The 114,550-nt window shown below is 63.7% G+C and carries 104 protein-coding genes, 1 tRNA gene and 2 pseudogenes (2 of these 107 running past the window's edge); 61 read left to right on the top strand and 46 right to left on the bottom strand.

Annotation, left to right across the window (positions count from 1 at the left end):
* On the bottom strand, window positions 1–527 hold the 5' portion of the coding sequence (locus P9255_RS22025; protein ID WP_309763221.1) for a response regulator. Its footprint begins 136 nt before the window's first position; the window shows 527 of its 663 coding nt (coding positions 1–527); it begins with the start codon at window positions 525–527; its stop codon lies off the left edge, out of view.
* 202 nt (window positions 528–729) lie between these two features.
* On the opposite strand from P9255_RS22025, the gene dacB reads away from it, so the two are divergent.
* The 6 genes from dacB to P9255_RS21995 all read left to right on the top strand — a co-directional run bounded on the left by dacB (window position 730) and on the right by P9255_RS21995 (window position 7,202).
* Window positions 730–2,343: a D-alanyl-D-alanine carboxypeptidase/D-alanyl-D-alanine-endopeptidase gene (dacB, locus tag P9255_RS22020; RefSeq protein ID WP_309763222.1), complete on the top strand. Its 1,614-nt coding sequence runs from the start codon at window positions 730–732 to the stop codon at window positions 2,341–2,343.
* Window positions 2,344–2,619: 276 nt separating this feature from the next.
* Entirely contained in the window at window positions 2,620–3,726 is a 1,107-nt protein-coding gene (locus tag P9255_RS22015) for an SGNH/GDSL hydrolase family protein (protein ID WP_309790435.1), read from the top strand.
* A 24-nt stretch (window positions 3,727–3,750) separates the two neighbouring features.
* Window positions 3,751–4,113, top strand: a complete 363-nt coding sequence (locus P9255_RS22010) for a DUF4123 domain-containing protein (RefSeq protein WP_309763224.1) — start codon at window positions 3,751–3,753, stop codon at window positions 4,111–4,113.
* A gap of 692 nt (window positions 4,114–4,805) precedes the next feature.
* The gene (locus P9255_RS22005; RefSeq protein ID WP_309763225.1) at window positions 4,806–5,465 is read left to right on the top strand and encodes a PAAR domain-containing protein; all 660 of its coding nucleotides are present in this window, start codon (window positions 4,806–4,808) and stop codon (window positions 5,463–5,465) included.
* A 655-nt stretch (window positions 5,466–6,120) separates the two neighbouring features.
* Entirely contained in the window at window positions 6,121–6,852 is a 732-nt protein-coding gene (locus P9255_RS22000; protein WP_309763226.1) for a hypothetical protein, read from the top strand.
* On the top strand, window positions 6,837–7,202 hold the full coding sequence (locus P9255_RS21995; RefSeq protein ID WP_309763227.1) for a hypothetical protein: 366 nt from the start codon (window positions 6,837–6,839) through the stop codon (window positions 7,200–7,202). Before P9255_RS22000 ends, P9255_RS21995 begins: the two co-directional genes overlap by 16 nt.
* Window positions 7,203–7,944: 742 nt before the next feature.
* Here P9255_RS21995 and P9255_RS21990 read toward each other — a convergent pair.
* The 9 genes from P9255_RS21990 to P9255_RS21950 form a co-directional block, all read right to left on the bottom strand.
* A complete protein-coding gene (locus tag P9255_RS21990; RefSeq protein ID WP_309763228.1) occupies window positions 7,945–8,988 on the bottom strand; it encodes an L-threonylcarbamoyladenylate synthase in 1,044 nt (347 codons plus the stop codon).
* An 18-nt stretch (window positions 8,989–9,006) separates the two neighbouring features.
* Window positions 9,007–10,203: a 5-(carboxyamino)imidazole ribonucleotide synthase gene (locus tag P9255_RS21985; protein ID WP_309790434.1), complete on the bottom strand. Its 1,197-nt coding sequence runs from the start codon at window positions 10,201–10,203 to the stop codon at window positions 9,007–9,009.
* A 15-nt stretch (window positions 10,204–10,218) separates the two neighbouring features.
* Entirely contained in the window at window positions 10,219–10,740 is a 522-nt protein-coding gene (gene purE / locus P9255_RS21980; protein ID WP_309763230.1) for a 5-(carboxyamino)imidazole ribonucleotide mutase, read from the bottom strand.
* Window positions 10,741–10,777: 37 nt separating this feature from the next.
* Entirely contained in the window at window positions 10,778–11,668 is an 891-nt protein-coding gene (locus P9255_RS21975; protein ID WP_309763231.1) for a phosphoribosylaminoimidazolesuccinocarboxamide synthase, read from the bottom strand.
* 134 nt (window positions 11,669–11,802) lie between these two features.
* Complete coding sequence (fba, locus tag P9255_RS21970) at window positions 11,803–12,867, bottom strand: class II fructose-bisphosphate aldolase (RefSeq protein WP_309763232.1); 1,065 nt, start codon at window positions 12,865–12,867, stop codon at window positions 11,803–11,805.
* Window positions 12,868–13,039: 172 nt separating this feature from the next.
* Window positions 13,040–14,476: a pyruvate kinase gene (pyk, locus tag P9255_RS21965; protein WP_309765340.1), complete on the bottom strand. Its 1,437-nt coding sequence runs from the start codon at window positions 14,474–14,476 to the stop codon at window positions 13,040–13,042.
* 421 nt (window positions 14,477–14,897) lie between these two features.
* Complete coding sequence (locus tag P9255_RS21960) at window positions 14,898–16,094, bottom strand: phosphoglycerate kinase (RefSeq protein WP_309763233.1); 1,197 nt, start codon at window positions 16,092–16,094, stop codon at window positions 14,898–14,900.
* Window positions 16,095–16,502: 408 nt separating this feature from the next.
* A complete protein-coding gene (locus tag P9255_RS21955) occupies window positions 16,503–16,826 on the bottom strand; it encodes an AzlD domain-containing protein (RefSeq protein WP_309763234.1) in 324 nt (107 codons plus the stop codon).
* Window positions 16,823–17,611, bottom strand: coding sequence for an AzlC family ABC transporter permease (locus tag P9255_RS21950; protein ID WP_309765341.1), 789 nt, complete (start codon window positions 17,609–17,611; stop codon window positions 16,823–16,825). The genes P9255_RS21955 and P9255_RS21950 overlap by 4 nt, the downstream gene beginning before the upstream one ends.
* Window positions 17,612–17,993: 382 nt before the next feature.
* Here P9255_RS21950 and P9255_RS21945 point away from each other — a divergent pair, with 382 nt between their 5' ends.
* The 6 genes from P9255_RS21945 (at window position 17,994) to P9255_RS21920 (ending at window position 22,685) form a co-directional block, all read left to right on the top strand.
* Complete coding sequence (locus P9255_RS21945; protein ID WP_309790433.1) at window positions 17,994–18,914, top strand: branched-chain amino acid transaminase; 921 nt, start codon at window positions 17,994–17,996, stop codon at window positions 18,912–18,914.
* A gap of 76 nt (window positions 18,915–18,990) precedes the next feature.
* On the top strand, window positions 18,991–19,185 hold the full coding sequence (locus P9255_RS21940) for a zinc-finger domain-containing protein (RefSeq protein ID WP_309763236.1): 195 nt from the start codon (window positions 18,991–18,993) through the stop codon (window positions 19,183–19,185).
* 190 nt (window positions 19,186–19,375) lie between these two features.
* Entirely contained in the window at window positions 19,376–20,449 is a 1,074-nt protein-coding gene (gene waaF / locus P9255_RS21935; protein WP_309790432.1) for a lipopolysaccharide heptosyltransferase II, read from the top strand.
* 106 nt (window positions 20,450–20,555) lie between these two features.
* Window positions 20,556–20,999: a nuclear transport factor 2 family protein gene (locus tag P9255_RS21930; RefSeq protein WP_309790431.1), complete on the top strand. Its 444-nt coding sequence runs from the start codon at window positions 20,556–20,558 to the stop codon at window positions 20,997–20,999.
* A 39-nt stretch (window positions 21,000–21,038) separates the two neighbouring features.
* Window positions 21,039–22,100, top strand: coding sequence for a hydrolase (locus P9255_RS21925; RefSeq protein WP_309790430.1), 1,062 nt, complete (start codon window positions 21,039–21,041; stop codon window positions 22,098–22,100).
* 3 nt (window positions 22,101–22,103) lie between these two features.
* Window positions 22,104–22,685 carry a DUF2946 family protein gene (locus P9255_RS21920; protein WP_309763240.1) on the top strand — a complete coding sequence of 194 codons (582 nt, stop codon included), beginning with the start codon at window positions 22,104–22,106 and terminating at the stop codon, window positions 22,683–22,685.
* Window positions 22,686–22,689: 4 nt separating this feature from the next.
* On the opposite strand, the gene P9255_RS21915 is transcribed toward P9255_RS21920, so the two are convergent.
* Window positions 22,690–24,777 (bottom strand): M48 family metalloprotease, encoded by a 2,088-nt coding sequence (locus P9255_RS21915; RefSeq protein WP_309763241.1) that lies wholly within the window; start codon window positions 24,775–24,777, stop codon window positions 22,690–22,692.
* Between the two features lie 124 nt (window positions 24,778–24,901).
* Here P9255_RS21915 and moaC point away from each other — a divergent pair, with 124 nt between their 5' ends.
* Window positions 24,902–25,381 (top strand): cyclic pyranopterin monophosphate synthase MoaC, encoded by a 480-nt coding sequence (moaC, locus tag P9255_RS21910; RefSeq protein WP_309763242.1) that lies wholly within the window; start codon window positions 24,902–24,904, stop codon window positions 25,379–25,381.
* 6 nt (window positions 25,382–25,387) lie between these two features.
* Here the strand turns inward: moaC and P9255_RS21905 are convergent, their stop codons facing one another.
* The 8 genes from P9255_RS21905 to recA form a co-directional block, all read right to left on the bottom strand.
* The gene (locus P9255_RS21905; protein WP_309763243.1) at window positions 25,388–27,211 is read right to left on the bottom strand and encodes a Wzy polymerase domain-containing protein; all 1,824 of its coding nucleotides are present in this window, start codon (window positions 27,209–27,211) and stop codon (window positions 25,388–25,390) included.
* Between the two features lie 169 nt (window positions 27,212–27,380).
* The gene (locus P9255_RS21900) at window positions 27,381–27,974 is read right to left on the bottom strand and encodes a pilin (RefSeq protein WP_309763244.1); all 594 of its coding nucleotides are present in this window, start codon (window positions 27,972–27,974) and stop codon (window positions 27,381–27,383) included.
* Window positions 27,975–28,085: 111 nt separating this feature from the next.
* A complete protein-coding gene (locus P9255_RS21895; protein WP_309763245.1) occupies window positions 28,086–28,802 on the bottom strand; it encodes a TerC family protein in 717 nt (238 codons plus the stop codon).
* 124 nt (window positions 28,803–28,926) lie between these two features.
* Entirely contained in the window at window positions 28,927–29,808 is an 882-nt protein-coding gene (gene sucD, locus P9255_RS21890) for a succinate--CoA ligase subunit alpha (protein WP_309763246.1), read from the bottom strand.
* A gap of 97 nt (window positions 29,809–29,905) precedes the next feature.
* Complete coding sequence (gene sucC, locus P9255_RS21885) at window positions 29,906–31,087, bottom strand: ADP-forming succinate--CoA ligase subunit beta (protein ID WP_309765342.1); 1,182 nt, start codon at window positions 31,085–31,087, stop codon at window positions 29,906–29,908.
* 101 nt (window positions 31,088–31,188) lie between these two features.
* The gene (locus tag P9255_RS21880) at window positions 31,189–31,818 is read right to left on the bottom strand and encodes a DUF2889 domain-containing protein (protein ID WP_309765343.1); all 630 of its coding nucleotides are present in this window, start codon (window positions 31,816–31,818) and stop codon (window positions 31,189–31,191) included.
* A gap of 120 nt (window positions 31,819–31,938) precedes the next feature.
* Window positions 31,939–32,430, bottom strand: coding sequence for a recombination regulator RecX (gene recX / locus P9255_RS27335; protein ID WP_404980386.1), 492 nt, complete (start codon window positions 32,428–32,430; stop codon window positions 31,939–31,941).
* Window positions 32,431–33,216: 786 nt separating this feature from the next.
* The gene (gene recA, locus P9255_RS21870; RefSeq protein ID WP_309763247.1) at window positions 33,217–34,287 is read right to left on the bottom strand and encodes a recombinase RecA; all 1,071 of its coding nucleotides are present in this window, start codon (window positions 34,285–34,287) and stop codon (window positions 33,217–33,219) included.
* A 275-nt stretch (window positions 34,288–34,562) separates the two neighbouring features.
* Between recA and P9255_RS21865 the strand changes: the two genes are divergently transcribed.
* The 6 genes and pseudogenes from P9255_RS21865 to P9255_RS21845 all read left to right on the top strand — a co-directional run bounded on the left by P9255_RS21865 (window position 34,563) and on the right by P9255_RS21845 (window position 40,465).
* Complete coding sequence (locus tag P9255_RS21865; RefSeq protein ID WP_309763248.1) at window positions 34,563–35,288, top strand: response regulator transcription factor; 726 nt, start codon at window positions 34,563–34,565, stop codon at window positions 35,286–35,288.
* Window positions 35,289–35,295: 7 nt separating this feature from the next.
* Complete coding sequence (locus tag P9255_RS21860; protein ID WP_309763249.1) at window positions 35,296–36,891, top strand: sensor histidine kinase N-terminal domain-containing protein; 1,596 nt, start codon at window positions 35,296–35,298, stop codon at window positions 36,889–36,891.
* Window positions 36,892–37,120: 229 nt separating this feature from the next.
* Complete coding sequence (locus tag P9255_RS21855) at window positions 37,121–38,779, top strand: MFS transporter (RefSeq protein ID WP_309763250.1); 1,659 nt, start codon at window positions 37,121–37,123, stop codon at window positions 38,777–38,779.
* A 94-nt stretch (window positions 38,780–38,873) separates the two neighbouring features.
* Window positions 38,874–38,950, top strand: a tRNA-Met gene (locus P9255_RS21850).
* 93 nt (window positions 38,951–39,043) lie between these two features.
* Window positions 39,044–39,226, top strand: a pseudogene (locus P9255_RS27330) (DUF6538 domain-containing protein); the annotation flags it as partial.
* Window positions 39,227–39,241: 15 nt separating this feature from the next.
* The gene (locus P9255_RS21845) at window positions 39,242–40,465 is read left to right on the top strand and encodes a hypothetical protein (RefSeq protein ID WP_309763251.1); all 1,224 of its coding nucleotides are present in this window, start codon (window positions 39,242–39,244) and stop codon (window positions 40,463–40,465) included.
* Between the two features lie 16 nt (window positions 40,466–40,481).
* On the opposite strand, the gene P9255_RS21840 is transcribed toward P9255_RS21845, so the two are convergent.
* Both P9255_RS21840 and P9255_RS21835 read right to left on the bottom strand, forming a co-directional pair.
* Window positions 40,482–41,417, bottom strand: a complete 936-nt coding sequence (locus P9255_RS21840) for an HNH endonuclease signature motif containing protein (RefSeq protein WP_309763252.1) — start codon at window positions 41,415–41,417, stop codon at window positions 40,482–40,484.
* A 330-nt stretch (window positions 41,418–41,747) separates the two neighbouring features.
* On the bottom strand, window positions 41,748–42,425 hold the full coding sequence (locus P9255_RS21835) for a recombinase family protein (RefSeq protein ID WP_309763253.1): 678 nt from the start codon (window positions 42,423–42,425) through the stop codon (window positions 41,748–41,750).
* 152 nt (window positions 42,426–42,577) lie between these two features.
* Between P9255_RS21835 and P9255_RS21830 the strand changes: the two genes are divergently transcribed.
* Genes P9255_RS21830 through P9255_RS21820 form a run of 3 tightly spaced genes read left to right on the top strand, consistent with a single transcriptional unit; the run spans window position 42,578 to window position 44,354 of the window.
* Window positions 42,578–43,057 carry a hypothetical protein gene (locus P9255_RS21830; RefSeq protein ID WP_309763254.1) on the top strand — a complete coding sequence of 160 codons (480 nt, stop codon included), beginning with the start codon at window positions 42,578–42,580 and terminating at the stop codon, window positions 43,055–43,057.
* Entirely contained in the window at window positions 43,054–43,449 is a 396-nt protein-coding gene (locus P9255_RS21825) for a hypothetical protein (protein WP_309763255.1), read from the top strand. Before P9255_RS21830 ends, P9255_RS21825 begins: the two co-directional genes overlap by 4 nt.
* 32 nt (window positions 43,450–43,481) lie before the next feature.
* Window positions 43,482–44,354, top strand: a complete 873-nt coding sequence (locus P9255_RS21820; RefSeq protein WP_309763256.1) for a hypothetical protein — start codon at window positions 43,482–43,484, stop codon at window positions 44,352–44,354.
* 417 nt (window positions 44,355–44,771) lie between these two features.
* On the opposite strand, the gene P9255_RS21815 is transcribed toward P9255_RS21820, so the two are convergent.
* From P9255_RS21815 to P9255_RS21790, 6 genes are all read right to left on the bottom strand, one after another.
* Window positions 44,772–45,560: a hypothetical protein gene (locus P9255_RS21815; RefSeq protein ID WP_309790429.1), complete on the bottom strand. Its 789-nt coding sequence runs from the start codon at window positions 45,558–45,560 to the stop codon at window positions 44,772–44,774.
* A 71-nt stretch (window positions 45,561–45,631) separates the two neighbouring features.
* Window positions 45,632–46,315 (bottom strand): SIR2 family protein, encoded by a 684-nt coding sequence (locus P9255_RS21810; RefSeq protein WP_309790428.1) that lies wholly within the window; start codon window positions 46,313–46,315, stop codon window positions 45,632–45,634.
* A 714-nt stretch (window positions 46,316–47,029) separates the two neighbouring features.
* Window positions 47,030–47,413, bottom strand: coding sequence for a hypothetical protein (locus P9255_RS21805; protein WP_309763258.1), 384 nt, complete (start codon window positions 47,411–47,413; stop codon window positions 47,030–47,032).
* 45 nt (window positions 47,414–47,458) lie between these two features.
* The gene (gene bamE / locus P9255_RS21800) at window positions 47,459–48,019 is read right to left on the bottom strand and encodes an outer membrane protein assembly factor BamE (protein ID WP_309763259.1); all 561 of its coding nucleotides are present in this window, start codon (window positions 48,017–48,019) and stop codon (window positions 47,459–47,461) included.
* Between the two features lie 19 nt (window positions 48,020–48,038).
* Window positions 48,039–48,914 carry a peptidoglycan DD-metalloendopeptidase family protein gene (locus P9255_RS21795; RefSeq protein ID WP_309763260.1) on the bottom strand — a complete coding sequence of 292 codons (876 nt, stop codon included), beginning with the start codon at window positions 48,912–48,914 and terminating at the stop codon, window positions 48,039–48,041.
* A 71-nt stretch (window positions 48,915–48,985) separates the two neighbouring features.
* On the bottom strand, window positions 48,986–49,162 hold the full coding sequence (locus tag P9255_RS21790; protein WP_309763261.1) for a hypothetical protein: 177 nt from the start codon (window positions 49,160–49,162) through the stop codon (window positions 48,986–48,988).
* A 323-nt stretch (window positions 49,163–49,485) separates the two neighbouring features.
* On the opposite strand from P9255_RS21790, the gene P9255_RS21785 reads away from it, so the two are divergent.
* Window positions 49,486–49,746 carry a GlsB/YeaQ/YmgE family stress response membrane protein gene (locus P9255_RS21785; protein WP_404980385.1) on the top strand — a complete coding sequence of 87 codons (261 nt, stop codon included), beginning with the start codon at window positions 49,486–49,488 and terminating at the stop codon, window positions 49,744–49,746.
* Between the two features lie 62 nt (window positions 49,747–49,808).
* On the opposite strand, the gene P9255_RS21780 is transcribed toward P9255_RS21785, so the two are convergent.
* Window positions 49,809–50,468, bottom strand: a complete 660-nt coding sequence (locus P9255_RS21780) for a VTT domain-containing protein (protein WP_309763262.1) — start codon at window positions 50,466–50,468, stop codon at window positions 49,809–49,811.
* A gap of 188 nt (window positions 50,469–50,656) precedes the next feature.
* Here P9255_RS21780 and mutL point away from each other — a divergent pair, with 188 nt between their 5' ends.
* The 4 genes from mutL (at window position 50,657) to P9255_RS21760 (ending at window position 54,237) form a co-directional block, all read left to right on the top strand.
* Window positions 50,657–52,600, top strand: coding sequence for a DNA mismatch repair endonuclease MutL (gene mutL / locus P9255_RS21775; protein WP_309790427.1), 1,944 nt, complete (start codon window positions 50,657–50,659; stop codon window positions 52,598–52,600).
* Window positions 52,597–53,544: a tRNA (adenosine(37)-N6)-dimethylallyltransferase MiaA gene (gene miaA, locus P9255_RS21770; protein ID WP_309763264.1), complete on the top strand. Its 948-nt coding sequence runs from the start codon at window positions 52,597–52,599 to the stop codon at window positions 53,542–53,544. Before mutL ends, miaA begins: the two co-directional genes overlap by 4 nt.
* A 37-nt stretch (window positions 53,545–53,581) precedes the next feature.
* The gene (locus P9255_RS21765) at window positions 53,582–53,836 is read left to right on the top strand and encodes a nucleotidyltransferase domain-containing protein (RefSeq protein WP_309790426.1); all 255 of its coding nucleotides are present in this window, start codon (window positions 53,582–53,584) and stop codon (window positions 53,834–53,836) included.
* A 107-nt stretch (window positions 53,837–53,943) separates the two neighbouring features.
* A complete protein-coding gene (locus tag P9255_RS21760; RefSeq protein ID WP_309763266.1) occupies window positions 53,944–54,237 on the top strand; it encodes a HepT-like ribonuclease domain-containing protein in 294 nt (97 codons plus the stop codon).
* A gap of 70 nt (window positions 54,238–54,307) precedes the next feature.
* On the opposite strand, the gene purM is transcribed toward P9255_RS21760, so the two are convergent.
* Window positions 54,308–55,375 carry a phosphoribosylformylglycinamidine cyclo-ligase gene (purM, locus tag P9255_RS21755; protein WP_309790425.1) on the bottom strand — a complete coding sequence of 356 codons (1,068 nt, stop codon included), beginning with the start codon at window positions 55,373–55,375 and terminating at the stop codon, window positions 54,308–54,310.
* Window positions 55,376–55,409: 34 nt separating this feature from the next.
* Window positions 55,410–55,607 carry a hypothetical protein gene (locus P9255_RS21750; protein WP_309763268.1) on the bottom strand — a complete coding sequence of 66 codons (198 nt, stop codon included), beginning with the start codon at window positions 55,605–55,607 and terminating at the stop codon, window positions 55,410–55,412.
* 9 nt (window positions 55,608–55,616) lie between these two features.
* Here P9255_RS21750 and hda point away from each other — a divergent pair, with 9 nt between their 5' ends.
* From hda to P9255_RS21715, 7 genes are all read left to right on the top strand, one after another.
* The gene (gene hda / locus P9255_RS21745) at window positions 55,617–56,405 is read left to right on the top strand and encodes a DnaA regulatory inactivator Hda (protein ID WP_309790424.1); all 789 of its coding nucleotides are present in this window, start codon (window positions 55,617–55,619) and stop codon (window positions 56,403–56,405) included.
* A gap of 11 nt (window positions 56,406–56,416) precedes the next feature.
* Window positions 56,417–57,103, top strand: coding sequence for an HAD family hydrolase (locus P9255_RS21740; RefSeq protein WP_309763270.1), 687 nt, complete (start codon window positions 56,417–56,419; stop codon window positions 57,101–57,103).
* The gene (pcnB, locus tag P9255_RS21735; RefSeq protein WP_309790423.1) at window positions 57,096–58,685 is read left to right on the top strand and encodes a polynucleotide adenylyltransferase PcnB; all 1,590 of its coding nucleotides are present in this window, start codon (window positions 57,096–57,098) and stop codon (window positions 58,683–58,685) included. Before P9255_RS21740 ends, pcnB begins: the two co-directional genes overlap by 8 nt.
* Window positions 58,686–58,784: 99 nt before the next feature.
* Window positions 58,785–59,321, top strand: a complete 537-nt coding sequence (folK, locus tag P9255_RS21730; protein WP_309763272.1) for a 2-amino-4-hydroxy-6-hydroxymethyldihydropteridine diphosphokinase — start codon at window positions 58,785–58,787, stop codon at window positions 59,319–59,321.
* Window positions 59,318–59,998 (top strand): deoxynucleoside kinase, encoded by a 681-nt coding sequence (locus P9255_RS21725; protein ID WP_309763273.1) that lies wholly within the window; start codon window positions 59,318–59,320, stop codon window positions 59,996–59,998. Before folK ends, P9255_RS21725 begins: the two co-directional genes overlap by 4 nt.
* A gap of 41 nt (window positions 59,999–60,039) precedes the next feature.
* Window positions 60,040–60,855, top strand: a complete 816-nt coding sequence (gene panB / locus P9255_RS21720; protein WP_309763274.1) for a 3-methyl-2-oxobutanoate hydroxymethyltransferase — start codon at window positions 60,040–60,042, stop codon at window positions 60,853–60,855.
* Between the two features lie 112 nt (window positions 60,856–60,967).
* Window positions 60,968–61,267: a hypothetical protein gene (locus P9255_RS21715; RefSeq protein WP_309763275.1), complete on the top strand. Its 300-nt coding sequence runs from the start codon at window positions 60,968–60,970 to the stop codon at window positions 61,265–61,267.
* A 140-nt stretch (window positions 61,268–61,407) separates the two neighbouring features.
* On the opposite strand, the gene P9255_RS21710 is transcribed toward P9255_RS21715, so the two are convergent.
* Window positions 61,408–62,334, bottom strand: coding sequence for a CopD family protein (locus P9255_RS21710; RefSeq protein ID WP_309763276.1), 927 nt, complete (start codon window positions 62,332–62,334; stop codon window positions 61,408–61,410).
* A 447-nt stretch (window positions 62,335–62,781) separates the two neighbouring features.
* Here P9255_RS21710 and P9255_RS21705 point away from each other — a divergent pair, with 447 nt between their 5' ends.
* The 4 genes from P9255_RS21705 (at window position 62,782) to P9255_RS21690 (ending at window position 67,299) form a co-directional block, all read left to right on the top strand.
* Window positions 62,782–63,525, top strand: a complete 744-nt coding sequence (locus tag P9255_RS21705; protein WP_309765346.1) for a c-type cytochrome — start codon at window positions 62,782–62,784, stop codon at window positions 63,523–63,525.
* 21 nt (window positions 63,526–63,546) lie between these two features.
* A complete protein-coding gene (locus P9255_RS21700) occupies window positions 63,547–64,845 on the top strand; it encodes a cytochrome c (RefSeq protein ID WP_309763277.1) in 1,299 nt (432 codons plus the stop codon).
* 82 nt (window positions 64,846–64,927) lie between these two features.
* A complete protein-coding gene (locus tag P9255_RS21695; protein ID WP_309763278.1) occupies window positions 64,928–65,548 on the top strand; it encodes a hemolysin III family protein in 621 nt (206 codons plus the stop codon).
* Between the two features lie 212 nt (window positions 65,549–65,760).
* Window positions 65,761–67,299, top strand: coding sequence for a DEAD/DEAH box helicase (locus P9255_RS21690; RefSeq protein ID WP_309763279.1), 1,539 nt, complete (start codon window positions 65,761–65,763; stop codon window positions 67,297–67,299).
* Between the two features lie 50 nt (window positions 67,300–67,349).
* Here P9255_RS21690 and P9255_RS21685 read toward each other — a convergent pair whose 3' ends face one another.
* The 4 genes from P9255_RS21685 to P9255_RS21670 form a co-directional block, all read right to left on the bottom strand.
* Entirely contained in the window at window positions 67,350–67,862 is a 513-nt protein-coding gene (locus tag P9255_RS21685; RefSeq protein ID WP_309763280.1) for a hypothetical protein, read from the bottom strand.
* Between the two features lie 9 nt (window positions 67,863–67,871).
* Window positions 67,872–68,696 (bottom strand): ferritin-like domain-containing protein, encoded by an 825-nt coding sequence (locus P9255_RS21680; RefSeq protein WP_309763281.1) that lies wholly within the window; start codon window positions 68,694–68,696, stop codon window positions 67,872–67,874.
* A 359-nt stretch (window positions 68,697–69,055) separates the two neighbouring features.
* Window positions 69,056–70,390 carry an MFS transporter gene (locus P9255_RS21675; protein WP_309763282.1) on the bottom strand — a complete coding sequence of 445 codons (1,335 nt, stop codon included), beginning with the start codon at window positions 70,388–70,390 and terminating at the stop codon, window positions 69,056–69,058.
* 128 nt (window positions 70,391–70,518) lie between these two features.
* The gene (locus P9255_RS21670) at window positions 70,519–72,156 is read right to left on the bottom strand and encodes a gamma-glutamyltransferase family protein (RefSeq protein ID WP_309763283.1); all 1,638 of its coding nucleotides are present in this window, start codon (window positions 72,154–72,156) and stop codon (window positions 70,519–70,521) included.
* A gap of 436 nt (window positions 72,157–72,592) precedes the next feature.
* Between P9255_RS21670 and P9255_RS21665 the strand changes: the two genes are divergently transcribed.
* Window positions 72,593–72,790 carry a hypothetical protein gene (locus P9255_RS21665; RefSeq protein ID WP_040053236.1) on the top strand — a complete coding sequence of 66 codons (198 nt, stop codon included), beginning with the start codon at window positions 72,593–72,595 and terminating at the stop codon, window positions 72,788–72,790.
* 41 nt (window positions 72,791–72,831) lie between these two features.
* Here P9255_RS21665 and P9255_RS21660 read toward each other — a convergent pair whose 3' ends face one another.
* Window positions 72,832–73,221 (bottom strand): hypothetical protein, encoded by a 390-nt coding sequence (locus P9255_RS21660; RefSeq protein ID WP_309763284.1) that lies wholly within the window; start codon window positions 73,219–73,221, stop codon window positions 72,832–72,834.
* A 225-nt stretch (window positions 73,222–73,446) separates the two neighbouring features.
* Between P9255_RS21660 and glpK the strand changes: the two genes are divergently transcribed.
* The 15 genes and pseudogenes from glpK to gloA all read left to right on the top strand — a co-directional run bounded on the left by glpK (window position 73,447) and on the right by gloA (window position 90,099).
* Entirely contained in the window at window positions 73,447–74,943 is a 1,497-nt protein-coding gene (gene glpK, locus P9255_RS21655) for a glycerol kinase GlpK (protein ID WP_309790422.1), read from the top strand.
* Window positions 74,944–75,112: 169 nt separating this feature from the next.
* Window positions 75,113–76,489 (top strand): tRNA (N6-isopentenyl adenosine(37)-C2)-methylthiotransferase MiaB, encoded by a 1,377-nt coding sequence (miaB, locus tag P9255_RS21650; RefSeq protein ID WP_309763286.1) that lies wholly within the window; start codon window positions 75,113–75,115, stop codon window positions 76,487–76,489.
* Between the two features lie 33 nt (window positions 76,490–76,522).
* Window positions 76,523–77,642, top strand: a pseudogene (locus P9255_RS21645) (PhoH family protein).
* Window positions 77,639–78,103 (top strand): rRNA maturation RNase YbeY, encoded by a 465-nt coding sequence (ybeY, locus tag P9255_RS21640; protein ID WP_309763288.1) that lies wholly within the window; start codon window positions 77,639–77,641, stop codon window positions 78,101–78,103. The pseudogene P9255_RS21645 and the gene ybeY overlap by 4 nt, the downstream one beginning before the upstream one ends.
* A gap of 30 nt (window positions 78,104–78,133) precedes the next feature.
* Entirely contained in the window at window positions 78,134–78,829 is a 696-nt protein-coding gene (locus P9255_RS21635) for a gamma-glutamylcyclotransferase (RefSeq protein WP_309763289.1), read from the top strand.
* A 178-nt stretch (window positions 78,830–79,007) separates the two neighbouring features.
* Window positions 79,008–79,910 (top strand): transporter associated domain-containing protein, encoded by a 903-nt coding sequence (locus tag P9255_RS21630; RefSeq protein ID WP_309790421.1) that lies wholly within the window; start codon window positions 79,008–79,010, stop codon window positions 79,908–79,910.
* Window positions 79,911–79,987: 77 nt separating this feature from the next.
* Window positions 79,988–81,661, top strand: coding sequence for an apolipoprotein N-acyltransferase (gene lnt, locus P9255_RS21625; protein ID WP_309763291.1), 1,674 nt, complete (start codon window positions 79,988–79,990; stop codon window positions 81,659–81,661).
* A gap of 273 nt (window positions 81,662–81,934) precedes the next feature.
* On the top strand, window positions 81,935–82,597 hold the full coding sequence (locus P9255_RS21620; RefSeq protein ID WP_309790420.1) for a hypothetical protein: 663 nt from the start codon (window positions 81,935–81,937) through the stop codon (window positions 82,595–82,597).
* Between the two features lie 562 nt (window positions 82,598–83,159).
* Window positions 83,160–83,930, top strand: coding sequence for a CPBP family intramembrane glutamic endopeptidase (locus tag P9255_RS21615; RefSeq protein WP_309763294.1), 771 nt, complete (start codon window positions 83,160–83,162; stop codon window positions 83,928–83,930).
* A gap of 173 nt (window positions 83,931–84,103) precedes the next feature.
* Window positions 84,104–85,123 carry a glycine--tRNA ligase subunit alpha gene (gene glyQ / locus P9255_RS21610; protein WP_309763295.1) on the top strand — a complete coding sequence of 340 codons (1,020 nt, stop codon included), beginning with the start codon at window positions 84,104–84,106 and terminating at the stop codon, window positions 85,121–85,123.
* Between the two features lie 17 nt (window positions 85,124–85,140).
* Entirely contained in the window at window positions 85,141–87,240 is a 2,100-nt protein-coding gene (gene glyS, locus P9255_RS21605; RefSeq protein ID WP_309763296.1) for a glycine--tRNA ligase subunit beta, read from the top strand.
* Window positions 87,241–87,243: 3 nt separating this feature from the next.
* Window positions 87,244–87,795 carry a D-glycero-beta-D-manno-heptose 1,7-bisphosphate 7-phosphatase gene (gene gmhB / locus P9255_RS21600; RefSeq protein WP_035961503.1) on the top strand — a complete coding sequence of 184 codons (552 nt, stop codon included), beginning with the start codon at window positions 87,244–87,246 and terminating at the stop codon, window positions 87,793–87,795.
* Window positions 87,796–87,827: 32 nt separating this feature from the next.
* On the top strand, window positions 87,828–88,601 hold the full coding sequence (locus P9255_RS21595; protein ID WP_309763297.1) for a lysophospholipid acyltransferase family protein: 774 nt from the start codon (window positions 87,828–87,830) through the stop codon (window positions 88,599–88,601).
* Window positions 88,602–88,694: 93 nt separating this feature from the next.
* A complete protein-coding gene (locus tag P9255_RS21590) occupies window positions 88,695–89,591 on the top strand; it encodes a SprT family zinc-dependent metalloprotease (RefSeq protein WP_309790419.1) in 897 nt (298 codons plus the stop codon).
* A gap of 121 nt (window positions 89,592–89,712) precedes the next feature.
* Window positions 89,713–90,099, top strand: a complete 387-nt coding sequence (gloA, locus tag P9255_RS21585; RefSeq protein ID WP_309763299.1) for a lactoylglutathione lyase — start codon at window positions 89,713–89,715, stop codon at window positions 90,097–90,099.
* An 82-nt stretch (window positions 90,100–90,181) separates the two neighbouring features.
* Here gloA and P9255_RS21580 read toward each other — a convergent pair whose 3' ends face one another.
* The gene (locus P9255_RS21580) at window positions 90,182–90,907 is read right to left on the bottom strand and encodes a FadR/GntR family transcriptional regulator (RefSeq protein ID WP_309763300.1); all 726 of its coding nucleotides are present in this window, start codon (window positions 90,905–90,907) and stop codon (window positions 90,182–90,184) included.
* A 104-nt stretch (window positions 90,908–91,011) separates the two neighbouring features.
* On the opposite strand from P9255_RS21580, the gene dgoD reads away from it, so the two are divergent.
* Window positions 91,012–92,160 (top strand): galactonate dehydratase, encoded by a 1,149-nt coding sequence (dgoD, locus tag P9255_RS21575; protein ID WP_309763301.1) that lies wholly within the window; start codon window positions 91,012–91,014, stop codon window positions 92,158–92,160.
* Between the two features lie 9 nt (window positions 92,161–92,169).
* Here the strand turns inward: dgoD and pabB are convergent, their stop codons facing one another.
* From pabB to grpE, 5 genes are all read right to left on the bottom strand, one after another.
* Window positions 92,170–93,966, bottom strand: coding sequence for an aminodeoxychorismate synthase component I (gene pabB / locus P9255_RS21570; protein WP_309763302.1), 1,797 nt, complete (start codon window positions 93,964–93,966; stop codon window positions 92,170–92,172).
* 38 nt (window positions 93,967–94,004) lie between these two features.
* A complete protein-coding gene (gene dnaJ / locus P9255_RS21565) occupies window positions 94,005–95,141 on the bottom strand; it encodes a molecular chaperone DnaJ (protein ID WP_309763303.1) in 1,137 nt (378 codons plus the stop codon).
* Between the two features lie 246 nt (window positions 95,142–95,387).
* Window positions 95,388–97,352, bottom strand: coding sequence for a molecular chaperone DnaK (gene dnaK / locus P9255_RS21560; RefSeq protein WP_309763304.1), 1,965 nt, complete (start codon window positions 97,350–97,352; stop codon window positions 95,388–95,390).
* Between the two features lie 175 nt (window positions 97,353–97,527).
* The gene (locus P9255_RS21555; protein WP_309763305.1) at window positions 97,528–97,923 is read right to left on the bottom strand and encodes a thioredoxin family protein; all 396 of its coding nucleotides are present in this window, start codon (window positions 97,921–97,923) and stop codon (window positions 97,528–97,530) included.
* Between the two features lie 24 nt (window positions 97,924–97,947).
* Window positions 97,948–98,550, bottom strand: coding sequence for a nucleotide exchange factor GrpE (gene grpE, locus P9255_RS21550; protein WP_309763306.1), 603 nt, complete (start codon window positions 98,548–98,550; stop codon window positions 97,948–97,950).
* Between the two features lie 352 nt (window positions 98,551–98,902).
* Between grpE and P9255_RS21545 the strand changes: the two genes are divergently transcribed.
* On the top strand, window positions 98,903–99,064 hold the full coding sequence (locus P9255_RS21545) for a hypothetical protein (protein ID WP_309763307.1): 162 nt from the start codon (window positions 98,903–98,905) through the stop codon (window positions 99,062–99,064).
* Here the strand turns inward: P9255_RS21545 and P9255_RS21540 are convergent.
* The 3 genes from P9255_RS21540 to hrcA all read right to left on the bottom strand — a co-directional run bounded on the left by P9255_RS21540 (window position 99,036) and on the right by hrcA (window position 101,682).
* A complete protein-coding gene (locus P9255_RS21540; protein WP_309763308.1) occupies window positions 99,036–99,443 on the bottom strand; it encodes an RNA-binding S4 domain-containing protein in 408 nt (135 codons plus the stop codon). The genes P9255_RS21545 and P9255_RS21540 overlap by 29 nt on opposite strands.
* A gap of 25 nt (window positions 99,444–99,468) precedes the next feature.
* A complete protein-coding gene (gene hemH, locus P9255_RS21535) occupies window positions 99,469–100,536 on the bottom strand; it encodes a ferrochelatase (RefSeq protein WP_309763309.1) in 1,068 nt (355 codons plus the stop codon).
* Between the two features lie 129 nt (window positions 100,537–100,665).
* A complete protein-coding gene (gene hrcA / locus P9255_RS21530) occupies window positions 100,666–101,682 on the bottom strand; it encodes a heat-inducible transcriptional repressor HrcA (RefSeq protein WP_309763310.1) in 1,017 nt (338 codons plus the stop codon).
* A 199-nt stretch (window positions 101,683–101,881) separates the two neighbouring features.
* Here hrcA and P9255_RS21525 point away from each other — a divergent pair, with 199 nt between their 5' ends.
* Together P9255_RS21525 and recN are read left to right on the top strand one after the other, a co-directional pair.
* Entirely contained in the window at window positions 101,882–102,775 is an 894-nt protein-coding gene (locus P9255_RS21525; protein ID WP_309790418.1) for an NAD kinase, read from the top strand.
* Between the two features lie 34 nt (window positions 102,776–102,809).
* Window positions 102,810–104,462 (top strand): DNA repair protein RecN, encoded by a 1,653-nt coding sequence (gene recN, locus P9255_RS21520; RefSeq protein WP_309763312.1) that lies wholly within the window; start codon window positions 102,810–102,812, stop codon window positions 104,460–104,462.
* A 446-nt stretch (window positions 104,463–104,908) separates the two neighbouring features.
* Here recN and glnE read toward each other — a convergent pair whose 3' ends face one another.
* Window positions 104,909–107,701: a bifunctional [glutamate--ammonia ligase]-adenylyl-L-tyrosine phosphorylase/[glutamate--ammonia-ligase] adenylyltransferase gene (gene glnE / locus P9255_RS21515; protein ID WP_309790417.1), complete on the bottom strand. Its 2,793-nt coding sequence runs from the start codon at window positions 107,699–107,701 to the stop codon at window positions 104,909–104,911.
* Window positions 107,702–107,927: 226 nt separating this feature from the next.
* Here glnE and P9255_RS21510 point away from each other — a divergent pair, with 226 nt between their 5' ends.
* The 3 genes from P9255_RS21510 to tldD all read left to right on the top strand — a co-directional run.
* Window positions 107,928–112,196 carry an AsmA-like C-terminal region-containing protein gene (locus tag P9255_RS21510; RefSeq protein WP_309790415.1) on the top strand — a complete coding sequence of 1,423 codons (4,269 nt, stop codon included), beginning with the start codon at window positions 107,928–107,930 and terminating at the stop codon, window positions 112,194–112,196.
* Window positions 112,197–112,256: 60 nt separating this feature from the next.
* Window positions 112,257–113,090 (top strand): carbon-nitrogen hydrolase family protein, encoded by an 834-nt coding sequence (locus tag P9255_RS21505; protein ID WP_309763315.1) that lies wholly within the window; start codon window positions 112,257–112,259, stop codon window positions 113,088–113,090.
* 171 nt (window positions 113,091–113,261) lie between these two features.
* Window positions 113,262–114,550, top strand: partial view of a metalloprotease TldD gene (tldD, locus tag P9255_RS21500; RefSeq protein WP_309763316.1) — the 5' portion only. Its footprint extends 178 nt past the window's final position; the window shows 1,289 of its 1,467 coding nt (coding positions 1–1,289); the start codon lies at window positions 113,262–113,264; the stop codon falls past the right edge of the window.

Here is a 114,550-nt window from a genome sequence, read left to right as displayed (position 1 = left end):
TCTTCGAGCTGACTCTTCGATAACACCGCGCCGGGCCGCGCCATCAGCGCTTCGAGCAACGCGAACTCACGCGCCGACAACGCGACCGGCGCGCCCGCGAGCGTCACCTGATGCCCGACCGGATCGAGCGTCAGGGTGCCGTGCCGCACGAGCGATTCGCCGCGTCCCGCGTGACGGCGGATCAGCGCGCGCATGCGGGCGCCGAGTTCGTCGAGATCGAAAGGCTTGACCAGATAATCGTCGGCGCCGGCGTCGAGGCCTTTCACGCGATCCGCGATCGCATCGCGCGCGGTGACGATCAGCACCGGCAGCGGATTCGCCCGGGCGCGCAGCGTCTTCAGCACGTCGAGGCCGTCGCGCTTCGGCAGGCCGAGATCGAGCAGCATCAGGTCGTAGGCTTCGCCGGCGACGGCCGTGAGCGCCGCCTCGCCGTCCTGCACCCAATCGACCGCGAAGCCGTCCGCGCGCAGTGCCTTGCGCACGCCCTCGGCGATCATCCGGTCATCTTCGACTAGCAGGATACGCATGTCATCGTCTTCGGTTGGGGATGCGGTGATTTTATCCGCGCGGCCGCACGGCAGGCTTAAGCGTGACTTAACCGCCGTCCTGCGCGCCGGCACGTCCGTACGAATTCCGCAAGCCGGCTTGTCTACAATAGCCGCTTCGCCCGGGCCGGCCTTCGACTCTGGCGCCGCCGCCCCGACTTTCCTTCAAGAACGCAAGCCCCGTATGCTGTTTTTTTCTCCGATTCCCGGTTCCGTTTCCGCGCGTCTGTCAACGTTCGCACTCGCCACGGCGCTCGCCTGCGCCGCGCTCTCCCATTCACCCGATGCAGCGGCGCGCGGCGGCACGAAGTCGGAATCGCAGAAGCATGCGCCGGAGCGCGCGGCGATCGGCGGCGCGAAGGCGAAGAGCGTGAAGAAAGCCGCACGAGCCGAGAAGGCCGCGCGCGTCGCGGCGCCGGCCGGGCCGCTGCCCGCATCGGTGATGGGCGCACTTGCCCGGGCGCACGTGCCGCTCTCGTCGATGAGCGTGGTCGTGCAGCGCATCGGCGCGGCGACGCCGCTCGTCGCGATCAACGCGGACCGGCCGATGCTCCCCGCATCGACGATGAAACTCGTCACGACGTACTCGGCGCTGTCGATGCTCGGTCCGGACTATCGCTGGAAGACGACTGCCTACGCGGACGGCGACGTCGATGCGCAAGGCATCCTCCACGGCAATCTGTACATTCAGGGCACCGGCGACCCGAAGCTCGTGCCGGAAGAACTGATCGACCTCGTCGGCCAGATCCGCCAGAGCGGCATTGCCGGCATCGACGGCGCGCTCGTGCTCGACAAGCGCTATTTCGACGCCTCCACGCGCGATCTCCCCGCCTTCGACAACGACGACGCCGCGCCCTACAACGTCGGCCCCGATCCGCTGCTTTATGCGTTCAAGTCGCTTTCGTTCACGCTGACGCCGAATCCGGACGGGCAAGTCTCCATCGACGTCCTGCCGCAACTCGCGCAACTGCAGATCGACAACGAACTGCGCGTCACGCGTGGCGCATGCGCGGGCACGCTGCCGGCGGCATCGCCGAGCGTGGCCCAGACGCAGGGCGGCTTCGTGCAGGCATCGTTCATCGGCGACTATCCGCTGCGCTGCGGATCGCGCACGATCAACGTCGCCGCGCTCGATCATTCGACGTTCTTCGCGGGCGGCTTCCTCGCGTTGTGGAAGCAGGCGGGCGGCACGTTCCAGGGCGCGACGCGCGAGGGCCCGACGCCTTCGAACGCGCGGCTCGTCGGCACGCATCGCAGTCCGGTGCTGTCGGACATCGTTCGCGACATCAACAAGTACAGCAACAACGTGATGGCGCGCAACCTGTTCCTGACCGTCGGCGCGGCGCAAGGCAAGCCGCCCGCCACGACGGCGAAATCGGCGCAGGCCATCCAGACGTTCCTGCGCCGCAGCGCCCTGCCGATGAACGGCCTTTCGCTCGACAACGGCTCGGGACTATCGCGCGACGAAACCATCGCGGCCTCCTCGCTCGCGGATCTCTTGCTGGCGGCGAACGCGAGTCCCGTCGCGCAAGTGTTCGTCGAATCGTTGCCGATCGCGGGCGTCGACGGGACGATGCGCAACCGGCTCTCGAACGCGGGCGCGGGCGGCAACGCGCACATCAAGACCGGCACCTTGCGCGACGTGCGCGCGATTGCGGGCTATGTTGGCGCGGCGGACGGGCAGAGCTATGTGGTCGTGAGTTTCATCAACGATCCGCGCGCGGAAGCGGCCCGCGCCGCCCACGACGCGCTGCTCGAATGGGTCTACGAAGGCCCGGGCAAGGCGGCGGGCGAGTAAGGCCTGCGATGAGCATCGGCGCGGGTGAATCGGCTATCGAGTGAAACCCGCGTCGTCGGTTTGTTTGCGGCCGGCGACCGAAGGATTGTTCTACAAAGTCACGCGCGATGAGGCGCGCGCGGCGTGTACGCTTGAAGGCGCGGCGGGGCGAGAAGAACCGAACGAAAGGCATCGCTCGACATGCGCCCTGCTTGCGGCACAATCGATGCAGCAGCACGAGCGGCGCATGCAAGCGCCGCGAGACAAGTACAAAACCGAAGAACGGAGACGAGGTCCATGAAGAAGCATCGCTCGACGCGCGCCGCCCTGGCGCGTTACGCCCGCACCGCCATCGCGGGCGCGGCATTCGCCCTGCTCGCCGCATGCGGCGGCGGTTCAGACGACAACAATTCGACGCCCGCCGGCGGGATCAAGCTGCAGGTCGTATCGTTCGGCGACAGCCTGTCCGATGCCGGCACGTACGCGCCGGTCGCGGCGGCCAACTTTGGCGGCGGACGCTTCACGACGAACCCTGGCCAGGTGTGGGTGCAGGACGTCGCGCAGTATTACGGCGACACGCTGACCCCGGCGATGACCGGCGGCTTCGGCACGCCGCCCACTGCACAGGCCGGCTTCGGGTACGCACAGGGCGGCTCGCGCGTGTCGAATCCGATCGGCATCGGCCACCGCGGCACGGACCCGGCAAATTACGCGGGCGCGCTGACGGTGCCGGTCTCGACCCAGGTGACGAACTATCTGAGCTCGCATGGCAGCTTCAACGCGGGGCAGCTGGTGATCGTCAATGGCGGCGCGAACGACATCCTGTATAACCTGACGGCCGTGCAGGCGGGCCAGATGACGCCGGCGCAGGCGACGGCGGCGATCGGGCAGGCGGCGATCGATCTGGCGGGCATCGTCGGCAAGATCGTGCAAAGCGGCGCGACGCATGTGCTGGTGTCGAACGTGCCGGATATCGGCACGACGCCACAGGGCATGATGAGCACGCCGACGACGCGGGCGCTGCTGTCTCAGGCATCGCTCGGCTTCAATCAGGCGCTCGCGGCCGCGCTGACGCAGACGGGGCTGATGTCGAAGGTGATTTTCCTGGATATCGTCGGGCCGCTTGCGAATATCACGGCGAATTACCAGCAGTATGGTTTCGCGGTGTCGAATACAGGCACGGGCTGCAATCTGCAGGCGATGGCCGCAGCCGCGAAGGCATACGGCGAGCCGAATCCGAGCGATTTTGCGACGTCGCTGTTCTGCTCGCCGCAGACGCGCACGACGGCGGACGCGGACCAGACGTATATGTACGCGGATACGGTCCATCCGACGACGCATCTGCATGCGCTTTATGCGCAGACGGCGGAGCAGAAGATTGCTGCGGCGGGGTTGGGGAAGTAGGGGTTCTTGCGGGTCGATGATGTGATGAAAGCCGCTCGAGTGAAACGTCGAGCGGCTTTTTTTTGGCTTTCGCGATGCCTTGGGTTTGTGAGAGACCGGCTGCAAGGAATCCATCAGTTCAACGGCACGAGCCAGAGCCGCAGGGTCTATTTCCGCGCACGCGGAGGGACCCTTGAAGCGTCGCGTCCATCCGTGGTCTGGCTCTTCTGCACGGATCACGCGCCAACGCTGGCGGCAAAGCTCCGCGAACGCTTGAACGCCGTGCAGCCGGACGGCCAGGAGGTGCTATTGCGCTATTGGGACCCGCGCGTACTGCATGAGCTGGCTACGTCGCTCAGGAAGACGGCACGCGCCGATTTCTTCGGCGCGGCGCTCAAATGGCTTTAGCTGTTCGACGGCGAACGTTTTTATATCAAGTCGAATGGATAAGTTCGAGTCCACATCTGACCTAGAGAACCCATTGCGTTCTGCCCGAGCCGAGGCGGAACGGCTAGGCTTTTACCGAGGAAAAGCACCTCGTCGCCTTCCTTTTTATGGAGAGTGTGGAACCGGGTTTTTATAAGAGACCCGTTATCGCGGAGCAATTGCGAGAACCGGGGTTGTCGCCGCAGAAGCGCATTGAGGTGGATGACCAAAGCGCCCGAACCGCCATATCGCGGTCGCAATGGCTTTCTTCGGCGTCGATCCAAAAGTGAGTAACCCCCAATCAACATAACATGTATAAGTTTTCTGAAGATGAGTGGAAGGCGCTGGTACGTCTGACGATCGGAATTTCGTTCTGACGGTGAAGCAGGATATCGTTGATTATTCCCGAACCTTGCGGACGACTCAACTTTACTGGACCGGCTCAATGCCGCATTTGATCGAACGATGGAACTCGGCTTCGAGGACGATAAGAAGAACGTAGAATTTCTGTGGACGGAAGCCAACTACCCGAGCTTCTAAGACGAGTCTCCGGTCAAGCTGTGGCTGACGAAGCCGGGGAAGCCGGAGCTTTACAATAATTCACCTCCAATCTCTCGAGTTCCGCCGTTGCATCGGTTAGCTTCCTATCTCTCTAACACCACACGAGCGACACGATGAATGAGAGGGTCAACTTGTATGCGACCGCTGGATCAAGAACAGAACGTGGTGGCGTCGTAAGTAAGGCAACGGGCAGTGTCACAATTGATGAACATTGCCTGGCATTGGTGGGCGATGTCGTCACCTACCCTGACGGCAGCGAAGCAGTAATCACCGATGGCGCTGGCTTCCGGTTGACGAACGGAGTCGTGCCGTATGCCTTGGAGGGAAGCGGACTCAGTAACGGGGATCGCGTTGTCGAACCCTTACAGCGTAAGTTCGGCGTCGCCGTCACTGAACGGACGCAAATCGAAGGTCTTTTCGACCCCGCCTACGTCGTTCCACCGCCCGCCCCTTCCTACCGCTTGGCAGTAGCGAAGTCGACTACTGCGCGCGGTGGTGTACTTCGCAGAACATCCGGTTGGTGGGAAGTTGATACTTTGGGGCGGGCTGCCGCTGTCGGGGATGCCGTCTCATATGCTGATGGGAGTATCGCGACCATCATAAGCGGCTTGCACGTGACGAACGGTATAGGTGTTTCCGCTTCCCTTGCTTTCGTGGGAAGTCGCTTGAACAACGGCGACGTTATCTCGGACAGTCCAGAGAGGCGCGGCCTGGCAAGCGCTGCGGTGTCCAGCGTCGTAGTGGAAGATTGCGAAGGGAGCGTGACATGCTAAGGCGTCCTTTTCTCGGCAAAGGTGATCGCGGCGGTAGCGCGACAATTATCGAAGGACTTGACTCGGTAACATGTTCGAATCCGCCGCCACTGGTTCACATCGCCACGCTCGGTATGAAAACCTATTGCACTGCCTGCAAAAGCGAGGGGGTTATTGCGCCAAGTGGTCCACGTCACCCGGGAACGGGACCGAATGGCGAAGGATGGGCGCTCAGCGGCGACATCAACCTATGCGGTTGTAGTCCCGCACCAGTGTTTCGCGCCGAGCGAAACATGGCCCAGATTTTCACGGGATATGAAGCAGGCCGGCACGAGGGACATGGCGTAAGTAGCGCTGTCGTTCCCGACTCTGGTAACCATTGGATTTTGTTCTCGTTGCGTGAATCCGGAAGCGTTGGGGGGTTGCGGTGTGTGGCCTATTTCGCTGACGGTTCTAAGCAGCGTGGAACCTTCAGCATTAACAACACAGTTCGCTTCGAAAGGAATGAGAACGGAAGCAACTGTTCGCATATCGAGTTCCACTTCACAGAAAACGCAAATTCGTTGGATTCGGTTACGGAACTGCTGCTTACATCCATCACGGGGTAATGATGTCCGAAGTTCAAGCTAGTCCGTCCATCTTTCATGAAGGGCCGTTCGAAACGAAACAAGAGCACGTGCTAACGAGCGACCTCTTCGGAGACGCACGCGACGCTCTAGAGGCAACGATGCTTAAATTTTCGGCGGACGCAATCAGTGATGAGAGGGTCCGTGCTCGATATGCCGAAGGGATCAGGCGTGTGAGCCAGCTTGTTCAGTCCGAGGTCGACTCAGGAAAGATGACTGCTTACGAGGGCGCTGTATATTGCAATCAGCTCCGAAACCAAATTCTTGTAGAGACTCGGAAGGTTACGTCCTCGTGGAACAGAGCACGTGCCGAGAAGAAAAAACCTTTCGGACCGACCATAGAGGAGTCGGTCAACAAGTATTCAAATCGACTATACGGAAAGCCGTTTTCTGCTCTAACTAGCGCGGAGAAAGAAGCAGCTTCATACGCAGTAATTGCTTCCGCAGGAAGGAACGATACGTCGGTGACTGCTGGCACCACGATCATGAGGGATACCGCCAAAGGTACGATCCTTTTGACAGCCGGGCTTGCCGCTTACGCAATTCTTAGAGCGGACGATAAGGTGACAGAAGTAGCGCGGCAAGGAACAGTCATCGGGGGTGGGGTACTGGGCGGCTATGTAACCGGCATGTCAACTGCCGCTCTGTGCGGCACGGGCGCTCCTCTATGCGCTCTCGCAATTGCGATCCTTGGAACGATCAGCGGATCGGTAGTGACTGAATACGCGTTTGACCAGTACGAGATAGCGGTTAAGGAGCTTCAGAAATGGGGAATTCAATAAGCGAAATCGATCGAAAATTTATCCGGTCGTCTTTGGCCGACACATTTGCAGGCATCGACTTGTCGACAGAGGCCATCTCGGTGCTTCGGAAATACCCGATTCGCGAGATTCGGCAGATATTTTTTCGCGAGGTAGCTGTAGCCTTCGCCTTCAACCTTACGATCACGACGCCAGAGCTAGGTGGCTTCGACCCGCGCTTTGTCGAGGACGAGTTGCGGCGACTTCAGGACGAAAGAGCTACATCTGGTTTAGCGAAGCTGAAGTTCGAGCTGGCCGCTTTCGCCTCTCGCATCTCTTCATATGGTTTATGGCGACAGATTGAAGAGTGTTTGAGTAGCTCAACAAGGTAACGACTATGTTCAGTCGGATTGGCATGCACCCCCCATTTGAGGCAACCCGTCGCGATCAAATCTCACTAAACAACGGTGAAAAAGCCCCCTCACGAGGCGGGGCAAATGGGCGACGCAGATTCCCGGTTCAGCGCAGTAGGGCTACACCGGCTGGGCAGTTTGAAAGGAATGTCAGCACAACTGAATACGTTAAGTCTGATTCAACAAGTTAATTTCCTGCATTAGTGCAAGACCGATTCCATCGTATCCAGAGGGTCAGCGAAGGGTGCGGCCAGCTTTCGAAGTCGCTTATCGATGACGAAGGTATCGATGATGATCTCGACAACGGCCTGTCGATCGTGCGCGATGGAGTGAACTTTGGCGGGATCTCCGCGCATGCGGAGGAACCGCGACCTCGCCCAGGCCATCGAGCGCGGGGTCGGGTCTATCTCCGCCCACGCGGAGGAACCCCACGCGCCGGCATAGACGAAGGCGCGCAGCGAGGTCTATCCTCGCCCACGCGGAGGAACCCGCCGCAACGTATCGCACGAAAGCCTGCAGCTGGGTCTATCTCCGCCCACGCGGAGTAACCTGAAGGGGCGGCAGGCGCGCGATTTCCGCGTAAGGTCTATCTCCGCCCACGCGGAGTAACCCGGGTGTCGTCGTCTTTTGCGCGCTGAATATTGGGTCTATCTCCGCCCACGCAAAGGAACCTCTAGCCGCTAACCCACTGTCCCACAACGAGAATCCCAAAAACCCATCATCAACCGCCAGCCGAATCCTCCCCCTCAAACGCCGCCGCCGCCCTCCCCAACCGGTCATTCACCGCGATCCACTCGATCGACTCCGGCAGCTTCTCCACGAAGATGCGCTCGACATCCGCCCGATCCAGCGCCCGCAGCAGTCCATACAACGCACGGGCATAGCTCTGCGGATCTTCCGGCGCGGCGATGAAATGCACATGCGGCGCGCGCGCCCACGCACCCGCGCTCGATGCCCGCGCGACCAGCGCGATCTTCCGCCCATCCGCCGATTCGAACCCCCCCAGCATCGGCTCGATCGCGGCAAACGGCAGCAAGGCCAGCGGCGTCCGCGGCGCGTAATGCGCCTTCAGCGTGCCCGATGCACGCGGGGCCGTCGCATCGCTGCCATCGGGCAGACGCGGCGCTTCGCCGATCACATCGGCGATCGCCTGCGGACTCACGTGCCCTGGCCGCAGCAACGCCGGGAAGCCACGCGACAAATCCAGAATCGTCGATTCGATACCCACGTCCGCCGCGCCGCCGTCGAGTACGTGCACCGCGCCGCCGAACTCGTCGCGGACATGCTGCGCAGTCGTCGGACTGACATGCCCGAACCGGTTCGCCGATGGCCCCGCGACACCGCCCTGCCTGCCCGAACCATGCCGCCGCGCGTGAAACGCCGACAGCAGGCTCTGCGCAACCGGATGCGAAGGACAGCGGATGCCGACCGAATCCTGCCCGCCGCTCACCGCCGCCGGAATATGCGATGCGCGCTTCAGAATGAGCGTCAGCGGCCCCGGCCAGAACGCATCGATGAGCTTCTGCGCATCGGCGGGCAGCTCGCGCACCCAGTAACCCGGATCGGCCTCCGGCGCGAGATGCACGATCACCGGATGATTCGCCGGCCGCCCCTTCGCCGCATAAATTCGCGCGATGGCCTCGGGATTCTCTGCATCGCCGCCGAGACCATAGACCGTCTCGGTCGGGAACGCGACGAGTTCGCCCGCATCGAGCAGGGCCGCGGCCTCGCCGATCTGCGCGGCGCTCGGATAAATGATGGTCATTGCTTGCTGCTACAGAACTCAGTCCAGCGGAATATGCAGCATCCGCGCACAGTCGCGCGCCGCCGTGCGGGCTTCTTCCAGCGTCGCCGCCGTGAAATTGATGTGCCCCATCTTGCGGCCCGGACGCGCTTCCTCCTTGCCGTACAGATGCAGCCGCGCCGCCGGCATCGCCGCGACATCGATCCACGCAGGCGCGCGCGCCTTGTCCTTCTGCTCGCCGTCGAACCAGATATCGCCGAGCAGATTCAGCATTGCAGCCGGCGAATGCTGGCGCGTGTCGCCGAGCGGCATGCCGGTCATCGTGCGGACTTGCTGCTCGAACTGGCTGGTGGCGCAGGCATCGACCGTATAGTGGCCGGAATTGTGCGGACGCGGCGCCATTTCATTGGCGATCAGCGAGCCATCCTCCAGCACGAAGAATTCGACGCACAGCACGCCCACATAGCCGAGCTTCGCCGCAATGGTCAGCGCCGCGTCCTGCGCCTGCGCGACGAGCGCAGCCGACGCATCCGGCGCAGGTACGACCGTCTTGGCGAGAATGCCGTTGACGTGGGTGTTCTGCGCGAGCGGGAACACGGCCGACTTGCCGTCGCCGCCACGCGCGATCAGCACCGACACTTCGTACTTCAGCGGCATGCGCTTCTCCAGCACGCACGGCACGCCTGACAGCGACGCATACGCGGTGCGCACTTCCTGCACGTTGCGCACGCTGACCTGGCCCTTGCCGTCGTACCCCAGCCGCGCGGTCTTGAGGATGCCCGGCAGCACGGCGGCGATGTCGTCGTCGGCGAGGGCGTCGAGCGCCTCCGACGATTCGATCACCACATGCGGCGCGACGGGCACGCCCGCCTGCGCGATGAAGCGCTTCTCCGCGACGCGGTCCTGCGCAATCGCCACGCAGCTCGCCGCCGGACTGACGAACGTGCAGCTCGCGAGCATGTCGAGACTCGCCGCCGGCACGTTCTCGAATTCCGTCAACACCGCCGCGCACAGGCGGCCGAGTTCGGTCAGCGCGGTCGTGTCGTCGTAGGCGGCGCGGATATGGCGATCCGCGACGGCGCCCGCCGGGCTCGTCTCGTCGGGATCGAGCACGGCGACGCGATAGCCCATCGATTGCGCCGCGAAGCAGAACATGCGGCCGAGCTGGCCGCCGCCGACCATGCCGAGCCACGCGCCCGGCAGAATCGGGGAGATTGGGGAAGATTGTGGATTCATCGTAGGGCTAAAAGCTCAGAGCGGCGGCAGCGCCATGTCCCGCGCCGCCTGGTTCTGCTTCACGCGAAAAGCGGCGAGCGCTTCGGCATAACGGGCGTCGGTGACGCTCAGAATCGACACCGCGAACAGCGCCGCGTTCGCCGCGCCCGCCTCGCCGATCGCGAACGTGGCGACAGGCACGCCCTTGGGCATCTGCACGATCGAATGCAGCGAATCGACGCCCTTCAGATACTTGCTCGCCACCGGCACGCCGAGCACCGGCACCGTCGTCTTCGCAGCCAGCATGCCCGGCAGATGCGCCGCGCCGCCCGCACCCGCGATGATCGCCCGCACGCCGCGCTCACGGGCGCGCTCGGCGTAGTCGAACATCTCGTCCGGCATGCGGTGCGCGGACACGACCTTCGCCTCGTACGGCACGCCGAACTCCTGCAGGATCGCGACCGCGTTCTTCATCACGTCCCAGTCGGAACTGGAACCCATCAGCACGCCGACGAGCGGCGCGTCGTGCGCGTGCGCTCCGGTCTGTACTTCACTCATATCGCTACGTTCCTTAGGCGTTTGAGGGAATGCACGCTTACGCGAGCGTCTGCCCCGTCAGGCGTTGCAGCGCTTCCTGATACTTCTCCGATGTCTTCGCGATCACGTCGTCGGGCAGCTTCGGCGCGGGCGGTTCCTTCTTCCACGGCTGGGTTTCGAGCCAGTCGCGCACGAACTGCTTGTCGAAGGACGGCGGATTGGTGCCGACCCGATAGCCATCGGCGGGCCAGAAGCGCGACGAATCCGCGGTCAGCACTTCGTCCATCAGATACAGCTCGCCCTTGTTGTCGAGACCGAACTCGAACTTCGTATCCGCGATGATGATGCCGCGCGTCGCCGCATATTCGGCCGCTTCCTTGTACAACTGGATGGAAATGCGCTTGATCGTCGCCGACAGCTCCGTGCCGATGCGGCGCTCCATGTCATCGTAGGTGATGTTTTCGTCGTGATGGCCCATTTCGGCCTTCGCCGCCGGCGTGAAAATCGGCTCGGGCAGCTTTTCGGCGTTCTGCAGGCCCGGCGGCAGCTCGACGCCGCACACCGCGCCCGTCGCCTGATAGTCCTTCCAGCCGCTGCCCGCAAGATAACCGCGCACGACGGCTTCGACGAGAATCGGTTCGAGGCGCTTCACCACGACCGCGCGGCCCTCGACCTGCTCGACTTCGTCGGGCGTGACGACGCTCGCGGGATCGATGCCCGTGTTGTGATTCGGCACGATGTGACCGAGTTTCTCGAACCAGAAATCGGCCATCTGGTTCAGCACGCGGCCCTTGTTCGGGATCGGCTCGCCCATGACGACATCGAAGGCGGAAAGGCGGTCGGTCGTCACGATGAGGAGCTTGTCCTGACCGACGGCGTAGTTGTCGCGGACCTTGCCACGGCCGAGCAGCGGCAGCGATTTGATCGTGGATTCGTAGAGCGTGGACATCGTCATGTACCGAAGAGGTGCCAAAAATTGAATCGCCGCTTCTCGCATGAAGCGGCGAAAGGGGAAATGCGAACGGGTCCCGTCGCCGGAACCCGTTGATTTTACTTTACAAAGCAGCCGGACTCAGAAGCGTCTCATTTGACGATCTGCGCAAGCTCGCCGGACTTGTACTTCTCGGCGATCTTGTCGAGCGGAATCGGCTTGATCTTGCCGGCCTGACCTTCGCAGCCGAACTGCATGTACCGCTGGCGGCAGATTTCCTTCGCGGCCTCGCGCGCGGGCTTCAGATAGTCGCGCGGATCGAACTTCGACGGATTCTCGAAGAGATAGCGGCGGATCGCACCGGTGATCGCGAGGCGCAGGTCGGTATCGATATTGACCTTGCGCACGCCGTGCTTGATGCCTTCCTGAATCTCCTCGACCGGCACGCCGTACGTTTCCTTCATGTCGCCGCCGAATTCCCGGATCTCGGCGAGCAGTTCCTGCGGCACCGACGACGAACCGTGCATCACGAGGTGCGTATTCGGAATGCGCTGATGAATTTCCTTGATGCGATCGATCGCGAGGATATCGCCCGTGGGCTTTTTCGAGAACTTGTACGCACCGTGCGACGTGCCGATGGCGATCGCGAGGGCATCGCATTGCGTGAGCTTCACGAAGTCGGCGGCCTGCTCGACGTCCGTCAGCAACTGCTCGCGCGTCATCGTGCCTTCGGCGCCGTGGCCGTCTTCCTTGTCGCCCTTCATGGTTTCGAGCGAGCCGAGCACGCCCAGTTCGGCTTCCACCGTCACGCCGATGGAGTGCGAGAATTCGACGACCTTGCGCGAGACATCGACGTTGTAATCGTAAGACGCGACGGTCTTGCCGTCGGCTTCGAGCGAGCCGTCCATCATCACGCTCGTGAAGCCCGAGCGGATCGCGGCCATGCACACGGCGGGCGACTGACCGTGATCCTGATGCATCACGACCGGAATATGCGGATACGACTCGACGGCCGCTTCAATCAGATGCCGCAGAAACGCTTCCCCTGCGTACTTACGGGCGCCAGCCGACGCCTGCATGATCACCGGCGCGTTGACCTCGTTCGCGGCCGCCATGATCGCCTGCACCTGCTCCAGATTGTTCACGTTGAATGCCGGGAGGCCGTAGCCGTGTTCGGCCGCGTGATCCAGCAATTGACGCATTGATACGAGAGGCATTGTGGAACTCCATGATGTGAAACGAAATCCTGGCGCGCACGCTTTCTGCTCTTGCTCCCTTCGGCAGTTTTCGGCCTATGTCTGGCAGACGATGCGTCGTCTTGCGCGCTCTGCAGTACGGTGAAACCGCGCGGCGCTCGGCCGCGCGTCCTGCTGCAATTGCTCGGGCCGCTCAGAAATGGTCGCCGACGCGCACGATCTTCAGCGTGTTCGTGCCGCCCGCCTGCCCCATCGGTTCGCCGACGGTGAGCACGACCATGTCGCCGCGCGCCGCATAGCCCTTCGACACGACCACTTCCAGCGCCTGATTGAGCGCGGTGTCGCGGTCCATGTTGGTGTCGAGATGCAGCGGCGTGACGTTCCGGTACAGCGACATCGTGCGCTCGCTGCCCACGCGCGGCGTCAGCGCGAAGATCGGCACGTGCGACCAGTGGCGCGACATCCACAGCGCGGTCGATCCGGATTCGGTCAGCGCCACGACGGCCTTCGCGCCGAGGTGATACGCCGTGAACAGCGCGCCCATCGCGATGGACTGATCGATGCGCGTGAACGTGCGGTCGAGGAAATCGCGGTCCAGCTGCGACTCTTCGGACTTCTCCGCTTCGACGCACACGGCCGCCATCGTCTCGATGGTCGTGACCGGATACTTGCCCGCGGCCGTTTCGGCGGAGAGCATCACGGCGTCGGTGCCGTCGAGCACGGCGTTCGCCACGTCCGATACTTCCGCGCGCGTCGGCACCGGCGCGTGGATCATCGATTCCATCATTTGCGTGGCGGTGATCACGAGCTTGTTCGACTCGCGCGCCATGCGGATCATGCGCTTTTGCAGCGCCGGCACCGCCGCGTTGCCGACTTCCACCGCGAGATCGCCGCGCGCGACCATGATGCCGTCGGACGCGTCGAGAATGCCCTGCAGCGCCGGAATGGCTTCCGCGCGCTCGATCTTGGCGATCATCTTCGGCTTGATGCCGTAAGGCGCGCCCGCGATGTTCGCGAGTTGCCGCGCCATCTCCATGTCGGTCGCGTTCTTCGGGAAGGACACCGCGACGAAATCCGCGCCGAGCGACATCGCCGTCTTGATGTCCTCCATGTCCTTCTCGGTCAGCGCGGGCGCGGTCAGCCCGCCGCCCTGCCGGTTGATGCCCTTGTTGTTCGACAGTTCGCCGCCGACCTTCACCGTCGTGTGAACCTCTTCGCCGATCACGCGCGTCACGTCGAGCACGATGAGGCCGTCGTTGAGCAGCAATGTGTCGCCCGCGCGCAGGTCGCGTGGCAGGTCCTTGTAGTCGAGACCGACGCGCTCGTTGTTGCCCAGCTCGCAATTCGCATCGAGGACGAACGAGTTGCCCGCGACGAGCATCGTCTTGTTGTTCTCGAACTTGCCGACGCGAATCTTCGGGCCTTGCAGGTCCGCCATGATCGCGACCTCGCGGCCCACCTGACGCGCCGCCTCTCGCACCCATTCGGCGCGCTGGCGATGATCGTCGGCGGTGCCGTGCGAGAAGTTGAAGCGAACGACGTCGAGCCCCGCCTGCATCATCTGAAGCAGGATGTCGGGATTGCTCGATGCCGGACCGATGGTGGCAACGATCTTTGTAGCGCGATGCATGTCTTTCCTCGTCTCTTTAGGGAGGCCCGTGTTTGAGCTGCGAGCACGTTGCGCTAACGGCGACGTGTTGCTCACCGGTTGCGCGCGCGCGCCGGTTCGTGCCGGCGTCGCTTTATCGATGTCTTTTTCGGCCTGCGCGGCCACGCCGCCGATGATGACCACAGGCGGCGCCGGCAGTGCGGCTTCGCTTTCGGTCTGGTCCTGACTTTGGTTCGAGTCGCGGCCCGGGCTTTCGCCGGAAAGCGGCTCGTCCGGCCGAGCCGCCTCCGCGATGACCTGCGCCGCTTCGGCAGCGGCGTCGAGCTCATCGCCCGATGCGCCGCCCACGATCACGTCTCTGACTTCATCTGCTTGCGCGCCGCCGGCTGCTTGCGCGCCCTGCTTGCCTGCTTTCGCCGGATCGTTTCGGGCGGCCAACGCCTCACGCCCCGGCTCGGGACTGAAGCACTTCCACCGCGGGCAGCGTCTTGCCTTCGAGGAATTCGAGGAACGCGCCGCCGCCGGTCGAGATGTAGCTGACCTTGTCGTGAATGTCGTATTTCGCGATCGCCGCGAGCGTGTCGCCGCCGCCCGCGATCGAGAACGCCGACGAATTCGCGATCGCCTGAGCGAGCGTCTTCGTGCCGTTGCCGAACTGGTCGAACTCAAAGACGCCTACGGGTCCGTTCCATACGATGGTGCCGGCCGTGGCCAGTTGCGCGGCGAGCGCGTTGGCGGTGTCCGGGCCGATGTCGAGAATCATGTCGTCGTCGGCGATATCGGCGACGGGCTTCGTCTCCGCCTTCGCGGTCGCGGCGAATTCCTTCGCGGTCACGACATCGCTCGGAATCGGCACGGAAGCGCCGCGCGTGCGCGCCTGATCGATGATTTCCTTCGCCTCGCCGACGAGATCCGCTTCCGCCAGCGACTTGCCGATCTTCAGACCCGACGCGAGCATGAACGTATTGGCGATCCCGCCGCCGACGATCAACTGGTCCACCTTCTCCGCCAGCGACTTGAGGATGGTCAGCTTGGTCGACACCTTCGATCCGGCGACGATTGCCACGAGCGGGCGCTTCGGATTGCCGAGCGCCTTGCCGAGCGCATCCAGTTCGGCGGCGAGCAGCGGCCCCGCGCACGCGACGCCCGCGTACTTCGCGATGCCGTGCGTGGTCGCTTCGGCGCGATGCGCGGTGCCGAACGCGTCGTTCACATAGATGTCGCAGAGCTTCGCGAGCTTTTGCGCGAGGCCGTCGTCGTTCTTCTTCTCGCCTTTGTTGCAGCGGCAGTTTTCGAGCAGCACGACATTGCCCGGCTGGACGTCAACGCCATCGACCCAATCAGCGACGAGCGGAACATCCCGGCCGAGCAGTTCGGACAGACGCTTCGCGACCGGCGCGAGCGAATCTTCCGGCTTGAACTGGCCTTCGGTCGGGCGGCCCAGGTGAGAGGTGACCATCACGGCGGCGCCCGCTTCGAGCGCGGCCTTGATGGCCGGGACGGAGGCGCGCACGCGCGTGTCTTCGGTGATGTTGCCGGCGTCGTCCTGCGGCACGTTGAGGTCCGCGCGGATGAACACACGCTTGCCAGAGACTTTGCCTTCGGCGATCAGATCGGTGAAACGCAGTACTTTCGTCATGGGAGTCAACGTTAGTCAGAAAAGCGGTTCGGGCGAAGAAGCGGCGCCATGCGGCTGCTTCGAGGATGTTCGGCGGGAGGCTGGGAAGTCGAGCCCCGCGCGTGGATCAATCCGGGGGCGAAGGCCGCGCAAGTGAGACGAGCGCGCGGCTGAAGTGCGGGGGGAAGAAGTTGGAGGCCGGGTGGCTTCGCGTTGCGCGACGTCTGCACGGACGCACGGCTGCGGCGATCCTGCCGGAGGCGGCGAGTTGCACAACCGTTGCGCGGTGACTGCCGGACTCACTTTCGACCTCGCTCTGCGACAGGAAAGACCGTCATTTTAACTGAATGCCCCGTCTGCTCTAGCGTGCAATGCTTGATGATGCGTATTTGGGGCATCCGTCGCGGCCTGGAGGCAGGCATAGGCGGCTTACGCGACGAGCCTCAGCAGCGTGAAGGCGGCCATGCCGACGGCGATCGTGCCCATCATGCCGCGCCGCCACAAGTAATACGCGAGCGCGGCGAGCGCGGCCCACATCGCGTGATTCGACAGCGCGACGGACAGGCCGGCAGGCGTTTCGAGCACGTCCGGCACGACGACCGCCGCGAGCGCCGCCGCCGGCGCATAGCGCAGCACCCGCTGAACGCGCGGCGGCAGCACGGTGCGTTCGCCGCCGATCAGAAAGAACGCGCGCGTCACGGCGGTGACGAGACCCATGCCGAGGATCGCGAGCCAGGTTTGGAGCGGCGTCATCGCGCGGGCCTCATGGTGTCGGAATCGTCGTCGGGGGCGGGCGGCGCTTCGGCGTCGGACGCTGGCAAGGCCGCCGCCTGCGACCGGTCCGCGATGACATCGGCAAGCGTGCCAGCCAGGAGCGCGGCGAGCACTGCGAGCGGCAGGCTCAGGCGAAACGGCAGATCGAACGCAAGCAGCGCGACGACACTCGCGACGGCCACGGCGGCGAGCGTCGAGCGCGTCGCGATGGCCGAGACGATCAGCGGAATCAGCGCGAGCGTGCCCGCCAGTTCCAGGCCCCAGTTCGCCGGGATCAGGCTCGCGAGCAGGATGCCCGCCACCGACGAAACCTGCCACCAGAACCAGCAGACCAGCGCGAGTCCCCAGAAAAATGCTTCCTTGCCGTCCCGGTCGGCCGGCGCGAAGTTCCGCTTCGCAAACATCAGATAGATGATGTCGCCGTTGAAGTAGCCGATCAGCACGCGGCGCCACATCGGCAGATGGGAGAAATGCGGCGCAAGTCCAGCGCTGAAGATCACGAAGCGCAGATTCACCATCGCGGCCGTCAGCAGCACGGTCCAGAGCGGCAGCTTCGCGGCGAAGAGCGGCAGCGCCGCGAGCTGCGACGATCCTGCATAGACCGCGAACGACATGCCGAGCGCCTGCGCAAGCGTGAGCGCCGACTTGCTCATCGCGACGCCGGTGACGAGACCCCACGAGAACGTCGCGAGAATGGCGGGAGAGAAGGTGCAGACACCTTCGAGGAATGCGCGGCGATTCGTGTCGGACAGCCGGTCGAGCATGGACGGATGCGAGGCCAATTTATTGCGATGCCGATGCGCGCTGATGCAGTGCGGGAAGCCGCCCGATGCGGCTGCAGCAAGAAGCACGCGGAAAACGTAAAGCTGGATGAAGCGACCCACCGCCCGTCCCAATGAACCGCGCGACGATTCGCCGGAAGAAGCGAAAAGATCGAAGCCGCCATTCACGTTCGCGGTGAAAGGCAAAGTATAGCGGCGCGAAAGGCGCTTTTAGCTCGGTCCAATTGTCAAAAGACGCTAAAATGGCGGTCTTTCACCGCCTTTGCGCCGTGCTTGGCGTTGCATGCGCCTGCGGATAAAGCGGCAGGTAATCGGCGGACACGGTTTCATCGAAATCACTGAACGAGACAGCTAGGAGAAGCGTATGTCAATGGCCGACCGCGACGGCAAGATCTGGATGGATGGCAAGCTGATCGACTGGCGAGACGCCAACATCCACGTTCTGACCCACACGCTGCACTACGGCATGGGCGTGTTCGAAGGCGTGCGCGCATACAAGACCGCCAGTGGCACGGCCATCTTCCGCCTGAAGGAGCACACCAAGCGTCTGCTCAATTCGGCGAAGATCTTCCAGATGGACGTCCCGTTCGATCACGCCACGCTCGAAGCCGCGCAACTCGAAGTCGTGCGCGAGAACAAGCTGGAGTCGTGTTACATCCGCCCGATCATCTGGGTCGGCTCCGAGAAGCTGGGCGTATCCGCGAAGGGCAACACCATCCATGTGGCGATCGCCGCGTGGCCGTGGGGCGCGTACCTCGGCGAAGACGGCCTGGCCAAGGGCATCCGCGTGAAGACGTCCTCGTTCACGCGCCATCACGTGAACGTGTCGATGGTCCGCGCGAAGGCGTCGGGCTGGTACGTGAACTCCATTCTCGCCAATCAGGAAGCCGTGACCGACGGCTACGACGAAGCGCTGCTGCTCGACGTCAACGGCTACGTGTCCGAAGGCTCCGGTGAGAACTTCTTCCTCGTGAACAACGGCAAGCTATACACGCCGGACCTGTCGTCGTGCCTCGACGGCATCACGCGCGACACGGTCCTCACGCTGGCGCGCGACTTCGGCATCCCGGTGATCGAGAAACGCATCACGCGCGACGAGGTCTATACCTGCGACGAAGCCTTCTTCACCGGCACCGCCGCCGAAGTCACACCGATCCGCGAGCTCGACAACCGCACCATCGGCTCGGGCAAGCGCGGTCCCATCACGGAGAAGCTGCAAAGCGCGTTCTTCGACGTGGTCGGCGGCAAGAACGAGCAGTACGCGAGCTGGCTCGCAAAAGTCTGATGCAGCGGCGGGCCCGCGCGGCCCGCTTGCCGAGAAGCAACGAACGACATTGAGAAACGAGTCGATGAGGAGTGCAATGAGCGACCTGAAGGAAATGCCGCTGGTGGAATTGTCGGCGAAGGACATCCCCGCGTTCTGTCCGAATCCGAAGATGCAACGCTGGAGCACGCATCCGCGCGTGTTCCTGGACGTGTCCCACGGCGAGGCGCGCTGCCCGTATTGCGGCACGCGCTACAAGCTGAAGGACGGCGAAGTCCTCAAGGGCCATTGACCGGTCGCTGATTCGCGCCGTCCGATGCGCGCGTGTCCGCCTGGCCGGCACGCGCGCGTTCGCGTTTGCGTTCACCTTTGTCTTCGCGTTCGGCCGCTTGATACCGGCCACCCCACATACCAACAAGACTGATGCGTCCCGCCGCACGACGGCGCAGAGGCGCGAATATTTTGAGATCGGATAACGAAAGATGCGCCGTGCGCTGGTTATAGCACCGAACTGGATCGGTGACGCATTGATGGCGCAGCCGCTCTTTACGCTTTTGAGGAAGCTGCATCCGCGTATCGCGATCGATGCCGTCGCGCCCTCGTGGGTCGCGCCCGTGCTCGAGCGCATGCCGGAAATCAACGATGTGTACGCCACCGACCTCGCCCACGGCAAGCTGCAGTTGCTGCGCCGATGGCAGCTCGCGAGCGATTTGCGCGACGTCGGCTACGACGCTGCCTACGTCCTGCCGAATTCGATGAAATCCGCGCTGCTGCCGTGGATGGCGGGCATTCGGCTGCGCATCGGCTACAAGGGCGAGAGCCGCTATGGACTCTTGAACGTCCGCCACGCGAATCCGCCGAAGACCGATCGTCCGCCGATGACCGCGCACTACGCCGCGCTCGCCTACGCGCCGGGCGCGAAGCTGCCGTTCGTCAACAAGTTCGCGCAGGCCCGCGACGCGCAGGCGAGCGACGCGCAGCTACTGCCCGTGCCGCGCCTCGAAGCAGACCCGAACGAAGCCGTGCGCGTCTCGGCGCGCTTCAATCTCGACACCCGCGCGCCGCTCGTCGTGTTCTGTCCCGGCGCCGAATATGGTCCTGCAAAGCGCTGGCCGCCGGAACATTTCGCGTCGCTGGCGCAGTTCGTCGCGCAGTCGTTTCCGTACGCGCGCATCGTCGCATTGGGATCGAACAAGGACTCGGTGGTCGCGCAGGCCATCGCGGAGCGCGCGCAGAACGTGCGCAATCTGTGCGGGCAGACATCGCTCGGGGAAGCATGTGCACTGATCGCGCGAGCGAGCGCGGTCGTGACCAACGACTCGGGGCTGATGCACGTCGCGGCGGCGCTGAAGCGTCCGCTGGTCGCGGTTTACGGCTCGACCGATCCGCGCCATACGCCGCCCTTGTCCGACCTCGCAAAGGTACAATGGCTTCATCTTAGTTGCAGTCCGTGCTTTGCCCGCGAGTGTCCGCTCGGCCATCTGAACTGCCTTCGCGAACTGTCCGCGGAGCAGGTCTTCGCCGATTTGCGCGGCATGCTGCTCGCGCATCGCTAACGCGCCGCGCCCGGCGCTTCACATTGCATCGCCGCGTTGCAGGCACGGACACGCGAATGTCTCCGAGCGGAGGCATGCCTTGAACCACGATAGAGACCCACGCGCCATGCCACGTTTCGCCCGCCTGTTCGAAGCCGCCGCCGACACGCTCAACGCCTACTATCAGGCCGTCGCGGACAACAGCATCGATGCCGTGATGTCGCTCTGGATCGACGAGGAATTCGCCACGTGCATCTGCGCGGACGGCACGCATCTGCACGGTCTCGAAAGCATCCGCGCGGGCCTCGGCAAGCAGCTCGAAGCGCAACCCGTCACCATCGAGCCGCTGGATATCCGCGTGTACGACAGTCTCGGCACCGTCGTGTATGCCATTGCGGAAGCGCATCAGCCGGCGGGCACGGCCGCGCCGCAGATGATCTTCACGACCTACGTGATGGTCCACGAGCGCGGCGAATGGCGCATCGCGCACATCCATGCGAGCGAAATGCCGATGGAAACGGCCGGCCAGTTCGCGGCGAAGCTGCGCCACGGCCAAGGGCCGCTGCACTGAAACACGAAGTATCGAAGCAGGCGTTTGCGGGAGAAGACCATGAAGCGCGATCCGTTGTTGCAACACGATTCGTCGTTCGTGGATCGTGCGCCTTCCGTGACGGCGAAGGTCGTCGATCCCATCGAGGCACTGCTGTACAGCGCGCCGCGCTGGCTGCCGACGGCTCATGCGCAGACCATCGTTCCGGCGCTCTTCGGCCGCAAGCCCTCGGTCGGCTATCGGCGCGAACGATGGGACACGCCCGACGGCGACTTCATCGATCTCGACTGGCTCGCGCACGAATCGGGCGACGTTGCGGACACCGCCCCGCTCTTCGTGCTTTTCCACGGCCTCGAAGGCAGTTCCGATTCCCACTACGCCCGCTCGATGATGGCCGCCGCTAAAGCGCGAGGCTGGCATGGCGTCGTGCCTCACTTTCGCAGTTGCAGCGGGCCGCTCAATTTGCTGCCGCGCTTCTATCATCTCGCGGACAGCGCCGAAGTCGACTGGATACTGCGCCGGTTGCGCGAGCGGCACGCGGGGTCGATCGTCGCGGCGGGCGTCTCGCTCGGCGGCAATGTCCTCCTGCGCTGGCTATGCGAGCGCGGCACGGATGCATCGGTCATCAGCGCCGCCGCCGCGATCTCCGCGCCGCTCGATGTTCACGCCGGCGGCCACGCGATCTCGCAAGGCTTCGGCATGGTGTACACGCGCAGCTTCCTGAAATCGCTGAAGAAGAAGGCGCTCGCGAAACTCGCGCAACATCCCGGCCTCTACGATCGCCACGCCGTGCTCGCCGCCCGCACGCTCTACGAGTTCGATAACGTCGTGACCGCGCCGCTGCACGGCTTTCGCGATACCAACCACTACTGGTCGAGTGCGACGACGCGCGCGCATCTGAAGCACATCGAAGTGCCGGCGCTCGTGCTGAATGCGCGCAACGATCCGTTCCTGCCCGAGTGGGCGCTGCCGTCGCAGGCGGAAGTCCCGGCATGCGTGACGCTCGATCAGCCGAACCACGGCGGGCACGTCGGCTTCATGACGGGACCGTTTCCGGGACGCATCGACTGGCTCTCTCAGCGCGTGTTCGGGTATCTCGAGCACTTCCTTCCTCGCGGATGAATCATGGATGAAATCGTCAAGCAGGCGCTCGCGAAATGGCCCAACGTTCCGCATTGCACGGGCTGGCTCATGCTCGACAGGCGCGGCCAGTGGCGCATGCGCGACGAGGCGGCGCAGGCCGCTGGCGCGCTCGGCGACGTGATCCGGCACGAGGCGCTGATCGGCTTCATCAATCGCAATTACGAGCGCGACGACGCCGGCCAGTGGTTCTTTCAGAACGGGCCGCAGCGCGTGTATGTGGAGCTGGCTTACACGCCGTGGATCGCCCGGCTTGGGCTTGCGGATGACGCCCTGTGCATGACCGATCACACCGGCGCGCCGTTCAGACCGGCGCACGCATGGCTCGACGACGAAGGCGGCGTGCTCTTTTCAGACGATGCATCGCCGGCCCGCATCGCCGCGCTGCACGATCACGATCTCGACCTGTTCGCGAGCCACGCATCCGTCGATGAGTCCGCGCACGGCGGCGTCTTCCATTGGCGCGATGATGTCGACTTGTCCTTGCAGCGCATCGCGCGCGCGGACCTCGAGAAGCGCTTCGGCTTTGTCGCGAGCCCGGCCGCGCACGCGGCGTCGGAACGCTGAAGCGTCAGCTCTTCTGATCCTGATCGCGCTCTTCCTTGTAGCGCGTCTCGAAGTCGCGCAGACGCGCGGCGATTGTGGACAAATCGTAGAAGCTCGCGCTTTTCACGTCGCGCGCTTCCTTCAACTGGCGGATCGCGGAAGGCCACGCGCCGTCGAGCGCGAACTTCTCGGCCATCGCTTCGTGCTGGCGCAACGGATCGTTGAGGCCCGCGCTCGCCTGCGCGAGATACAGCCACCAGTCGGCGCGTGCGGGCTCGGCGCGCGTCTGTCGGCGGGCAAGCGTCTGCGCATCCGCATAGCGATGCGCGCCGATCAGCGACTGCAGGTGAATATCGATGGCCGCGTGGGAGTCGGGCCAGCGCGCTTGCGCGATATCCGCGAGGCGGATGGCGTCTCCGAAGCGGCCCGCGCGGCGTGCGATATCCGCCGCGAGCACGTCGAGACTCGGGGTGCTGCGGGCGGGTTGCGGCGATGCCTGTGCGGTGACGCGGACGGGCGGGAGCGTCGTGTTGCTGGTCGGCGATGACGGCGTATCGGCTGCGGTTGCGTTGAGCGCGCCGAAGGCACTGCTGCTGAAAAGCGTATTTGGCGATGCCGCAGGCCGCGACGATTCTGCCCGCGATGCGACCTCACCGTGGAGCGAGCGGCCGGCGTTGTCGGTGTCCGTCGAACTCGTGGTCCGCTGCGCGCGAGCCTGAACGACACTCGCGCCGCCTGTACCCGGGCTACTCGTCGCTTGCCCGGCGGATGCCGCTCGCGCGCCAGCGATGCTCGAAGTCTGCAACGTTGCGTCGCCCGAGCCGTTCGCGACCGGCTGCGCGTGCTGCGGATTGCGCCGGTCGCGGCCGGCCTCCACTACGACCGCCGCCTCGCTTGCCTGCTCGCCTTCGAACAGCCGCCGCGCTTTCGCGAGCGCGTCGTTCGCGGCGTCGTAATCGCTCGTCAGCGCGCGCGCGAGCGCAATGCCGTACCAGTTGGCGGCGGGATTGACGGCTGTCTGGTCGTCGATTTCGGTCTTCAGGCGACTCGCCACTTCCCGATAATCGCTTGCGTAGCTGACCTGCAGCACGCGGGCGCGGGCGCGCACGAACGCATATTCCGCCGACTGCCGCGGCTGCCGATACGGCACGCGGCGCGCGCGATCTTCCATGTCGGCGATGCGCTCGATGGTCAGCGGATGCGTTCGCGCGTAGGCCGGCACGCCGTTATCGGCCATCGACGCGCGGTCGAGCCGCCCGAAGAACGCTGTCATCGCGTAGGGATCGTAGCCGGCTGCCGCGAGCATCTGGAAACCGACGCGATCCGCCTCGTGCTCGGCGGCGCGCGAAAAGCGCAATTGATTGTCGACGGCGAATGCCTGCCCGCCCATCGCGATGCCCATGCCGAGATCGCCGCTGCGCGTCATCACTCCGGCCAGCAGGCCGGCGAGCATTGCGGCAAGTGCCGCATAGCTGCTCTTCTCCTGCGTCCCGAGCATGCGCGCGATGTGGCGCTGGAGCACGTGCCCCATCTCATGCCCGACGACCGACGCCAGTTCGGATTCCGTCTGCGTCGCCGAAAGCAGGCCCGTATTTACGCCGATGAAACCGCCTGGCATCGAGAACGCGTTGATCTGCGGATCGCGGACGGCGAACAGTTCGAAGTCCGGCCGATAGCCGCCGAGATATTGCGTGGCCGCGGCGGTGGACAGCCTGGACGCGATGGAATCGAGGTAATCGCGCATCAGCCAGTCGTCGAGGTAGTCCGGATCGGTGCGGACTTCGCGCATCATCCGCTCGCCGACACGGCGCTCGGCTTGCGGTGAGAGGGTGCCGCCCGAGCCGTCGCCGAGGTCCGGAAGCTGCACGGACGAAAGCGGCGCGCGAAGCGTGGCCATCGCGCCGGGCCGGTTGGCGAAGCGGCTTTCCGCGCCGCCGTAGACGCCGAAGACGCCGTCGGCGACCTGTCCTGTGTTGGCTGCGGCATCTTCTCGCGGCTGCCCGGCGTTCGCGCTGACGGCCGACGACGCCCCCTGCGCGAACGCGACGGGCGGCACGGCCTGACTCAGGCACAACGCTAGGATGAGCGCGCGGCTCGGACGATTCGGATGCATGACCGGCTGAAGGACGGGAACACGCTTATCGTATCAAGTGTGCCGTGACCGGCGAGCCGCCGATTGCGGCGAAAACGGGCCGGATCACGCTGGTATGATAGGCGCCCGCTCAAAGGAGGACGCGATGTCCGGACTCACACATTTCGATGCCGCCGGCGAGGCGCACATGGTCGATGTCGGCGACAAGCGCGAGACGCGGCGCATTGCGGTGGCGCGCGGCTCGATCGCGATGCTCGACGGCACGCTCGCGCTGATCCGCGAAGGCCGCGCGAAGAAAGGCGACGTGCTCGGCGTGGCGCGCATCGCGGCGATACAGGGTGCGAAGCGCACCGCCGATCTGATTCCGCTGTGTCATCCGCTCGCGCTCACGCGCGTCGCGGTCGATTTTTCGATCGATGAGAGCTTGCCGGGCGTTCATTGCGAAGTGCGGGTGGAGACCGTCGGACGCACGGGCGTGGAGATGGAAGCGCTCACCGCCGTGCAAGTCGGGCTGCTGACGATCTACGACATGTGCAAGGCGGTGGATCGCGGGATGACCATCACCAACGTGAAGGTCATGGAGAAGCATGGGGGGAAGTCGGGGGATTGGGTGGCGGAGGGTTAGCCCGCGTTATTCCTCCCCCTCATCCTCTTCCTCCTGAACCCCACCCGCCGGCTCACCATACAACTTCACCAGTTCCGCCTTGAACGAAGCCAGCGGCGCGCCGATCTCATCAATCGAGCGATACACCGCCTCCAGTTGCGTCGGCCAGTCCTTGAGCTGCGTCGCGAAGATCTTGAGGCGCGCCATCGTATCGAGCGCCTCTTTATGCTGCCCGGCCAGCGCCTGCAGCACCGCATAGCGCCGCAGCACCGTCTCGCCCGGCAAAAGCGCGATGGCCTGCCGATGCGCCGCCAGCTTCGCGTCGATGTTCTGCGCGTTCATCGGCAGCAGCGTCGCCGCGCCGTATTCGCCCCACGCGCCGAACAGGAACGACGGATCCGCGCGATACTGCTCCGCAGGCCGCGTGCCGTAATAGAGCACCTCGGCGCGGTGATAGTCCAGCATCGTCGGAACCAGCGCAATGAGGCCGCCCCCGACCAGCGTCACATACACGCCGTACGACAGCGGGCGCGCGACGAGCCGCAAGGGCCGCGTTTCCAGCAGGCCGATGACGAGCATCGCCGGCATCAGAAAGAACATGTACTGCTGCGGATACTCGACGAGCGCGTGCATCAACAGCACGCCCAGCAGCGAAAGACCGAAAATCCGCGCCGGCGTGTGCGGCGCACGGAGCACGCGAATCAGCCACAGGACGATGCCGGCGACCAGCACGCCCACGCCCAGCAGCCCCGTTTTCGCGAGCAAATCGATGAAAATGTCGTGCGCGTTGTTTGCAATCTCGACGCCGCCGAGATCACGCACCATGTCGAACTGATAGCGCGGAAATTCGCCCCAGCCGACGCCGAGCAGCGGATGCGTCTTGAACATCGTCCAGCCGTACTTCCACAGCGCGAGGCGCGGCGCAATCTGGTTCGCGTCCTGCATGCGTTCCGCCGCCGATTGCGCCAGATCGAGCTGGAATCGCACGTTGGCCCAGCGCACGCCTGCATTCACCGCGAGGAACAGCACGCCGAGCGCGATCGGAATGATCCATGCCCGCAGGTCGCGTCGATTGCGGCGCGCCGGGGCATCGAGATCGTCGGCTGCGGCCGCGCGGCCCTGCGCGAACGCCATCCACAATCCCGCGACGACGATCACCGCCGTTTGCAGCCAGGGCCCGCGCGACACCGTCAGCGCCAGCCCGAACGAAAACACCGCCGACACCGCGAGCCACACCGCGACCGGCATCCTTCGCGTCTGCACGAAGTACAGCGCGCCGGCCAGCGCGAACGCGATCACCGTCGCGAGGTGATTCGCCTGCGCCATGTTGCCGAACATGCGCCGCTCGGTCATGACGTTGTACGCAACGACCAGAGGCGCGAACTTCACCTCGGCATGGAACATCTGCACGGTCTGACAGAAGACCGCGAATAGCCCGCCGACGATCAGCGCCGCCGCGCCGACGCGCAACGCCCGCTCCGACAATCCCGCCCGCGCCAGTCCGAAGCCCGTATGCACCGCGACGAACGACGCCAGCAGATACGCGCCGCCAAGCCAGTTCATCGACGGCTGCGCGACGGGCAGCAACACCGTCTGCCCGACCAGCACGAGACCGAACAGCAGCGGCATCAGCGCGACGACCGGCGACGCGAACGGCACGCGCGGCTCCGACACGGCCACGAGCACCGCGACCGTCGCGCCCAGCGCAAGATAAAGGGCGAGCGCGCTGTACTCGGCGTAGAAGGTCGGGATCGGATACGTATGGCTGACGACGCCGAACGGAAACGTCAGCGCGGCACAAAGAACGGCGAAAGAAAGGTAGCGCGCGTACGAGGTGATTTGCGAAGGCATGAGGGGCTGGGAACGTCGGGAACCGGCGCACTATACAAAACTTTGCCGCCCCTGTGCGCCGCGCGCCTGGAAATGCCACGAAATCACCCGCTTTCGCACGAAGTCGCTGCCCGGCGCGGCGGCGCAGTATCGCGTGCCGCCGCGCGTTCCGTCCGGCTCGCTCGAAGCGTCAAGCGCGGCACTCGGGCGGCGCGAGCTTGCCCTGCAGCGTCGGCGCGTCAACAGGCGACGGCCCCGCGCCCGGCGCCGGCAGCGACGACGCCGCCTTGCCGCCCGCGAAACACTCCCACGTGATCGTGCCCGCCTGCACCGTGCCTCGCGCGAGTGCGACGCGCGCCGTCGGTGTCTCGGCGTTATCGGGCGCCGACGGCACGAGCACCAGCGTGTTGGACCCCGCCGGCGCGACGCGCGTCGTATAGGCGATGGTGATCTGCCCCGTGTTGCTGTCGACGTGAATCGACTCCACGTTGCGCGTCGCGGGCGGCGATGCATGGCCGCTCGCGAGATCCGCGCCGCTCGCCGCGTTCTCCGCCACCGCGAGACGCGCCGATGCGGCGAGCGACATGCCCTCGCCCACGCGGCTGCGCGCCAGATAGTCCTGATACGCGGGGATCGCGTAAGCCGCGACGACGCCAACGATCGCCAGCACTATCATCAACTCGATCAGCGTGAAACCGTGCGCCGACGATGTCGCCCGCCTGAGCCACTCACCCCATCCGCGCCGCTCGCGCGGGCTTTCCACGTTCAAAGCCATGCTCGTCATTGCTGCTCCCAAAAAGACAGAAAGCGCCGGCTGCGTGTGCAAGCCGGACGCTTTCATCCTATTGAGGCAGTGGGGATGGCGACAGTCGGCCATTCGGCCAACGTTGGGCGCTCAGGTATCGGCAGCGACCCCTTTGCCCTGCGCCAGCGTCCGGCGCTTCATCAGCCAGCCCGCCGCGATGACGATGAACGCGCCGCCGAGCCGCGCCGCATAGCCGGCCGCATCCGTGTTCAATGCGGGCCAGCGGTCGATGAACGGATCGTCGATGATCAGCCCGCCCGCGATCCACCCGAGCAGCCCCGCGCCCAGCAACACGACGACCGGGAAGCGGTCCAGCAGCTTGAGCACCAGCGTGCTGCCCCACACGATGAGCGGAATGCTCACCACGAGCCCAAAGATCACGAGCGTCAGCCGATGTTGCGGATCGGCGGCCTCGGCAGCGCCGGCAATCGCGATCACGTTGTCGAGGCTCATCACGGCATCCGCGACGATGATCGTCTTCACCGCCGCCCAGAGCTTGTCGGATGAGCTGATGCGATGATCGTCGTGGCCCGGCTGCATCAGCTTGATGCCGATCCACAGCAACAGCAGTCCACCGACGAACTTGAGAAACGGCACGTCGAGCAGAATCACCGCGAATGCAATCAACGCGACGCGCAAAAGAATTGCGCCGAGCGTGCCGAGCACGATGCCCCGCTTGCGCTGGGTGACGGGCAGGTCGCGGCACGCGAGCGCAATGACAACGGCGTTATCGCCACCGAGAAGAATATCGATGACGATGATCTGAACGACAGCGCCCCAATGGAGCGTGGAAAAGAATTCGAGCATGGCAGGGGAAAACCGTGACCGAAATAAAAAAGCGGGGAAGCCGACGCTCCCCCGCTTTTACTCCGGCTATGACGAAAGGATTCAGTAAGAGTACCAAACCCTGACGGCTTTTGCCGACGTTCCCTTAGATCACCGACTTCAGCAGACGACCCATCTCCGACGGGTTCTTCGTGACCTTGATGCCGCACGCGTCCATGATTTCGAGCTTGGCGTCCGCCGTGTCCGCACCGCCCGAGATCAGCGCGCCTGCATGGCCCATGCGCTTGCCCGGGGGCGCCGTCACGCCCGCGATGAAGCCGACGACCGGCTTCTTCATGTTGTCCTTGATCCAGTGCGCGGCGTTGGCTTCGTCCGGACCGCCGATCTCACCGATCATGATGACGGCGTCCGTTTCGGGATCGTCGTTGAACATCTTCATCACGTCGATGTGCTTCAGGCCGTTGATCGGATCGCCGCCGATACCCACCGCCGACGACTGGCCGAGGCCCAGCGCCGTCAGTTGGCCGACCGCTTCATACGTGAGCGTGCCCGAACGCGACACGACGCCAATGCGGCCCTTCTTGTGGATGTGACCCGGCATGATGCCGATCTTCAGCTCGTCCGGCGTGATCGTGCCGGGGCAGTTCGGTCCGAGCAGCAGCGTCTTGCGGTTCTCGCGGCGCATGCGGTCCTTGATTTCGAGCATGTCGCGGACCGGAATGCCTTCCGTGATGCAGATGGCGAGATCGAGATCGGCTTCGACCGCTTCCCAGATCGCCGCTGCAGCGCCCGCGGGCGGCACGTAGATCACGGAAACCGTTGCGCCGGTTTCGGCCTTCGCTTCCTTGACGGATGCGTAGATGGGGATGCCTTCGAAGTCTTCGCCGGCGCGCTTCGGGTTCACGCCCGCGACGAACGCTTCGCGGCCGTTCGCGTATTCGCGGCAAGCGCGCGTGTGGAACTGGCCGGTCTTGCCGGTGATGCCCTGCGTGATGACCTTCGTGTCTTTGTTGATCAGAATCGACATGTAGTGACCTCTGTTCGTTTGGCGTCGCTCAGGCTCGCGCCCCGCGCCGCCATTCGTATCTGGTGGAACGCTCTCTTAGGCAGGCACGCGGATGCGCTTACTTGCCTTCGGCTGCAGCGACGACCTTCTGCGCAGCTTCTTCCATGCTGTCGGCCGAGATGATCGGCAGACCCGAGTCCGCCAGCATCTTCTTGCCGAGGTCTTCGTTCGTGCCCTTCATGCGCACGACGAGCGGCACCTTCAGGTCCACCGCCTTCGACGCCGCGATCACGCCTTCCGCGATCACATCGCAACGCATGATGCCGCCGAAGATATTGACGAGAATCGCCTTCAGGTTCGGGTTCTTCAGCATCAGCTTGAAGGCTTCCGTGACCTTCTCCGTCGTCGCACCGCCGCCGACGTCCAGGAAGTTCGCCGGCTCGCCGCCGAAGAGCTTGATGGTGTCCATCGTCGCCATCGCGAGGCCTGCGCCGTTCACGAGACAGCCGATATTGCCGTCGAGCGAGATGTACGCGAGGTCGAACTTCGATGCTTCGACTTCAGCCGGGTCTTCTTCGTCCAGATCGCGATAAGCGACGATTTCCGGATGACGGAACAGCGCGTTCGAATCGAAGTTGAACTTGGCGTCGAGCGCGATGACCTTGCCGTCGCCCGTCACGATCAGCGGGTTGATTTCCGCGAGCGATGCGTCGGTTTCGAAGAACGCCTTGTAGAGACCCTGCAGGATCGCGCGCGCTTGCGGGATCGATGCGTCGGGAATGCCGATCTTGCGTGCGAGGTCATCGGCGTCTGCATCCTGCAGGCCCGTCGACGGCTCGACGGCGAACTTGTGCAGCAGTTCCGGCGTCTTTTCCGCGACTTCTTCAATGTCCATGCCGCCTTCGCTCGACGCCATCACGACGATCTTCTGCGAAACGCGATCCAGCACGAGGCCGACGTACAGTTCCTTCTTGATGTCCGCGCCTTCTTCGATCAGCAGGCGGTTCACCTTCTGGCCTTCGGGGCCGGTCTGGTGCGTGACGAGCTGCATGCCGAGGATCTGGTTCGCGTACTCGCGGACCTGCTCGATCGACTTCGCGACCTTCACGCCGCCGCCCTTACCACGGCCGCCGGCATGGATCTGCGCCTTGACGACCCAGACCGGGCCGCCCAGCTCTTCCGCGGCCTTGACCGCATCGTCCACCGAGAACACGGGTGTGCCGCGCGGGACCGCGACGCCGAACTTCCGCAGGATTTCCTTACCCTGGTACTCGTGAATCTTCATGCGTGATTCCTTCAGTCTGAGAGTTGGAGTGAACTTCGATTTCGAATTGCCTGAATCGCAATTGCTTGGCTTTCTTGTTTGATTACCGGCCGCTCTACTTGGGGATGACGAGCGCGCTACGTCTTCGGATTTTCCTGTTCCGCGACGGTTGTCTTGTCGCGGCGCGACGGCTCGTAGCCGAACCACTGCGGATAGTATTCGCGCACGGCCGCGCCGTCGAAGCGCAGCGCGTGGCAGCCGCCGAGTTCGAACGGCGGCCGATCGGGAAGCGCGCCGGCGGCACCTTCCGGGGCCAAGGGGTCGGACATGTCGTCGGACCAGACATCGCCGAAGAACGCCTGCATGGCCGCGGTCGGCAAGACGGCGCACAACTCGGTGAGATGCGTGCAGCCGGCCGCGCCGCGCAAGCGGGCGCGGACGTCGCGACGGAAGTTGCGCAGCAGATTGAGCCCGATGAGCGAGCGATAGGCAGAATTGGATTCGGCACAGAGAAGGGCATACGGCGCCCAGTCGGACGACGCTTCGGCGTCGACGATAGTGAGCTTGCGGTCGATGGTGATGCGCAGCCAGAGTTCATGGATCGGCAGGCCTTTCGGCCGGACGCCCGCCGCGAGCAGAAAGTCGCGGGGCTTCTCATCGGTTAGGCAGGCTTCGATATCCCAGAGGCCGTCTTCCCGCTCGAACGCTTCCAGCCGAATCGCGCGACGATGGCGCAACTGTCGGGAAACGGGCGGAGAAAGAGGCATGGGGCAGAAGCCGGAACGGGAAAACCGTTGAATTTTAGCATAGCGAGTATTTCCGTCCGTGGATGGACTGACGAATCGCTGCGGGCCGTTTTGCGGCCTTCCGCGCACGCCGTCGCCCTGTCAGTCGTCGATGAATTCGTCGGCACAGTCTTCGTCGCCGCCTTTCAGGATTTTGCCGATGGTGCTGCCCGAAAAGCCGCGCGCCGCGAGAAACCGCGCCTGCTTCGCACGCTCGGCGGGCGTTTCCGGCAAGCCGCCGTACTTCTTCTCCCACACGGCCTGAGCGCGCGCGGTTTCGGTCAGCGCGAGCTTTCCCGCTGTTTCGCCGATGAGCGCATCCCCGACCGCATGCCGCTTCAGTTCATTGAGAATGCGGCTGCCGCCCATGCGCGCCGCCCGCCGATGCACCACGCTTTCGACGAAGCGCTCGTTGGAGAGCCAGCCGTCGCGTTCGAGGCTGTCGAGCAGCGTTTCGAGCGAATCGGCTTCTTCGACATACGGCTGCAGCTTGCGCGATAGTTCCGCGCGGCTGTACTCGCGACGCGAGAGGTAGCCCAGCGCGCGGCCTTTCAGGGAGCGCTGAGGCTGTCGCGGATTGTTCGCTGCAGGCACTTTGCGCTGGCGTTCGCTCGACCGGCTGTAGACGGTGTCGGCCTGCAGCTCCGGTACGCATTGTTCGAAAGCCTCAGCATCTTCAAACGCGCCGTCGCTCGCGGAGCGCGGCTGTTGCCGTGGATTGCGAGCGCCGCTCCGCCTGGTTCGACGGCGCATTGGACGGTCGGCTTCGGGCGCGCTCGACGGCGCGCATTGCTCGAACGGCTCCAAGGGGTCGGCGTCTTCGAAGGGGTCGTCGAAGTGAGCGGTGCTTACGGTTGCCGGCTGTATGGGGGGCGCTGCGCTGACTGCCTGTGCAGTGGCTTGTTGCAACAGCAAGCGGGCTTGCTCGAGCCGCGCCGCACGATCGAGCTGGAGGGACGGTGCCGCAGCGCATTCTTCTTGATCGCCGGACGCCGATGGCGCGTTCAGCCCGCGACGGTCGTCACGCTCAGTCACGCCAGCGCGTGAAACCGCCACGCCCTTGTCCGCCGCTTCAAAAACGCGACGCGCCGGCGTGAATGACTTCGCGCCGGCGCGTGCTTTCCTGCCTGAGGCGAAACCGCCGCCTCTCGACGATGCACCCCGCTCGCTGCTTCGTTCATAGCGATCGGCGGCATCGGCGCTGTCCTCCGGCTGATCGACACCGGGCGCGGCGTAAGGAGAGCGACCGCTCTTCAGATCACCGCTCGCTTCATCGTTCTCGCGAGAGCGATTCGAACGTCCCGCGCGACTCCGCCCGGCTTCAGCGTTGTCCGCCTTCGATCCGAACCGGCGCTTGAGCATCGGCGGCAGGTCGGACGATTATTCGTCGTCCGACACGGGTGCGCCCGTGGCGACGGCATCAGCCAACGCAGCCACGCCGAGCGATTCGCGGATCCTGTTTTCGATCTCGCGCGCAATGTCAGGATTCTCGCGCAGGAATTCGCGCGCATTGTCCTTGCCCTGACCGATGCGATCGCCCTTGTAGCTGTACCAGGCGCCCGCCTTGTCGACCAGCTTGGCCTGCACGCCCAAGTCGATGATTTCACCCTGACGCGAAATGCCTTCGCCGTACAAGATGTCGAAGATGGCTTCGCGGAACGGCGGCGACACCTTGTTCTTTACGACCTTTACGCGCGTTTCATTACCGATGACTTCGTCGTTCTTCTTGATGGAACCGATGCGGCGAATATCCAGGCGCACCGAGGAATAGAACTTCAGCGCGTTACCGCCCGTGGTCGTTTCGGGGTTGCCGAACATCACGCCGATCTTCATGCGGATCTGGTTGATGAAGATCACGAGGCAGTTCGTGCGCTTGATGGTGCCGGTGAGCTTGCGCAACGCCTGCGACATCAGACGCGCTTGCAGGCCGGGCAGCGAGTCGCCCATTTCGCCTTCGATTTCCGCCTTCGGCACGAGCGCCGCGACCGAGTCGATGACGATCATGTCGATGGAGCCCGAGCGCACGAGCGCATCCGCGATTTCCAGCGCCTGCTCGCCCGTGTCCGGCTGCGAAATCAGCAGTTCCGGAATGTTCACGCCGAGCTTTTGAGCGTATTGCACGTCGAGCGCGTGTTCGGCGTCGATGAACGCAGCCGTGCCGCCGATCTTCTGCATCTCGGCGATCACCTGCAGCGTGAGCGTGGTCTTGCCCGACGATTCCGGACCGTAGATTTCCACGACGCGGCCGCGCGGCAAGCCGCCGACGCCGAGCGCGATGTCAAGTCCGAGCGAGCCTGTGGAGACCACCTGAATGTCTTCGACCGCCTCACCTGCGCCGAGCCGCATGATCGACCCTTTGCCGAATTGCTTTTCGATCTGCGACAGCGCGGCGGCCAGCGCCTTGCTCTTTTCCGCAGTCATTCCAGCCGGGCCTTTCTTGCTTTCTTCCATGAATCGTCCTTTGCTATGATGAACGGCGTCTGAGACGCGTGCGCGCAGGCTTGTAGCCGGCTTTGTAGCGGTAGCACCGGCACTTCGCCCCGCTTTTGCACTAACGCAGACACTGTATAAAAAAACAGTAGTTTTTGCAAGCCCGATCGTTGCGGCGTGGTGTTTTTCCACATCGAGCGAACCGTGCAAAAACCGCATGACACCCTGGAGACCGCCGCGCCGGGCGAAATGCGGTGCCGGCAATGCGATGCGCCCCGCGCATCAGGCACACGACGATGCGAATCCTCATTGCCGAAGACGACAGCATACTCGCGGACGGCCTCGTCCGATCACTCCGCCAATCGGGATACGCCGTTGACCATGTGAAGCATGGCGTCGAGGCGGATACCGCCCTTTCCCTGCAATCCTTCGACCTGCTCATCCTCGATCTCGGCCTGCCGCTCATGCCCGGCCTCGAAGTGCTGCGTCGCCTGCGCGCGCGCAACTCGCAGATGCCCGTTCTGATCCTGACCGCCGCCGACAGCGTCGACGAGCGCGTGAAAGGTCTCGATCTCGGCGCGGACGACTATATGGCAAAGCCCTTCGCGCTCAACGAACTCGAAGCGCGCGTGCGGGCGTTGACGCGGCGCGGCGCGGGCGGCGGACCGACGGTCGTCAGGCACGGATCGCTGTCGTTCGATCAGGTGGGACGCATCGCGCATATCGCGGATCAGGTCATCGATTTGTCGGCGCGCGAACTCGGCGTGCTCGAAGTGCTGCTGCAGCGGATCGGGCGGCTCGTGTCGAAGGAGCAGCTTGTCAACCATCTTTGCGAGTGGGGCGAAGAAGTCAGCAACAACGCCATCGAGGTCTACGTGCACCGGCTGCGCAAGAAGATCGAGCCGAGCGGCGCGCGGATCATCACGGTGCGCGGCCTCGGGTACACGCTCGAAAAGGCGGCCAGCACGCCGGAAGCCAAGTCGACGGCCGATCCCGCTGCCGCCGGCCAGCACTATAAGTAAGCCGCGCATGGCGTCGCCCGCCTCCACCGAGCGCGCAGCCGAAGCGCCGCGCGAGCCGTCAGCGGCCATCCTGGATGCCGCCGATTCCGACGCCCTGCGCGATGCCCGCTACGCCAATCCGTTCGCCCCGCCCGACGAGCTGGAACCCGGCAGCGAGGCGCACCCGCGCTCGCTTTTTGGCGAGATTCTCGACTGGATGCTCGCGCCGCTGCTGCTGCTCTGGCCGATGAGCATCGCGGTGACGTATCTCGTCGCGAAGTCGATCGCCAACGGTCCGTTCGACCGCGCGCTCGAAGCCGACGCCTACGTGCTCGCCCGCCAGATCCAGCCGGTCAACGGCGTGGCCGAATTGCGGCTGCCGGACGCCACGCGCGATTTCTTGCGCGCCGACAATGTCGACAGCGTGTTCTTCCAGGTGCTCGGGACGCGCGGCGAACTCGTCGGCGGCGACCGCGACATGCCTTTGCCGCACGAGGACGACCGGCCGCAGCCGGGCATCGTCGAGTTTAGGGACGACGTGCTGCGCGGCAACGACATTCGCGTCGCGTACACGACCGTCGATCTGCCCGAACTCGCGTCCGGACGCGATGCCGAAAGCCGCCAGCCCGTGCTCGTGCAGGTCGCCGAGACGCTCGACAAGCGCAGCCAGCTCGCCAACGACATCATCAAGGGCGTGATCCTTCCGCAGTTCGTGATCCTGCCGCTGGCGATCGTGCTGGTGTGGTTCGGTCTGTCGCGCGGGCTCGCGCCGCTGCACGCGCTGCAGTCGAACATGCGCACGCGCCGCCCGGACGATCTCTCGCCGCTCGAAGCGGGCCGCGCGCCGCCGGAAATCGCGCCGCTCGTCGCGTCGTTCAACGATCTGCTTACGCGGCTCGAACAGAACATGGAGTTCCAGAAGCGCTTTATCGCCGATGCCGCGCATCAGATGAAGACGCCGCTCGCCGGGCTGCGCATGCAGGCGGAATTCGCGCTGCGGCAGGACGTATCGACGGAAGTGCAGCGTTCGCTCGAACAGATCGCGACCAGTTCGGAGCACGCGGCGCGGCTCGTCACGCAGTTGCTCGCGCTCGCACGCGCGGAGAATCGCGCGACGGGGCAAATTTTTTCGCGCGTCGAACTGACGGCGCTCGCCCGCGCCGCCGTGCGTGACTGGGTGCAGGCGGCGCTGGCGAAACGCATGGACATCGGGTACGAGGAGCCGCCTTTTCCGGTCGACGTGCAAGGTAACGTCGTGATGCTGCGGGAGATGCTGTCGAACCTCATCGACAACGCGATCCGCTACACGCCGCCGGGCGGGCGCATCACCGTGCGCGTGCGGACCGACGACCACGATCTCGACTTCGTGCATCTCGAAGTGGAAGACACCGGACTCGGCATTCCGCCTGCCGAACGCGAGCGCGTGTTCGAGCGCTTCTATCGCATTCTCGGGCGCGAGGGCGACGGCAGCGGGCTCGGTCTTGCGATCGTCAAGGAGATCGCGGCGATGCACGGCGGCACGCTCGCCATCGAGGATCACGTGTATCAGGAAACGCCGCGACTGGCCGGGACGCTCGTCCGTGTCAGCCTACAGCGGGTTTTTCCTGCCAGGGACAAACCCTGAGCGCAACGGTCGTGCGATTTCCGGTTTCATGCATGAAGCGCTCCGCTTCGCGATAGATCGCGGCCCGATGAGCGCGACTTCGCGCGACTTGACGTTTCCATAGGTATTCTCCATGCCGCACGACGGCGTCAGAACGCCGTAAGTTTTCGTTCCAATAATCTTTGCACCGGCGCTGCCCCGTGGGCTTCGGAAGGGATCGGATACACACGCAAACAACAGGAGACGATTCATGGCTACGATCGAAGGGCGTGTTTCGCACGCACCGATGACGGCGGAGGAGAAGAAAGTCATCTTCGCTTCGTCGCTCGGCACGGTGTTCGAGTGGTACGACTTCTATCTCGCCGGGTCGCTGGCGATCTACATCAGCAAGACGTTCTTCTCGGGCGTCAATCCGACGGCCGGTTTCATCTTCACGTTGCTCGGCTTCGCGGCGGGCTTTGCGGTGCGCCCGTTCGGCGCGATCGTGTTCGGGCGGCTCGGCGACATGGTGGGCCGCAAGTACACGTTCCTCGTGACGATCGTCATCATGGGTCTGTCGACGTTTCTGATCGGCTTCCTGCCCGGTTACGCGACGATAGGCATCGCCGCTCCGGTCATCTTCATCGCAATGCGACTGCTGCAGGGCCTCGCGCTCGGCGGTGAGTACGGCGGCGCGGCCACGTATGTCGCGGAGCATGCGCCGTCGAACAAGCGCGGCGCGTGGACGGCGTGGATTCAGACGACGGCGACGCTCGGCCTCTTCATCTCGCTCGTCGTCATTCTGGCGGTGCGCACGATCACCGGCGAAGAGCAGTTCAGCGCATGGGCGTGGCGCATTCCGTTCCTCGTGTCGATCCTGCTGCTCGCCGTGTCCGTGTGGATTCGCATGAAGCTGCACGAATCGCCGGTCTTCGAGCGCATCAAGGCGGAAGGCAAGACGTCGAAGGCGCCGCTCAAGGAAGCGTTCGGCGAGTGGAAGAACCTGAAGATCGTGCTGCTCGCGCTTTTCGGACTGACGGCGGGTCAGGCGGTCGTGTGGTACACGGGGCAGTTCTATTCGCTGTTCTTCCTCACGCAGACGCTGAAGGTCGACGGCACCAGCGCGAACATCATGGTGGCCGTGGCGCTTCTGATCGGCACGCCGTTCTTCGTGTTCTTCGGGTCGCTGTCGGATCGCATCGGGCGCAAGCCGATCATCATGGCGGGCTGCCTCATCGCCGCGCTGTCCTTCTTCCCGCTCTTCAAGGCGCTCGCCCACTATACGAATCCGACGCTCGAAACCGCGACGCAGAAGTCGCCGATCGTCGTCATCGCGAATCCGGACGAGTGCTCGTTCCAGTTCAATCCGGTAGGCACCTCGAAGTTCACGAGCTCGTGCGATATCGCGAAGGGCGCGCTCTCCAAGGCCGGTCTCAACTACCAGAACGTGGCGGCTCCGGCGGGGACGCTCGCGCAGATCAAGGTTGGCGAGACGGTCGTGAACACCTATGACGGCAAGGCCGCCGACGCCAAGGCGCAAGGCGCTGCGTTCGACAAGACGCTCGCGGGCACCCTGAAGAGCGCGGGCTATCCGGCGAAGGCCGATCCGGCGCTCATCAACTGGCCGATGGCGATTGTCATCCTGACGATCCTCGTGATCTTCGTGACGATGGTCTACGGCCCGATCGCCGCGATGCTGGTGGAAATGTTCCCGGCGCGAATTCGCTACACGTCGATGTCGCTGCCGTATCACATCGGCAATGGCTGGTTCGGCGGCTTCCTGCCGGCCACTGCGTTCGCCATCGTGGCAGCCAGGGGCGATATCTATTCGGGGCTGTGGTATCCGATCGTGATCGCGCTCGCGACCTTCGTGATCGGCATGCTGTTCGTGAAGGACACGCGCAAGTCGAACGTCTATCACGAGGATTGATGCCTGTTGCCGCCCCTTGCGCGTGCGCGTTAAGAAATTACGTGAGAAGGGGTTGACAGACGTTTCGTGCACCACCATAATCTCGTCTTCTTTCGGCGAATTAGCTCAGTCGGTTAGAGCGACGGAATCATAATCCGCAGGTCCGGGGTTCGAGTCCCTGATTCGCCACCAGTTGCACAAAAGCCCTTGATCTAACGGTCAAGGGCTTTTGTTTTGGTGCCTCCCGGAGGCAGGTGCAGCACAAACGTGCAGCACAGGCCCAACATGGCAGCAAACTTTCTGCAAAGATCGCGGCACGATTCCGTGTTCTACTTTCGGCGGCGCGTGCCTGCCGACCTCTTCGGTGTCATCGGCAGGCGACAGATATACAAGTCGCTAGAGACGTGCGTCCGGCGAGAGGCCATAATCCGCGCTCGCGTCCTTGCGACGAAGACCGATCGACTTTTCGCCTCACTTCGCGCCATGCCGAAGACCACTCCCTTCCGCCTTGACTACACCCTCGAACTTCTCTTCGACCAAAGCGGCCTCCCGCAAGCCGTGAGAATAGATGCTGAGCCGGGCGAGCACGAAGCGGCGCAGAGAGCCCTTGAGACCGCTGTGGCGGGCTTGGCGGCGCTGAAGCATCCCACCACCCTCCCCGCTACATCGGCAGCGCCCGCAAGGGCGGCTGTTACCCTGTCTAAGGGTGTCGGGGAATTCATGCGGAGGAAAGATCTCAAGCCGACGACCCTCGCCAGCTACGCAACGAAGCTCGCCTATCTGGTGGAGCAAGCGGGCGGCGAGACTTCACTTCTTGACATTGACCAGTTGCGCTTCGTTAAGCTGGCAGAAGTGATCCTAGATAACGGCGCCTGGTCGGACAAGACCAAAAGCGTCTACATCACGATGATTGGCGGGTTCCTGAACTGGCATCGGCTCCGCAACGGCCTGTCGCTACTTACCGCCGCAACGTTAAAGCCCAAGCGCACTGCCCCATCCGCTCTCGATCGCGACGCTTTCACGCTTGACCAGTTGCGCATGATCTTTCAGCACGCGGCCACTCGCCGCTTGTCGGAACCGCACAAGTATTGGGCAACGGTGGCAACCGCATTTCTGGGTTGCCGAATCGAAGAGCTGGCACAAGTCAACATTGGAACCGACCTCAAGCACGATGTGCAAACCAACGTTTGGTATTTCGATTTCGCCGAAACACCGGACGCTGACGGCGTTCTTCGCAAATCGCTCAAACGCTTGACCAGCTGGCGGCACGCACCAATCCATAGTGCCCTTGTCCGTCATGGCTTCATCGACTACCTAAAGGCACAGCTAGAAGGCAGACAGTTGCGCCCGTTCGAGTCGGCGTGGAAGCCGCATATCGGCAAGCCGGCCGCCAACGGGCAGCCGAATAGCGGCCTGATCAAGTGGAGCCACAAGATAACCAAATGGGGCGGCGACACGCTGGCGGAGCTAGTGGAGGCTGGTTCGCTGCCGGCGGGCACCGCCCTAACCTACTTCCATAGTATGCGTCACACCTTCGCCGATACGCTTGCGGCCGCGAAAGTAACGGAAGAATACAGAGCCGCCATACAGGGCCAGGCGTTCGGCGGCATGAACGCGCAGACCTATGCAAAGCTCCGACAGAACCACAATGCCCTGTCGGAGACCATTGAGACCGCCCTCGGCTGTTATGCTGAGCTGCTGCTTTGACGCGGCCAATCCACAGCTACGAATTTTTGAAGACAGCGCTTCGATGATACTCAAGAAAATGGCATTGCTCGACGTTGAAGGCTCCGACGTTCAACACGTCAGGGATTTTCCATCGCGTTAAAACATTAGGATCGAGCGCGGGGGACACAAGAAGATCGCCAGCGTTGGAGAAAGAAATGAGCCCCTTGTCTAGTAGATGATCGACGTGAGGCGCAAGCAAAAGGCCATTGCAACCATTCAACTTTTCCTCATCGGTGCTGTCCTTCCACGGCTTAATATGACTCGCCCGGAGATGCCGTGGATCTGTAACGCCAGTGACGCGGCACGCCTTTTCGTTTAGCCTAACATTGGCTTTGAAAATACCTTGGCCACGACGGGACTTAACCAACTGCTCCTTTGTTGTAGCGCCGATGTCGGTTCTTCCCTTGATTGCGGCCTCGTGATTTTCTCCGACAGTGTCCGCCTCTTCAACTTCACCTTTCAGTTCTTTTAACGCCGCCCAATATTCGGGCCCAATCAACTCAATCAAAACCCCGGCCATCGACCCAGGGACTTCCGCTAGATAGACTGACTGCAGTCCATCACCAGTTTCCCGCAAAGGCGAATATTTTGAGGGAAGATGTGGAAGAAGCAGAGCAATACTATCTTTCGGGCGGATTTGTGCATGCAGTTCGCGGAACTCGACGGGAACAAGCCAACCTTCGCGTGACCAGGCGGCCCCGGCAGTGCCAAAGTCCGGTTTGGGAGACGATTCGGCCTCGGCAATTGCAATTCCAATGGCCTTGATGCGTGTGTCGCAGAACGAGAAGATCACATCGCCAACTACAATCTCCCGCATATTTTCGTAGAATTGATTCCTGCCGCCATCTGCTCTTTTCTTGGGCGACCAGAGAAATCCGCCTGTTACTTCGGCCTTGTATGTTTGATTTTGGTTTACCCACCAGTAGCGCATTTCTACACCGTCGATTTAATGGGGTTGCAAGTTGACTGCAGTGAGAAAGCGCGCGATGTAGGGCCCGTTAAGTCTGAACACCATGCAGTCATGTTTTTCTTTATCATTTGGTTTAAAATCGGTGTGCGACAAATAATTAAATTTAGTTTGGCGCTATAGATCTCCACAGCCCCGGCGCACATTAGCGTGCGCGAAACATGGTATCCAATTATGCAGACGTGGAACAGGGGGCGACCGGACACCTAGAGATGCTGCTACGCCCGACTCCGGCCTTGCGCGGCGATTGATTTGCACCAAGCAATCTACTGCATGTCGCTTCGTGTGCCTGCATCACCTCGGCGTAGACTCGATACGCGCCAGCACGCGACACAACTGCCCCCGATGCCACACGCCGCCATTTGGCGTCTTGATGCCAAGCGAGTTGAGCTCCGCCACCATATCGCGCTGTGACAGGCTTCGCGCGCGGAAGCCTTCAATCACCCCCGCCAGCTTGTGTGCGAAGGCGTCAGCGGCCTTCTGGCGGTGTGCAATGTTCGGCCTGAGGTTCGCAGGTCCGGCCGCGCCCAATTTCACGCCGCGCGCCTTTGCTGCCGTTAAAGCATCTCGCGTCCGCTTGCTTATCTGATCGCGCTCCCATTCGGCCATGACCGCATGCATCTGAATCATGACCTTGTTAGCTTGCGGCATATCAGCGGCTACGAAGTCGCAGCCGGTCTCCAGCAGGCCAGACACGAAATGCACGTTACGGGCGAGACGGTCGAGCTTCGCAATGATGAGCGTCGCACCGCGACGCTTGCACAGCTCAAGGGCGGCGCGGAGCTGTGGACGCCTTTCGAGCGCATTGGCACCCTTGCCGGTTTCAGTCTCCGTGAACTCGCCGACCAGCTCCCACGCGCCGCCGTTCAGGTAACGCTCGACTGCTTCGCGCTGTGCTTCGAGGCCGAGCCCCGACTGACCTTGACGCGCCGTGCTGACACGGTAGTAAGCAACGAACTGACTCTGCGCCATGATTTTCCTCCGAGTGCCGGCCTCGCGACGAGACGACCGTTTAATGTGAGACCAGTATCCCACTGGATGCCAAGCAAGTCAATGATAAGTCGTAGTTGACTAACCAGTGACTAGTCTGTATCATGGTTCTACTGCCACTCTTGGAAACATTCATGCAGGAAGAACTGTTGAGCACGCAGGCCGCTGCGGAGCTGATTGAAAGCGCCGTTCACGAATCAGGAGGAGCAACCTACTGGTCTCGCGTTCTGACCAACAACCGCCGGGAAGACCGCAACCCACCGCACCGGGTCCCCTTCCAACGACTAGGTGGCGGTGCTTTCTATCGGCCGGAGGACGTAGAAGCATTTATCGAGTTTGAGAGGTCGCGCCGTCTCGGCGTTGTCAAGCTATCTGGGCGGGCAGCGGAGGCAATCCGCGCGTTCGGCATTGGCGAGAAAGGCGGCAGCTCGACCGGTCGCAAGCTCAACGTTTCTGCCGTTACGCTCCAGATAGACGAAGCAACTGGCGCGCACTTCGTGCAGCTCGTCACGAACGACCCGCTTATGGTGTATCGGCTTGAACTTAGTGAAGCCAAGGCGCTGGCGCAGGAACTGGCAGACACAGCCCAAGCAGGCGAGCGAGGCGCACGATGACTACAGTTCACACAATCACTGCAGCGGAAACGGCGCTTACGCTCTATCGCTATCTCGGCACGCTTCGTAACTGGACGAACTTTCTCGGCGACAACATTCGCGGAGAACAATGCGTCGCCGGTTACATGCTGATGCCGTGCGCAGAACGCCATGACGGAAGGTCCTTCCGTCCTATCTACGCAGTCTCGGACGTCAGAGCGTTCATCGAAAATGTGCGAAGGGCGATACCAAGCGCCGGCAAGAAAACCATCAGAACGACGCCTCTTACCATTGACCCCACCAAACATTGGCGCGTCAATAGGTTTGATCGAGACGGCAGTCCAATGGCGAGACTAAGCGCAACAGGGCGTGCCGAGCCATTTTTTTCAATGGCGCGCGTGTCCTCGTTGTGACGAAGTTATCCGATTTTCGGCGCACGGCGTGCGTGGACTGGCTGGATCTCACGCTTACCACGTGCGGCCGGACCCAGTTTCGATATCTACAAGCAGCTCTGATCGCAGCCGGTGCCGATAAGCGATGGTTGGAACCTGTCGACCCAAGCCCCGGCGGAGTGACAAACACCTTCCGAGTGCGCTTCACCGACCGTCTGGCGAACAACTATGCCGCACTGCGGGAGGCGATTGCAGAAGTTTCGCGTGTCTTCCCTCTTGCGAGTGAGCCGAGCATTACCGCAATAGAGGTCGCATGCGACTTCATGCATAAAAGTGAGCTAGCACTGCGTGATTCGGCAACAATCTCCATGACGCATCGCCTCCAGAAAAGCTTGTTTGCAAACGGCACGAAGCCCCGCCAATACGATCCTTTGACCCGCAAGAATCGCTTCATGGATAAGCCCGGTCGCCGCCTCAATCCCAAGCTTAATTTCCGCGTTGGAAACAGGGACGATGATCTGGCATGGCACGTCTACTGGAAAATTACGGATAAAGACCTTCCGGTGCCGTCGTCAGAGCGGCGAGCGCGGGTGGAAGTCACGCTTCAACGAGATGTGCTGAGGTCTGTCGGGCTGGCAATGCTTTCGGACCTCGACGGATACGGATTCGGGAGTCTTGCGCCGTTTTTCCGATTCCGGACGCCCATCGCCCCGGACAAGCAAGCGCGCGGGAACCGCTACAAGCTAAAGGCAATCGAAATGAACAGGCGCTTGAACGACGCCACGCCGGAGCGCGGATTGCACAGCTTCGAGCCCTTAGGGCGGCGCGATAGGTGGCGGAAGCTGCGCAGCGAGAGTAGTCATCTACAAGCCGACGACGAGCTTCAGCGTGCGGTAAAGAACGCGCTACGCCATCTAAAGCTGTAGGTGGCTTGCGCAAAAAAAGGAGCGCAAATCGACCTATTGGCGCGCTTTAAACGCTTGCTGCGCCTGAATCCTGCCCCGATGATCCTAATAACTGTATGTATACGCTTTCCAATAGTCTCTCTACGAGGACGACCTGATGACTCTTAGCGGCGCGAGGGCCGCCCAATGATTGCAAAGACGCTGTCCGAGCTTTAGACACAACGCATGCGTAGATAGACGCATGCGATCCTCGAACATGTGCAACCGATCAGGCGTGCGGCGGGAAAAATCACGATATCTTAGAAAACGCAAGCATGTCGCATGGCGGTCCATTCATCGACTGGCGATCGATTTGGTGGAACCTTATAGATCAGCAGGCGGCTCGCGCTAGCCCGCCCGAAGACGGCAACGCGGCACGTCTTGCCGCGAGCCGATCGACTATCTATATTTGAGGCAATCGAAGACGCAAACGAGCTTGAAGAAATTAGTAACGACGTTCGCTTTCTTACTTGAAGCGAGCGCAAGATTATCAACAAGAAACTTTTGAAGCTGCGTCACCTTCAAAGACTTCTCGGGAAGCAAAGCCGCGTGGTTGACGACTGTCTCCGCGTCATACAGGGCGGCATAAGCCTTGAAATCTTTCGCAAATTCCTTCGTTGCTTCTGCCGTAACCCTCGAAACATTCGTGGGAATAAAATTAACGAGCGATGCCTTAGCAGCGGCAACAACCCTGGAATCAAAGTTCTTTACGTTAAATCCCGGGCTTCCTTGAGCCGTTTTCAAGTATTTGAACACCGGGACATTTTTTGAACGCTTCAGTATTTCTGGTAACGTGTCTCTAAGAATAAGATCCGCCTTATATCCGCCATCATTCAGCAGAACATCTTTTATAAGATCCATACGACTTATGGCTGTGTAACCTTTATCCATTAGGCGCTCTCTTATGCCTACGCCTACCGCAAACTCCAACTTTGTAAAGTCCATCTGGTCGTTGATGTCCTGCACATACAAACGCTCACTCGGCACTGTGGTATGAACGAGCTCAAACACCTGCTGCTTGAGCATTCTTAGTATCCGGGCCGGTATTTTTCGCTCTGTTTTTGTCAGTGCCTCAAGAACACTCGCAAACGAACCAGTGGTGACTTGGTATACCGGCAAGCTTCTGCCGTCGTTACTAAGAATATTGCGCTCAAACCTATCCGTCGCAACGTTGGGGTCCCACTGCACGAAGACTAGCCTATCTGCGAGCTTTGCAACGTTAGCTGGCGATAGGCACGATATTATCGAATGGATGATATCTAAGATATTCTCATCGTAAGAGAGTAGCCGAGGAATACTATCGGATTCTCCACAAAGAAAGTTAGCAGCTTCGACGCTAAATACGGATTCCGACGATGAAATTCGTCATAGTCGGATTTGGTGAGCACGAGGGACGAAGGATCGGTGTGTGAACCGTGAATCTTGTAGATTTCCCCGATCCCCTGGATCTGCGAGAACAGGAGTGCTTCCTGACCTACATATACTGTGTAATCCGGAAACAGATACTCTAGCAGACCATCCCAGTTCGTGGTCACGATTCCATCGACGACGATTTTTCTTAAAAGCTCCAGTTCCCCGACCAGCTGAGGATCATTAGTAATAACCCCCGATTCGCCGATGTGTCTAGCAATCTCGATCTTAAGGGCTGATTCTTTGTTGGTCGCGATCTTCCTGTATTGTTCGCGCGATTCCTTGTATTTTTCGTCTTTCCACCATCTCTCATGCAGCTCTCGCGCCATAGCCGATGCCAATTCCGGAAGGTCTCCGCCCGCCGTCGAATTGAGGAATTCGTAATCGAGTCCGTGCGCTTGGCATTGCGAACGCAAAAGCCCCTCCCAGCCCTCAAGACCAAGGTATCGTCTAGCGACGCCTGATCCGATGAAGATATAAGGTGGCGAAGAGAAAGACTTAAAATGATTTAGAAGGCTCTCCGTTAAATCCATCTAATCCTCATGTTCGTTGTTACCTGCTTTTCTTGACAGTGCGCACCGCTCGTTGCGTGCCGGACGGTCACACACCGGGCCCCCAATGTTACGTCAGATAAAAGCTTGGGCCAATGCGCGACGTTTGCGCAAGATGCCGACGCCCTTAGTCGAGCTATGATTGCGTCATGTCCAACTCAGAGGTGCAGCACATTCGCCACCACGGGCAACTGAAAAACAAGAGAAACCTTTGCGGATCATAGGGTTGCGCTGATTTCTGGTGTCGAGTCAATCGAGTCCCTGATTCGCCACCAGCTTCAAGAAAAAGCCGCTGTTCCCACAAGGACAGCGGCTTTTTTGTCGTCTGCGGCGCGGGCAGCGAACGCGGTGGACGCGCTTCGTCTGGAAGCCCGGAAACGGAACCGGAACCGGAACCGGAACCGGAACCGGAACCGGAAACGGAACCGGACTTCGCCATTCAACGTTCGTCACCGTACATTCATACGAATCCGCCGGGCGGATACTTCATCTGCGCACCGGGGAACAAGCAGCACGCGCGAAACGAGAGACCACAACAGGAAGGGCGGCGCTCGATCGAGCCGTGGGTAAAGGATGGGCGCATTGCAGCGCAGGTCTTTGCCAACGTCCCGACGGGTAGCAGGCGAAACAAGTCATCGCCCCGACAACGAAGCTCAAAGCCGGCCAATGGCCGGCTTTTCTTTTCTCGAGACGCGATCAGCGATAGCGCGCGAACACCGTCCGGGCACACTCGCCGCACCATCGACGCTGCGCCACGTCGGCATGCGCTTCCCAGACGTGGCCGTACGCGCATTGCCAGGTAAGCGGCGTCATTGCGTTCACATAGGGCGACACCAATTTCCCGCCCCGCACGTCGGCCAGCGCGCGCGCCCGGTTCGTTTCGCTCTCCCGCCGATGCCCCGCGCAACTCATGCAGCGAATGTTCTGCGCATGATCCAGCGATTCGTCCCAGCGATGGCCCCGCATGCACTCCCAGCGCGAAGTCGATTCATCGTTCGCTTGCCGCGATGCCGCCTCGCGATACCGCCAGGCCTCGTCGATCAGTGCGAGGTGTCTCTTGCCGTCGTGTTTGTCGCTCATTGCCCTCAACGCCCCAGCGCCTCCACGCATCAAACCTCGCCACGCTCAGTGCCGCCCGCCGCCTTCCGCCTCCGATCGCGACGTCGTCACCACGGTGCCATCCGGCCCGAAGTGCGCATTGAACATTGCATCCCGATTGACGCCGTCTTCCAGCCAATGCCAGCTCCACACGTGCTCCTGCTTCAGCCGGTACGCCGCGACGGTCGTCGGCTTGCCGAGCAGTCTGCGCACTTCGTCTTCGGTCATGCCGGGCCTGATCTTGGCGAAGTTTTCCGCCGTCAGCACCTGCGTCACCGATTCGAACAGCCCGTCCGGGTCGAGATCCACCATGTAGGTGTTCGTTCCCGCCGGGCCACGCGGATACTCGAGGCGCTTCGAGCCATCGGTGAAAGTGCGCTCCTTTTCGGGCTCGCCCATCTGGCTGCGAATCTGAGCCTCGGTCGTGATACCCGGCTTCAGGTCTTTCAGCAACAGCGTGTCGGGCTTCACCGAGTTGAAGAACGAACCGAGTTTGTTCATTGCTTCTCCGCTTTGTTGCTGGTCGCAGCCGGCAAGCAGCGACAACGTACCGAGCGCGACAAGCGCGGCGAACAGGGACTTCTTCATTTGACTTCCTTAATGCAACTCAACCGCCCGCGCCGAGCAGCGGTACCGGATCGACGGCGGCGCCCGCCTTTCTCACTTCGAAATGCAGCACCGGCGACCCGCCCGGCCCCGTGCCCATGTCCGCAATCGTCGCGCCCTGCTTGACGCTGTCGCCCTCACGGACCAGCAGCTTCTCGTTGTACGCGTATGCGGTCAGATAATCATTGCTATGCCGGACGATGATCATGCGCCCATAAGAACGCAAGCCGCTGCCCGCATAGACCACCTTTCCGGGAGCCGCCGCCTTTACCGGCTGACCGACCTTACCGGCGATATCGATACCCTTGCTGCCGTTCGCGCCGAACTTGCGCACGATCTCGCCCTTGGCCGGCCATGCGAACGTACCCTTCGCGGCGGACGCATGCTCCTCGTCGCTTTTCGTTGCCGGCGCTTCCGCCGCCGGCTTCGCCGGTGCCGGAAGAATCGGCGGCAAGTCCTTCCCGCTCGTGGAAGCCGTTGTCGATGTCGACGCCGAAGCGGACGCTGCCGGCGGCGTCACGCGCAAAACCTGCCCGACGTTGACCTGCCTGCTTTCCGGCAGCGAATTCCACGCGGCGAGGTCTGCGGGCTTCTGCTTGAAAATCCGCCCGATGGCATAGAGCGTATCGCCCGGCTTCACGCGATAGAACCCCGGCGCGACGGGCGCCGACGACACCGACGATGCCGCCGCCGGAACGCTGCTCGGCGCGCTCGTGACGACGGGCGGCGCGCCCAGCGTCGTGTTTTCGACGATCGGCGCCGGCGACCTCGGCGTCGTCGTGCATCCTGTCAGGCTTGCCACCGCCGCCATGCCTGCCGCGAGCCCCAGACCCGCTACGACCGCACGATGATGCGGCCCAAAAAGTCCTGTTTGCATCGACACCAACCTTTCCATGCTTTGACCTGATCTCTTGCAAGCGCTTCAATTTTTCCGCGTGCGCCGCCTGGCTAGCACACGGTCAAGCCGATCCCGTACACCGACGTGCCGACGCAACCGACGACGCCGCATCCCGACATCAGCATGCCGAGCGCCAGTGCCGACATCGCCATCAGCGCGACGCGCGGACCGCGCGCCCTCAACCATTCGCGCCCGCGCTCGAACGAACCCCCAGCAGCATAAAACATTACGAACCTGCTTCGCCGAAGTCGGCAAAAACCGAACACTTTAGGGCAAAGCGCGCGCCGTCGTTCGGGATTCTAAATATTTTAACGATTCATTCCGCGATGCGACGCCTGCGACAGTGTGACCTGCACCGCGCTTCCATCCTCCTCGGATAAAAAGCCTCGCGAAAGCCAGGCATAGGCCGATGGGCCAAAGCGCTGCCGCATCGACAATCCTTGACACATTGCGAAACTTTCGCGCTCCACTTTCGGCTAAATTCGCCTCGCTCGGATGCAGGACCTTCCTGCCGTCCTGCAATTTCTCTCATTTTCTGGAGTGTTCGCGCATGGAACTCATGCATCACGGCATTTTGCTTGGCATCGTCATCGGCGGCGTAGCCGGCTGGCTGGCCGGGCTCATCATGAACGGCAGCGGCTTCGGCGTGTTCATGGACATCCTCGTCGGCATCGTCGGCGGTGTAGTCGGCAATTGGCTGTTCACGAAGATCGGCATCTCGCTCGGCGGCGGCCTGCTCGGTTCGCTGCTGACGGCCGTGATCGGCGCGGTCGTGCTGATCTTCGTCAGCCGCCTCTTCAAGCGCGGGTAGTACCGCATCGAAGATCGACGGGCCGGCCGCTCACAGGGTCCGGCCCGTCGCCAGCCGCGCTGTCACACCTTCGAGCGGCGGCGGCTTACTTTCCACAACGCGCCCAGTGCGATCGGCACGATTGCCGCACCGATCCCCACGAGCACGATCACGTTCAGATATTGACGGATGAACGGAATGTTGCCGAAGAAGTAGCCGAGCAACACGAGCAACAGCACCCAGATTGCCGCGCCGAGCACGTTGAAGAGCTGAAAGCGCGTCGCGTTCATCGCCGACGCACCCGCGACGAACGGCGCGAAGGTCCGCACCACCGGCACGAACCGCGCGATCACGATCGTCTTGCCGCCGTGCCTCTCATAGAAGTTATGGGTCTTCTGCAAGGCGGCGCGATCCAGGAAGCGCTCGAGCACCGGGATGTTGGTATCGAACACCTTCGGACCGATGGCCCGCCCGATCCAGTAATTCACCGTATTGCCCGCGATCGCCGCGACGAGCAGCAGCACGATCAGCGCGCCGAGATCCATCTCGTGCGTGGCTGCAAACGCGCCGCCGATGAAAAGCAGCGAGTCGCCCGGCAGAAACGGGAATACCACCAATCCGGTTTCGCAGAAGACGATCAGGAACAACACCGCATAAACCCACGCGCCGTAGACGTTGATGAAGTCGCCGAGCGACTTGTCGATGTGAAGAATGAGTCCCAGGAAATGCAGCAGCGTGTCCAAAAGCGTTCCTCGATGTAATGGGCTCCCGGCAGACGAAGGCGTCTGGCGGCAGCGAGCGAAGGGGTCGCGCCATGATACCGAAGTGACTGGCGGCGTCCGTTAAAAAGCGAGCATCCAGCCGCCAACTCACGGCGCGTCCGGGGGAGCGGCGCGCGCGGACGGCAGGTGCGAATCGTTATAATTCGGCCATGGCCGACTTCAACGAACCCTCCGCCGGCGCTACGGCAGCCGCTTTGACCGTCGATCGCGCGCCCCGTTCGCGCGCCATCGCTCCGCTGCCGGATCAGCTCATCAGCCAGATCGCGGCGGGCGAAGTGGTCGAGCGGCCGGCTTCGGTCGTCAAGGAACTGCTGGAGAATGCGCTCGATGCCGGCGCGCGGACGCTGCGCATCACACTCGACGAAGGCGGCGTGAAGCGCATCGTGATCACCGACGACGGCTGCGGCATCCCCCCGAACGAGCTTCCCCTCGCGTTGATGCGCCATGCGACGAGCAAGATCCGCTCGCTCGCCGATCTCGAAGCCGTCGCCACGCTGGGGTTTCGCGGCGAGGCCATCGCGTCGATCGCGTCGGTGGCGGAACTGTTCATCACGAGCCGCACGGACGCATGCGCGCACGCCACGCGCATCGACGCGCAAACGGGCGCGATTTCTCCCGCCGCGGGCACGGTCGGCACCACGATGGAAGTGCGCGAGCTGTATTTCAGCACGCCCGCGCGCCGCAAGTTTCTGAAGAGCGAGCAGACCGAGCTGGGCCATTGCCTCGAAGTGATTCGCCGCACGGCGCTTGCGCGGCCCGATGTCGCCATTTCGGTGATGCATAACGGCAAGGCGGTGGAGCACTGGAATGCGAGCGATCCGCAAACGCGCGTCGCGAAGATTTTGGGCGAAGTGTTCGAGACGTCGCACCTGCCGCTCGACGAACGCGCCGGTCCGCTCGCCGTCTACGGATGCGCGGGACTTCCGACCGCCAGCCGCGGGCGCGCCGATCAGCAATATTTCTTCGTCAATGGCCGCTTCGTGCGCGACAAGCTGCTCACGCATGCCGTGCGCGCCGCCTATGAAGACGTGCTGCACGGCAACCGCTATCCCGCGTATGTGCTGTTCCTCGATCTGCCGCCGGAGTCGGTGGACGTGAACGTGCATCCGTCGAAGATCGAAGTGCGTTTCCGCGACTCGCGCTCGATTCACCAGTACGTTTTCCACGCCGTGCAGCGGGCGCTGGCGCGTCATGCGGGCGCTTCGCCCGAGACGACGTCCGGCGGACACGAAGCGCAATTGCAGCCGACCGGGCTTGCGTCGTTCAGCGCGCGGCCGGTTTCGTCGGCGAGCGTGCTCCAGCCACAGCCGACGCGGCCGGCAAGCGAGAACGGCACGACCTGGATGCGCCAGTCGCGCATGACGCAGGGCACGCTTCCTGTCGCGCAGCCGCTCGCGCTTTACGATGCGCTGTTCGGGCGCAAAGACCCGAACGCGCCGCCGACGCCTGCGCCCGAAACCTGGGCCAGCGAGGCCGCGCCCGCCTACAGCGCGATGCCGCCGTCGGACGAGCAGCCGCTCGGCTTCGCCATCGGGCAGATTCACGGCATCTATGTGCTCGCGCAGAACGCGCGCGGACTTGTCATCGTCGACATGCACGCGGCGCACGAGCGCATCCTCTACGAACAGTTCAAGCACGCGCTCGCCGATCGGGCAATCGCGGTGCAGCCGCTGCTGATTCCGGTGTCGATGACCGCGGATGCCGTGGAAATCGGCATCGTCGATGAAGAGCGCGAGACGCTCGATGCCCTCGGCTTCGATCTGGCGGTGCTGTCGCCGACATCCATCGCCATTCGCGCGGTGCCCGCGTTGCTGAAGGACGCCGACCTGCCAACGCTTGCCCGCGCGGTGCTTGCCGACTTGCACGCGTTCGGCGGATCGCGCGTGCTGACCGAGCGCCAGCATGAACTGCTCGGCACGCTCGCGTGCCATCACGCGGTGCGGGCGAATCGCCGCCTCACGCTCGACGAGATGAACGCGCTCTTGCGCCAGATGGAGGCTACCGAGCGTGCCGATCAATGCAATCATGGCCGCCCGACCTGGTATCAGCTGACGCTCGCGGACCTCGACCGCCTTTTCATGCGCGGACAATGAACGCCGTATCGATAGCCTGTCTGCTCGGCCCGACGGCGTCCGGGAAAACTGCGGCGGCGCTCGCGTTCGCGGCGTCGTCGGCGCGGCCGGTCGAGATCATCAGTGTCGATTCCGCGCTCGTCTATCGCGAGATGGACATCGGCACGGCCAAGCCCACGGCGGAGGAACGCGCAGCGGCGCCGCATCATCTGATCGACATCATCGATCCGGCCGACGCTTACTCGGCCGCGCAGTTTCGCGCGGATGCGCTGCGGCTCGCGGGGGAGATTGTCGCGCGAGGTCATGTGCCGTTGCTGGTCGGCGGTACGATGCTCTATTACAAGGCGCTCACGCAGGGCCTGAACGATCTTCCCTCCGCCGATGCCGACACCCGCGCCGCCCTCGACGCCGACGCCGCGCGCGAAGGCTGGCCGGCGTTGCATGCGCGGCTGGCCTCGGTGGATCCGCAGACGGCGGCGCGGCTTGCGCCCAACGATTCGCAGCGCATCCAGCGCGCGCTGGAAGTGTTCATGCTGTCGGGCCAGCCGATGTCCGCATTGCTCGCGGCGCCGCGTGTCGCGCAGGAAGACGCGCCGTATCGCTTCGTGCCGATCGCGCTGGAGCCGTCGGACCGGGCGGTGTTGCATGCACGCATTGCCGCGCGGTTCGACGCCATGCTGGCGGGCGGTTTCATCGACGAAGTGAAGCGCCTGCGGGCGCGCGGCGATCTGAATTTATCGATGCCGTCGATGCGCTGTGTCGGGTATCGGCAGGCCTGGGAGTATCTCGACGGCGCCACAGGCTATGACGAGATGCGCGACAAGGGAATCTTTGCGACGCGGCAGTTGTGCAAGCGGCAGTTGACGTGGCTCAGAGGGATGCCGGAGCGCGTTGTCGTGGATTGCTGTGCAGAGGATGCGACCGGGCTTGCTGTCGATGCCCTGCGAAGAATCGTCGGGGCGTAGCGTTCAGCCGCGAGGCGCTATCATCGGCAGACGCCTTATGCCGGAAACGCTCAGGCTCAAACCATCGTCGGCGCTCGAAGCTCACCGTGACGATATTCGCCGGATCGTCGCCGCTCATCATGCAGCCAACGTTCGCGTCTTTGGCTCTGCGCTCAGGGGTGAGGATAGCCAAACGAGCGGCATCGACATTCTCGTCAACGCGCTACCCGGCGCCACGCGCCTCGACCTCGGGGCGATTCAGGTGGAACTCGAGGAACTGCTCGGCGTGCGGGTAGACGTCTTGACGTCTTGACGCCGCAGGATGTGTCGCCGAAGTTCAGGCATGAAGTGCTCGCGGAGGCGCGCGCAGTATGAATGCGCAAACAACGGCAATTGCGTGTGGCAGATTACGTCGATCACATGCTCGACGCGTCGAAAACCGCACGCGGCTATGTGGCTGGAATCGAGAAGACGGCATTCCTCGACGCGAGAATGATGCAGCAAGCGGTCATTCTGGATGTGATCGTCATTGGGGAAGCAGCGGTTCAGATCGAGTATGCGCAGAATAATCCCGCGATTCCGTGGAAAAAGCTGCGCGGCATGCTTAACCGAATGACACACGGCTATTTCGATACGAAACTGCACATCGTGTGGGAAACGGTGCAGACCGCGCGACCCGAACTTGAACGCGTTCTGGCGCGCAACACGCAATAGCAGCGACGACGCGCATAAAAAACCCTCGCACCGAGCGAGGGTTCTCGTGACGACGCAGAGCACCGGCCAATCAGACCACGACCGTCTGCGCCTCCCCAGCGCGACATTCCCGCACGACGCCGATCTTCCACACCTGCTCGCCGGCAGCCGACAACAGCCCGATAGCCGCATCCGCATCGTCGGCGGCAACGATGACCGCCATCCCGATACCGCAGTTGAACACGCGATGCATCTCCGCATCCGCCACGCCGCCGTGCTTCTGCAGCCACGCGAACAGCGGCGGCAGCGGCCACGCCCGATGATCCAGCTCCGCAGTCAACCCTTCACGCAGCACACGCGGAATATTCTCGACAAGCCCGCCGCCCGTGATATGCGCCATGCCTTTCACGGTCACGCTTTGCATCGCGTGGAGCAGCGGTTTCACATAGATACGCGTAGGTGCCATCAGCGCATCGGCGAGGGAGCGGCCGTCGAAGTCCGCGTTCAGATCGGGATTCGCCCGCTCGATGATCTTGCGCACCAGCGAGTAGCCGTTCGAATGGATGCCGCTCGACGCGAGGCCGAGCACCACGTCGCCGGGAGCGATCGTGCTGCCGTCGATGATCTTGCTCTTCTCCACCGCGCCCACCGCGAAACCCGCGAGGTCGTACTCGCCGTCCGGATACATGCCCGGCATTTCCGCCGTCTCGCCGCCGATCAGCGCGCAGCCCGCGAATTCGCAGCCCTGCGCGATGCCCTTCACCACGTCGGCGGCGGTATCGACATCGAGCTTGCCGCACGCGAAGTAATCGAGGAAGAACAGCGGTTCCGCGCCCTGAACCAGAATGTCGTTGACGCTCATCGCGACCAGATCCTGGCCGACCGTATCGTGACGATTCAACTGGAACGCGAGACGCAGCTTCGTGCCGACGCCGTCCGTGCCGGACACGAGAACCGGCTCGCTGAACTTCTTCGGCAGTTCGAAGAGCGCGCCGAATCCGCCGATGCCGCCCAGGACGCCCTCGCGCAAGGTCTTCTTGGCAAACGGCTTGATGCGGTCAACGAGCGCGTCGCCCGCGTCGATGTCGACGCCCGCGTCGCGGTACGACAAACCTTGAGCCGAATCGGCAGGATTCGAGGCGGATTTCGGTTGATTCATGGGGGGAGCGCAAGAAGGTCGGTAAAATGCGATTTTACCCGATGATGACCCGACGACGGTCGGCCGGCTGGTTTTCCCGCAGCGCGACAGCGCCCTTTTCGAGATTGCGTGCGTCCAAGGAAGCGCCGCGCCAGAGCGCGCCAGCCGCGACAGTAACAGGCGCCGCGCAAATCGACGCACGCGCCACCGCTTTTTCGAGAAAACGCAGCTCTTCGATGCAGCCCGACGACATCCATTCTCCGTGCAACGCCAACTGACGCTCGACCTCGGCACCCCGCCGCCCGCCACCTTCGAGAATTTCTTCGCCGCCGGCAACCACGAACTGGTCACGCGGTTGCGCGGACTCGAAGGCGCGCTCGCGGCCGGCCCGGTCGCGGACCGCTCGTTCTATCTGTGGGGCGAGCCGGGCAGCGGGCGCAGTCATCTGCTCCATGCGCTCGTCCACGAAGCAAGCGGCCGCGCCCGCTACCTGAGTCCGCAAAGCGCACTGAACGCATTCGGCTTCGACCCCGATGTCGCGCTGTATGCCGTCAACGATTGCGACCGCCTCTCCGCTCCGCAGCAAATCGCGCTCTTTAATCTGTTCAACGAAGTCCGCGCGCATCCGACAAGCGCGCTCGTCGCCGCGGGCAACGCCGCGCCGATAACCCTCGCCGTGCGCGAAGACCTGCGCACCCGGCTCGGCTGGGGCCTCGTCTTCCACCTGATGCCGCTCACGGACGAGGCGAAGGCGACGGTACTCAAGCACGCGGCGCACGAACGCGGCATCGTGCTGGCAGAAGACGTCCCCGCCTATCTGCTCACGCATTTCCGCCGCGACATGCCGAGCCTGATGGCGCTTTTCGACGACCTCGACCGCTTCTCGCTCGAACAGAAACGCGCGGTCACCCGATCGCTGCTGCGCACGATGCTCGCGCAAACCGGACGCGTGCCGCCGCTCACTGCGGTCGCGCCGCCCGAATCGCAGGAACCAAAGGGCGACAAAACCGCCTTTCCCGCGCCCGACAACGCGGGCAGCCGCTTCAAGTAGAATGCGTCCCCATGAACCTCGCCCTTTTTGATCTCGATCACACGCTCCTGCCCACTGACAGCGACCACGAATGGGGCCGCTTCATGGTCAAGCTGGGCATCGTCGATCCGACCGAATTCGCGCGTCAGAACGACGCCTTCTACGCCGATTACAAGGCCGGCGTGCTCGACATCAACGCGTATCTTCATGCGATGCTCGCGCCGCTTTCGAAGTACTCGCGCGAGCAGCTCGCCGACTGGCACGCGCAGTTCATGCACGAGGTCATCAATCCGCATATCGTGCCGGCCGCCGTCACGCTGGTGCGCGAGCATCAGGACAACGGCGATCTGTGCTGCCTCGTCACCGCGACGAATGCGTTCATCACCGCGCCGATCGCGGAAGCATTCGGTATCGAAACCCTGATCGCGTGCGAAGTCGAAACCGTCGACGATCACCCGCACGGCGCGTTCACCGGCCGCCCGCGCGGCACGCCCAGTTATCGCGAAGGCAAGATCGTGCGCGTCGAAGAATGGCTCGCGTCGCTCGGCAAGACGATCGGCGACTTCAGGCACAGCTATTTCTATAGCGACTCGCACAACGACATCCCGCTGCTCGAGCGCGTCACCGACCCGGTCGCGACCAATCCCGACGACACCCTGCGCGCGCACGCGCAAGCCAAAGGCTGGCGCATCCTGAACCTCTTCGATACACGTGATTAAAAAACTCATCCGCAAGCTGTTCGGACAAGAAAGCGCCGAATCCCAGGAAAGCGCTTCGAACGACACGGCAACCGCACAGGCAGAAACGAAGCCCGCCCGCAAGACCGTGCGCGTCCCGCGCAAGAAGGCCGCCGCGCCCGTGAAGCGCGATCCGAGCGTACCGGTGATCCTGTCGTCGGACATTCACGGCATCGATCCGTCGCTGATCTCGAAGAATGCGGTGCGCGTCACCGAAGGGCTGCAACAGGCGGGACATCGCGCGTTCATCGTCGGCGGCGCGGTGCGCGATCTGCTCCTCGGCGTCGCGCCGAAGGACTTCGATGTCGCAACCGACGCCACCCCCGACGAAGTGCAGCGGCTCTTCCGGCGCGCGCGCATCATCGGCCGCCGCTTCCAGATCGTGCACGTGCAATTCGGGCAGGAAATCATCGAGACATCGACGTTCCGCGCGCTCGTCAACACACCGCCCGCACCTTCCGCCGAACCGCCGCGACGCTATCGGCGCGGCGAACTCGACATGCGCACGCACGCCGTCGATGCATCGGGCCGCGTGCTGCGCGACAACGTCTGGGGCGAGCAGCACGAAGACGCCACACGCCGCGACTTCACGATCAACGCGATGTACTACGATCCGGCCACGCAGACCGTGCTGGATTATCACGAAGGCATGGCCGATATCCGCGCCCGCCTGCTGCGGATGATCGGCGATCCGGCCACGCGTTACCGCGAAGATCCGGTGCGGATGCTGCGCGTCGTGCGCTTCGCGGCGAAGCTCGGCTTCGAGATCGACGAAGCCACGCGCGCGCCGATCAAGGAACTCGCGGACCTGATGAACAACGTGCCGGCCGCGCGTCTTTTCGACGAAATGCTGAAGCTGCTGCTGTCGGGCCACGCGCTGGCGTGCCTCACGCGCTTGCGTCAGGAAGGCCTGCATCACGGCGTGCTGCCCTTGCTCGACGTGGTGCTCGAACAGCCGCATGGCGAGAAGTTCGTCACGCTCGCGCTCACCAGCACCGACGAACGCGTGCGCGCGGGCAAGCCCGTGTCGCCGAGCTTTCTCTTCGCGACACTGCTGTGGCACGACGTGCAGACACGCTGGCAGAAGTACACCGGCGCGGGCGACTATCCGGTGCCGGCGCTGCATCGCGCGATGGACGACGTGCTCGAGATGCAGACCGAGAAACTCGCCATCCACAAGCGTTATTCCGCGGACATGCGCGAAATCTGGGGCTTGCAGCATCGGCTGGAGAAACGCGGCCGCAGCGCGCTGAAGCTGCTCGAACATCAGCGATTCAGAGCGGGTTATGATTTCCTGCTGCTGCGTTGCGAGTCGGGCGAGCTGGATGCCGAAGTCGGACAATGGTGGACCGACTTCATCGATGGCAATCACGAACAGCGCGAAGCGCTGCTGACACAGGGCGGCAAGGACCGCAACGCGCCGAAGAAGCGCCGCCGCCGCAGCAATGCGAAGCGCAAGGGGAGCGATGCCGCCGAACAGGGCGTCGCGAGCGAAGCGCAGGCATCGCCTATGAGCGGCGCCGAACCGAACGGCGGAAAGGGCGAAGGCGCAGACAACGAATAAAGCCGGTTTTCGCTACAGTAGCGGATGAAGGTTTGCACCCGGGCAGCGTGTCCGGGTCTCACCGGCCTATCGCCCAAGACCTACCGTAGGACGACCGCCATGACGATTGCATATCTGGGCCTCGGAGCGAATCTCGGCGATGCGCGCCAGACCCTGAAAGACGCAGTCGTGTGTCTCGCGCAGCAGCACACGATCACCGTGCTCGCGAAATCGAGCCTTTACCGCACCGCGCCGATCGACTCGTCCGGCGACGATTACTTCAATTGCGTCGTCAAGCTCGAAACGACGCTTCCCGCCCGCGCGCTGTTGCGCCTGTGCCATGTCATCGAGGAACAGTTCGGGCGCGAGCGGCCGTATCGCAACGCGCCGCGCACGCTCGATCTCGATATCCTGCTGTACGGCGCATCGAGCGTCGATGAAATGGACCTCGTCGTGCCGCATCCGCGCATGACCGAGCGCGCCTTCGTGCTGGTGCCGCTCGTCGAGCTCGAACCCGATCTCATCATTCCCCAGCGCGGCCGCGCCGATGCGTTCGTCGCGGCTGTCGCCGATCAGCGCATCGAAAGAGTCGCGACGTGCCAGTGCCTGGCGCCCGGCGCCACCCCCGCCTCCAACAACAAGACCATTTGCCGATGAGCGTTCCGCCACTCACCGTCACCGCGCCGCAGTTGCGGCCGCCGCATCGTTATATCGCGATCGAAGGGCCGATCGGCGTCGGCAAGACCACGCTCGCGACGCTGCTCGCCGAACGCTGGTCGATGCGCACGCTGTTCGAGCGTCCGCAGGACAATCCGTTTCTCGAGCGCTTCTATCGCGATACCACGCGGCACGCGCTGTCGACACAGTTGAGCTTCGCGCTGCAGCGTGTCGCGCAGACGCGCGAAGTCGCGGAAATGCTCACGCAGAACACGCCGCTGATCGCGGACTTCATCACGCAGAAGAGCGATCTTTTCGCGCGCCTCACGCTGCCCGACGACGAGTTCCAGCTGTACCGCGACATCGCCTCGCGCATCGGCGCGAGCGCGCCCGCGCCCGATCTCGTCGTGTATTTGCAGGCGAGCCCGGAAGTGCTGTTTTCGCGCATTCAGAAACGCGCGCTGCCGATGGAGCTGCAAATCTCCGATTCGTACCTGCGCGCGCTCACCGATGCTTATAACGACTTCTTCTATCACTATGACGCGACCCCGCTGCTCACGGTGAACGCGGAGCATCTGAATCCCGTCTCATCGGAAGAGGATCTCGCGCTGCTCGTCGAGCGCATCGAGACCATGCGCGGACGCAAGGAATTCTTTGTCAAAGGCGTGTCGGTCTGAGCCTCAGGCTCGATGCCCGCGCCAACTTCAGTGAAGCCATCATGACGTATTTGCAGGAAACCAGCCGCTCGACGATCACCGTTCCGAAGCTCCAGGCCATGCGCGAAGCGGGCGAACGCATCGCGATGCTCACGTGCTACGACGCGAGCTTTGCCGCGCTGCTCGATCGCGCGGGCGTCGATGTGATGCTCATCGGCGATTCGCTCGGCAACGTGCTGCAGGGACACAGCACGACGCTGCCCGTGACGCTCGACGACATCGCGTATCACACGGCATCGGTGGCGCGCGGCAACAAGAGCGCGCTGATCGTCGCGGACATGCCGTTCGGCACCATCGGATCGCGTGAAGAGACATATGCGAACGCCGTCACGCTGATGCGCGCGGGCGCGCAGATGGTGAAGATCGAAGGCGGCGAATGGCTCGCGGACACGGTGCGCTTTCTCGTCGAACGCTCGATTCCGGTGTGCGGCCATGTCGGACTCACCCCGCAGTCGGTCCATGCGTTCGGCGGCTTCAAGGTGCAAGGCAAGACGGATGCGGCCGCCGAGCGGATGCGCCGCGACGCGCTCGCGCTGCAGGATGCGGGCGCGCAGTTGCTCGTGATCGAAGCGGTGCCGACGCTGCTCGCACGCGATGTCACCGCGAAGCTCGCGATTCCGACCATTGGCATCGGCGCGGGCATCGACTGCTCGGGGCAGGTCCTCGTGCTGCACGACATGCTGGGCGTCTTTCATGGCAAACGTCCGCGCTTCGTGAAGGATTTCATGCAGGGCCAGCCGAGCATCTTCGCAGCCGTCGAAGCCTATGTGCACGCGGTGAAGGACGGCAGTTTCCCGGGTCCGGAGCACACGTTCTGAGCGTCTTCGAGGCGGTGCAGGCCCGTAGCGGGTCTGCGCTTTCTCGTACATACTGTACTCGCGAGGTTCTTGCACACTACGCCCGAAAACGTGACCCGGAGCGAGAACGACCATGTTGCATACCCTTCCCGACGAATACGTGCGCGCGCAGCTTGCTGTCGGCGCGTTCGTCATGTTCGGTGTGACGCGGGTCGTGGCGGCCGTGCTCGGGGCGCAGCACGGCTGGCGGATATCTGCGGTGACGCGCGCGTTCATCGTGCTGTCGGTGGTGTTCTGTTTGCCGCAGTTGCTCGATGTCCTCGTCGCCGCGAGTCCGGCGAGGGCGTTCGTCGAGTTGCAGGGAAAGGCGGCAGGCTGCGCGCTGGCGCTGTTCTGTGCGCCGATCGTGAGTCACCGGCTGGGGTATGAATAGGCGTATTTTCCCGTTCGACGCGGTCGGGCACGCAGCGTCGCACGATGCGACGACATTCGACGCTCGCTAATCCTCCAACGCGGTACGCCACGAGCAGGACTGGCGCTCACGCGCAAGCCTGCGAAACCGTACCCCCGATCTCAGTTCGCGAATCCCGGCACGCTATGCGACAGCACCGACGCCGCCACGAACACCAACACCATCAGCACTGCTTCAACGCGCATCACGTTGATGACCGTATGCGCGTCCGTCGTCGATGCGGTGCGCTGCAAGCGCGGTAACGCGGACCATCGATTGAGCGCGCCCAGCGCGAGCGCCCCCGCGATCAGCGCGCTCTTCACGAGCAATGCCCTTCCCCATCCGCTGCCTGTCAGCACGTCGGCCGATCCGCCCGTCCCGCGCCATGCATTGAATACGCCCGTCGCGATGACGAGCGCCACCGCGATCGTCGCCGCGTGCGAGAGGCGCACGACGAGGCGCATCAACGAGGCCCGCGCCGCGGATGTATCCGCCGCCGGCAAGACCACCGCCCCCGCGATCACCACGCCGCCCCATACGCCCGTCGCGAGGAGATGCAAGGTCTGCACGCCTTCCGCGAGCGAGAACGCGCCGGCATCGGCGGCATGACCGATCGCCGCTTTGCCGGCTGCGGCAACGATCGCGCCGAGCACGGCGGCCGCCACACGCGCCGCGCCCAGTGATCCGCTCGCTCCCGAGGCGACCGCGAGCACGACACCGCCCGCGCACGCCACCGCCCAGCCGATGCCCGCATGCGTCGCCGTCGCGACGAGCCACAGCGACGCGCCCGCGTCGAGGATCGGTAAGCCGCTCATCGCCGCTGTCTGCAGCCAGAGCGAAGCGAAACTGCAGGCGACGAAGACGATCGCCGACGCCGCGCCCGTCCGCGATGCGCGCCGCCATCCTGCCCGTGCAGGCGATACCGGCGCGTACGCCTGCTCGCCGCCGAGCCACGTGCGAAGCAGCACGGCGCCGACAGCACAGGCGAATGCAACGTCGCCGAGCGCGGCGAAGGCGACCTGGAGCAACCAGAGGGGATCGGTGCTCATCAAGCGGCGTGAACGGGAATTGCTGAATCGGGATGCGAGCGGGTCATCGGGTGGTTTTAAGGTTCGGGCTCGCGCAGTCTAAACGAAGGACGCCCGCCGATGCGCCTTGAACGTCGATGCGCGGCTTCCTATGCTTGGCCCAGGCGAACGGCCGCAACGCAGGCAGCAGAGCCAGGCAACGTCCAACTCTTGTCGATAAGTAACGAACTCAACGCAATGTCAAAGTTCTTGTCTGTCGCGCGGCATTTTGTCGCGATTTCGCCGCAGCGGGCCCGAAAAGTTGTGTCAAATAGTCACCATCAGGCATCGATGATAGAATTCCGCGTCGCATCAGAGGCTCGTCGAGCCGCTATGGCCGTGGTCCGCCACCCTCCGCCACCGTACGCGTGGCCGTGGTTCGCCACCTTCGCACCGAGCCGCACGAAGCTCGGCAGGTCCCCGAATTTCATGGAGTGTCGCGTGTTTTCAAGACGCATTTTTCGTCCGCTGCTCGCTCTGGCAATGATCGGCAGCGCTGGCGTTCTCAGCGCGGGTCAAGCGCAAGCCCAGGCGCAAAGCCAGCCGATCGCTCCCGACACGATGGCGGCGCGCGTGCAAGGCTGCACCGCATGTCACGGTGTTCACGGCGAGGGCACGGACAATGACTACTTCCCGCGTCTTGCCGGCAAGCCCGCCGATTATCTCTACAACCAGCTTCAGAATTTCCGCGAAGGCCGGCGCAAGTACCCGCCGATGAACTACCTCGTCACGTATCTCTCGGACGACTACCTTCATCAGATCGCGACTTACTTCTCGCAGCAACGTCCGCCGTATCCACCGCCCGCGAAGACGAACGTGTCGGCGACCACGCTCGCGCGCGGCTCGCAGCTCGTGCTCAACGGCGACGCATCGAAGAACATTCCCGCGTGTGCGGCGTGTCACGGCAGAGGCCTGACGGGCATGCAGCCGGCCATCCCCGGCCTCGTCGGCCTGCATTCGGACTACATCAGCGCGCAGGTCGGCGCATGGAAGTCCGGCACGCGTCACGCGAAGGCGCCTGACTGCATGCAGCAGATCGCCACGCGCCTGTCCGACGACGACGTGACCGCCGTCGCCGCCTGGCTCTCTACGCAAACCGCACCCGCCAACCCGGTGCCCGCGCCCGCTGGCTCGTTGAAGATGCCGCTCGCGTGCGGCAGCGAACCGCAATAAGGCGTCTGGAGCGACAACACAATGAAACGCAAGTCCCTGTTCGCACTCTCCTCGGCTGTCGTGGTGGCAGCCGTCGCAGCCGGCGCCGTTCTCTGGTCGGGCGGCGACAATCTCCACTCGGGCGGCGCCGTCGCGGCGACGCCGGCCGACAAGGCCGCGCTCGTCAAGCAAGGCGAGTATCTCGCCCGCGCCGGCGACTGTATCGCCTGCCACACGGTTCGCGGCGGCAAGCAGTTCGCAGGCGGCCTGCCGATGGCCACCCCGTTCGGCACGATGTTCACGCCGAACATCACGCCCGACGACAAGTACGGCATCGGCAAGTGGACATCCGACGACTTCTATCGCGCGATGCACACCGGCCGCTCGAAGGACGGCAGCCTGCTTTATCCGGGCTTCCCGTTCACGAGCTACACGAAGGTCACGCGCGCCGACTCCGATGCGATCTACGCGTACCTGCGCTCGATCCCGCCGGTTTCCGAACCGAGCCGTCCGCATGAACTGCGCTTCCCGTTCAACAACCGCAACCTGCTGATCGGCTGGCGCACGCTGTTCTTCTCGGAAGGCGAGTACAAGCCGGATCCGACCAAGTCGGTCGAATGGAACCGCGGTGCGTATCTCGTCGAAGGCCTCGGCCACTGCGGCATGTGCCACACGTCGATCAACGCCATGGGCGGCCCGGTCAAGTCGGCGGCATTCGCCGGCGGCCTGATCCCGCTGCAGAACTGGTATGCCCCGTCGCTGACGTCGAACAAGGAAGCCGGCCTCGGCGACTGGGACATCAAGGACATCAACGATCTCTTGAAGACCGGCGTGTCGCAGCGCGGCGCGGTGTTCGGCCCGATGGCGGAAGTGGTTCACAACAGCCTGCAGTACATGACCGACGCGGACATCAACGCGATGTCGACGTATCTGAAGTCGATCCCGCAGAAGAAGGAAGCGCCGGAACCGCTGCAGCTCGAAACGTCCGAGAAGTTCGGCGGCGAACTGCTCACGATGGGCAAGAAGGTGTACACCGAGAACTGCGCGAAGTGTCACGCGGAGAATGGTCTCGGCAAGCCGCCCGCTTACCCGCCGCTCGCCAACAATCAGTCGATCCAGATGCCGTCGGCCGTCAACCCGATCCGCATGACGCTCAACGGCGGCTATCCGCCGAGCACGGAAGGCAACCCGATGCCGCACGGCATGCCGCCGTTCGCGCAGTCGCTGTCGGATACGGAAGTGGCGGCGGTCGTGACGTACATCCGTATGTCGTGGGGCAACCACGGCACGCCGGTGTCGCCGCAACAGGTGAGCAATCTGCGTTCGGCGCCGCTCGACTGACATCTTCGCAAGACAGCGTACAATACGCACAGGGCGCGGCCTTATATCGGGGCTGCGCCCTTTGTCTTTTGGTGGATCGGTCATGCATGCAGGGGAACGTTTCAACAGCATCAGCCATCTGGTCGGCGCGATCTTGTCGATAGCGGGACTCGCGGCCCTCGTGACGATGGGCGCGCTTCAAGGCGACGCATACAAGGTCGTGAGCTTCGCCGTGTACGGGGCGATGCTCTTCGTGCTCTATCTGATCTCGACGTGCTATCACTGCGCACGCACGCCGCGGCTGAAAGCAATTCTGCAAAAGTGCGATCACTCGGCCATCTATTTGCTGATAGCCGGCAGTTACACACCGTATACACTGGTGACCTTGCGTGGCCCCTGGGGCTGGTCGCTATTCGGTGTGAGCTGGGGACTCGCAGTGCTCGGCATCACGCAGGAACTCACGCTCGGGCGAAGAACCCGTAGCGTGTCGATGGTGCTCTACGTGTTGATGGGCTGGCTCGCGCTCGTAGCCGTTCATCCGCTCGTGACGACGCTACCGGCCGCGGGCATCGCATGGCTGGTGGCGGGCGGCGTCATATACACCGCCGGTATCTGGTTTTTCATCAACGACGAGCGCATCCGGCACGGCCACGGTATCTGGCATCTGTTCGTGCTGGCGGGCAGTCTGTGCCAGTTCGTGAGCGTCGCGCGCTATGTCGCGTGAACCCTGAACCGGCGTATGTCATGCATCGCCATGATTGCGATGCAACTTCCAGCCAGCCGGCGTGTCTTGATAGCGCGTCGAAGTATGCGGCACTGCCAGGCGGTCGATGACCGAACGCAGGCCCGCCGCCCGATTCATTCTGAGTTTCGCGCAGATCGCCGCTGTTTCAGTGGCCTGCGCGCTGCTCGCAAAAACGATTTGAACATCCCTATATGTCTTTTGATTCACTCGGACTGTCAGAGCCCCTCCTTCGCGCCGTCAACGAACTAGGCTACACCAACCCCACTCCGATTCAGCTTCAGGCCATCCCGGCCGTGCTCAAGGGCGGCGATCTGCTTGCCGGCGCGCAGACCGGCACGGGCAAGACGGCGGGCTTCACGCTGCCGATCCTGCAACGTCTGTCGCAACTCGCGCCCGCTCAGGGCAACGCGAAGCGCCCGGTGCGCGCGCTGATCCTCACGCCGACGCGTGAACTCGCCGCGCAAGTGGAAGAAAGCGTGCGCGCCTACGGCAAGTATCTGAAGCTGCGCTCGACGGTGATGTTCGGCGGCGTCGGCATCAATCCGCAAATCGATGCGCTGCGCCGTGGCGTCGATATCGTCGTGGCGACGCCGGGCCGTCTGCTCGACCACATGCAGCAGAAGACCATCGACGTTTCGCAGCTCGAAATTCTCGTGCTCGACGAAGCCGACCGCATGCTCGACATGGGCTTCATCCACGACATCAAGCGCGTGCTCGCGCGTCTGCCGGAGAAGCGTCAGAACCTGCTGTTTTCGGCTACTTTCTCCGACGAAATCAAGGCGCTCGCCGATGGCCTGCTGGATTCCCCCGCGCTGATCGAAGTCGCGCGACGCAATACGACGGCCGAGCGCATCGAGCAGAAGATCCATCCGGTCGATCGCGACCGCAAGCGCGAAATGCTCACGCACCTGATTCGCCAACACAACTGGTTCCAGGTGCTCGTGTTCACGCGAACCAAGCACGGCGCGAACCGTCTTGCCGAGCAGTTGACGAAGGACGGCATCAGCGCCCTCGCGATCCACGGCAACAAGAGCCAGTCAGCGCGTACGCGCGCGCTCGCCGAGTTCAAGGCCGAGACGCTGCAGGTGCTCGTCGCGACGGATATCGCGGCGCGCGGCATCGACATCGATCAGTTGCCGCACGTGGTCAACTTCGATCTGCCAAACGTGCCGGAAGACTACGTGCACCGCATCGGCCGCACCGGACGCGCGGGCGCGGAAGGCGAAGCGGTGTCGCTCGTTTGCGTCGACGAACTGCAGTTGCTGAAAGATATCGAGCGTCTTATCAAGCGGCCGATCCCGCAGGAAGTGATTCCCGGCTTCGAGCCCGATCCGAACGCGAAGCCCGAGCCCATCCAGCGTCGCAGTCAGGGACGCGGCGCACCGCGCGATGGCGAGCGGCGTGAGGGCGGTCGGGGCAACGGAGCACCGCAGGGACAGGGGCGCGGCGCGAAGCCGGCGAACGGCGGCGGCTCGGGCGGTCAGGGACAGCGCGAGAACCGCGCGCCGCGCGATGCGCGCAGCGGCAACAAGCCGGCAGCAGCGGGCAAGCCGAGCAACGGCGGAAACGCGAAGCCGGCGCCGCGTCGCGCGGAGCCCGTCAACGTGAACCACGCGCCGAATCCGCGCGCGAAGGCCGGCAATCCCGGTGCGTTGCTCGGCGGCAAGCCGCGCAATGAGAACGGCGGCGGCCGGCGCGATGGCATGCGCTCGGGCGATCGCGGGCGGTAATTTCGGAAGTCGAAGCGGGCCGTCGCCACGGCGGCCCGTGTTTCAGCGTTTCAAGCGGCGGCGCTCGCTGCCCGCGTCAACCACTCGATCTGCTCGCGCCAACGGGCGCGCACGCTGCCCGCATCCTCCAACTCGAACGTGATGCCGCCCGTCAGCCGCGCATAAGCGACGCGCTGCATCTCTCCGCTTTCGATAGAACCGACGAAGCAGGCCAGCGGCACGCCGTCCAGCGCGACGCGCCGCGTATCCAGTTGCACTTGATAGAACGCTTCGTCCAAAACGAACGTTGCCGTTGCGCGTGCGCTAGAAGCAATGGCCTGCGCGGTGCGCGATGACGGCCACAGCCCGAAGCACAGCGTCCGCGCGTCAGGCGCCAGCAACTCGCCTGCGCTCAGCAATGCGGTGCGGATGCGCCCGGCGCCATCCACGGCGCACAGCGACACCGTGAAGCCGTGCGGTGCGCCCGTGAGCGTGCCATCGAAAAGCGCGCGCAATTCGGGCGGCCACTCATCGAAGGCGCTTTGTGAAGACCGGGCAGACTCCGGCGGCGCGTCACCCGACATTTCTTCGGCTCAGCGAAAGAAGAGCTGCGTGATCTTGGCGAGCGGATAATGCACGCCCGGCTGGATGCGCGCCGGCAAGTCCAGCGGCTTCAGCAGCATCTTGATGCATTGATCCGCCGAAAGATTGCGCCGCACGAGTGCATTCACGCTCGCAAACAGTTCCCGGTTATAGCTCGAGTCTTTCGCGCGCTCGGGGTATCGCACGGCGAACACATGCCGCAGCGCGATTTCCGAATCTTCACTCTTCAGTTCCATCACGCGGCGAATGAGCGCGCCGAGCACGGCCACGCGGCCATTGCCTTCGATCTTGTTCCACTTCTTGAAGAAGCGGAAAAAGTGCTTGTAGTGCCGCACTTCGTCCGTGCGAATGTGATCGGTGATTTCCTTCAGCACGGGCTCGTCTGAACATTCGTTGATTGCCCGATAAAGCGTGGCCGTGCCGGTCTCGATGACGCAGCGCGCCACCATTTCCAGCGCGCGCTTCTTCTCGAACTGTTCGTACGAGCAGGTCAGCGAATATTCGGCGAAGAAGTTCTTGAACGCCGTGTCCCAGTCGAACTCCGGCCAGACGTGATTGATATACGTCTTCAGGGCCCGGCCGTGCTGCATCTCCTCGGGTTCCCATTCCGTATTGAGCCAGGCCGACACTTCGGGGTCGTCCTTGAAATACGTGCTGAGGTTGCTCGTATAAAGATCGGTCCCGCTCTCGATGAACGAGCAGGCGCAGAGCAACAGGAGAAGATGTTCGTTCGATGCCGCTTTCTGACGATCGATCCGGCTCAGATCGATGTCTTCGATGCGCCACGGCATGACGTGGGTGCTGTTTGTGTGCATGTATCGCGCTCCCTGGCTGGACTGAACGCGCCACCGGCCGATCATGGACGGCCAAGGTTCAGGCGACGCCGCGAACGTTCGGTCCGAGCGTCCTCTAATCAAAAGTTAGCGGCTTATGCTTCTGCATCTTAGCCGTCCTGCAACGAGTTTGCAGACATGGGGACAGACTTGCGGCGCACGACACGGTTCCGCTTGCATTTGCCTTGCGTCAATTTTCTACGACTTTGCGACTGTTCTGGACACCGCGCGAAGCCGCGCAGGCAGAGCATGAACCATGCCGTTGATTCTCTGTCGCGACAAAGCGAAAAGGCGGCCGAAGCCGCCTTGTATCGCAGAAGACGTTTGCCGGGGGGTGTGCGTCAGGCCGCTCGCCTTTCGCTGCCGCGCATGCGCCACGCGACGATTGCGAGCGATATACCGGACAACGCCGCTGCCAGAAGAACGTAGTAGCTCGGCGCGAGCTTGTCACCGGTCACGTGAATGAAGCCTTCCACGATGGTCGGCGCGAAGCCGCCGAACAGCGTCACGCCAAGCGCGTAACCGATCGACAGGCCCGTGGACCGCACGCGCGTCGGGAAGATCTCGGACATCAGCGCGGGCATCGGTCCGGAATAAGCCGCCTTGAGAATGCCCGCCGCCGCCTGAAGCACGACGAGCGACATCACGGTCGGCGACGCCTGGAGCCACGCGAACATCGGATAGATGGCAAGCCCCATCACGATCGACGTGCCGAGCATGATGCGAATGCGCCCGAGCTTGTCGGACAGCGCGCCCATGACCGGCGAGAAGATGAATTGCAGCGTGCCGTTCAGAACGACGACCGCGAACGACGCCGTCGCCGGCAGATGAAGCTGTTTCACCGCATACATCGGCATGTAAAGCTGCAGCACATACACGCCGACGGTCGATTGCGCCACGATGCCCACGGCAAGCAGCAGATTGACCCATTGATTCGAGAACGAGACGCCCGGCGCCGCGACGTTCTTCGCGGGACGCGTGGCGAGAAACTCGGGCGTTTCATCGAGATGCGAGCGGATGTAATACCCGACCGGCCCGATCAGCAAGCCGAACACGAACGGAATGCGCCAGCCCCAGCTTTCGAGTTGCGGCGGCGGAAGCCACGCGGTCAGAACCGAGCCGAATGCTGCAGCCATGATCGCAGCAAGACCCTGGCTCGCGAACTGCCAGCTCGCGTAGTAGCCGCGTCGCGCCGCGCTGTGTTCGACCATGAACGCGGTGGCGCTGCCGAATTCCCCGCCGACTGCGAAGCCCTGAATGAGCCGCGCGAGCAGGATCAGCAGCGGCGCGGCAATGCCGATGTGCAGGTACGAAGGCATCACCGCCATCGTCAGCGTGCCGACCATCATCATGAGGATGGCGAGCGTCAGCGCCGCCTTGCGGCCCTTTCGATCGCCATAGATGCCGAGGACGATCGCGCCGAGCGGACGCATCAGAAACGAAATGCCGAATGTGCCGATGGCAAGCATCGTCGAAAGCCACTCGTCGTGCGACGGGAAGAACGCCTTGGCGATAGTCGAAGCGAAGTAACCGTAGACGAGGAAATCGAACCATTCGAGCGCATTGCCGATCGACGACGAAAAGACGATGCGGCGGACAGTCGCCTTCGAGAGCGTCGTGCCGGCGTGCGGCGTCTGGTGTGCGGATTGATTCAGGGTGTCGCCGTGCTGCGTCATATCGTGTCTCGGTCGCGTTTGCTTCAGGCAGGGGCGTGCGCCGCCGTTCGCCTGCATCGAAACGGGCGAAGGCGGGTCTTGATCGGAAAAGAGGCGAGCCGCGCTTCTACGCGGCCCATCAAGCGCTGCTAGAAGCCGGCGGCGAGTCCGTCGCGCCGGCTGTCGCTCGCGGCGACATAACCGCGCTCGGAATCGTTGCGATCCAGCTTCCAGATGTACTGGCCGGAGCCGAAGTCCATGTACGGATCGTCGATGGACTTGATCGTATGCCCGAAGCCTTCGAGCGCGCGCGCCGTCTCGAGATCCAGCGTCGCCTCGATGTCGATGGTGAAGTCGCGGTTCACCTTCCAGCGCGGCGCGTCACACGCCGACTGGGGCTGCTGGCCGTAATCCATCATGCGCACGATGGATTGCAGATGGCCTTGCGGCTGCATGTCGCCGCCCATCACGCCGAAGCTCATGACGGCGTCGCGGCGGCCGTCCACTTCCTGGGTGACGAACGCCGGAATGATGGTGTGGAACGGACGCTTGCCGCCCTCCACCACGTTCGCCGATTTCGGGTCCATCGAGAACCCGCAGCCGCGGTTTTGCAGCGAGATGCCGCTATCCGGCACGACGACGCCCGAGCCGAAGCCCATGTAGTTCGACTGAATGAAGCTCACCATCATGCCGCGCTCGTCCGCGACCGACATATAGATGGTGCCGCCCGCCTTCGGCATGCCGAAGTCGAACTGCGTCGCTTTCGCCGGGTCGATCAGTTTCGCGCGCTCGGCCAGATAAGCGTCGTCCAGCATCTGCTCCGGCGTCACTTCCATCGAGCGCGGATCGGCGACATAGCGATACACGTCCGCGAATGCCAGCTTCATCGCTTCGATCTGCAGGTGCTGCGATTCGATACGATCGACGGTCAGCGCGCTGACATCGAACTTGTCGAGGATGCCGAGCGCGATCAGCGCCGCGATGCCCTGCCCGTTCGGCGGGATTTCGTGCACCGTGTAGCCGCGATAGTCCTTGCTGATCGGCTCGACCCAGTCCGCGCGATAGTTGCGCAAATCGTCCAGCGTCATGGCCGCGCCGCCCTCGCGCGCGAACGCGGCGATGCGCTCGGCGATCTCGCCTTCATAGAACGCGCGCGGTCCGTGCTCGGCAAGCGCGCGCAGGGTCTTCGCGTGGCCCGGCATGCGCACGAGCTCGCTTACTTCCGGCGCGCGCCCGTGCGGCATGAAGACATCCGCGAAGCCGGGAAAATCTTTCAACTCAGGCACGGCCGCCGCCCACTTATAAGCGACGATGCTCGCCACCGCATGACCGCGCTCCGCGATCTCGATGGCCGGCTCCATCAGATCGGCGAACGGCAGCGATCCGAATTTCGCGTGCAGTGCCTCCCAGCCCGCAATGACGCCCGGCACCGTGACCGTGTCCCAGCCGCGCTTGGGCTGGCGCGCAAGACCGTTTTCCTCTCCGTACTTGCGACGAAAGTAATCGACGTTCCAGGCCGCCGGCGATACCCCGGAGGCATTCAACCCGTGCAGCTTTGCGCCGTCCCAGACGAGGGCGAAGGCGTCGCCGCCGAGGCCGCATGACACCGGCTCGACAACGGTGATGGCCGCTGCTGCCGCTATGGCCGCATCGACGGCATTTCCGCCTTTCCACAACATGCGCAGGCCGGCTTGCGCCGCGAGCGGATGCGACGTCGACACGATATTGCGGGCGAACACCGGCAGGCGCGGCGTGGGATACGGGTTTTGCCAGTTGAAGCGAGTCATGAATGAAGTCCGAATTACGAGCCGTTCGGCCGGCGATCGAGCCGAGCGGAGATTGCAATTAGTTGATCACGCAAAAGAAGCATATTGCATTGCTCGCGTAACGTTGAACAAATTCATTTATTGTATAAATTAATGAAAGAGCGGCATGAATCGCATCCCGCCAGCTTTGGTGTGCGGTGCGGCATGAACCTAAAGTCGATTCTTCGAATCGCCGTCTGCGGTGAACCGCTTCTGCACGCAGCAAAAGTCAAAGCCAAAATTTTCGTCAGTACGTTTGGCACTCCTCAGACGCTTGCCTACAATCCCAATTCCCGGCACCCGCAGCGAGAAGAACAGCGAGTCCGCCCGGCAAATGCAGTTTCCCGTACCACGATTCAAAGCAAAAGATCCGGCCTTCAGGCCGGTGGCCAAGCTGTCGGTCGTCATGGAGAACACGATGCTGAGTCCGCACGAATTTGCCACGCTGCTATTGGTTCAGGAAGCGCCTAATCAGGTCGATATGGAACGCGAGGAACTGGACGCATTGCTGGAACGTCAGCTCGTCCAACTGGAAAATCTCGCGTCCGGACGGCAACAATGGCGCCTCACCGCAACCGGCGATTCAACCATCAAGGCATTCAAGCGGTTCTCGTAGCCTTCACAAACCCATGCCGGACGCGGCGACTGCGCCGCGTCCTAGCCGGCCCGCAACGTCGGGTCCACGGCCGCACGCCAACTCAGCGCCCGCGCGCGCTCACCGAGAATGAACGTCGCCCACGCGCTCCGCGCTTCCGCTCCCGGATTCGCAATGAACGCGCGATGCCGCTCCGCGATGCCCCTCTGAAAAGCGCAGAACTGTTCTCGCGATAAACCGCCCCGCCGCTCGGCGACATAAGCGTCGTAGAAGGCCGAAAAAACCGACTGAGCGTCGGCGCCGTAATCCGTCGGCGTCGAGTCGCATTGAGCCTGCAGTGCGCTGAACGACGGCGCGCCGTACGAGCCTTCGAGACTCGGCGTCGATACGCATCCGCCCAGCGCAGCCGCGCCGACTACGATCAGTGCGCCGACCACCACCCGCTTACGCATGGCATTTACTCCTGGCTTGGTTCGAGCGCCCAGTATCGAACGATCTTCCCGTTCCTGCCACCCAGCCAGACGGCATAGGCAAATTCACGTGCCGGCGAAACCGTGCATTCGGCTTATGCCGTCCGGCCTGATTGTCCGCGCCCCGCGTGTCCGATAGATTGCGCATGCGGACGTCGCACGGCCAATGCCCCGGCGGCCGGCATCCGCTCAACCTCGGAGATGACCATGCAGGATCAAATCGTCCTCGCGCTCGACCAGGGTACGACCAGTTCGCGCGCCATGCTGTTCGACAGGAACGGCAACGTCGTGTCCGTCGCGCAGAAGGAATTCCAGCAGATTTATCCGAAGCCGGGCTGGGTCGAGCACGATCCGCAGGAAATCTGGTCGACGCAGGCGGGCGTCGCGGCGGAAGCGGTCACGCGGGCGGGGCTGAACGCGTCGTCGATTGCGGCGGTCGGCATCACGAATCAGCGCGAGACGACCATCGTGTGGGATCGCGAAACCGGCAGGCCGGTTTATAACGCGATCGTCTGGCAGGATCGCCGCACGGCGGCCATGTGCGACGAACTGAAGGCGCGCGGACTGGAACCGCTGGTGCGCGCGAAGACCGGCTTGCCCATCGACGCGTATTTTTCGGCGACCAAGATTCGCTGGATTCTGGACAACGTCGAAGGCGCGCGCGACAAAGCGAAGCAAGGACGGCTCGCCTTCGGCACGGTCGATAGCTGGCTCGTGTGGAACTTCACGCGGCGCGGCATGCATATCACCGACATCACCAATGCATCGCGCACATTGCTCTTCGATATCCACGCAAGACGCTGGGACGACGAGTTGCTCGACGCGTTCGAAATTCCCCGCAGCATGTTGCCGGAGGTACGGGCGTCGTCGGAGGTTTATGGCACGACGCATGGCAGCGTGCTGGCCGCCGAAGTGCCGATTGCGTCCATCGCCGGGGACCAGCACGCTGCGCTGTTCGGGCAGATGTGCACCGAAAGCGGCATGGTGAAAAACACGTATGGCACCGGCTGTTTTCTCGTCATGAATACCGGCGAGAAACCGATCGAATCGCGCAACAACCTCGTCACGACGATCGCATGGCAGATCGGCGATCGCGTCGACTACGCGCTCGAAGGCAGCATTTTCATCGCGGGCGCGGTCGTGCAATGGCTGCGCGACGGCCTCGGACTCATCCGCCGTGCGAGCGAAGTCGAAGCGCTCGCGCGCGAAGTGCCGCATTGCGACGGCGTGTATCTCGTGCCCGCGTTCGCCGGTCTCGGTGCGCCGCACTGGAACGCCCGCGCACGAGGAACGCTGTTCGGAGTCACACGCGGGACGACGTCGGGGCACATCGCGCGGGCGGCGCTCGAGTCGATCGCGTATCAATCGCTCGACGTGCTTCGGGCAATGGAAGCGGATTCGGGCATGCCGGTCGCCCAGTTGCGCGTCAACGGCGGCGCGTGCGCCAACGACCTGCTGATGCAGTTCCAGGCCGACGTGCTCGGCGTCGCTGTCGCGCGTCCGCGCGTCGCGGAAACGACGGCGCTCGGCGCTGCCTATCTCGCGGGACTGGCGGTCGGCTACTGGCAGGATGTCGGGGAGTTGAAGGCCCAGTGGCAACTGGATCGGCGCTTTTCGCCATCGATGCCCGCATCGGACGTCGATGCGTGTCTCGCGGGCTGGCGGCGCGCCGTGAACGCGGCAAAAGCATGGGCGGACGCATGACCGCCGGTGCGCGCCGGTCATGCTCGGTCAATGCCCTCATTCGCGACCAGGGCTATAATATCGGGCTAAATTACAAGCAAAAGCGGTGCAGTTTCTGCAAAAAACCGCCCCTCCTCTTCAATTCTCTTTTTGACGCCCCCAGGTTAACCACTGCGACCGGCGACCATTCATGACCAAGAAAGTTTATGTAAAGACCTTCGGCTGCCAGATGAACGAGTACGACTCCGACAAGATGGTCGACGTACTCGGCGCGGCGGAAGGGCTCGTCAAGACGGATACCCCCGAAGACGCCGACGTCATCCTGTTCAATACCTGCTCCGTGCGTGAAAAGGCGCAGGAGAAAGTGTTCTCCGACCTCGGCCGCGTGCGCGAGCTGAAGGAAGCGAATCCGAATCTGCTGATCGGCGTCGGCGGCTGCGTCGCGAGTCAGGAAGGCGCGTCGATCGTCTCGCGCGCGCCCTATGTCGACCTCGTATTCGGCCCGCAGACGCTGCATCGCCTGCCGGACATGATCGACAAGCGCCGCGCCACCGGGCGTGCCCAGGTCGACATCACGTTTCCGGAGATCGAGAAGTTCGATCATCTGCCGCCGGCGCGCGTCGAAGGACCGAGCGCGTTCGTGTCGATCATGGAAGGCTGCAGCAAGTACTGCAGCTATTGCGTCGTGCCGTACACGCGTGGCGAGGAAGTGTCCCGCCCGCTCGACGACGTGCTGACCGAAGTTGCCGGCCTCGCCGACCAGGGCGTGCGCGAAGTGACGCTGCTCGGCCAGAACGTCAATGCTTACCGGGGTGCGCTGACCGCCGGCTCGCACGAGATCGCAGATTTTGCGACGCTCATCGAGTACGTGGCGGACGTGCCGGGCATCGAGCGCATTCGCTATACGACGTCGCACCCGAAAGAATTCACGCAGCGTCTCATCGACACGTACGCGAAGGTGCCGAAGCTCGTTTCGCATCTGCATCTGCCGGTGCAACACGGCTCCGACCGCATCCTGATGGCGATGAAGCGCGGCTATACCGTGCTGGAATACAAGTCGGTCATCCGCCGTCTGCGCGCAATTCGCCCGGATTTGTCTTTGTCGACCGATTTCATCGTCGGTTTTCCCGGCGAAACCGAGGACGATTTCGCAAAGATGATGGCGCTCGTCGACGAGATGAGCTACGACACGAGCTTTTCTTTCATCTATAGCCCGCGTCCAGGCACGCCGGCTGCGAACCTGCACGACGACACGCCTCGCGAAGTCAAGCTCAGGCGTCTGCAGCACTTGCAGGCAACGATCGAGGAGAACGTCGTGAAGATCAGCAACTCGATGGTCGGCTCGGTGCAGCGCATTCTCGTCGAAGGGCCGTCGCGCAAGGACCCGAACGAGCTCGCGGGCCGCACGGCGAACAATCGCGTCGTGAATTTCCCGGCGCCGGTTGCGTCGCATGCCCGGCTCATCGGCCAGATGATCGATGTCGAAATCAATCACGCGTATCCGCATTCGCTGCGCGGCGCGCTGGTTCTCGCACCGGAAACGGCCGCGCCGGAACTGGCTAATTAATCGTACGTGACCGGAAAGGACACCCACCTCGCCTTGAAGAACGCTTCCCAGCAGCATCTCGAATTCACTGCTCCGCGCGATGACAATGCGCGGCTTGCCAATCTCTGCGGTCCGCTCGATGAAAATCTGCGGCAGATCGAGCAGGCGCTCGACGTGACCTTGTCGCGGCGCGGCCACAAGATTTCGATTCGTGGCCGTGGCGCGAAGGTCGCGCTCGCCGCGCTCGAGAACTTCTACAACCGCGCGCGCGATCCGATTTCCGTTCAACGATATCCAGCTTGCGCTGGTCGAAGCCCGGCACGCGACGCGCCTCGCGAAGGAATCGGAGGAAAACGGCGAAGACGACGCCCAGATCGACCCGCGTTTTCGCGGCGATCCGGATCATCCGTTCGACGAGCCGAGCGCCACGATGGACCTCGGCGCCGACGAAGATCACGGCCCCAAGCTCTATACGCGCCGCGCCGACCTGCGCGGCAGAACGCCGGCGCAGCGTGAATATCTCCGTCAGATCGTGGCGCATGACGTCACGTTCGGCATCGGGCCGGCGGGCACCGGCAAGACGTATCTGGCCGTTGCCTGCGCCGTCGATGCGCTCGAACGCGATCAGGTCAAGCGCATCGTGCTGACGCGTCCGGCGGTGGAAGCGGGCGAGCGGCTCGGCTTTCTGCCGGGCGATCTCGCGCAAAAGGTCGATCCGTACCTTCGTCCGCTCTACGACGCGCTCTACGATCTGCTTGGCTTCGACAAGACCGCGAAGATGTTCGAACGCCAGATGATCGAGATCGCGCCGCTCGCCTACATGCGCGGCCGCACGCTGAATCACGCGTTCATCATTCTCGACGAGGCGCAGAACACGACGCCCGAGCAGATGAAGATGTTCCTCACGCGCATCGGCTTCGGCTCGAAGGCGGTCGTCACCGGCGACACCACGCAGGTGGACCTGCCGCGCGGGCACAAGAGCGGGCTGATCGAAGCGCAGCACGTGCTGTCGGAAGTGCGCGGCATTGCGATGACGCGTTTCTCGTCGGCGGACGTGGTGCGGCATCCGCTCGTGGCGCGCATCGTCGAGGCCTACGACGCGCAATCGCAGAAGGACGCCGCCATCGCCGATGCGGCTCGCGCCGCGCAGCAGCAGTCGCAGAAGCCGGAATGATGCCCCGTCTCACGCTGACCTTGCAGTTTCCTGCCGCAAAAGCGTATCCGTCGCACAAGGCGATTCTGCCGCGCGCGACGGTCGCGCGCTGGATCAGGGCGTCGCTGTTCGCGGACGCCGAATTGACCGTCCGCTTCGTCGACGAGGACGAAGGACGCATGCTCAACCGGACGTATCGTCAGAAGGATTACGCGACGAACGTGCTCACGTTCGCGTATGCGGAGTCGGAGGACGATCCCGTCGCGGGCGACCTCATTCTCTGTTGCCCGGTCGTCGAGCGTGAAGCCACCGACCAGGGCAAGCCGCTCGCCGCGCACTATGCGCATCTGATCGTGCATGGCACGCTGCACGCCCAAGGCTACGACCACGAAGTCGAAAGCGAGGCGCAGGAAATGGAATCGATCGAGACGGATATCATGCAGTCTCTCGGCTTTTCCGATCCCTACGTCCCGCTGGCCTGAGTCCTTGTCCAGCCTCCCGCCCGCCGCACCGTGAACGACAAAACGCCCGAGCCCACGCCCGATACCGACCTTGTCCCGCACGATCCGGCGCCTGGGTGCCCGGATTATCCGCCTGCGCTCGAAGAGACGGCGCTTCTCACCGACGACGAACTGGCGGCTTCGCGCGAGGCCGCGCTCGCTCATTGGGATCGCCGGTCGGACCTATGGCTTTTCGGCTATGGATCGCTCATCTGGAATCCCGGATTGCCGACGCTCGAAGCGGTGCGCGGCAAGGTGCACGGCTATCATCGCGGGCTTTACATGTGGTCGCGGGTGAATCGCGGAACGCCGGAGCAGCCGGGGCTCGTGCTCGCGCTGGATCGCGGCGGCTCCTGCACCGGCATGGCGTTTCGCCTGGCCGGGGCGGACGCGCCCGAGCATCTCGACGTGCTCTGGCGTCGCGAAATGTCGATGGCGTCATACCGGCCGGCGTGGCTGCCGTGCACGCTGATCGACGGACGGCGCGTCGACGCGCTCGCCTTCGTGATGCGCCGGGAGGCGGCGTCCTATACGGGCAAGCTCGGCGATCCGATGATCCGCACGGTGTTCGGCTGCGCGAGCGGCCGCTACGGAACGACGCTCGATTACGTCAGCCGAACGGTCGAGGCGCTGCGGGAAAGCGGCATGCCGGACCGGGCGCTGGAGGCGCTGCTCAGGCGGTGCCAGGCCGGCAAAAACGGAGAATAGGCGCACCGGGGCTTGTCCGGATGGCCAATGCTTCGCCGCCGACATCGTTTGTGCACGGTTATCGGCTAGGATGTTCGAAGCGCCCTTTACGCGCGCCGCACCACCCAGCCCGCATTTTGCCTTGGTGTATGCTTAACTTTCCGTTAATTCGCGCCCGGGACGTCTCGGGCGCTCCGCTATGAACGAACCCTATCCCAGTCAACGACACGCCGACAAACCGCACGAAAAGCGCTCGCTCCTCGAACGCCTGACCGATTTCATCTCCCACGAGCCCGAGTCGCGCGACGAATTGCTCGAAGTGCTTCAGGACGCTCACGAGCGCAACCTGCTCGACGCCGATTCGCTCTCGATGATCGAAGGCGTCTTTCAGGTGTCCGATCTCTGCGCGCGCGACATCATGATTCCGCGCGCCCAGATGGACGCCATCAACATCGCGGAAACGCCCGCCGAATTCATCCCGTTCGTGCTGGAAAAAGCGCACTCGCGCTATCCGGTGTACGAGGGCAATCGTGACAACATCATCGGCGTGCTGCTCGCGAAAGACCTGCTCCGCTACTACGCCGAAGAAGAATTCGACGTGCGCGGCATGCTGCGCCCGGCCGTGTTCATCCCCGAGTCGAAGCGTCTGAACGTGCTGCTGCACGACTTTCGCGTGAATCGCAATCACATCGCGATCGTCGTCGATGAATACGGCGGCGTCGCGGGCCTCATCACCATCGAGGACGTGCTGGAGCAGATCGTCGGCGACATCGAGGACGAGTACGACTTCGACGAGGAAGCCGGCAACATCATGCCGTCGCCGGACGGCAAGTTCCGCGTGCGCGCGCTGACGGGCATCGAACAGTTCAACGAGGAGTTCGGCACCGACTTCTCGGACGAGGAAGTCGATACCATCGGCGGGCTCGTCACGCATCGCTTCGGGCGCGTGCCGCATCGCGGCGAGAAGGTTCGCATCGACGATTTCGCGTTCGAGATCCTGCGCGGCGATGCCCGGCAAATTCACGTGCTCCTGGTTCGGCGCGTGCCGAATCTCACGCAACAGCCTCACACCGGCGACGACGAGGGCGAACTGCGCGACTGATCGTGCAGCATCGGGCGTCCGCCGCCACGCACGGTGCGGACGCAACGCTCCATCCGCCAAGCCTTTCCCCGCATTCAATGGCCGACTCACCGTTTCGCTTGTTCCCGTGGCGACGCAACGCAGAAAGCGCGTCGACCGCACCCCGCGCGCTTCCTTTCTGGCATTACCTCGTCGCAGCCGTGCTCGGCGCGGCGAACACCCTGTCCTTCGCGCCGACGCCGCACGGCGGATGGATCGAGCTCGTCATCTTCGCGCTCTTCTTCGCATGGCTCTCGCGCACGAGCGGCTGGAAAAGCGCGGCCCTGACCGGCTGGGCGTTCGGCTTCGGCAACTTCGTGACGGGCGTGTGGTGGCTCTACGTGAGCATGCACTTTTACGGCGGCATGGCCGCGCCGCTCGCCGCCGCCGCCGTCGCCCTGTTCTCGCTTTATCTCGCGATCTATCCGGCGGCATCGAGCGTGGTCTGGTCCTTCGTCGCTGGACGCGCCCGCTTCGGCGATGAAGACGCCGGCACCGCCCGCGATATCGACGCCGCACCGCGCTACGCGCCGACCTGGCACGGCGCGTTCGCATTCGCGAGCGCCTGGGCGCTCGGCGAATGGCTGCGCGGACTCGTCTTCACCGGTTTTCCGTGGCTTGCGAGCGGCTACGCGCAGGTCGACGGGCCGCTGGCCGGATATGGACCGATCGCCGGCGTCTACGGGGTCGGCTGGGTGCTGGCGCTGGTCGCCGCGCTGATCGTCCAGGCGGCGTTCCATCTTCGGCGAACGGGTCGCGGCGCGCACGCGCTCGTGCCCGCCGCGACTGCGCTCGCGCTGATCGCCGCGGGCCTGCTGCTGTCGCTCGTCAGATGGACGACGCCCGCCAACGCACCGCTCGACGTGCGCCTTCTGCAAGGCAACGTCAAGCAGGAGATGAAGTTCGAGCAGGCGGGCGTGAACGAATCGCTCGCGCTGTATCAACGGCTCATCACCGCGAAGCCGGCCGATCTGATCGTGACGCCCGAAACCGCGCTGCCGGTGCTGGCCGTGCAAGTGCCGCAGGATTTCGCGACCGCGATCCGCAGTTTCGCCGACCGCACGAATTCGTCGATTCTTTTCGGCGCGATCGGCGTCACCGTCCTTCCCGACGGACGCGTGACCGATTTCACCAACAGTCTCTTCGGCATTACGCCGGGCGTGAACGATGTTTATCGCTACGACAAGCATCATCTCGTTCCCTTCGGCGAATTCGTGCCGCTCGGCTTTCACTGGTTCGTGAACCTGATGGGCATTCCGCTCGGCGATCTCGCGCGCGGGCCGATCGCACAGAAGGCGTTTTTCGTGCATAACCAGCCGATCGCCGTCAACGTCTGCTACGAGGACATTTTCGGCGAGGAGATCGCGCATACGATCCGCGAGCAGGAAGCGCCTGCGGGCGTACTCGTCAATTCGACGAATCTCGCGTGGTTCGGCAATACCATCGCGCTCGATCAGCACTTGCAGATTGCGCGCATGAGGTCGATCGAAACCGGCCGGCCGATGCTGCGTGCGACCAATACGGGCATGACGGCGGTGATCGCGGCGAACGGCGAAGTCGTCTCCAGGCTGCCAACGTTCACGACCGGTGTGCTCGAAGCGCGCGTGCAGGGCACCTCGGGGCGCACGCCTTATGTGACGAGCGGCAATATCACGGTCATTGCGGCGTCGCTGCTGTTGCTGGCGTTGGGCTTTGCGTTCGCGCCGGCAAGAAGGCGGGCGAACGGCAAATAACCGAAGCCTCTTCATGCGGGATCAGCGCCGCTTGCGCTGTCGATTCAACAAACGACGGAAGCCGAGATAAGGCTTCCGTTGTTTTTTGTGCGTCAAGCACTGCGTTTGCAACGCCGACAATGTTTTACCTTCGAGGCGGGGAAACAACCCTAGAATGCGTCGTCGTCGGAAGGTGGCCACTGCATTATCGAAATGTTCTGCACGACGAAATCAACGCGTTCACCAAGTTCGCGTCGAGTGCCACGGTTCTATCACCCGCCAATACACTCTTCCGTGAAGAAAATAACGAACTCCTTTCTCGCCGCCTGCGCGAGCGCAGTGCTGTGCGCCGGTGCTCACGCTGAAACGCTGACGCCCGAACAGGTTGCCGATGTTTATTTGCAGATGATCGTCAAGCAGGACGACGAAAGTTTCAGCCGATATGCGGACTACATGACCGAAGGCCGGCAAGCGACCGATCAACAGAATGCCGATCTGGCTGCTGCACGAGAAGCACCGCGAAAAATGCTCGATTCCATGATCGACGCGGCCAGGCGCAGCAACAAGCCACGCGAAGTAACCGACGCCTATATCGAAGTATTGAGAAAGATGTCGGATGCGATTCATCGGTCGGAGTGTCAGGTAACGGGGCGCGATCCGAATACCACGGAGGAGTCCGCTCAGACCATGATCTCGATGCACTACGCCTGCAAGGTGGTCGACATCGGATCGATCATGAAAAGCGTACCGGGACCCAAAAAGACCCGAAATGCCGCAAAGAGCAATCAGGCGGTCGTCGAATATTCGCAGACTCTCGCTAGTCGGATCGGGGGCGCGGCAGTTGACAAGGAAATCGAAGGCGACCTGTTGATGATGCATAGCGCTGAGATCGATCGGTGGATCGGCGCCCCCGACGCGGTGTTCGATAACATCCGCACAGCCATGCTCGCCGAGTAGTAGTTTGCTGGCTCGGCGCAACCGCAACGCCGATCGCCGAAGAGCGGTCGGCGAGCGCGGGGCCAAGCCGCATCGCCCTCAAGGAAACATCACCCGCCCCTGGTTCAACTGAATTCAAAGGCTCAGCACGCCGGCCAAATGTCACGACCGGCGTGCTCGAACCGCGTGCACGCCACGCCCGGAGCGCACGGCTGATGGCGCCGACCGTGCTTCTCACCGTCATAGCAGTGTCGCTGTTGTTCGCGTTGGAACGTGCGCTGCGCCAAGAGAGGGCGCTGCTTTTGGTGCGCTTCGTGGCACGCTTTCGAACATGTTTGAGACTGGTCCGATCATGCCGCCGACGCGCGGCCAGTAGCATTCCGAGCCGTTCACCGTGGCGCAACTGCACGCGATTGAGTATTAATCGCGTGATCGGGTTGCGGCACTTTCCGTCGTCTCTGGCTTCCTTCGGCTTCGCGTCGCGCGACACGCTGCGCGCGCGTCGTCCCGATGTTTTCTTATGTCGTTGCACAACCGTCATTCTTTTCCAAGTCTCCTCGAAGCCTTCTTCATCGTTGTTGTGATGTTTTTCGTCGAGATGGTCACGACCTCCGTGCTGAAGGCAATGCTCGCTTCCTCGGGATTGCAGCTCTACCATTTCGCGAGCATCGGGCGAGTGCTTTCGTGCGGCATCGTCTTCACCGTGCTGCTGAATCGCCTGGGCGTCGGCTATCGCGGCCTGATTCATGAGAGCAGCGCGTCGCTTTGCGCGACGCTCGGCCTTTACGGCGTGCCGATCCTCCTCATCACGCCGGCGCTGCTCCTCGCCAATTGCGCGTTGATGTGGCTGGTCGACAGCGCGTTTCCTTCGCCCTCAGCCGAGTGGACGGTGTACAACTCACCGCTCGTCGGCCGCTTCGGTGTCGTGGCGCTCGTGTGCATCATCGCGCCCGTCGTCGAAGAAATGCTGTTTCGCGGCGTCATGCTTCGCAGTTTTTTGCAGCAATACCCGCGTGGCGTCGCCATCGTGCATTCAGCGGGAGTGTTCGGCATGGCGCATATGAACGTCTATCAATTCATGCTCGCGTTCCTGCTTGGGCTTCTGCTCGGCAAGCTCTATGAACGAACGCGCTCGCTCTTGCCGTGCATCCTCCTGCACGCATGCCTGAATACGAGCGTGACGATCATGGGCTTCATGCATGCCGGCGATGCATCGCCCGCCTCGCTTCGAACACTGTTGTCGCAGTGGTCACCCGACGCGGCGGTTCTGGCGCTTGTGCTTGCGGTGCCTGGCTTATGGATGCTGTACCGTTTGCTAGCGGTGAACAGAAACACACGCACCCAGCCAGATTGAAACGCCGTGCGCCTCGCGTGCGCGAGCAGATTCGCGGCGGCGGGCCACCGCCTCCCTTCTCCCAAAAAGCCGCAGCCGCCCCCGCCTTCAGCTAAAATTCAAGGTTTTAGCACTTCGGCCGAGCCCTAGAGTCGCGTCGTCACGACGATGGCCGCGCCTGGTAAAAGGCAATCATGCTCACCTTTCAGCAAATCATCCTGACGCTGCAGTCCTACTGGAACGACAAGGGCTGCGCGCTTCTTCAGCCCATCGACATGGAAGTCGGCGCGGGCACTTCTCACGTTCATACGTTCCTGCGCGCAATCGGCCCGGAGCCCTGGCGAGCCGCCTATGTGCAGCCGTCGCGTCGCCCGAAGGACGGTCGCTACGGCGAGAATCCGAACCGCCTGCAGCATTACTATCAATACCAGGTGGTGCTGAAGCCCGCGCCCGAGAACATCCTCGATCTGTATCTCGGCTCGCTCGAAGCGCTCGGCTTCGATCTGAAGCAGAACGACGTGCGCTTCGTCGAAGATGACTGGGAGAACCCGACGCTCGGCGCGTGGGGCCTCGGCTGGGAAGTGTGGCTGAACGGCATGGAAGTCACGCAGTTCACGTACTTCCAGCAAGTGGGCGGTATCGACTGCAAGCCGGTGCTCGGCGAAATCACGTATGGCCTCGAGCGCCTCGCGATGTATCTGCAAAAGGTCGAGAACGTCTACGACCTGATCTGGACCGAGTGGGAAGAAGACAGCCCCAATGGAAAGGTGCTTCGTCAGCTCTCTTATGGCGACGTGTATCACCAGAACGAAGTCGAGCAGTCCACGTACAACTTCGAGCACGCGAACGTCGACTTGCTGTTCCATCTCTTCAAGAGCTACGAAGAAGAAGCGAAGAAGATGATCGACGCGAAGCTCGCGCTGCCCGCCTACGAACTCGTGCTCAAGGCCGGCCACACATTCAACCTGCTGGATGCGCGCGGCGCGATTTCCGTGACGGAGCGTGCCGCGTACATCGGCCGCATTCGTGCGCTGTCGCGTCTCGTCGCGCAGGCGTATTACGATTCGCGCGAAACACTCGGCTTCCCGATGCTCGGCAACCCGGTCAAGCGCGATCACGATCTCATCACCGATCAAGAGGAAGCGCAGCGGCCCGCATGGGCGCCGCCGCTGAAGGTGGAAAGCTCGCCCACCGGCGCCAACGAACAGGCTTGACGAGGCAAGACAGAACAATGACGCAATCCAATCACGCTTCCCTGCTCGTCGAGCTGCTGACCGAAGAACTCCCGCCGAAGGCGCTCGCGCGTCTCGGCACCGCTTTCGCTGAAGGCATCGTCGAGCGGCTCGCCGCGCGCGATCTGATCGAAGGCGCGCCTTCGTTCGAAAAGTACGCGACGCCCCGCCGCCTCGCCGTGCTCGTCAAGAACGTGCGCGATGTCGCGCCGGAAAGGCAGGTGCGCGAAAAGGTGCTGCCCGTTTCCGTCGCGCTCGACAAGGAAGGCAATCCCACGCCGCCGCTCGCGAAGAAGCTCGCGGCGCTCGGCTTCCCCGAGTTCCCGCTCGCTGAACTCGAACGCGCGCAGGACGGCAAGGCCGAATCGTTCTTTCTGCGTTATGCAGCGCCCGGCGCGACGCTCGCCGACGGCCTGCAAGCCGCGCTCGACGAAACCCTCGGCAAGCTGCCTATCCCGAAGGTGATGACGTATCAGCGTCCGGACGGCACCAATGTGCAGTTCGTGCGTCCGGTGCAACGCCTCGTCGCCCTGCACGGGCGCAATGTCGTGCCGGTGAGCGCGCTCGGCGTCGATGCGGGCGATACGACCATCGGCCATCGCTTCATGTCGCAAGGCTTCGTGCTGATCGCGAATGCCGACGACTACGCGGAAACGCTGCGCACGAAAGCACACGTCGTCGCGAATTTCGATGACCGCCGCGAATCCATCCGCACGCAGCTGCAGGCGTTCGCGGGCGAGGATCGCGTCGTGATGCCGGAAGCGCTGCTCGACGAAGTCAACGCGCTCGTCGAATGGCCGGTCGTGTATCAGTGCCGCTTCGACGAGGAATTCCTGCAAGTGCCGCAGGAGTGTCTGATCCTCACGATGCAGACGAACCAGAAGTACTTCGCGCTCACCGATCAGAACGGCAGGCTGCGCTCGCGCTTTCTGATCGTGTCCAATATCGATACGAAGACGCCCGATGAGATCGTCGAAGGCAACGAACGCGTGGTGCGCCCGCGCCTCGCCGACGCCAAGTTCTTCTTCACGCAAGACAAGAAGAAGCGCCTGGAAGAGCGCGTGCCGTTGCTCGCCAACGTCGTGTATCACAACAAGCTCGGCTCGACGCTGCAGCGCGTCGAGCGTCTCGAAGCGCTCGCGGGCGAAATTGCGCCGATGATCGGCGTCGATGCGGCGCTCACCCGCCGCGCGGCGCGTCTCGCAAAGGCGGACCTGCTGACGGACATGGTCGGCGAATTCCCCGAACTGCAAGGCACGATGGGCACGTACTACGCGCGCCACGACGGCGAGCCGGAAGAAGTCGCGCTCGCGTGCTCGGAGCACTATCAGCCGCGCTTCTCGGGCGATGACACGCCGTCGACCGGCGTCGGCTGCGCGGTGGCGCTCGCGGACAAGCTGGAGACCATCGTCGGCATCTGGGGCATCGGCCTCGCGCCGACCGGCGAAAAGGACCCGTTCGCGTTGCGCCGTCATGCGCTCGGCGTGCTGCGCATCCTGCTCGAAAAGAAGCTGCCGGTCGATCTGCGCGATCTCGTCGCGGCGGCTCAGCGTCAGTTCGCTGGCATGCCGCAGGTCACGAATTCGACCGAAGCCGTCTACGCGTTCTTCCTCGACCGTCTGCGCGGCCTGCTGCGTGAGCGCGGATTCGAAGCGAACGACATCGAAGCCGTGCTGAGTCTCAACCCGACGCGCCTCGACGACATCGTCGCGCGCCTCGACGCGGTGCGTGGATTCGCGTCGCTGCCGGAAGCGGCATCGCTTGCGGCGGCCAACAAGCGCATCTCGAACATCCTGAAGAAGTCGGAACAAGGCGCGCCGGCATCGGTGAATCCGGAACTGCTCGTGGAAGCCGCCGAGAAGAATCTGTACGCGCAGATTCAGAGCGTGACGCCGCGCGTGCAGAGCCAGCTTGCCGCGCGCAACTACACGGAAGCGCTGACGGCGCTCGCCGCATTGCGCGAGAGCGTCGATACCTTCTTCAACGACGTCATGGTGAACGCCGAGGACGTCGCGTTGCGCAACAACCGTCTCGCGCTGCTGAACGCGCTGCATCAGCAGATGAACTGCGTGGCCGACATCTCCAAGCTCGCGGCCTGAGCCATGAACAGACGACTCGTCATCCTCGATCGCGACGGCGTCATCAACGTCGATTCCGACGCGTTCATCAAGTCGCCCGACGAATGGGTCGCCATTCCCGGCAGTCTCGAAGCCATCGCGCGGCTCAACCAAGCGGGTTATCGCGTGGCGATCGCGTCGAACCAGTCGGGCATCGGGCGCGGCCTGTTCGACATGGCTGCGCTCAACGCGATGCATCAGAAGATGAATCGCGCGGCGGCGGCAGTCGGCGGGCGCATCGACGCGATCTTCTACTGCCCTCATACGGCCGAAGATCAATGCGATTGCCGGAAGCCGAAGCCGGGCATGTTGCAGCAGATCATCGACCGCTTCGAGATCGACCCGGAAGATACGCCCGTCGTCGGCGATTCCCTGCGCGACCTGCAAGCGGGCGCCGCGCTCGGCTTCCCGGTGCATCTCGTGCTGACCGGCAAGGGCGAGAAAACGCTCGCGGAAGGCAAGCTGCCCGCAGGCACCCTGGTTCATACGGATCTGCGCGCCTTCGCGCTCGACTTCCTCGCGCGGCATCAGGACTGATCGCCGGCCCCGTCACGTATCGCTGAGACTTCATGCGCTTCATCCGTTCGTTGCTGTTGATGCTGTACTTCGTCGTGTACACGGTGCCGTATGCGATCGCCTGCTTCATCGCGTTCCCGTTCATGCGCGCGGACAAGCGCTACTGGATGGCGGCCGGCTGGTGCAAGTCGACGATCGTCGTGCTGCGTCATCTCGTCGGCATCCGCTATACGCTCGAGGGCATGGAGAATCTGCCCGACGGTCCCGCCGTGCTGCTCTCGAAGCATCAATCCGCGTGGGAGACGCTGGCGTTTCCGGCGCTGATGCCGCGCCCGCTCTGCTATGTCTTCAAGCGCGAACTGCTGTATGTGCCATTCTTCGGCTGGGCGCTCGGCCTCCTGAAGATGGTGCATATCGACCGCGCGCAGGGACGCGACGCGTTTGCATCGGTCACGCGCCAGGGCCGCGCGCGGATGGACGAAGGCGCGTGGGTCATCATGTTCCCCGAAGGCACGCGCACGCGCGTCGGCTCGCAGGGAAAGTACAAGACGGGCGGCGCGCGCTTCGCCGTGGCGACGGGCGCGCCGGTCGTGCCGATCGCGCACAACGCCGGACACGTGTGGCCGCGCAATTCGTTCATCAAGTATCCGGGTATAGTCACGGTGTCGATCGGCGAGCCCATCGACACCGCCGGTCTCTCGCCCGAAGAAGTGAATGCGCGCGTCGAGAGCTGGATCGAAGCGGAGATGCGCCGTATCGATCCGCTCGCCTACGCCACGTCGAACGCGCAGCCGCAACGTGCGGACGCCGCGGGCGCGGGCCGCTGACGCGGCCTCGCCTCGGAAGCATCGAGCCGGTCGAGCCGCGTGCCCTATTCGTTCTTCTCGTCATTTCTGCGCCGCGAGCGCAAAGCCGAGCCGATGCAGAAGCCTCCCTCGCGACAGCGCCCCGCCGTCGCGCTCGATACCCTGCAACTCGATCTGCCGTTCGAGCATGCGCCCGCGACCGCGCCTGCTCCCGCGTCGTCGCCGTCTTCATTGCGTGGCGATGTTGCGTCCACCGACCCATCGAAACCAGCACCGCTTCCCGAGGGCGTGCGCCAGCGCCGCATGCTGTTCGGTGCGCGCGCCCTCGACTATCGGCTGAAGCGCTCGGCGCGACGCACCATCGGCTTCTGCATCGATGCGACCGGACTGACGATCACCGCGCCGCGCTGGGTGACGATCGCGGACATCGAGCGCGCCATCGGCGACAAGCAAGGCTGGATCTTTCGCAAGCTGGCCGAATGGCAGACGCGCGTCGAACAGCGTGCGTTGCCGCGCATCGAATGGCAGGACGGCGCGGAGTTTCCGTTCCTCGGCAGGACGATTCGCGTGTCGCTGAGTCCGTCCGCAAGCACGCTTTCCTTCGATGCCGAAACCGGCGTGCTGGCGCTTGCCCTGCCCGCACTCGCCGATGCGCAGCAGATCAAGGATCGCGTGCAAGGCTGGCTGCAAAGCGAATCGAAGCGCATCTTCGGCGAGCGGCTCGCGGTGTATGCAGAAAAGCTCGGCGTGGAGTTCCGCGCGTATGCGCTGTCATCGGCGGCGACGCGCTGGGGCAGTTGCTCGAGCGACGGCAAGATTCGTCTCAACTGGCGGCTGATTCACTTTCCGCTGTCGATCATCGATTACGTCGTCGCTCACGAACTCGCCCATCTGCGCGAGATGAATCACAGCCCGCGCTTCTGGCAAACGGTCGAATCCATTTTCCCGGAGTTTCGCGAGGCGCGGCATACGCTCAAGCATCATCCGCCGGATCTGCTGCCCGCCTTGTAAGCGGATAAGCGCGGTCAGCGCGGGTTTGCATCGAACGGTACAATTTTGCACGAACCCGCAATTCCGGCGAGTGCGACGAGTCCAGAGATCGCGCCGCCGCCACCACAACAGGAACCCCATCATGCGACTCCTCCACACGATGCTGCGCGTCGGCGACCTGCAGCGTTCCATCGATTTCTACACCCGCATTCTCGGCATGAAGGTGCTGCGCCAGAGCGAGAACGCCGAGTACAAGTACACGTTGGCGTTCGTCGGTTACGGCGATGAAAGCGAAAACAGCGTGCTCGAACTCACCTATAACTGGGGCGTCGAGAAGTACGAGATGGGAACGGCTTACGGTCACATTGCGCTGGAAGTGGACAACGCAGCCGATGCGTGCGAGCGCATCCGCAATGCGGGCGGCCGGGTCACGCGCGAAGCCGGCCCGGTCAAGGGCGGCACCACCGTGATCGCGTTCGTGGAAGATCCGGACGGCTACAAGGTCGAGCTGATCGAAAAGCATTCTTGATCGATTGCTGATCGGCTGATGATGCGCGGGCGATTTCAATCGCCGCGCGCATTTTTTTCGCTTGTCGGACTATGCGCGCGCGTCAGCCTTCGATGCGCCCGCGCGTCACCCCGAGCAGGTCTGACATCGCGCGACGCGCGGCTTCGGCGTCGCGCGCGGCGATGGCGGCGAAAACCGCCGTGTGCTCGGATAGCGAAGCGTTGAACACATCGGCGCGCCTGGCGTTCAGACGCAACTGCCCTTCCAGCGTCCGCTCGATCAGCGCGCCCAGCGGCACAAGCAATTCGTTGCTGCATGCGGCCAGCACGCTCAGGTGGAACTCGAGGTCGGCACGCACCCATTCATCGACGTTCTGCGCATCCACCATCGCGCGATGCGCCTTGTCGAGCATGTCGAGCGCGTGTGCGTCGTGATTGCGCGCCGCGAGCGCCGCGGCATACGGCTCGATCATCTCGCGCATCTCCTGGAGCTTGAGCGCGAACTGCATCGGCGGAGCGACGCGCGAGTACCAATGGAGCATGTCGGCATCGAGCAGATTCCATGCTTCTTTCGGCCTCACACGCGTGCCGATTTTCGGGCGCGAATGAATCAGCCCTTTCGATGTCAGCGTGCGCAGCGCCTCGCGCAATACGGTCCGGCTCACGCCGAACCGTTCCATCAGTTCCAGTTCGCGCGGGAGAGACGAACCGGGTAAGAAATCGCCGCGCAGTATGGCCATGCCCAGTCCGTGCGCCACGCGGCCATGAAGATCGCGGTGAATGGTGAACTCCTTCGTCGTGCTATCGATACCCGCGCGATTATCCGACATTTCGTCGGTTGAAAGAAGGCGGCTTCGAGTCAACAAAAATACTATTAATCAGTTCACATCGTCGGCTTTGCGCTACCATAAGAGCCTCGCCAGGAGACGCTCACATGAAAATCACAAAACTTGAAACTTTCGTTGTTCCGCCGCGCTGGTGCTTCCTCAAGATCGAGACCGATGAGGGCATCACCGGCTGGGGAGAACCGGTCGTCGAGGGACGCGCGCACACGGTCGCCGCCGCCGTCGACGAACTCGCCGACTATCTGATTGGCAAGGACCCGCGTCATATCGAAGACTTATGGCAGGTGATGTATCGGTCCGGCTTCTATCGCGGCGGGCCTATCGGCATGAGCGCGATTGCGGGCGTCGATCAGGCGTTGTGGGACATTCTCGGCAAACATCACGGCGTGCCGATTCACGCGCTGCTCGGCGGCCAGGTCCGCGACAAGATCAAGGTGTATTCGTGGATCGGCGGCGACCGTCCGAGCGATGTCGCGAACAATGCGCGCGCGGTCGTCGAGCGCGGCTTCAAGGCCGTGAAGATGAACGGCTCGGAAGAGTTGCAGATGATCGACACCTTCGACAAGGTGCAGGGCGTGATCGACAACGTGCGCGCCGTGCGGGAGGCGGTCGGGCCGAACGTAGGCATCGGCGTCGACTTTCACGGACGCGTGCACAAGCCGATGGCGAAGGTGCTCGCGCGGGAGCTCGATCCGTACAAGCTGATGTTCATCGAAGAGCCGGTGCTGTCGGAGAACGTCGAGGCGTTGCGCGATATCGTCAATCAGACGAGCACGCCCATCGCGCTCGGCGAGCGGCTCTACTCGCGCTGGGACTTCAAGCACATTCTCGCGGGCGGTTATGTCGATATCATTCAGCCGGACGCATCGCATGCGGGCGGGCTGACCGAATGCCGCAAGATCGCGTCGATGGCCGAGGCCTACGATGTCGCGCTCGCGCTGCACTGCCCGCTCGGACCGATCGCGCTCGCGACCTGCCTGCAGATCGATGCCGTCAGCTATAACGCGTTCATTCAGGAACAAAGCCTCGGCATTCACTACAACACGGGCAACGACCTGCTGGATTACATCAGGAATCCGGAGGTCTTCAAGTACGAAGACGGCATGGTGTCGATCCCGCAAGGGCCGGGGCTCGGCATCGAAGTGAACGAAGAGAAAGTGCGCGAGATGGCGAAGATCGGGCATCGCTGGCGCAATCCGGTGTGGCGTCACGCGGATGGCAGCGTGGCCGAGTGGTGATCGCCCGCATTAGTGCTTAAGACGTGCTCTCACTGCGCCGCGCAGCGCGTTGGTGACGAGCATGTCTTCGGCGCGATCGAGGTCGGCTGGCAGCAGCCGGCGCTCTTGTGCGCCGAGTTCTTCGATCAGCACCGCGCGCATCACGCCCGGCAGCACGCCGGCGTCGATGGGCGGCGTGCGCCATGTGCCGTCGAGCTTCACGAAGAGGCTCGAGCGGCCGCCCTCGGTGATTTCGCCGCGCTCGTTGGAAAACAGCATGTCGAACGCGCCTTCGGTCTCGGCCGCCTTCCATGCGCGGTCGTAATCGGCGCGGCGCGTCGTCTTGTGGCGAAGCAGCGTGTCGCGCGAGGACTGCGCCATGAAGCCGCGCTCCGACGCGAGCAGCACATCCACGACATCCGATGACAACGGCGCGAGCGGCGCGCTCGTCATTGCGATGCGTCCGCTTTTATCGAGCGCAATCCGCAAGCGATACGGCCCGCCCTCGTCGAAGCTCGCGCAGTGCCGCGCGACCTCGGCATTCAGTCGATGGTCGTCGAACCCGAAACCGAAATACGCCGCGCTTGCCTTGAGCCGCGCAACGTGACGCGCATAGTGACGCACGCCTTCGCGTGTGGCGTACGTGGTCTCGAAAAGCTCGAAGCCCGGGTCCGCGCCGGTCAGGAATCGCGCCTTCAGGAGACACTCCTCGTACTCGTTCGCGGCAACGCTATCCAGCACGATGCCCGCGCCGATGCCGATCACACCGCGCTCGCCCGCCGGGTCGATAACCAGCGTGCGAATCGCGACCGAGAGACAAAAGTCGCCGCGTGCATCGAGCCAGCCGATTGCACCGGTATAGAGACCACGCGGCGTGCTCTCGATCTCATCGATAAGCTGCATCGTGCGGTACTTCGGCGCGCCGGTGATCGAACCGCATGGAAACAGCGCACGCAAGATGGCTGCGAACGTCGTACCGGGCGCGACGCGCGCCTCGACGGTCGAGGTCATCTGCCACACCGACGCATACGGCTCGACAGAAAAGAGCGCCGGCACATGCACCGACCCGGTGACCGCCACGCGCGAGATGTCGTTGCGCAGCAGATCGACGATCATCACGTTCTCTGCGCGGTTCTTCGGGTCATCGTGAAGCGCGGCGGGATCGGTGTCGCGCGGCGCGGTGCCTTTCATCGGGCGGGCGCGCAGCACATCGCCCTGCTTTTCGATAAACAACTCCGGCGAACACGACACGACCGCGCGGCCGTCCGGCATCGCGATCAACGCGCCGTAGCGCACCGGCTGACGCTCACGCAACCGTCGATACAGCGCGAGCGGCGTGCCGAACACATCGAACGCGAGCCGATACGTGAAGTTGATCTGATACGACTCGCCTTCCACCAAGGCTTGCCGAATGGCAGCGATAGCAGCGTCGAACGCATCGCGCGTGACGCTCGGCTCGATGCCGGCCACGCCTGCCATCGACGGCGCCTGAGCATGACCGTCTTGCGCGCTCAGCCACGCGCTGGCTTCGTCGCGCGACAACGCCGCGCACGAGCGAAACATCAGCACGCGCAGCGCATGATCGCCGCCGGCCCCGATTGCGCCGAACTGCAGGTTACGCCCGAATTCGTAGTCCGCGACCACGAGGGCATGCAAGCCGCCTTGGAGATCGCGCTCGATGTCCGCGCACACCGCATCGAGCGCGCGCCCGGTCTCGCAGACATGCTCGTGCGAGAAGTCCGTGTACAAACGACTCGACCGCCTTTCGGCGGTCGCGTCGCAATCGTCGAGCAGCGCAAACACCGCGCTGCGTGCCTCGATTTTCATGGCCATGCTCGCATCGAATGCAGGCGCAGGTCAGTCTCTCAGTCGAAGAAGCTCTTGACGCGATCGAACCAGCTCTTGCTTTGCGGGCTATGCCGCGAGCCGCCTTCCGTCAGCGACTTCTCGAACTGCTTGAGCAGGTCGCGCTGCTGCTCGGTGAGCTTGACCGGCGTTTCCACCTGCACGTGCACGTACAAGTCACCCGCGATGCTCGAGCGCAAACCCTTGATTCCCTTGCCACGCAGACGGAAGGTCTTGCCCGACTGCGTGCCTTCCGGCACCGTGAAGCTCGCGCGGCCCGCGAGCGTCGGCACTTCGATTTCGCCGCCGAGCGCCGCTGTGGTGAACGGAATCGGCATCTGGCAGTGCAGGTCGTCGCCGTCGCGCTCGAACACCGAGTGCTGCTTGATGTGGATTTCCACATACAGGTCGCCGCTCGGACCGCCGTTGATGCCCGGCTCGCCGTTGCCCGCCGAGCGGATGCGCATGCCGTCGTCGATGCCCGCCGGAATTTTCACTTCCAGCGTCTTCGTTTCCTTTACCTTGCCCGCGCCGTGGCAGTTCGTGCAGGGATCGGGAACATAGCTGCCGCTGCCGTGACATTTCGGGCACGTCTGCTGGATGCTGAAAAAGCCCTGCGACATCCGCACCTGGCCCTGGCCGTGACAGGTCGGGCAGGTTTCCGGCTTCGTGCCCGGCTTCGCGCCCGAACCGTGACAAACGTTGCAATTGCTCCAGCTCGGCACGCGAATCTGCGTGTCGTAACCGTGCGCCGCCTGCTCCAGCGTGATTTCCATGCTGTAGCGCAGGTCCGCACCGCGATACACCTGCGGGCCGCCGCGTCCGCCGCGCGCACCGGCGCCGGCTGCCTGTCCGAAGATGTCGCCGAAAATATCGCCGAAGGCATCGGCAAAACCGCCGAAGCCCTGCGCACCCGCGCCCGCCATGTTCGGATCGACGCCCGCGTGACCGTACTGGTCGTACGCCGCGCGCTTCTGCTGGTCGGAGAGCATCTCGTAGGCTTCCTTCGCCTCCTTGAAGTTCTCTTCCGCCTTCTTGTTGTCCGGATTGCGGTCAGGGTGATACTTCATCGCGAGCTTGCGATACGCCTTCTTGATCTCGTCGTCGCTCGCGTTCTTTGCGACGCCCAGAACGTCGTAGTAATCCCGTTTCGCCATGTCGGTTCCATGCCGCCGCGCTTGGCCGCGACGGTTCCTCTCAGATGCCTCGGGCCAAACGACCCGCGCGTAACCTCTGACGCCCTGCTCCGACTTACGAGCCGCCGAGAGCAGGACGCCCCAAAAAAACAACGTGCCCGGAGAGCCGAAAAGCTCGCCAGGCGCGTTCCACGTCAGACGCCAACGCGTCCCGGTGATATCACCGAAAAGGCGCGCGACCGTCGCCAGTCGCGCGCCTCATACGGCTTAGTCCTTCTTCACTTCCTTGAAGTCGGCGTCGACGACATCGTCATGCTGCTGGCTCGCACCGCCAGCCGATGCCGAAGCGCTCGCTTCCGCGCCGGCCGCGCCCGCTGCCGCGCTGGCCGCGCCCTGCTGCGCCTGCATGTCGGCGTACATCTTCTCGCCGAGCTTCTGCGAAGCCTGAGCCAGCGCCTCGACCTTCGCTTCGATCGTGGCCTTGTCGCTCGAGCTGTTCTTCAGCGCGTCTTCGAGTTCCTTCAGCGCGGCTTCGATCTTTTCCTTCTCCGAAGCATCGACCTTGTCGCCATACTCGGCAACCGCCTTCTTCGTGCTGTGGACCAGCGCGTCGCCCTGGTTGCGGGCATCCGCGAGTTCGCGCAGCTTGTGGTCTTCTTCGGCGTTGGCTTCGGCGTCCTTCACCATCTTGTCGATTTCGGCGTCCGTCAGGCCCGAGTTCGCCTTGATGGTGATCTTGTTTTCCTTGCCCGTCGCCTTGTCCTTCGCGCCGACGTGCAGAATGCCGTTCGCGTCGATGTCGAAGGTCACTTCGATCTGCGGCACGCCGCGCGGTGCGGGCGGAATGCCTTCGAGGTTGAATTCGCCGAGCAGCTTGTTGCCCGCGGCCATCTCACGCTCGCCCTGGAACACCTTGATGGTCACGGCGCCCTGGTTGTCGTCCGCCGTCGAATACACCTGAGCGTGCTTCGTCGGGATGGTCGTGTTCTTGTTGATCATCTTCGTCATCACGCCGCCGAGCGTCTCGATGCCGAGCGACAGAGGCGTCACGTCGAGCAGCAGAACGTCCTTGCGGTCGCCGGACAGAACCTGACCCTGAATCGCGGCGCCAACGGCCACGGCTTCGTCCGGGTTGACGTCACGGCGCGGCTCCTTGCCGAAGAATTCCTTCACCTTCTCCTGCACCTTCGGCATGCGCGTCATGCCGCCGACGAGGATCACGTCGTCGATGTCGCCGACCTTCACGCCCGCGTCCTTGATCGCGATGCGGCACGGTTCGATCGTGCGCTCGATCAGCTCCTCGACGAGCGCTTCCAGCTTGGCGCGCGTGAACTTGAGGTTCAGGTGCTTCGGACCCGACGCGTCAGCCGTGATGTACGGCAGGTTGATGTCGGTCTGAGCCGTCGACGACAGTTCGATCTTCGCCTTCTCAGCGGCTTCCTTCAGGCGCTGCAGCGCGAGCACGTCTTTCGACAGGTCGACGCCCTGCTCCTTCTTGAACTCGCCGATGATGTAATCGATGATGCGCTGGTCGAAGTCTTCACCGCCGAGGAACGTGTCGCCGTTGGTCGACAGCACTTCGAACTGCATTTCGCCGTCCACATCCGCGATTTCGATGATCGAGATGTCGAACGTGCCGCCGCCGAGGTCGAACACGGCGATCTTGCGGTCGCCCTTTTCGGCTTTGTCGAGACCGAACGCGAGCGCGGCCGCCGTCGGCTCGTTGATGATGCGCTTCACTTCCAGACCGGCGATGCGGCCCGCGTCCTTCGTTGCCTGGCGCTGGCTGTCGTTGAAGTACGCCGGAACCGTGATGACGGCTTCCGTCACCGGCTCGCCGAGGTAGTCTTCAGCGGTCTTCTTCATCTTGCGCAGCACTTCGGCCGACACTTGCGACGGCGCGAGGTTCTTGCCGTGCGCTTCGACCCAGGCGTCGCCGTTGTCGTGCTTGACGATCTTGTAGGGCATCAGGTTGATGTCCTTCTGCACTTCCTTCTCGTCGAAGCGGCGGCCGATCAGGCGCTTCACCGCGTACAGCGTGTTGCGCGGGTTCGTGACCGACTGACGCTTCGCAGGCGCGCCAACGAGAATTTCGTTGTCGTCCATGTACGCGATGATCGACGGCGTGGTGCGCGCGCCTTCCGAGTTCTCGATGACCTTGACCTGATTGCCTTCCATCAGCGCCACGCACGAGTTCGTGGTGCCGAGGTCGATGCCGATGATTTTGCCCATTTTTTATACTCTCCTAGCTTTGATCGCTTTGGCGCTGCGGCCGGAACACGCCGGCTTTTGCGGCCGATTCAACGGGCCGAACGCCCAAAATTCATACCTGTACGCAAGATAGGAGCGCCGATTTCGTTTTCAAGACCCTGAATGCGATGCGGTCTATAACTTTTTCGCGCGCTTGCTACGCCTGATTCCCCGCTGCCGCGATCTTCGCGCGCGCCGCCGCCACCGCCGCCTCGAACTGGGCGATACCATGCCAGCCCGTCGCGCGCCCCAGCCGCTTGCCGCGATGGAAGAAGAACCACGTCGGCACGCCATGCAGCATGAAGCGGCGGCCGAGCTCGCGATGCTCGTAGACGTTGCTGTGGAACCACTTCAACCCGAGCGCGCGGATGGCGTCGGGCTGCGCGAGCATCGCTTTCTTGGCGATTTCGCAGTTGAAGCAGTCGAGGCCCCAGAAGAACACAACGGCCAGCTCGTCTCCCGCCGACGCTAGACCGGCGTCGAAACCGGCGGCGTCGAGTTCCTGCATGCCGAATTCGGAGAACGCGGTGGAGTCGACGGGAACGTTGGCCATGAGCGGAGCCTCGCGGCTGTCCGGTTACTTCGGTGCGGCGACGGTCACGAGCGCCGGACGCAGCACGCGGTCAGCGATGATGTAGCCCTTCTGCAGCACGGCGACGACGGTATTCGGCTCCTGCTCCGCCGGCACCATGGAAATGGCCTGGTGGCGATGCGGATCGAACTTTTCGCCGACCGGATTCACCGCGATGACGCGGCCCTTCTCCAGCGCGCTCGACAACTGGCGCAGCGTCAGGTCAACGCCCTCGCGCACCTTCGCGACATCCGTCGACTGGTCGGCCAGCGCGGCTTCGAGGCTGTCGAGCACCGGCAGCAGATTTTCCGCGAAGTTTTCGATTGCGAACTTGTGAGCCTTCGCGACGTCTTCCTGCGCGCGGCGCCGCACGTTCTCCGTTTCCGCCTTGGCGCGGAGAAACTCTTCCTGCAGCGCGGCCACCCGGGCCTGCGCTTCGGCGAGCGCCGCCTCGGTTTCATTCGAAGCGGCTTGCGGCGTGGCGTCCGCGGCTGCCGGCGCTTCCGGCGCGGCTTGCGTGGTCGCCTGAGTCGGGTCGGCGGCCTGGCGCGCGGTGTCGTCGGCGGGCGTCGGGTTCGGGCTCGCTGAATTCTCTTGCGTGTTTTCCATGTCGCTGAATGTTATTGCTGTGAGTGAATCGGATGAGAAGCGCGGCGGTGATTCACCGAGCCGCGCTTCGTCGCACTAGCGGCGGAATTTGGGGCATCGGAAGCATTTTCAAGGCTTCTTCTGACGAATTTTGTGCGCTGGGCATCGCAGCGCGCGACGGTCGAAACGGCCCGTAACGAACGCCTGCCAGAAACAGATTGAGCGAAGCAGTGCCGTCGCCTACACTTCAAACTGGCGTCGCAGGAAGCACGTTTACCCTGATCCCTGCGATTGCTTCATACCGCTTACGCCTCGCCCGTTTCCTGACCTCGTCCGGTCGAAAGACCGCTCAGCCCGCATAGCCGGGGGTACCATGAAACTGACCTTTGCTGTCGCGGTGGTCGCCCTGGTACTGGTTGCGGGCACGACCACCATCTGTCTTTCCGGCGCACTGACTGCCCGTAACACCGAGTACGGCGGCGTGCATGCGACCTTCGAAGAAATGTTCAGTCCGAGCCAGAAAACTTATCGATGATGCGGCGGTCCCGCTTCGTCGGCCTGCCCTGCATGGCGGCTGCCGGCTCCCGATACGTCTTGCGGCGCTCCGCTTCGGCAAGCCGCTTCGCACGGCCCTCTTCCGTTTCGGCGTAAAGCGTCTGCGCGACCGGCGCGGGGCCGCGGACGTCGCACAGGCCGCGCACTTCGACCAGCCAGACGAGCCGTTCGATATCGATCTCGACGATATCGCCGACGCGCACGTCCTTCGACGGCTTCACGTTCGCCCCGCCGATCTTCACGCGGCCTTTCTCCACCGCATCGCTCGCGAGGGAACGCGTCTTGAAGAAGCGCGCCGCCCACAGCCACTTGTCGATGCGCAAACGCGCGCCGGGTTCCGTCGAAATCTTGTAGTTCATGGCGATTCTCTTGCGATGACCAGAATCAGGCGGCGACCGTCACCGGTTGCGCGGCCTGTACGGGCCATCCCTGCAGATGTTGTGCCGCGATCTCGCCGAGCGCCTTGATCCATGCCGGCGACGCGTTCAGGCAGGGAATGCGGTGGAACTGCTTGCCGCCCGCCTTCACGAATTCGTCGCGCACCTCCATGCCGATTTCCTCGATGGTCTCGAGACAATCCGCCGTGAAGCCGGGGCAAAACACGTCCACGCGTGCGACACCGGCCGCGCCCAGTTCCGCGAGCGTCGGCGCCGTGTACGGCTGCAGCCATTCGGCGCGGCCGAAGCGCGACTGGAACGTCACGCGGCATTCGACCGGCGTGAGGCCGAGGGCGGCTGCAAGCAGCGAACCGGTCAACTGGCACTGGTCGTGGTAAGGATCGCCGAGGTCCATCGTGCGCTTCGGCACGCCGTGGAAACTCAGCACGAGCTTGTCTCCGGCGGCGAAGTCCGGATGGCCGTGAACGCGCCAGTATTCGCGGACCTGATCGGCGAGCGCCGAGATATACGCGGGATGATCCGCGTAATGACGGATCGTCCGGATCTCCGGCTGATTCCGCACGCGCCTGAGCGCGTTGAAGGCGTCGTCGAAAGCGGTGGCGGTCGTCGACGACGAGTATTGCGGATACATCGGCACGAGAAGAATGCGGTCCGCGCCTTCGAGCTTCATCTGATTGAGCATGGCGCCGATGCCCGGGGTGCCGTAGCGCATGGCGTAATCGACGATCACGTGGTAGTCGTTCGCCGCAAAAAGCCGCCGCAAGCCTTCGACCTGCTTCTCCGTGTACACGCGCAACGGCGAGCCTTCGGGCAACCAGACCTGCGCATATTTCTTAGCCGACGCACGGCTGCGGAACGGCAGGATGGCGCCGCGCAGAATGATCTGCCAGATGAACGACGGGATTTCGACGACGCGCGGGTCGGACAGAAACTGCGCGAGGTATTTGCGCACCGCTCGCGGCGTGGGCGCGTCCGGCGTGCCGAGATTGATCAGCAGCACTGCGACGCGATGTGAAGCGCTGGGCTGCGAAGGCAACTCGAGGTCGAAACGCATAGGGCAAGGCGGCCGGAAGGCATCGAAAGGTGAAGGTCATTATAGCGGCGCGTTCCGCCACGCATCATCGGCCGAACGGCCTAGTGGCGGCGCAACCGGCAGCGCGGCACGATTCGCCCAGGAGCCGCGTTACTGCTGGCTGAGCGACATGGACAGCAGCCGCGCGGTGATATCGACGATGGGAATCACGCGGTTATACGCCATGCGCGTCGGGCCGATCACGCCGAGTGTGCCGACGATCTTGCCGTTCACTTCGTACGGCGCGGTCACGACGCTCATCTCCTCGATCGGCACGAGATTCGATTCCCCGCCGATGAAAATCTGCACGCCCTGTGCGTGGCTCGACACATCCAGCAATTGCAGGAGGCTCGTCTTTTGATCGAACAAGTCGAAGAGTTTGCGCAGGCGCGCCATGTCGGAGGACAGGTCCGCCACTTCCAGCAAATTGCGCTCGCCCGAAATCAGCACCGTCTCGCCGGGATCGGCTTCCGCCGTGCTCGCGACGACGGCCGCCTGCATCAGCGCGGTCATGTCGCCGCGCAACTGGTCGATTTCCTCGCGCAGCCGGCGGCGCACTTCGTCGAAGGACAGGCCCGCAAAATGCGCGTTGATGTAATTGGAGGCTTCGGTGAGTTGCGAGGGCGAGTAGTCGCGCTGCGTGGCCATCATGCGATTCTGCACGTCGCCCTCGGGCGTCACGATGATGAGCAGGATGCGCTTGTCCGACAGCCGCATGAACTCGATCTGCTTGAACATGTGACTGCGGCGCGGGGTAAGAATGACGCCCGCGAACGACGACAGGCTCGACAGCACGCTCGCCGCCGCGGCGACGATCTTCTGCGGCTCCTGCCCTTGCAGGCGCGTCTTGACCGCGGTGGTCATCGCTTCGTCCTGCGGCGCTTCGACGGTCAGCATGGTATCGACGAAGAGCCGGTAGCCGCGCGGCGTCGGAATGCGGCCCGCCGACGTATGCGGACTCGCGACGAGGCCCAGGTCTTCCAGGTCCGACATCACGTTGCGGATGGTCGCGGGACTGAGTTCGAGACCGGAATGCCGTGATAACGTGCGCGAACCGACCGGCTGACCTTCGGCGATGTAGCGCTCGATCAACGTTTTGAGGAGGGTTTGTGCACGTGGGTCTAGCATGGGCAAAGTTTAGCGCAACGTGTCGGGGCGCGACGACCGCGCCGCCGCTTGCATGTCACGAGCGCGAAGCGCGCGTGGACCGTTCAATGTCTGCTCCATTCTAGCGAGAAACGAACCACGCGCCGACGTTGCGACATGCCGTCCGTCGCGGCGCGCGGCCCCGGTTCTTTTCGCCTTCCACCTATGGTGTAATGCCGGCATGGAAATTGGCCAATTCAAGACCGTCGCCCTCGTCGGGCGAACCAATACACCCGGTATCGAGGCGCCGCTGAGAACGCTCGCGGAGCACATTGCGAACCAGGGTTTCGAAGTCGTGTTCGAAGAAGGCACGGCGAAGGACGTGGGCGTGACCGAATACCCGGCGCTGTCCATCGCGGCGATCGGCGCGCGCGCGGACGTCGCGGTCGTGCTCGGCGGCGACGGCACCATGCTCGGCGTCGGCCGGCAGCTTGCGCCGTACAAGACGCCGCTCATCGGCGTGAATCACGGGCGTCTCGGCTTCATCACCGATATCCCGCTCGCCGAGATGCGCGAGCGCGTGCCGCAAATGCTGGCCGGCCAGTTCGAACGCGAGGAGCGCACGCTGCTCGAAGCGCGCATCGTGCGTAACGACAAGCCGATCTACCATGCCCTCGCCTTCAACGATGTCGTCGTGAACCGCAGCGGCTTCTCCGGCATGGCCGAGCTGCGCGTCTCCGTCAACGGCCACTTCATGTACAACCAGCGTTCGGACGGGCTGATCGTCGCCACGCCGACGGGCTCGACGGCTTACGCGTTGTCGTCCGCGGGGCCGATCCTGCATCCGCAACTGCAAGGCTTCGTGCTGGTGCCGATCGCGCCGCATTCGCTGTCGAACCGCCCGATCGTATTGCCCGACGATTCGAAGGTCACGATCCAGATCATCGGCGGGCGGGACGTGAACGTGAATTTCGACATGCAGTCGTTCACCGCCGTCGAACTGAACGACGCCATCGAAGTGCGACGCTCGCGCCATACCGTGCCGGTGCTGCATCCGGTCGGCTACAGCACGTACGCCACGCTGCGCAAGAAACTGCACTGGAACGAGCATCCCTCGCAGGACTCGTCCGTCTGACGCAATCTCGCTGAACCCTCATCCCGAAGCGTCCATGCTCCGTCATCTCTCCATTCGAGACTTCGTTATCGTTGCCGCGCTCGACATCGAATTCGATTCGGGCTTCACGGTTTTTTCGGGTGAAACCGGCGCGGGCAAGTCGATCCTGATCGACGCCCTCGCGCTCACGCTCGGCGCGCGCGCCGACGCGAGCGTCGTGCGAACCGGCGAAGCGCGCGCGGACATCACCGCCGAGTTCGGCACGCACGCGCAGGTCGCTCGCTGGCTGGAAGAGCATGCGCTCTCGCAGGACGGCGATACGGTCATGCTGCGTCGCGTGATCGATTCCGGCGGCCGCTCGCGCGCGTTCATCAACGGCACGCCGGCCACGCTCGCCCAGTTGCGCGAAGTCGGCGAGATGCTGGTCGATATCCACGGACAACACGCGCATCAGTTATTGATGCGGCCCGATGCCCAGCGCGAACTCTTCGACACGCACGCCGGCCTCACCGATGCCGCGAATGCGGTGAGCCGCGCGTGGCGCGCATATCGCGAGGCGCAGCAGGCAGTCGACGCCGCGCAAACCCGCGACCGCGAGCTGCAACTGGAGCGCGAACGTCTCGCGTGGCAGTTGAGCGAATTCGACAAGCTCGCGCCGCAGCCCGGCGAGTGGGAGGAAGTGAGCGCGGAGCATCATCGGCTGTCGCATTCGGCGAGTCTGATCGACGGCGTGCAGAACGCGCTCGGCGCGCTCTCCGAATCCGACGAAGCGATGATCTCGCAACTCGGCGCGATCACGTCGAAACTGCGCAGCCTCGCGGATATCGACCCCGCGCTGAACGACGTGCTGGCGTCGCTCGAACCCGCCGAGATTCAATTGCAGGAAGCGGCTTATTCGCTGTCGCACTACGCGCAGCGTCTGGAACTCGACCCGGACCGGCTCGCGCAAGTCGAAAGGCGCATGGATCAACTGCATTCGACGGCGCGCAAATTCCGTCTGCAGCCGGAGACGCTGCCGGAAGAACACGAGACGCGCCGCCGCCAATTGGCGGAACTCGACGCCGCCGCCGATCTCGACGCCCTCAACGCCGCCGCCGAGAAAGCGAAGGAAGCCTATCTGGCCGAAGCGAAAGTGCTGTCGAAGGCACGCGCGAAAGCGGCCAAGGCGCTGTCGAAGGCGGTGACGGAAGGCATGCAGGAATTGTCGATGGCGGGCGGCAGCTTCGACGTCGCGCTCGTGCCGCTCGCGGAAGGCGGCGCGAACGGGCTGGAGCAGATCGAGTTCCGCGTGGCCGGTCACGCGGGTGTCGCGCTGCGGCCGCTCGCGAAGGTCGCGTCGGGCGGTGAGCTCGCGCGGATCAGCCTGGCGCTCGCGGTGATTGCGAGCACCGCCAGCCCGACGCCGACGCTGATTTTCGACGAAGTGGACACGGGCATCGGCGGGGGCGTCGCGGAAGTGGTCGGGCGGCTGCTGCACCAGCTTGGGCGCGATCGTCAGGTGCTGTGCGTCACGCACCTGCCGCAAGTGGCCGCGCGCGGCGATCAACATTTTCAGGTGGCGAAGTCGTCCGACGATGCAGGCGGCACTGTCAGCACGGTCACGCCGCTCGACAAGGCGAGGCGCATCGAGGAAGTCGCGCGGATGCTCGGCGGCATCGAGATCACCGCGACGACGCGCAAGCATGCGAAGGAGATGCTGGCGGCGTGAGCGTGATTCGTCGGCGCTGTCGTGGCGGCGACGGTCCCGCAGAAGAACTGGTTTCCCTGCAAAGGCCAGCGCGATGCTGATGACGGCTCAGCCCGGCGATCCGAATGTTCAGGCCGCCGCATCCCGGCGATGTTCCGCCGAAGGCCGGTATGACCGTGATCGATTGCTGCCCGGCCTCGCGTGGCGCGCGTGATCGAACGCCGACGCGGCAATGTACTCGTAGATGGCGCTCCGAATCCGGGGCTGTGTCGGCACTGAGAACGCCGGCCACGCCGACCTCTGGCTCAAGATCTCCGGCTCGAGCAACAAGCGAACGGCGCGTCCGATGTTAAGCGGGCGCAAGCTCGAGGCATCAAGGAAACGTTATTGCTCGACGGCCGCCCCAGTGCAATGCAACAGATCACGCACGACCGCACCGCACGCAGACCACCGGCGTCCGGCGCCCCTCAAGCCGCTGCGCCGAACACCCGCCGCCACAACCCCGTCACCGCCTCGCGCTCCTTCCGGACGCTGTCCGGATCGACGCGCGCCTTCTCCATCCCGTCGAGCCGCAGCGTGTGTTGCAGCTTCCGATACCGCCGATAAGCCGCGCCGATCTCCTCCGCCTCATCGCCGGAAATCAGCCCGCTCTGCGCGGCGATCTTCAGCAGCGTGATGTTCCCCGCGTTGCGCACGAACTCGCGATGCGTCCGCGCATGCAGCAGCACCCAGTACTGCACGATGAACTCGATATCGACCATCCCGCCGCGATCGTGCTTCAGGTCGAACAGCTCCGTGCGGTTCGGGTGCCCGTCGGCGACACGCTCGCGCATCGCGACGATCTCGCGTGAAAGCGCCGCCGCATCGCGCTCGGTGACGAGCACGTCCGCGCGAATCGCTTCGAACTGCGCGCCGATGTCGGCATCGCCCGCGCTGAACCGCGCGCGCGACAACGCCTGATGCTCCCAGACCCATGCGGTATTCGCGGCATCGCCTTCGCGCATCTGATAGCGGCGGAACGCATCGAGACTCGTCACGAGAAAGCCCGACTCGCCGTTCGGCCGCAACCGCAAATCCACGTCGAACAGGGTGCCCGCGCCCGTCGCCGCCGTGAGCCACGTGATGAGACGGCGCGCGAACATCGCGTAGATGTCGGCGGCCGCGTCGTCGGGGTCGTCGTAGAGAAAAATGATGTCCAGGTCCGACGCGTAGCCGAGTTCCTTGCCGCCCAGCTTCCCGTACGCAATGACCGAAAAGCGCGGCGTCTCGCGATGCCGCTTCGGGAACTGCTTCCACACGGTCTGCACGGTCGCCTCGAGCACCGCATCGGCGAGCTCGGAAAGCCGGTCGCTCACGTGCTCGACACTCAGCCGCCCGGCCAGATCGATCAGCAGAATGCGGAACACTTCGGCTTGATGCGCGTGCCGCAGCAAGTCCATCTGATGCTCCGCATCTTCGGCGGCGGTCAGCCGCGCAAGCAGCGAGCGCTTGAATTCCGGCCAGTCGAAAGGACTCGCGATGGCTTCGTCATCGAGCAATTCGTCCAGCAATTGCGGATGTCGGATCAGATAACCGGCCGCCCAGCGCGAGCCGGACAGCACCGACAGCACGCGGTCGAGCGCCGCCGGATATTCCGTCAGCAAGGCGAGATAGGCGCCGCGTTTGGCCGTGGCTTCGAGCAGATCAAACAGGCGCGCGATGGTGTCGCCGCGGCGCGGGGCATCGATCGACTGCACCGCTTCCAGCGCGCGCTGCGCGACGATATCGAAACGCTCGCGGCTTCGCTCGGGCAAGCCCGCGTAGCGCGACGAATTCCAGACGCCGGTCAGCCGCGCGAGCACCGGCGACGGGTCTGCGAAGCCCAGCTCGGTCAGGCGCGAAGCCAGCTCCTCCTGCGCGGAATCGTCGGCGAGGGCGCTGCTCCATATCCACGATGCGGCGGAATCGTCGGCGACGCCGCAGCCTTTCTCGCCGCCCACCTTGTCGGCGAAGATCGCATCGAACTGCTGTTCGACGAACTCGCGATGCGCGTCCAGTTTCGCCATCAACGACGCGTAGTCCGCGAAGCCGAGCGACGCCGCGAGCAGCGCGCGCTCGTCGTCGGCGACGGGCATCGCGTGCGTCTGCGCGTCGTTGCGATACTGCAGCCGATGCTCGACCGTCCGCAGAAAGAGATATGCCTCGGTGAGCGCATCGCGAACGGCGGTCGAAACGAGCCCGTGCGCCTCCGCGCGCTCCAGCACGGCAAGCGTCGGACGGATGCGAAAATCCGCCGCCTGGCCGCCGCGAATCAATTGGAACACCTGCGCGCTGAATTCGATTTCGCGGATGCCCCCGCGCCCGAGCTTGATGTCGTCGGCCTTGTCGGGGCGCATCGACGCGCGCCGCCGCGCTTCCTGTCGTATCTGCTGATGCAGCGAGCGGATCGCCGCGATCACGCCGTAATCGAGATAGCGACGATAGATGAACGGCGTCGCGATTGCGTCGAGCTGCTTCGCGAGCCGTTGCGCGGAGTCGCTGTCGCGCTCGGACACGAGCCGCGCCTTGATCCACGCATAACGCTCCCACTCGCGGCCCTGCACGTAGAAATACTCTTCGAGCATGCCGAGGCTGCAGACGAGCGGCCCGGAATCGCCATTCGGACGCAGCCGCATGTCCACGCGAAACACGTAGCCGTCCTGCGTGATTTCCGCGAGCGCGCCGATCAGCCGCCGCCCGAGTCGCGTGAAGAATTCCTGCGTCGTCAGTGGCGAGCGCTTGCCGCCCGCCGTCTCGCCGTCTTCCTCGTAGACGAAGATGAGGTCGATATCCGACGATGCATTCAGCTCGCGCCCGCCGAGCTTCCCCATGCCGACGACGCCGAGCGTCAGCCGTTCGCCGTCGGGTCCGCGCGGCTCGCCGAACAGCGCTTCCAGATCCGCCGACAACACCGCGAGCGCACGTTGAATCGTGACTTCGGCGAGGTCCGTCATCGCTCCGGTGACTTCGGCGACATCGGCTGCGCCGGACAGATCGCGTTCCATCACCGTGCAGAACACATCGGTGCGCAGGCGGCGTAACGCGGTCTTGAGCGCGGCTTCGTCTAGCGCGCCGCTTTGGCCGCAACGCGTGCAGAGTTCATCGAGACGCGCTTCGATCCACTCGCGGGTGACGGGCGTCCGCGCCCACTGCGCGACATGCGCCGCGAGCTCGGGACGCGCCGCGTACGCACGCGCCGCATAGTTGGAGTAGCCGGAACTGCGCAGAGTCACATCGGTCATGAATGGTTAGGCTCGCTCGTTGCTTTGGGTCCTGCTCTGGATCTATCGCTGCTTGCCGACGCCGCGCGCGGTTCGCGTCCGCGGCCTTGCCGTCCTCGCCGTGAGGCTTGCGGGGCGCGGCTTTCCGGGCTTTTTCGAGTGCGCGGGCGAAGCCGTCCGGGACATACCCTGTGTTACATTGCAGCGTCAAACACGCAAAACTACCATATCGCCGAACAGCCGCAGCATGTCCGACAGCAGACGATCCGTCGACCCGACCGAAGTTGGACAAGCCAAGCCCAGCGGCAACGCCGAGCGGGTCCTGTCGCGTGTCTTCAAAGTCATTCTCGTCGTCGCCGCCGTGCTGTATTTCGCGGTGGCGGGCATCTATCTCGGCTTGCGCTACGCGGTGCTGCCGCAGATCGATTCGTTCAGGCCGGCGATCGAGCAGGCGGTGTCGTCGCGGATTCACGCGCAGCTTCGTCTCGGCCGGCTTTCCGCGCGATGGACGGGCATGCAGCCGACCATCGATATCGACAATCTTCGCATCGACGCCGCCGATGGCTCGCCCGGCCTCGCCGTGCCCCATGCGAGCGCGAGCATCGCGTGGCGGTCGCTGGTTGAGCTGAAGCCGAAGCTCGCCGATCTCACCGTCGATGGCCCCGACGTCATCATCGCGCGCAATGCGAACGGTGAACTGACGATCGCGGGCGTGCCCATCCCGGCGCGCCGCACCGGCTCCAACGCATTCACGACATGGCTGCTGGGACAGCAGCGCATCTTGCTGCGCGACGGCACGCTGCGCTGGCGCGACGCAAAGCGCGATGCGCCCGAGATCGCGTTCAAGCGCCTGAAGCTCGCAATGCTGAACGACGGCGCGCGTCACCGCCTCGCGCTGAACGCGCCCGCCGATGGCGACGTCCTTCATGGTCCGCTCGACTTCCGCGCGGACTTTCGCCACGAGCCGTTCACCGCGATGGGCGCGCCCGCGAACTGGACCGGCCGCGCATATCTTTCGACGGGCCCGGTCGACCTGCCGATGCTCGCGCGCTACGTGAAGATGCCGTTCGCGCTCTACGATGGCCGCATCGAAAACCGCATCTGGCTCAACTTCGCACGCGGCCAGTTGCAGGCGGCGACAGGCGATCTCGCGGGCGGGAACATCGCGCTGCGCGTGCGCGCGACGCAGCCGCGCCTCGATCTGCCGGTGGCGCGCTTCGCGTGGTCCGTCGACAAGCGCGACACCACGTACACGCTGAACCTCAGCGATGTCCGCGCCGAACTCGGCCAGCCCGCGCTCGACGACGGCACGCCGGTCGCACGTCTTCTGACCGCGCGGACCCTGACGGGCACGTATCGTCCCGCTTCGGTGAACAACGGGTTGCTGTTTCGCATCGCGGGCGATCAGGTCGATCTCGGCATCCTCGCGGAATTTGCGCGCACGCTCCCGCTGCCGTCGCGCGTGCTGAACGAACTGGTGCGCTTCAATCCGCGCGGGCAGATCGCCAATTACACGATCTACACCGAACGCGCCGCGCCCAGGACCGAAGAAGAAGCGAAGCAGCAGCGCGAAAAGGGCGATGCGAAGATCGTGCATTACGCGTTCAAGGCGGAACTGCAGGGCATCAGCGTCCAGGCGCAGGAGCCGCCGCCGGGCCTCACGATCAACAATCGTCCGCGCGCGGGCATTCCGGGTATCGAGAATCTGTGGGGCGTCGTCGACGCGAACGAGTCGCAAGGAAGCATCGCCATCGACACGAAGAACGCGGCCGTGACGATCCCCGGCGCATTCGACGACCCGCGTCTCACCTTCGATTCCCTGCAAGGCCGCGCGAGCTGGACCGTCGCGGACGCCATCGCGCCGGGCGAACTGCGGCGCGCGTTCACCATTCGTCTCGACACGCTGCGCATCAGGAATGCCGACGCCGAAGGCGAAGTCACCGCCGCGTACTGGAATCAGGGTCACGGGCGCGGCAATCTGGACCTCAAGGCCAAGGTCGATTATCTGAAGGCGACGCGCCTCGTCCGCTATCTGCCGACGAGCCTCAACGAACGCGTGCGCGTCTACCTCGGCCATGCGCTGCAGGCGGGCATCGCGCGCAACGGCACGCTCGAGATTCACGGCGACCTCACGCGCTTCCCGTACGCGAAGGCGCCGGATGCGGGCATCTTTCGCATCGAGGCGCCGTTCACGGGGGGCAAGTTCGATCCCACGCCGTTTCCGCCGCGCAAGATGCAGAACGGCCTGCCGAATTTCTGGCCGGCGTTCGAGGGCATCGACGGCACGTTCAGGCTCGCGCAAAACAAGCTGGCATTCGATATCCAACGCGGGCATTACAAGGGCGTCGCGGTATCGCGTGTGGCGGGACGTATCGACGATACGGGCAATCGCGAAACCAAGCTGTGGATCGACGGCGAAGCGCGCGGCCCGCTCGCCGACATGCTCGACTATGTCGATAACAGCTCGCTCGGCCTGATGGCGAAGCACGCGACGCGCAAGCTCGACGCGAAGGGCAACGCGGCGCTCGCGCTCACGCTCGGCATTCCGCGCTATCGGCCGCCGCCGCCCGAACCGCCTTTGCGCCCTGATTACAAGGGCTCGCTGACCTTCCTCGACAACGAGATCGCGTATGGCAATCTGCCGCCGCTCACGCATGTGCGCGGCCGCGCGAAGTTCGCCGCGAAGACCGTCACGGTCAACGCCCTCACCGCGCAACTGCTCGGCGGCGACGTGCGCGCGACCGGTGGCGTGCAGCCCGGCGGCAATTACGCGTTCGACGTGACCGGGCGCATCGGTCCCGACGCGGCGCAGCGCTTCGACGGGCGCATCGCGCCGCAAGCGGCGGCGTTGCTGAGGCGGATCGATGGCGCGGCGCCCTACGAACTTCATGTGCGCGGCGCGAAGAATGCGCTGCCGAACGTGCAGGCGAGCGCGGACCTGAGCGGCATCGGCATCGATCTTCCGGCGCCGTTCGGCAAGGCCAAAGGCGCACCGATGCCCTTCTCGCTCAGCTTCCAGCCGTCGCGCGGCGGCGCTTCCGGCCTGCACGACGCGCAGCTCGTCTTCGGCCCGCTTGCGGCGCATTACGAGTTGCAGCAGATCGGACGCGCGCAGGTGAAGGTCGATCCGCAAAACGTCGCCGAACCGATGAACGTGCGCGCGCAGCTGAAGCCCGTGCGCGGCGCGATCGCGCTGAACAAGCCCGCCGATCTGCCGGCTGAAGGCGTGAACGCCGTCGCGGACATGGCGACGCTCGATGCCGACGCCTGGCGCAAAGTGCTCGCCGATACGGCCGCTCCCGAGCCGCGCGCAACCGCCGCCGCCCGCGCGCCGGTGAACGACACCGTACGTCAATTCCTGCCGACGCGCGCGGCCGTTCACATCGGCACACTGAAGCTGCTCGACCGTCGCTGGAACGGCATCGACGTCAACGCGACTGATGATTCCGGGAAGTGGCAGGCGAAGATCGCGTCGGATGAGGTATCGGGCAACGTCGCCTTCACGCCCGCCGCGCCGAACGGAAGCCCCGGCGCGTTGCAGGCGCGGCTCGACAAGGTGGTGATCCCCGATAAATCGACGAACGCGCCCGCCGAAAAGATCGCGGGCAGGCCGCCGCGCAACATGCCGTCGATCGACGTGATCGTGAACGAGCTGATCTATCGCGGATACGGCCTCGGCCGCCTCCAGGCGGACGCGCACAATGAAGTCATCGCCGACGAACCGATTTGGACGCTCGACAAGCTGGAACTCGCCAATCCCGACGCGACACTCACCGCAACGGCAACGTGGCGCACGCTGCCCACGGCGACGAACGCAACCGATGATGACCGGACGCCGCGCCGCACATCGCTCGGCTTCACGCTCGATGTCGCCAATGGCGGGCAGTTTCTCGACCGCTTCGGCCTGCCGCACACCGTCAACGGCGGCGCGGGGAAGATATCGGGGCATGCGGCCTGGAACGGCAGCCCGGCGGCGGTCGACATGAAGACGCTCGACGGCAAGGTCGGCGTCGATCTTCGGCACGGGCAGATCCTGCGGGCGCCGGGCGCGGCGAAGTGGCTCGGCATCTTCAGCCTGCGCAGCATCGCCAATCTGCTGACGCTGCATTTCGAGGATGTCGTGGGCAAGGGATTGCCGTTCGAGAAGATCACGGGCAACGCGCGCATCGAGGACGGCATCAGCCGGACCGACGACCTGCTGATGGTCACGCCGCCCGCTCGCGTGCAGATGAAGGGCGTCGTCGATCTGCCGCAACAGACGCAGGACTTGCGCGTCAAGGTGGTGCCGACGGTCGGCGCGGGCGCGGTGGCGATCGGCGCGGCGGTGATCAATCCACTGCTGGGTCTGGGCGCGCTCGCCGCCGATCTCGCGCTCTCGAAATCCATCCAGAAGGCATTCGCGATGGACTATGCGATCACCGGCTCGTGGTCGAAGCCCGTCGTCCAGCGTCTGCATGGCGATCAGGGTAAGATCGAATCACCCGCGGCCGTCGCGATTCCGTCAGCCGCTCCATAACGCGGAGCGCACCATCGTTGCGCCTCGTCCAGCGTTCAGATTCACCAACCGGCGCACAACATGAACCAACAATCGAGCGAAAGCACGGCGCAGCCGTTTCACGTCGCCGCGCTGCAAATGGTGAGCACGCCCGACCGCGACCGCAATCTCGCCGACGCAGGACGGCTCATCGCCGAAGCGGCGCAAGCCGGCGCGCAACTCGTGCTGCTGCCCGAATACTTCTGCTTCATGGGCTTCAGGGACACCGACAAGCTCGCCATCCGCGAAACGCCCGGCGACGGGCCCATCCAGCAATTCCTGTCCGATGCCGCGCGGGAGCATCGCGTGTGGATCATCGGCGGGACGCTGCCGCTGAAATCGCAGGAAACGTCGCGCGTGCTCAACACCACGCTCGTGTTCAATCCGAGCGGCAAGGAAGCCGCGCGCTACGACAAGATTCATCTGTTCAGCTTCGAGAAAGGCGAGGAATCGTTCGACGAAGCGCGCACCATCTGTCCCGGCGGCGAAGTGCGGACTTTCGATGCGCCGTTCGGGCGCGTCGGCCTGTCCGTCTGCTACGACCTGCGGTTTCCGGAGCTGTATCGAAAGATGGGCGACTGCGCGCTGATCGTCGTGCCGTCCGCGTTCACTTACACGACCGGCAAGGCGCACTGGGAGACGCTGCTCAAGGCGCGGGCGATCGAAAACCAGTGCTACGTGCTCGCCGCGGCGCAAGGCGGCAAGCATGAGAACGGGCGGCGCACGTGGGGGCATAGCGTTCTCATCGACCCGTGGGGCGAGGTCATCGCGATGCGCGACGAGGGCGCAGGCGTCGTCGCGGGGGCGGTCGATACGGCGCGCATCGCCGAAGTGCGGCAGAGCTTGCCGGCGTATCGGCACCGGGTGATCGGCTGATCGGCTGATCGGCTGATCGGCTGATCGGCTGAACGGCTGAACGGCTGAACGGCTGAACGGGCTTGAAGACGCGCGTTCCTCCCTGCACATGGTCTCACCGGCGCCGGACAGTAGAATAGTCCGACGCATTTCGCGCCTGATAATCACGCTTAATCACGCAATAGGCACCGCATGAACATCATCGAACCCGGCATTCGCAACCTCGTCACGGCAAAGGACGTGCTGCTGACGCCCTATGGCCTCGACGAAGGGGTCATCACGCGTACGCTCGCGGAAATCTTCACGCACCGCGTCGATTACGCCGATCTTTATTTCCAGTCCACGCGCAGCGAAGCGTGGAGTCTCGAGGAAGGCATCGTCAAATCGGGCAGTTTCAGCATCGATCAGGGCGTCGGCGTGCGCGCCGTCTCCGGCGAGCGCACGGCTTTCGCCTATTCCGACGATCTTTCGCCCGAATCCATCCGTCAGGCCGCGTACGCAACGCGCGCGATCGCCAAGGCGGGCGGCGGCAAGCACAAGGTGAAGCCGGCCAGCACGCTGACCGGCGTGTCGGGCCGCGATCTGTACCTGCCCGCCGATCCCCTTCATTCGCTCGATGCGAATGCCAAGGTGAAGCTGCTCGAGCGCGTCGAGCAGATGGCGCGCAGCCGCGATCCGCGCATCGTCCAGGTGATGGCGGGCCTCGCCGGCGAATACGACGTCGTGCTCGTCGCCCGCAGCGACGGCGCGCTCGCGGCGGACGTGCGCCCGCTCGTGCGCGTCTCGGTGACGGTGATCGCCGAGCAGAACGGCCGGCGCGAGATCGGCACGGGCGGCGGCGGCGGACGCTTCGATTACGGCTATTTCACCGACGACATTCTGAACAAGTACGTCGACGACGCCGTGCACGCGGCGCTCGTCAATCTCGAAGCGCGACCGGCTCCGGCGGGCGCGATGACCGTGGTGCTCGGGCCGGGCTGGCCGGGCGTGCTGCTGCACGAAGCGGTCGGCCATGGGCTGGAGGGCGATTTCAACCGCAAGGGATCGTCGGCGTTCGCGGGACGCATCGGCGAGCAGGTGGCGGCGAAGGGCGTGACGGTCGTCGATGACGGCACGCTGCCGAACCGGCGTGGCTCGCTCAATATCGACGATGAAGGCAACCCGACGCAGTGCACGACGCTGATCGAAGACGGCATTCTGAAGGGCTACATTCAGGATTCGCTGAATGCGCGGCTGATGAAGATGCCGGTGACGGGCAACGCGCGCCGCGAATCGTACGCCGCGCTGCCGATGCCGCGCATGACCAACACGTACATGCTCAACGGCGACAAGGACCCGCAGGAGATTCTCGCTGCGGTGAAAAACGGCCTGTACGCAGTGAATTTCGGCGGTGGCCAGGTGGACATCACCAACGGCAAGTTCGTGTTTTCGGCGTCCGAGGCGTACATGATCGAGGACGGCAAGATCACGTATCCGGTGAA

It is taken from the genome of Caballeronia sp. LZ019 (genome assembly GCF_031450825.1).
Taxonomy (GTDB): domain Bacteria; phylum Pseudomonadota; class Gammaproteobacteria; order Burkholderiales; family Burkholderiaceae; genus Caballeronia.
Note: the sequence above shows the minus strand (reverse complement) of the source record. Positions and strands in the feature narration are given on the sequence as shown.

Excerpts from the sequence above, each read along its gene's own strand:
- purM (WP_309790425.1), bottom strand. The coding sequence starts at position 55,375 with ATGAATCAACCGAAATCCGCCTCGAATCCTGCCGATTCGGCTCAAGGT.
- P9255_RS21940 (WP_309763236.1), top strand. The coding sequence starts at position 18,991 with ATGAGCGACCTGAAGGAAATGCCGCTGGTGGAATTGTCGGCGAAGGAC.
- P9255_RS21690 (WP_309763279.1), top strand. The coding sequence starts at position 65,761 with ATGTCTTTTGATTCACTCGGACTGTCAGAGCCCCTCCTTCGCGCCGTC.
- mutL (WP_309790427.1), top strand. The coding sequence starts at position 50,657 with ATGGCCGACTTCAACGAACCCTCCGCCGGCGCTACGGCAGCCGCTTTG.
- recA (WP_309763247.1), bottom strand. The coding sequence starts at position 34,287 with ATGGAAGAAAGCAAGAAAGGCCCGGCTGGAATGACTGCGGAAAAGAGC.
- P9255_RS21670 (WP_309763283.1), bottom strand. The coding sequence starts at position 72,156 with ATGACTCGCTTCAACTGGCAAAACCCGTATCCCACGCCGCGCCTGCCG.
- ybeY (WP_309763288.1), top strand. The coding sequence starts at position 77,639 with ATGATGCCCCGTCTCACGCTGACCTTGCAGTTTCCTGCCGCAAAAGCG.
- P9255_RS22010 (WP_309763224.1), top strand. The coding sequence starts at position 3,751 with ATGAAAGCCGCTCGAGTGAAACGTCGAGCGGCTTTTTTTTGGCTTTCG.
- P9255_RS21590 (WP_309790419.1), top strand. The coding sequence starts at position 88,695 with ATGCAGAAGCCTCCCTCGCGACAGCGCCCCGCCGTCGCGCTCGATACC.
- P9255_RS21795 (WP_309763260.1), bottom strand. The coding sequence starts at position 48,914 with ATGCAAACAGGACTTTTTGGGCCGCATCATCGTGCGGTCGTAGCGGGT.
- P9255_RS21975 (WP_309763231.1), bottom strand. The coding sequence starts at position 11,668 with ATGTCCACGCTCTACGAATCCACGATCAAATCGCTGCCGCTGCTCGGC.
- P9255_RS21555 (WP_309763305.1), bottom strand. The coding sequence starts at position 97,923 with ATGGCCAACGTTCCCGTCGACTCCACCGCGTTCTCCGAATTCGGCATG.
- pyk (WP_309765340.1), bottom strand. The coding sequence starts at position 14,476 with ATGCATCGCGCTACAAAGATCGTTGCCACCATCGGTCCGGCATCGAGC.
- hrcA (WP_309763310.1), bottom strand. The coding sequence starts at position 101,682 with ATGCTAGACCCACGTGCACAAACCCTCCTCAAAACGTTGATCGAGCGC.
- P9255_RS21595 (WP_309763297.1), top strand. The coding sequence starts at position 87,828 with ATGCGCTTCATCCGTTCGTTGCTGTTGATGCTGTACTTCGTCGTGTAC.
- gloA (WP_309763299.1), top strand. The coding sequence starts at position 89,713 with ATGCGACTCCTCCACACGATGCTGCGCGTCGGCGACCTGCAGCGTTCC.
- P9255_RS21615 (WP_309763294.1), top strand. The coding sequence starts at position 83,160 with ATGTTTTTCGTCGAGATGGTCACGACCTCCGTGCTGAAGGCAATGCTC.
- glnE (WP_309790417.1), bottom strand. The coding sequence starts at position 107,701 with ATGACCGATGTGACTCTGCGCAGTTCCGGCTACTCCAACTATGCGGCG.
- P9255_RS21900 (WP_309763244.1), bottom strand. The coding sequence starts at position 27,974 with ATGACGAGCATGGCTTTGAACGTGGAAAGCCCGCGCGAGCGGCGCGGA.
- P9255_RS21695 (WP_309763278.1), top strand. The coding sequence starts at position 64,928 with ATGCATGCAGGGGAACGTTTCAACAGCATCAGCCATCTGGTCGGCGCG.
- P9255_RS21750 (WP_309763268.1), bottom strand. The coding sequence starts at position 55,607 with ATGTCGTCGGGCTGCATCGAAGAGCTGCGTTTTCTCGAAAAAGCGGTG.
- P9255_RS21915 (WP_309763241.1), bottom strand. The coding sequence starts at position 24,777 with ATGCATCCGAATCGTCCGAGCCGCGCGCTCATCCTAGCGTTGTGCCTG.
- P9255_RS21840 (WP_309763252.1), bottom strand. The coding sequence starts at position 41,417 with ATGCGCTACTGGTGGGTAAACCAAAATCAAACATACAAGGCCGAAGTA.
- miaA (WP_309763264.1), top strand. The coding sequence starts at position 52,597 with ATGAACGCCGTATCGATAGCCTGTCTGCTCGGCCCGACGGCGTCCGGG.
- P9255_RS21540 (WP_309763308.1), bottom strand. The coding sequence starts at position 99,443 with ATGAACTACAAGATTTCGACGGAACCCGGCGCGCGTTTGCGCATCGAC.
- P9255_RS21855 (WP_309763250.1), top strand. The coding sequence starts at position 37,121 with ATGGCTACGATCGAAGGGCGTGTTTCGCACGCACCGATGACGGCGGAG.
- P9255_RS21715 (WP_309763275.1), top strand. The coding sequence starts at position 60,968 with ATGTTGCATACCCTTCCCGACGAATACGTGCGCGCGCAGCTTGCTGTC.
- grpE (WP_309763306.1), bottom strand. The coding sequence starts at position 98,550 with ATGGAAAACACGCAAGAGAATTCAGCGAGCCCGAACCCGACGCCCGCC.
- P9255_RS21660 (WP_309763284.1), bottom strand. The coding sequence starts at position 73,221 with ATGCGTAAGCGGGTGGTGGTCGGCGCACTGATCGTAGTCGGCGCGGCT.
- P9255_RS21725 (WP_309763273.1), top strand. The coding sequence starts at position 59,318 with ATGAGCGTTCCGCCACTCACCGTCACCGCGCCGCAGTTGCGGCCGCCG.
- P9255_RS21505 (WP_309763315.1), top strand. The coding sequence starts at position 112,257 with ATGAACCAACAATCGAGCGAAAGCACGGCGCAGCCGTTTCACGTCGCC.
- P9255_RS21740 (WP_309763270.1), top strand. The coding sequence starts at position 56,417 with ATGAACCTCGCCCTTTTTGATCTCGATCACACGCTCCTGCCCACTGAC.
- P9255_RS21700 (WP_309763277.1), top strand. The coding sequence starts at position 63,547 with ATGAAACGCAAGTCCCTGTTCGCACTCTCCTCGGCTGTCGTGGTGGCA.
- glyQ (WP_309763295.1), top strand. The coding sequence starts at position 84,104 with ATGCTCACCTTTCAGCAAATCATCCTGACGCTGCAGTCCTACTGGAAC.
- P9255_RS21525 (WP_309790418.1), top strand. The coding sequence starts at position 101,882 with ATGGAAATTGGCCAATTCAAGACCGTCGCCCTCGTCGGGCGAACCAAT.
- P9255_RS21580 (WP_309763300.1), bottom strand. The coding sequence starts at position 90,907 with ATGTCGGATAATCGCGCGGGTATCGATAGCACGACGAAGGAGTTCACC.
- P9255_RS22005 (WP_309763225.1), top strand. The coding sequence starts at position 4,806 with ATGAATGAGAGGGTCAACTTGTATGCGACCGCTGGATCAAGAACAGAA.
- P9255_RS21680 (WP_309763281.1), bottom strand. The coding sequence starts at position 68,696 with ATGCACACAAACAGCACCCACGTCATGCCGTGGCGCATCGAAGACATC.
- P9255_RS21895 (WP_309763245.1), bottom strand. The coding sequence starts at position 28,802 with ATGCTCGAATTCTTTTCCACGCTCCATTGGGGCGCTGTCGTTCAGATC.
- dnaJ (WP_309763303.1), bottom strand. The coding sequence starts at position 95,141 with ATGGCGAAACGGGATTACTACGACGTTCTGGGCGTCGCAAAGAACGCG.
- P9255_RS21880 (WP_309765343.1), bottom strand. The coding sequence starts at position 31,818 with ATGCCTCTTTCTCCGCCCGTTTCCCGACAGTTGCGCCATCGTCGCGCG.
- P9255_RS21860 (WP_309763249.1), top strand. The coding sequence starts at position 35,296 with ATGGCGTCGCCCGCCTCCACCGAGCGCGCAGCCGAAGCGCCGCGCGAG.
- purE (WP_309763230.1), bottom strand. The coding sequence starts at position 10,740 with ATGAGTGAAGTACAGACCGGAGCGCACGCGCACGACGCGCCGCTCGTC.
- P9255_RS21950 (WP_309765341.1), bottom strand. The coding sequence starts at position 17,611 with ATGCTCGACCGGCTGTCCGACACGAATCGCCGCGCATTCCTCGAAGGT.
- P9255_RS21995 (WP_309763227.1), top strand. The coding sequence starts at position 6,837 with ATGGGGAATTCAATAAGCGAAATCGATCGAAAATTTATCCGGTCGTCT.
- P9255_RS21985 (WP_309790434.1), bottom strand. The coding sequence starts at position 10,203 with ATGAATCCACAATCTTCCCCAATCTCCCCGATTCTGCCGGGCGCGTGG.
- recN (WP_309763312.1), top strand. The coding sequence starts at position 102,810 with ATGCTCCGTCATCTCTCCATTCGAGACTTCGTTATCGTTGCCGCGCTC.
- lnt (WP_309763291.1), top strand. The coding sequence starts at position 79,988 with ATGGCCGACTCACCGTTTCGCTTGTTCCCGTGGCGACGCAACGCAGAA.
- P9255_RS21845 (WP_309763251.1), top strand. The coding sequence starts at position 39,242 with ATGCCGAAGACCACTCCCTTCCGCCTTGACTACACCCTCGAACTTCTC.
- P9255_RS21710 (WP_309763276.1), bottom strand. The coding sequence starts at position 62,334 with ATGAGCACCGATCCCCTCTGGTTGCTCCAGGTCGCCTTCGCCGCGCTC.
- P9255_RS21665 (WP_040053236.1), top strand. The coding sequence starts at position 72,593 with ATGCTGAGTCCGCACGAATTTGCCACGCTGCTATTGGTTCAGGAAGCG.
- P9255_RS21510 (WP_309790415.1), top strand. The coding sequence starts at position 107,928 with ATGTCCGACAGCAGACGATCCGTCGACCCGACCGAAGTTGGACAAGCC.
- P9255_RS21945 (WP_309790433.1), top strand. The coding sequence starts at position 17,994 with ATGTCAATGGCCGACCGCGACGGCAAGATCTGGATGGATGGCAAGCTG.
- P9255_RS21685 (WP_309763280.1), bottom strand. The coding sequence starts at position 67,862 with ATGTCGGGTGACGCGCCGCCGGAGTCTGCCCGGTCTTCACAAAGCGCC.
- P9255_RS21990 (WP_309763228.1), bottom strand. The coding sequence starts at position 8,988 with ATGACCATCATTTATCCGAGCGCCGCGCAGATCGGCGAGGCCGCGGCC.
- glpK (WP_309790422.1), top strand. The coding sequence starts at position 73,447 with ATGCAGGATCAAATCGTCCTCGCGCTCGACCAGGGTACGACCAGTTCG.
- dacB (WP_309763222.1), top strand. The coding sequence starts at position 730 with ATGCTGTTTTTTTCTCCGATTCCCGGTTCCGTTTCCGCGCGTCTGTCA.
- fba (WP_309763232.1), bottom strand. The coding sequence starts at position 12,867 with ATGCCTCTCGTATCAATGCGTCAATTGCTGGATCACGCGGCCGAACAC.
- P9255_RS21545 (WP_309763307.1), top strand. The coding sequence starts at position 98,903 with ATGAAACTGACCTTTGCTGTCGCGGTGGTCGCCCTGGTACTGGTTGCG.
- P9255_RS21835 (WP_309763253.1), bottom strand. The coding sequence starts at position 42,425 with ATGGCGCAGAGTCAGTTCGTTGCTTACTACCGTGTCAGCACGGCGCGT.
- P9255_RS21765 (WP_309790426.1), top strand. The coding sequence starts at position 53,582 with ATGCCGGAAACGCTCAGGCTCAAACCATCGTCGGCGCTCGAAGCTCAC.
- P9255_RS21925 (WP_309790430.1), top strand. The coding sequence starts at position 21,039 with ATGAAGCGCGATCCGTTGTTGCAACACGATTCGTCGTTCGTGGATCGT.
- sucD (WP_309763246.1), bottom strand. The coding sequence starts at position 29,808 with ATGTCGATTCTGATCAACAAAGACACGAAGGTCATCACGCAGGGCATC.
- P9255_RS21920 (WP_309763240.1), top strand. The coding sequence starts at position 22,104 with ATGGATGAAATCGTCAAGCAGGCGCTCGCGAAATGGCCCAACGTTCCG.
- glyS (WP_309763296.1), top strand. The coding sequence starts at position 85,141 with ATGACGCAATCCAATCACGCTTCCCTGCTCGTCGAGCTGCTGACCGAA.
- folK (WP_309763272.1), top strand. The coding sequence starts at position 58,785 with ATGACGATTGCATATCTGGGCCTCGGAGCGAATCTCGGCGATGCGCGC.
- P9255_RS21805 (WP_309763258.1), bottom strand. The coding sequence starts at position 47,413 with ATGAGCGACAAACACGACGGCAAGAGACACCTCGCACTGATCGACGAG.
- P9255_RS21785 (WP_404980385.1), top strand. The coding sequence starts at position 49,486 with ATGGAACTCATGCATCACGGCATTTTGCTTGGCATCGTCATCGGCGGC.
- P9255_RS21675 (WP_309763282.1), bottom strand. The coding sequence starts at position 70,390 with ATGACGCAGCACGGCGACACCCTGAATCAATCCGCACACCAGACGCCG.
- P9255_RS21830 (WP_309763254.1), top strand. The coding sequence starts at position 42,578 with ATGCAGGAAGAACTGTTGAGCACGCAGGCCGCTGCGGAGCTGATTGAA.
- P9255_RS21705 (WP_309765346.1), top strand. The coding sequence starts at position 62,782 with ATGGAGTGTCGCGTGTTTTCAAGACGCATTTTTCGTCCGCTGCTCGCT.
- P9255_RS21905 (WP_309763243.1), bottom strand. The coding sequence starts at position 27,211 with ATGCCTTCGCAAATCACCTCGTACGCGCGCTACCTTTCTTTCGCCGTT.
- miaB (WP_309763286.1), top strand. The coding sequence starts at position 75,113 with ATGACCAAGAAAGTTTATGTAAAGACCTTCGGCTGCCAGATGAACGAG.
- P9255_RS21630 (WP_309790421.1), top strand. The coding sequence starts at position 79,008 with ATGAACGAACCCTATCCCAGTCAACGACACGCCGACAAACCGCACGAA.
- dgoD (WP_309763301.1), top strand. The coding sequence starts at position 91,012 with ATGAAAATCACAAAACTTGAAACTTTCGTTGTTCCGCCGCGCTGGTGC.
- P9255_RS22015 (WP_309790435.1), top strand. The coding sequence starts at position 2,620 with ATGAAGAAGCATCGCTCGACGCGCGCCGCCCTGGCGCGTTACGCCCGC.
- P9255_RS21810 (WP_309790428.1), bottom strand. The coding sequence starts at position 46,315 with ATGGATTTAACGGAGAGCCTTCTAAATCATTTTAAGTCTTTCTCTTCG.
- hemH (WP_309763309.1), bottom strand. The coding sequence starts at position 100,536 with ATGCGTTTCGACCTCGAGTTGCCTTCGCAGCCCAGCGCTTCACATCGC.
- pabB (WP_309763302.1), bottom strand. The coding sequence starts at position 93,966 with ATGAAAATCGAGGCACGCAGCGCGGTGTTTGCGCTGCTCGACGATTGC.
- panB (WP_309763274.1), top strand. The coding sequence starts at position 60,040 with ATGACGTATTTGCAGGAAACCAGCCGCTCGACGATCACCGTTCCGAAG.
- dnaK (WP_309763304.1), bottom strand. The coding sequence starts at position 97,352 with ATGGGCAAAATCATCGGCATCGACCTCGGCACCACGAACTCGTGCGTG.
- P9255_RS21930 (WP_309790431.1), top strand. The coding sequence starts at position 20,556 with ATGCCACGTTTCGCCCGCCTGTTCGAAGCCGCCGCCGACACGCTCAAC.
- moaC (WP_309763242.1), top strand. The coding sequence starts at position 24,902 with ATGTCCGGACTCACACATTTCGATGCCGCCGGCGAGGCGCACATGGTC.
- P9255_RS21760 (WP_309763266.1), top strand. The coding sequence starts at position 53,944 with ATGCTCGACGCGTCGAAAACCGCACGCGGCTATGTGGCTGGAATCGAG.
- P9255_RS21865 (WP_309763248.1), top strand. The coding sequence starts at position 34,563 with ATGCGAATCCTCATTGCCGAAGACGACAGCATACTCGCGGACGGCCTC.
- waaF (WP_309790432.1), top strand. The coding sequence starts at position 19,376 with ATGCGCCGTGCGCTGGTTATAGCACCGAACTGGATCGGTGACGCATTG.
- P9255_RS21960 (WP_309763233.1), bottom strand. The coding sequence starts at position 16,094 with ATGACGAAAGTACTGCGTTTCACCGATCTGATCGCCGAAGGCAAAGTC.
- bamE (WP_309763259.1), bottom strand. The coding sequence starts at position 48,019 with ATGAAGAAGTCCCTGTTCGCCGCGCTTGTCGCGCTCGGTACGTTGTCG.
- gmhB (WP_035961503.1), top strand. The coding sequence starts at position 87,244 with ATGAACAGACGACTCGTCATCCTCGATCGCGACGGCGTCATCAACGTC.
- P9255_RS21825 (WP_309763255.1), top strand. The coding sequence starts at position 43,054 with ATGACTACAGTTCACACAATCACTGCAGCGGAAACGGCGCTTACGCTC.
- P9255_RS21790 (WP_309763261.1), bottom strand. The coding sequence starts at position 49,162 with ATGTTTTATGCTGCTGGGGGTTCGTTCGAGCGCGGGCGCGAATGGTTG.
- P9255_RS21955 (WP_309763234.1), bottom strand. The coding sequence starts at position 16,826 with ATGACGCCGCTCCAAACCTGGCTCGCGATCCTCGGCATGGGTCTCGTC.